Below are 107,470 nucleotides of genomic sequence, written 5' to 3'. Positions count from 1 at the left end.
CAAAGGGCGCGGCGCGGCCGATCAGCTTTTCCCACCAGCTCCGCTTGCGGCGCACGTCCAACTCGGAGACCGAGAAGCCGCGAATGGTGGTGACCATCTTGCGCAACCCATCGCCAGCGGGGCCGACGTCCTTGTTCTTCACGTCCGCCAGCATGGCCTGAGAGATCGTCTGAAGCTCGGATTGGGCGGCGGAGCCGAAGTTGACGATGGAGCCGGTGTCGGACATGTCCAACTCGCACATGCGCTTTGTGATCTCAGCCGAAAGGGCAGGGTCGGCCTCGGCCAGCGGCACCACGGCGTTGGCATCCACCGGCTCGGGCAGCACCACGGCGTTGACCTCTTCAACCTGCGCCAGCGTCTCTTTGGCCTTGGCGTGAACTTCCTGTTCCATTGTCCCTGATCTCCTTTTTACGCGGGGCTTAATGCGCCCCTTCACGCTGCAGACGGTCGCGCAGCACTTCTATTTCGATGTCCAGATCGGTGCGGTCATCCAGCAGCAGCTTCTCCGTGCGCTGGGCGTAATTGGCTTCCATTTCATCAAGCAGGGCGAGGTAATCGGCCTTGGCCTGCGCATCGCCGTTGCGGCTGTAGATATCGGCAAACTTCACCGTCGCGTCCTTGGCCCCCATCAGGTAGACGCCCATGAACTTGCGCGCTGCTGTCAGGTCGCGCGGATCTTCCTCGACGGTGCGAAACATGGTGCGGGCCGTGTCGGAAAAGCGCGCCACGCGGTCGGCCACGCCGCGATCGCCCGCGCGCTTCACCGCATCAGCCATGGCGGCAAGATGGGCCTCGGCCTCGTCCACGGCGCGGGCCACGCGATCCTGCTGGCGCAGGTCGATGCCCTCCATCCCTTTGTCAGACATCGGATCAAGCCCGAAGGCAAAACTATGCAGCCCTGCGCCGAGCACGCCGAAGATGATGGCCTCTACTAGCCCATGCCCGGCAAGCCCAACCACTCCTAGGCCGAGGCCGGTCAGCACCGAGCCAAAAATCTTGCGCGGAATGCCGGGGCGGCGGGCGACCTTGCGCGCCTCCCATGCCTCCTGCGCCTTCAGGCCTTCGCGGGTGAGCCATGCGGCGAGCATCAGCACACCCACGGCCACCAGATAGAGCGCGAGGCCCTTCGCATCAGAGGTGAAAGCGTGCCAGAGGAAGATCAGCGGCACCACGAACATGAGGTTGGAGCGCATCCCGGCCCGCGCCCGGCTGGCCCCTGCGAACTTCGGTGCCATGCTGGAGGCCTTGGGAGCTTCGGGCGCAGCGCGAACATTCTCATCGCCCGCTTGCGAGCCATCAGGGCTGAACTTTCCACCGTAGCGCTGGGCCATCAGGCACCCCCGCCCGTGAACGCGGCATAGAGCATCAGCGCCAAAAGCAGCGCGTAGCTCAGTTTCTGCAAACCGTCTCCAGACATCTCACCCCACCCGCGCCCGCGTGGCGCATATCTTCGCTTATAAGCGAATGATTTTCTGCGGGCCAGCATGGATCGCCCGGTCGCGCTTATCCGTGCTTCGCGGCGTTTTTTGCCGGTCTACCTGCGGCGTCTCTGGGGCTTTTTCTTCGGGGCGGGGGTGGGTTTGAACTCCGGGTCCAGTCCAAGCTGGTCGCGCAGAACCCGCGCCTTGATTTCCTCCACCGCGCCAGCCTTCAGGTCTCCCAGCCGGAACGGGCCGTAAGATACCCGCAGCAGCCGGTTCACGGTGAGGTTAACCGCCTCCATCGCCCGGCGAATCTCGCGGTTCTTGCCTTCGCGCAGGCTCACCGTGGCCCAGGCATTGGCGCCCTGCTGGCGATCGAGCGTGATGGTCATCGGCTGGTACTTCACGCCCTCCACGGTCAGCCCACGGCGCAGGGGCTCAAAATCCGCATCCTCCGGCGTGCCGTGCAGGCGCACGCGATACTTGCGCACCCAGCCGGTGGAGGGCAGCTCCAGCCGCCGTTTGATCTCGCCGTCGTTGGTGAGCAGCAGCAGGCCCTCGGAGTTGAGGTCCAGCCGCCCCACGCTGACGACGCGGGGCATATCCTCCGGCAGGTTGGCAAAAACCGTCTCGCGGCCCTTCTCGTCACGCTCGGTCGTCACGAGGCCCGCTGGCTTGTGGTAGAGCCAGAGCCGGGGCGGTTCGGGCGCGGCAAGCGGCTTGCCATCGACGGTGATCTTGTCGGCCTCGGTCACATTCAGCGCCGGGCTGTCGATCTGCTTGCCGTTCACAGTCACCCGACCGGCTTCAACGATCTTTTCCGCCTCCCGGCGAGAGGCAAGGCCGGCGCGGGCCAGCACCTTGGCGATCCGGTCGCCCGCGGGGGTCTTGCTTGGAGGTTTCTCTGCCATGGCCCCGCTCTATCCCTGCGCGAAAGGCTTGCCAAGGGCGCAGGCGCGGGGCAGGGGAGAGGCATGACCTTTACGAGCCATATGGAGACCGCGCTGGACGAAGCCCGCGCGGCGGCTGCACGCGGTGAGGTGCCGGTGGGCGCGGTGCTGGTTGCGCCGGGCGGCGAGATCATCGCCCGCGCCGGAAACCGCACCCGCGAGTTGGCGGACCCTTCAGCCCATGCCGAGATGCTGGTGATCCGGCAGGCCTGCGCCGCCAACGGCTCCGAGCGGCTGCCGGGCCATGTGCTCTACGTCACGCTCGAGCCCTGCGCCATGTGCGCCGCCGTGATCGCCGCTGCCCGCATTGCGCGGGTGGTTTACGGCGCGGCGGACCCTAAGAGCGGCGGCGTGGATCATGGCGCGCGCGTCTTTACCCACCCTCAGGCCCATCATGTGCCCGAAGTCATAAGCGGCGTTGCCGAAGAGGATGCCGCCACCCTCTTGCGCGACTTCTTTGCGGACCGGCGCGGGTAAGGCCCAACACGCCCCATTTTCTTGCCGCGAACATTTCGGGGGGGCGGCGCAACGGGCTGGCCTCCCACTGGCATGCGGGTTCAGCCGGGCGAACGCGCTGCGGGCTTTACAACTCGATGGCCTCAAGCACCCCCGGCTCCAGCACATCCACCCCTTTCAGGCCCTTCTTCAGCACCTCCGCATCCTGCGCTAACGCCGGGAAGGTCTTGTAGTGCGATGGAATGACGATCTCGAAGTCGAAGAAGCGCTTTGCCGCCCACGCGGCCTGCTCCATGTCCATTGTATAAAAACCGCCGCAGGAGAGGATGCCGATGTCGGGCTCGAAGTAGGCCCCGATCCACTCCATGTCTGCCATGATCCCGGTATCGCCGGAAAAGTAGATGCACTTGCCCTCGGCCTTCAGAACATAGCCAACCTCGGCCCCAGCCGCTCCGCCGTTATAGCTGGTGGAGTGAGAGGCGGGCACCATCGTCGCCTTGACCCCGCCAAGGTCCACCGTGCCGCCCTTGTTGAAGCCGGTGGCCTCCACGCCCTCTAGCTGGCCGGCGAGCTCCACCATGGTAAACACGGGCAGGCTCTTCTCCGCAGCCATCTCCGGCACGCCCGCGATGTGATCATCATGGCCGTGGGTCAGCAACACATGGGTTGCGCCCGCAAGCGCCTCGTCTCTGCGTTCTGCCGGGAAGGCCGGGTTTCCGTCCAGCCAGGGGTCGATCAGGATCACCGCCTCCTCGGCTTCAAGTTTCCAGCCGCCGTGTCCAAGCCAGGTGAGTTTCATGGGGAGTCTCCACAATCTGCTTTCCGGGCGAACCTAGGGCGGCACCGGGGCAGCGTCCACCGCTTGCAGCCCTTGGGCGCGAGCGATAAACGGGCGGTCGACAGCCGATAGGAGTTTCGCCCCATGTCGATCGACACCGAAACCGCGCGCCGTGTGGCGCATCTGGCCCGGATCGCCGTGCCCGAAGAAGACCTGCCTGCACTGGCGGGCGAATTCAACGCGATCCTCGGGTTCATCGAACAGCTATCCGAGGTGGATGTGGAGGGCGTTGAGCCGATGGTTTCGGTCACCCCGCAACGGTTGAAGCGGCGCGAAGATGTGGTGACGGATGGCAATCAGCCCGAGGCCGTTCTGGCCAATGCGCCGGATGCCCGCGAGGGCTTTTTTGCCGTGCCGAAGGTGGTGGAATAATGAGCGATCTGACCAAGCTGACGATTGCAGGCGCGCGGGACGCGCTGCGCAAGGGCGAGACCACGAGCGTGGAAATTACCGAGGCCTGTCTTTCGGCCATCGAGGGGGCAGGGGCGCTCAATGCCTTTGTCCACCACACGCCGGAGATTGCGTTGGAGCAGGCCAAGGCCGCCGATGCACGGATCGACGCGGGTGATGCGCCTGCCATGTGCGGCATTCCGCTCGGCATCAAGGATCTGTTCTGCACCAAGGGTGTAGAGAGCCAGGCGGCCTCCGCCATTCTTGGCGGTTTCAAGCCGGAATACGAATCCACTGTCACCACCCAGCTTTTTGACGCGGGCGCGGTAATGTTGGGCAAACTCAACATGGACGAATTCGCCATGGGGTCGAGCAACGAGACCTCGACCTATGGCAACGCGGTGAACCCCTGGCGGCGCGGCAACGATGAGGCGGCGCTGACGCCCGGCGGCTCCTCGGGCGGCTCGGCCTCTGCCGTGGCGGCCGATCTCTGCCTCGCCGCCACCGGCACCGACACTGGCGGCTCAATCCGCCAACCTGCGGCCTTCACCGGGATCACCGGCCTAAAGCCTACCTACGGTCGGGTAAGCCGCTGGGGCATCATCGCCTTCGCCTCTTCGCTCGATCAGGCCGGGCCGATGACGAAGGACGTGCGCGACTGCGCGATCATGCTTCAGGCCATGGCCGGGCATGACCCGAAGGACAGCACCTCGGCCGAGCTTGCGGTGCCCGATTTCGAGGCGATGCTGACGGGCGATATCAAGGGCAAGGTGATCGGGATTCCGAAGGAATACCGGATGGAAGGCATGCCCGAAGAGATCGGGGCGCTTTGGGCCGAGGGCACCGAGATGCTCAAGGCGGCGGGCGCGGAGATTCGCGACATTTCGCTGCCCCACACCAAGTATGCGCTGCCCGCCTACTACGTGATCGCCCCCGCTGAGGCCTCCTCGAACCTCGCCCGCTACGACGGCGTGCGCTTTGGCCATCGCGCCAAGCTGGCGCAGGGTGACGGCATCGTGGAGATGTATGAAAAGACCCGCGCCGAGGGCTTTGGCGACGAGGTGAAGCGGCGGATCATGGTGGGCACCTATGTGCTCTCCGCAGGTTACTACGACGCCTACTACAACCGCGCCCGCAAGGTGCGTGCCCTGATCAAGAAGGACTTCGACGAGGTCTTTGCCGCAGGGGTCGACGCAATCCTCACCCCCGCCACCCCCTCCGCGGCCTTCGGGCTGGGCGAGATGGCCGAGGCCGATCCGGTGCAAATGTATCTCAACGACGTCTTCACCGTGACGGTCAACCTCGCCGGATTGCCGGGCATCGCTGTGCCCACCGGAACCAGCACACAGGGCCTTCCGCTGGGCCTCCAGCTTATCGGGCGCCCGTGGGAAGAGGGCGACCTGCTGAACACGGCCTACGCGCTGGAGCAGGCCGCAGGTTTTGTGGCCAAACCGGGCAAATGGTGGTAAAACCGGCCCAATAGGCAAAAAAGAGAGCAGAGATCTTTCCCATGCGAGCGTGGCTTCCCCTGTGTGCAGCCTTGGCCCTTGCGGCCTGTGATCCGGCAATTCCTGATAGCGGTTCGGGCGTCGGCTTTGGCGACTATGACAGCTATCAGTCGCAGCTGAGGCGCGACACGGCGCTGGCCAGTTCTTCGCGGCAAACGGTGCAGCCGCCCGCTTCGCCTGTCGCCTCGGCCTCGGCAAGCCCGTCTGCGGCTGCGCCTTCGGCGACCGGGGCTCCAACCGCAGCAGAGATTGACCAGGCCCTCGGCCGCACCCCCACCACCGCGCAACCGGTAATCACCCCGGCTGCGCCCGCCCCGGTGCGCACCGCGGCCGCGCCGCGCACCGCAGGCAGCGCCGGGATTTCCGATGAGCAGTCTTTCGAGGCGGTCTCGTCGCGGGAATCGATCGAGAGTGATGCCCAGAGGATTGCCCGGCAACGTGCGCAGTTTGAGCAGGCGCCGGTAACGGCCCTTCCCGATCGCCCGCAGGATACCGGGCCGAATCTGGCGCAATACGCGCTGTCGACCACAAACCAGCCGGGTGAAAAGATCTATCGCCGCGGCTTTACCAGCCAGCGCAAATTTGACCGTGCCTGCGCCTCTCAGCCCTCCGCAGCGCTGGCCCAGCAGGCCTTCCTCGCGGCCGGTGGCCCCAAGCGTGACAAGCTGGGTATGGACCCGGACGGAGACGGTTTTGCCTGTGGCTGGGATCCCCGGCCCTTCCGCGCCGCCAAGGGGTGAGCCGGCCCCGGAGCCCGGCGTGAAGATCCAGAGCTATCCAACGCCCAATCAGGGTGAGCGCCGGGGCGGGGCACGCCCCGACATCGTGCTGCTGCATTACACCGCCATGCCCGACACCGACCTGGTGCTGAAGCGCCTTGCCACGCCAGAAGCCGAAGTGTCGGCGCATTATGTGGTGAGCCCAGCAGGCGGCGTCTGGCAAATGGTCGATGAGGCCGCACGGGCTTGGCACGCCGGGGCAGGGCGCTGGGGGGGCTGCGTTGATGTAAACTCCCGCTCCATCGGCATCGAGATCGTCAATGCCGCCTCCGAGCCCTTTGCAGCCCCGCAGATGCGGGCGGTGGAAGCGTTGGTGGGGGGGATAATGGGGCGATGGGCCTTGCCGCCTGAACGGGTGCTCGGCCACTCCGACATCGCCCCGGGCCGAAAGATCGACCCGGGCCCCCGTTTCGACTGGCGCCGCCTCGCTCTGCAGGGCCTCGCGGTATGGAGCGAGGCCAAAGAGGCGGCAGGCGCCGGTGATGAGGCTGCCTTTTGTCAAGATGCGCGAGCCTTCGGCTATACCGCCGATGTGCCGCCCGACACCCTGCTGGCTGCCTTCCGCAGCAGGTTCAGGCCCGGGGCGAGCGGCCCGCTCGATGCCACCGATTGCGCCCGGATGGCCGACCTCGCCGCGCGGTATCCCGTTGACCCAGAGGCGCTTATCGCCTAACCGGGCCTTCGCGCGGATGACCGGGTGGCTGCGGGGGCTCGCCTCCGAGGAAAGTCCGGACTCCACGAAGCAACGGTGCCGGGTAACGCCCGGGCGGAGCAATCCGACGGAAAGCGCCACAGAGAAAAGACTGCCCTGCTTGCAGGGTGATGGTGAAACGGTGGGGTAAGAGCCCACCGCGGGGCTGGCAACAGCACCGGCACGGCAAGCCCCACCGGGAGCAATGCCAAATAGGAGCCTCACACGGGCCGCTTCGGCCCCGGGGCTCGGGTTGGCAGCTAGAGGGCACGCGGCAACGCGCGCCTTAGATGAATGGCCACCCCGCCCAGAAGCTTCGGCCGACGGGCGGACAGAATCCGGCTTACAGGTCATCCGCGCGATTATTTTTGCCATTCCCCGCCGGGAGTGGTTGACTCGGCCCCCCGCGCGGGTAAAAGGCGGGCTCCAAGATACACCTGCGGAGTGCCCCCGTGCGCGCTCCCCCCGCAAGAGGACAACAAAGATGGCCAAACCGACCACCATCAAGATCCGGCTGAACTCCACTGCCGACACTGGCCACTTCTACGTGACCAAAAAGAACGCCCGCACCATGACCGAAAAGATGGTCGTACGTAAATACGACCCGGTCGCGCGCAAGCACGTGGAATACAAGGAAGGCAAGATCAAGTAAGCCCCTCCGATCCACGACAAAGCTTAGAAAACCGCGCGACGCCCCAAGGCTCGCGCGGTTTTTCTTTGTCCCATAGCCAGCAAACCCCGCGAGCCTCCTTCTCAAGACGGTCCACCAAGGAGGCCAGACCATGCAAACCCAGACCAGTGAAATGCCCGGAAGGGGGCTGCGCCCCGCGCTGCCGCCCTTCACCATCCGCCCCGCGCGTATGGGTGACGTGCAGGCCGTGGGCAAGCTCTTGGCCGCCTCCTACCGCGCCCTGCTGGCGCCTGACTACCCACCCGAGTTGCTGGCCGAGGCACTGCCTCTCATCACCCGTCCACAGGCGGCTTTGCTGTCATCCGGCACATACTATCTCGCCGATACCGGCGATGGGCTGCTGGCCGCCGGGGGCTGGACCTTTCACGCACCGGGTGGCACGGCCACCGGGCCGCGCGAGGTGGGCCACATTCGCCATGTCGCCACCGCACCTGCAATGGCGCGCCGGGGCGTTGGCCGTACTCTGATGGAGCATGCGCTTTTTGAAGCCGAGGCGGCTGGCGTGCGGCGGATGATGTGCTTTTCCACCCTCACTGCAGAGCCCTTCTATGCCGCGCTAGGCTTCGACTCTCAGGGCGAGATAACCATCACCCTCGCTCCGGGGCTCGAATTTGCCGCCGTGCAGATGTGTTGTGAAATGTGATCCACGCCGCACTTGCGAAGGTCTGTGCCGCATCGCAGAATTGGCGACATGGAACGGGTGATGATTGTCGGAGGGCCCGGTTCGGGCAAATCCACCTTGGCGCGGGGGCTGGGGGCGTTTGCCGGCTTGCCTGTCTTCCACATGGATCACATCCACTACGGGCCGGGCTGGCAGCAGCGCGAGCCTGAGGTTAAAAGCTGGATGAGCGAGGAGGTTCACCGCAAGTCGCGCTGGATTTCTGGCTGTTCATCTGGCGCACCCGAAATAGCAGCCGGGCGAAACTGGTCGATGTCGCTGCCGCCCCGCCGCCGCATCTCACGGTCGTGCATCTAAGGTCACGCCGCGAAGTGCGGGCCTGGCTGGAGGCGGTGGAGGGCCAGAAGTGCCCGGCCCAACCGGGGCCTGCATAACGCTGCCGGCCCCGCTCATGCGTGCCTTCAGCCGCGCAGCAAAATCTTGCCGCTGCGACCGGGGGTGAGAGAGGCCTTAACCGCCTCAACCGGCTGGTCGAGCGGAAACTCGCCGCCGGAGGGCAGGTGCAATTGGCCCTTTGCGGCCAAGCTGACCAACTCGCCGATGAGGCGGCCCTTCTCGGCCCCGTCCATCTCGCCGATCACGCGCGAGCCCCAGAAGCCCTTGACTTGCAGGTGGCGCGAAATCACCGGCCCGGCCCGCAATTGCAGCGGGTCACCCGTGGCGGTGCCGAACACGACGAGCGTGCCATCGGTGCCAAGCAGATCGGCGATATCGGCCACAATGGCGCCGCCGACGCTGTCGATCGCGGCCTGTGCGCCTTCATTCCCTAGGATCTTGCGAGCCTCGTCGACCCAGCCCTCATCGGAGGTGTTCAGCACATTCTCAATGCCCAACTCCGTCAGTTCGTCGATGGCTTCGGCGCGGCGAACGAGGTTGAGGGTTTTAACGCCCCGCGCCTTGGCCAGTTCTGCAAAGATCTTGCCCACGGTGCCGTTGGCAGCGGTCTGCACGACCCAGTCACCTTCGTTGACTTCAAGGTACTCCAGCAGGGCCAATGCGCTGAACGGCATGGCGATAAGCTGAGCGCCGGCCTCGTCGCCGATCTCTTCGGGCAGCGGCACCACGGCCGCTGCGGGCGCAATGAACTGCTCTGCCCATGCGCCGTGGACGCCCGCTGCAACAACACGCTTGCCGAGCAGCGCTTCGTCCACGCCTTCCCCGACGGCCTCGATGGTGCCGAGGGCCTCGGTGCCGCCGACAGCGGGCAGCTCGGGCTTGTAGCCGTAGGTGCCACGCGCGGTCCACAGATCGTGGTTGTGGATGGGGGAGAGTGTCATGTCGATGCGGACCTCTCCGGCCTTGGGCTCTGGCACCGCGACGTCAGAGGTTTGCAGCACGTCAGCGGGTTCGCCAAAGGTGTCGTAGGTGATGGCTTTCATGGTGTGTCCTTTCTTTTCTGCGCACCCAACGGATGCGCAGGCATTCGGTTTCGTTGTGTTTCGATTTAGGTGAAGAACCGCGCACGGGTGTCTTCCATGGCCTGCTCAAGCGGCAGGCGGTTGCGAGATAGCTTGGCGTGGATGGCCGCGCCGAGCCATTGGGCATAGAGCATCGCGCCGCTGCGCTCCGGGTCGGATTGCAGTGCGACAGAGCCGTCCTCCGCCCCCTCTCGCAGTAGGGCCGAGAGCCGCGTGCAAACCTGCGCTACCCCGGCATCGAGGATCTGGCGCATATCTTCGGACAGGTCTGCAATTTCGGCAGCAAGCTTCACCACAAGGCAACGGTCGGCCATCGTAGCGGCCTCGGTGCCGAGCGCGCCGTTGAAGTAGCGTTCCATGCGCGTGGCGGCGGGCTGGGGGAGGGCGATGATCGCGTCGAGGGCGGCTACATACTCGGTGACGTAGCCCTCAAGCAGCGCGCAACCGAACGCCTCCTTGGACGGAAAGTAGTAGTAAAAAGAGCCCTTGGGCACATCGGCGGCGGCGAGGATACCCTTTAGCCCAACCCCGCCGAAGCCTCGCTCAAGCACCAATGCGCGGCCCCTTTCGAGGATGCGGGCACGGGTTTGTTCGGATTTGCGTTGCTCGGTCATGTTAGGCATGTAGGAAGTAATAGACCGGTCGTCTAGTAATGATGGCAGAAAAACTTCGCCAAAGAAAAACCCGCCGGATCACTCCGGCGGGTTTGATCGTTTCAGTCTTTCAGCTGTGTCTTATTCGCGCCCGCCGAGCAGCGAGAGCAGGAACATGAACATGTTGATGAAGTCCAGGTAGAGGCTGAGCGCGCCCATGATGGCGGCCTTTCCAAGCCATTCCTGATCCCCATGCGCCGCGTGCGCGATGTAGGTGTTCTTGATGTTCTGCGTGTCGTAGGCGGTAAGGCCTGCGAAGATCAGCACACCCAGCACCGAGATGGCGAACATCATGCCGCTGGGGTCATAGCCCGCGATGAACATCGGCAGGATCAGGTTGACCACCGAGGCGATGACCAGGCCGATAACGCCCATGATAAGGAAGCTGCCCCAGCCGGAAATGTCCTTCTTCGTGGTGTAGCCCCACAGGGACAGGCCCGCGAAGGCGACGGCCGTGATCAGGAAGGTCTGGGCGATCGAGAAGTCCGTGTAAGCCACGAAGATCCAGCTGATCGACAGGCCCATGACGGCCGAGAACACATAGAAGAACAGCTGCGCGGCCGCAGAGGACATCTTGTTGATGAGCGCGCCGAAAGCAAAGATCATGATCAGCGGAGCGAACATGATCACCCAGCGCAGCGGTGTGGCGAAGAGTTGCATCACCACGGCTTCGCTGTTGCCAGCGGCCCAGGCCACCGCAGCGGTGAGGAAGAGCCCCACCGACATGGTGCCGTACACCTTGTTCATATGGGCCCGGAGGCCCTCGTCGATCTGCGCCGTACGGACGCCTGCGCCCATCGTGCGGATCGGTCCAGTCTCTGCCATTCATGCCTCCATTTGCACAAAACTCCTGTCAGCACGCCCGGCGGGCGCACTGCTTGGTGTCAAATATCGGCACAGACGGCCTTGATTTCAAGTGGTTCTGACGGGGAAACGGGTTGTTTCGACACAAAGTTTTCGAGAGCGGCGCCCTCGGGGGGAAAGCGCCGCTCTCTTGGGATGGCGGGATCAGGTCCGCCAGCCCGGGGGAACGTCCCAGAGTTTCCGGGCAGCTTCGGTGCGCGCTGCGTCGGGCGACACGCCGATATCGCGCAGCAGGGTTTCATCGAGCGCGGCTAAGGCGCGGCGCTGACGGCGCAGAGCCAGAAGGCCCAGAACGCGGGCAATAATGCCGCTGCGGGGAGGGTTGCAGTGTCCGGACAGGGCGCCGGTGGAGAGGGTGGAAGCGGGGGAGCTCATCAGTCCGATCCTTTGCTTTCTGTGAACGTTACGATCTGTTTGATCAGGATGATTGATATATGGCGTGAGGTGGGGCATATTGGAAACGAATGTTTGTGACGCCCGCCATCACGGAGATTGATGATGCCCCGCAACCTGGATCTTACCGCTCTGCGCAGCTTTGTGACCGTCGCTGATTGTGGCGGGGTGACCCGCGCAGCCGGGCAGCTCAACGTGACCCAATCCGCCGTTTCGATGCAGCTGAAGCGGCTGGAAGAGGCGCTGGACCAAAAGTTGCTTGATCGCTCCCAGCGCAAGATTGGCCTGACCCCTGCCGGGGAGCAGCTTGTCAGCTATGCACGCCGGATGCTGGCGCTGAACGATGAGGCGATCACCCGGCTGACGGCAGAGGAGTTCGAAGGCCAGATCGTGCTGGGCGTGCCCCATGATATCGTGCTGGGCTATATCCCGCGGATGCTCCAACGCTTCGCGGCTGAGTTCCCTCGCGTGCGCGTGCATCTCGTTTCCTCCTTTACACGAAGCCTCAAGGAAGACTTTGCAAAGGGGGCTTGCGACATGATCGTAACCACCGAGGACGGGATGGACGAGGGCGGCGAGACGCTTCGCGAGGTGCCACTCGTTTGGGTGGGTGCCCCGGGTGGCTGTGCGTGGCGGCGCCGACCTTTGCCCCTGGCCTTCGAAGAGAAGTGCTTTTTCAAACCCATCGTGCAGCGCGCGCTCGATGAGGCGGGGCTACCCTGGACCATGCAGGTCAGCTCAAACTCATCGCGCACGGTGGAGGCAACGGTGAACGCTGATCTGGCCGTGCATGCGATGCTGGAAGGCATGCAGCCGCCCACCACTGAGCCGATCTGCCACGGCGGCGCTCTGCCTGAGCTGCGCTCCTTCCGGATCAATCTTTACGGTGCTGCCAGCCTGAAGAACCCAGCGCAGGAGGCGCTGGCCGAGTTGCTGCGCCGCTCTTACGCGGGGCGGCTGCCAACCACGGGCATGGGCCCCGTGCCGGTTGCAGAGGCGGGCGTGGTGGGCGAGGCGCTCAGCGCCGTGGCTCAACAACGACCTTCCCGGTCGAGCGCCGCGTCCTGATAAGCTCCATCGCCGCGTCTATCTCTTCGAGCGGCAGGCGGTGCGAGACATGCGGCTCCAACCCGCCCGTCTCCCACAGCGCCATAAGCTCCTTGAGTGAGCCGGTCAGCACCTCAGGCGCAAAGCCCATATAACCGCCCCAGTAGAGCCCCATCACCGTTAGGTTTTTGACCAGCAGATGATTGGCTTTGATCTGCGGCACCTTGCCCCCGGCGAAGCCAATGGAAAGCAGGCGGCCCTCGGGGCGAACGGCGCGAAAGCAGTCCGAAAACAGCGGATCACCCACAGTGTCATAGAGCACGTCAATGCCGCCAAGGGCCTTGAGCTGGCCGCGAATGTCCTCGCTGGTCGCGTCGATCAGGTGGGTCGCTCCGGCATTTTCCGCAACAGCCAGCTTGTCGGCCCCGCGCGCGATGGCCACCACCTCGGCGCCCAGCTTGGCCCCCAGCTCCACCGCCGTCAGCCCCACGCCTCCTGCCGCTCCGGTCACCACAAGGCGCTCGCCCTTGGCGAGCCGCGCGCGATGAACGAGCGCGAGGTGAGATGTGCCATAGGCAACAAGGAAGGCTGCGGCGATATGGAACGGCATGGCATCGGGCAGCCTGAGGCAGCGGTCAGCCGGAAAGCACCCGGCCTCGGCCAGTCCACCACGGCCGCCGAAAACACCGATGCGATCCCCGGGTGCAAAACCCTCCACGCCTTCACCGAGGGCGGTGACGGTGCCAGCCAGCTCGATTCCGAGGGTGAAGGGGGCGGGGGGCGTGTCTTGATATGTGCCCTCAACCATCAGCAGATCGGCGAAGTTGAGCCCGCAGGCCGCAATATCTACCGCCACCTCTCCCGGCCCCGGTTCTGGCGCGGCAATCTCGGTAAGGGCCGGGCGTTCACCCGTCTCGGTAACACGGTAAGCCTTCATCACATCCCTCCAATTGCGCACCATCCCTACGAGCTGTCGAAAAGTTGCGCAATCCTGTGGATATTTGCAAAATGCAATTGCAATTCGCGAGAGTTCACAGCGTCAACTAAGTGCAACTTATAATTGTATCGAGACTCACGTCTAAACTTGCCGTAGTAAGGTCATAGTTGCAGGCTCTGAAATGCAGAATAGCATCGCAACCCCCTGTTTTTAAAGGGAATGATGATTTAATATCAAACAAATATGATAAATCTCAGCGGGTGCGCCCGTTTTGGCACGAAAGTTGCTGTGTACTAGGTGGAGAGATATGAAGGAGACATTCATGAAGCATCCGGTCGACATCCATGTTGGTAAGCGCGTTCGGCACCGTCGTTGGATGGTGGGGATGACGCAACAGCAGCTGGCCGAGAAGGTCGGGATCAAGTTTCAGCAGATCCAGAAATACGAGACCGGCATGAACCGTGTAAGCGCATCCCGCCTTTGGGACATCTCCCACGCGCTCGAGGTGCCAATCTCCTTCTTCTTCGAAGGGCTTAGTGAAGATCTGCCGCAGGTGTCCAAGACCGATGCGGTCGAGGGCGAGGGCGTTCCGGGCGACATTCTCGGAGACCGCGAGGCGCTGGAACTGGTGCGCAGCTACTACGCCATTCCTGAAAGCCAACGCCGCCGGCTCTTTGATCTCGCCCGTGTTTTGAGCGATGTGAACTGAGCAGCAGTAACCACCTGTTGCCGTTGCCACCAAGAGAGCGCCCCCACCCAGGGGCGCTTTTCTCGTTTCACGGGGTGCGCTATGGCTGCTGAAAGGCAGGGAGAGGCAGATGTTGCGCGAAGAGATCACGGAAGAAGAGGCGGCCGAGCTACGGGCCTGCGGTGCGGCGATGGCCGATGCGGCTCGGGCGGCGATCCTGCCACATTTCCGCACCCCAATGCTGGCCGACAACAAGGCAGGCCCCGGTGGGTTTGACCCGGTCACCGTTGCAGACCGCGCCGCCGAGGAAGCCATGCGCGGCGTTCTGGCCGAACGACGCCCGCAGGATGCGGTGCTGGGCGAGGAGTTTGGCCACCAGGCGGGCGAGAGCGGGCTGACATGGGTGCTCGACCCGATCGACGGCACCCGCGCCTTTATCTCCGGCACCGCGAGCTGGGGCGTGCTGATCGCACTGAACGATGCACGCGGCCCGTTTTACGGCATCATCGACCAGCCCTATATGGCGGAGCGTTTTCAGGGTGGCCTCGGCGCGGCGCAGCTCACCGCCCCGCGCGGCGAAACCCTGTTGAAAGTGCGCGAAGGGCGCAGCCTCGCAGAGGCAACAGTTTTTACCACCTTCCCCGAGGTCGGCACCGAGGCCGAGGCCGCCGCATTTCGGCGCGTCGCGAGCAAAGCGCGGCTCACCCGCTACGGGCTGGATTGCTACGCCTATGCCTTGCTCGCCCTCGGGCAAATCGACCTTGTGATCGAAGCAGGTCTGCAAAGCTATGATATTGCCGCACCGATTGCCGTGATCGAGGCAGCAGGCGGCGTCGTGACAGATTGGGAGGGCGGGCCGGTGCACGAAGGCGGCAGGGCCCTCGCCGCAGCCACGCCCGAGCTACACCGCACAGCGATGGCGCTCTTGGCCGAGCAGGCCGCATGACGCATCGCCTCATCCGGGGCGGCCATGTGCTGAGCATGGATGATGCGGGCCGCGAGGGCACATTAGATGTGCGGTTGCGCGGCGGGATCATCGAAGAGATCGGGCCGGGCCTTGCTGCGGATGGGGCCGAGATAATCAACGCCGAGGGCTGCCTTGTGACGCCCGGGTTGGTGAACACGCATCACCACATGTTCCAAAGCCTCACCCGCGCCGTGCCAGCGGGCCAGGATGCGCTGCTCTTCGGCTGGCTTCAGGCGCTTTACCCGATCTGGGGCCGGATGACGCCAGAAGACATCCGCCTGTCCGCCAAACTGGCCTGTGCCGAGCTTGCGCTCTCGGGCTGTTCGATGAGCTCTGACCATCTTTATCTCTTTCCGAACGGAGCCAAGCTGGAGGACAGCATCGAAGGTGCGGGCGAGGTCGGCATCCGCTTTCTCGCCACACGCGGCGCGATGAGTATTGGAGAAAGCAAGGGCGGGCTGCCGCCGGATGCCTTGGTGGAAGATGAAGCTGCGATTCTGGAGGATTGCGCGCGGGTGGTCGACGGTTTTCACGACCCGTCGCCGGGGGCGCTGGTGCAGGTGGGCCTTGCGCCCTGCTCGCCGTTTTCGGTCAGCCGCGAGTTGATGCGGGATACCGCCGTCTTGGCGCGCGAGAAGGGCGTGCGCCTGCACACCCATCTGGCCGAGAATGATGAAGACATCGCCTATTCCGAAGCCAACTTCGGCTGTCGTCCCGGCCAATATGCCGAAGAGCTGGGCTGGGTCGGCGAGGACGTGTGGCATGCCCATTGCGTAAAACTGGATCGCGCAGAGATAGATCTTTTCGCCCACACAAAAACAGGTGTCGCCCATTGCCCCTGCTCCAACTGCCGCCTCGGTTCGGGGATCACGCCAATCCGGGCGATGCGTGATGCGGGGGTGCCGGTGGGCCTGGGCGTGGACGGCTCAGCCAGCAATGACGCGGGCAATCTGGCCGCAGAGGCGCGCATGGCATTGCTGGTGGCACGGGTGCGGGACGGGGCCGATGCCATGCCCGCGCGCGAGGCTCTTGAGGTTGCCACGCGGGGTGGGGCCGAGGTGCTTGGGCGCGGTGGCCACCTTGGTCAGCTTGCGCCGGGGTTTCGCGCCGATGTCGCAATCTGGGACATGGCGGGTCTGGAGGCGGCAGGCAACTGGGATCGCGCCGCGCTATTGCTGGCCGGGCCAACGCAGGTCCGCGACCTGATCGTGGAGGGGCGCGACGTGGTGCGCGCCGGTGCGCTGGTAGGCGTCGATACACGGGCACTGGCTCAGCAGGCGGCAGCGGCGGTGGCCCGGCTGGCCAACGGCACGTGAGGAGGCCAAGTATGTTACGACACTGTCGGATCGCCATGGCCTCAGGCTTGCTGATCGCTCTCGCGGCCTGCGTGCCCGCGCCACCCCCCGACGCGCCTGCGGCAGGTTCGGGCGATACCTCTGCTCCGCAATCACGCACTCTAGCCACACCGGGCAGCGTCGCGCCCGCGCTCAACGCATACCGGGCGTCTGGCGGGCTAACGCCGCTCACAGCCCACCCGGCCCTGATGCGGGCGGCGCAGGATCAGGCCGCATACCTTGCCGCAACGGGGCGCACAGGCCACACCGGGCGGGGCGGCTCCAGCGTGATGGACCGGGTGCGGGCGCAGGGCCTTCAAGCCTGTCTCGTGGCAGAAAACCTGTCGTTCGGTTATCCAACGGCTGCGCAGGCGGTGGCGGGGTGGAAAGGCTCAGCCGGGCACAATCGCAACATGCTGCTCCCCAACGCCAGCCTTTACGGTGAGGGCCATGCAGGGGCGGTGCGGGTCTTGGTGCTGGCACGGCCCTGCTAGAGTGACGTGCGGTGGGCACCGTGATCAGCGGCGGCCAACGCCACCGATCCAAACGGCTTTGATCGCGCGGTCGTCCCCCATCATCATCGTCGGAAACACCGCCTCCCAAATATCGCCCGCACGCGCGGCCCGCTGGGCGATGGCGGGGGTGGAGGCAAGGTCTAGCGCAATGATATCGGCGGCACTTCCAACCGCGAGCGTGCCCACCTCGCTCTCCATCCGCAACGCGCGGGCCGAGCCTTCGGTGGCCAGCCACAAAAGCTGCGCCGGGTGCAGCACCGCGCCATTGAGCTGGCTGATCTCATAGGCGGCCCCCATGGTGCGCAGCATAGAAAATGACGAGCCGCCCCCCGTATCAGTCGCCAAGCCGGTTGTAACACCCTCCGCCGCCAACCCGGCGGCATCGAAAACACCGGAGCCGATAAAGGTGTTCGATGTCGGGCAATGCACCACCGATGAGCCGCTCTCGGCCAATCTTGCCCGCTCTCGCGGGGTGAGGTGGATGGCATGGCCGAAGAGAGCCCCCGGGCCGATGAGGCCGTGCCGCTCATAGGTGGCAAGGTAATCCTCGGCATCGGGGCAAAGCTCCTTTACCCAGGCAATTTCTTCCGCCTGCTCACTGAGGTGCGTTTGCATGGCGCAATCGGGGTGTTCGGCCCAAAGTGCGCCCATGGCCTCCAGCTGCGCTTCGCTCGATGTGGGCGTGAAACGAGGGGTGATGGCATAACGCGCACGCCCTTGCCCATGCCAGCGCTGGAGCAGCGCCTTGCTCTCGTCATAGGCCCGCTCAGGCGTATCGAGCAGCGCCTCGGGCGCGTTGCGATCCATCGCCACCTTGCCGCCCACCACCGCCATGCCTCGGGCCTGCGCAGCCTGAAAGAAGGCGGTGACGCTCTCGGGGTGAGAGGTGCAGAAGCTGGCAACCGTCGTGGTGCCATTGGCAATCGCCAGATCTAGGTAGCGCCCGGCGATCGTGGCGGCGTAGAGCGCATCGCTAAACCGGCTCTCTTCGGGGAAGGTATAGCCTTCCAGCCAGTCGATCAGCCGCTTGCCCCATGAGGCGATGATGCCGGTTTGCGGGTAGTGCGCATGGGCATCGACAAAGCCGGGAAGCAGCAGCGCCGCGCCATAATCCACCCGGCGAGCGGTGGGGTGCGCCTCTCCCAGGCGCGCTGCAGGGCCGACTTCGGCGATCTTTCCGCCCCGCAAAAGGATCGCCCCGCGCGACAGGTGGCGGGCGCAGTCCGGCGGCGGTGTGGCAAAGGGATCAGCGGTAAAGTCGATGATCTGCCCAAGCAGCAGGGTCTCTGGGGCCGAAGACTCGGCGTTGGGCGGGGCAGGGGCAGACATGCGCCGGAGATTAAGCGGGCCCTGCACGGCGGACAATGCGTGAAATGATGCAACCAGCGGCGCAAGTTGCGAATTCACGCCGGGCTCCCGCCTGCAGGCCGCTGATTTCGCGCTCCTGCGCTTGCGCCACCCGGCGCGTGCAATATGGTGGCCGCAACGCCGAGCAGAGGGGCCGCCGATGAGCGAAGAGCCGACCACCGAGATCGAGGAGGAAGAGCGCCCCGAGGAGCGCGAGGAGCAGGATTACTCGCTCCGAACCCCCTTCGTGCAATCGGTGCTCGAAGCCACCTTTGCCGATGACGTGGTCACCCTCTCCGAACTGCTCGACCCGCTGCACCCCGCCGACATCGCCGACCTCTTGGAACAGATCGGCGCAGGGCCGCGGCGCGAGTTGTTGATGCTCTGGGGCGAAAGCGTCGATGGCGATATCCTCTCGGAACTCGATGAGACGATCCGCGAAGATGTGATCGCCACCCTCTCGCCCGAAACCCTCACCGAAGCCGTCCGAGAACTCGACTCCGATGATGTGGTCGACCTCGTCGAAGACCTCGAAGAGGACCAGCAGGAGGCGATCCTCGAAGCGCTCCCCGCCGCCGACCGGATCGCGGTGGAAGAAGCGCTGTCGTGGCCCGAAGAGTCCGCAGGGCGTTTGATGCAGCGGGAAGTGGTGCGCGCGCCCGAGCATTGGAGCGTGGGCCAGATGATTGATTTCATGCGGGCCGAGGGGCGCGAGCTGCCAGAGCAGTTTTACCACGTCATCTTGATCGACCCGAAGATGCACCCCGTGGGCTATGTCGCCCTTGGGCGCATCCTTGCCAGCCCCCGCGCGGTTTTGCTTGCGGAGATCAAGGAAGACAGCTTTCGCACCGTGCCGGTTGATCAGGACGAAGGCGAGGTGGCCTATGCCTTCAACCAGTATCACCTGATCTCGGTCCCGGTGGTCGATGAAGGCGAGCGGCTCGTCGGCGTCATCACCATCGACGATGCCATGGCGGTGCTGGATGACGAGGCCGAGGAAGACATCCTCCGCCTCGCGGGTGTGAGCGACGAAAGCCGGGTGACCGACCGGGTGTGGGAAACCACGAAGCGGCGCTTCCCTTGGCTCGCCGTCAACCTCGTGACGGCGATCATGGCCAGCCTCGTGATCGACCAGTTCGAGGCGGTCATCGCGCAACTGGTGGCGCTGGCCGTGCTGATGCCCATCGTGGCGTCGATGGGCGGCAACGCAGGCACCCAATCGCTGACCGTGGCGGTGCGCGCGATTGCCACCAAAGACCTCACCGGCTCCAACGTGTGGCGGGTGATCCGGCGCGAAGTTCTTGTGGGCCTGCTGAACGGCCTCGCTTTTGCTGCGCTGATGGGGCTTGTGGGCTGGATATGGTTTGGCACGCCAATGCTCGGGGTGGTGCTGGCGCTGGCCATGGTGATCAACCTCGTGGTGGCGGGGCTGGCGGGCATCCTGGTGCCCGTTGTGCTCGACAAATTCAGTATCGACCCGGCCCTGGCCTCCGGTGCCTTCGTGACGACGGTGACCGATGTGGTCGGCTTCTTCGCCTTCCTCGGCCTCGCCGCGGTGCTGCTGCTGTGAGCCTTGCGGAAGAGAAACGGGCTGCGCGGGCGGCGGCGCTGGCGCGGCGGGCCGAGGCCCATGCAGAGTGGTCCGGCCATGCGGCCGGCCACCTCTCTGAAGTGCTCGCGGGCTACAGGGGTGTGCCTCTGGCGGGCTATATGGCGATGCGCGACGAGATAGACCCGATGCCAGCCCTTGAGGAAGCCGCCGCCCACGGGCCGGTAGGCCTGCCCACGATCACCGCGCCGGCGACCCCGCTGGTCTTCCGGCTCTGGGAGCCGGGGGCCGAGATGGTGCCTGCGGGCTTTGGAACTTCAGAGCCCACAGGCGCCGTGATGCGCCCCGAGATCCTTGTGGTGCCGCTGGTGGCCTTCACCCGCACGGGCGCTCGGCTGGGCTATGGCGGCGGCTTCTACGACCGTACGCTGGAGCTGCTGCGCCGCGACGGCCCCGTGCTGGCGGTGGGCTTTGCCTACGGCGCGCAGGAAGCCGAGGCGCTGCCGCTGGAGCCAACAGATGCGCCGCTGGACATGATCGTGACCGAGCGCGAAGTGATTTCGCTGTAGCGCCGCGCGTGGCGGACCGCCCAACCACCCGCCCCGGTCCGTCACGCGCGGCGCCACCAGGTGCGGGGTGCTGCGTGGCACCGTCGGAGCGGGGGCGCTGCCCCCACACCCCCGGGAGTATTTGCAGCAAGAAAATGATGAGATCCTCGGGCTTGCCCTGAGGCCGGTTGCAGCTTAGGCCAATGGGATGCGGATACTTTTTCTTGGCGATGTAATGGGACGCGCGGGCCGCTCAGCGGTGGCCGAACGCCTCCCCGGGCTGCGCGAGGCGTGGCGTCTGGATTTCGTGGTGGTCAACGGCGAGAACGCCACCTCTGGCGCGGGGCTCTCGGCGGCCCATGCCAAGGGCCTGCTGGAGGCGGGCGCTGATGTGATCACTCTTGGCGATCATGCCTTCGACCAGAAGGAGATGCTGAGTTTCATCGGTAATGAGCCTCGTATTCTGCGGCCCATCAACTTTGCCAAGGATGCCCCCGGCAAAGGCTTCCGGGTGTATGATGCGCCGGGGGGGCGCAAGGTGCTGGTGGCGCAGGTGCTTGGGCAGGTCTTCATGAAGCGCTGCTTTGACGACCCGTTCTCGGCCATTGAGCCGGTTTTGAAGTCGCACCCGTCGGGCGGCATGGTGCAGGCGGCATTGATCGACGTGCATTGCGAGGCGACCAGCGAGAAGATGGGGATGGGCCACTTCTGCGACGGGCGCGCGAGCGTGGTGGTGGGCACTCACACCCATGTGCCCACAGGTGATGCGCAGCTTCTGCCCAAGGGCACGGCGTTTCAGGCCGATGCCGGGATGTGCGGCGATTACAATTCGGTGATCGGAATGGAGCCCGACGAGCCGCTGCGCCGCTTCGTGACGGGCATGAGCAAGGGGCGGTTTCAACCCGCGATGGGCGAGGCCACGCTATGTGGGCTCTACGTGGAAACCGATGATCGGACGGGGCTGGCCAAGCGCGTGGTGCAGGTGCGCCAAGGTGGCCGGCTGGAGCAGACGGGCCCGGCCTAGGCACGCAACCGGATCGGTCCTGCCACGTTGTCTGCCTGACAACGTGAAAGGACCGACATGACCGACAAGACACTCTTCATCACCGGCGCTTCCTCTGGCATCGGAGCCGAAACCGCACGCGCCGCCGTTGCCCAAGGTTGGAACGTGGGGCTTTTCGCCCGTTCCGAAGACAAGCTCGAAGCCCTTGTGGAGGAACTTGGCCCCAAGGCTTTGGCGCTGCCGGGGGATGCCACCTCGCTTAACGATCAGCGCGGCGCGATGGAGCACCTCTCCAGCCACTTCGGCGGGGTCGATGCGGCCTTTGCCAATGCGGGGATGGGCCTTGATACCCCCGGCACCCGCGATGGCGACCCAGAGGAATGGGAGGCGATGATCCGCCTCAACATTCTTGGCGTCATGTGGACGGCTAAGGCGGCGAGCGCGCATTTTGACGGCGGCGGCCACCTTCTGCTGACCGGCTCGGCGGCGGGGCGGCGGCACATCAAAGGCTCGCTCTACGGTGCCACCAAGTGGTTCGTGCACGGCTATGGCGGCAACCTCGCCGAGGAGTTCCGCGAATTTGGCGCTCGGGTCACGGTGATTGCGCCGGGCATGGTCGACACCGCCTTCTTCGACGAGCCCAAGCCCGACAAGCTGCAACCCGAGGATATCGCCCGCGCGGTTCTCTTCGCGCTGGAGGCCGACCAGCGCGCGAGTGTGCAGGAAGTCTTCGTGATGCCTACCGGCTGACCGCCCAGACCAGGGCGACGACGACCACGCCCTGAACCAACCCGATGGCGTTCAGCCGACGGGCGAAGGGCTGTTTGCGCGTCTTGTGGCGCAGCAGTCGCTGGCCTGCCTTCGCCCCGCAGAAGCCGCCGAGGGCAGCAACGGTGAGGAGCGCAGCCTCGGAGATGCGGCGATCTCTCATGCGGGCTTTCGTCTTGTCGACGCTGAAGAGCGCGAAGGCGAGAAGGTTGACGGCGCAGAAGAGCAGCGCGACGACGAGCCAAAGCGGCAAGGGCGTGCCAAGTGCCGCGATGGTCATGCCGGACCGGCGCCAATCAGAATAGCCGGTCGCCCTGCTCGTCGATCATCTGGCGCGCCTTGCGCAGGCTGGCCTCGGTGGCGTCCTGATCGTCGGCGATGACATCGGCACGGATCATGTGGTGGCGGTTGCCGTCTTTCTCGATCAATGCCCCGATGCGAAACCCGCCTGCCGCCTTCTCGGGGCAGGGGGTGATGGCAAAGCCCGCGTGCTCCACCGGCTCGGGCGCGGGCGGCTCTGATTTGCCGAAGAGCTTGGACAGCAGGGACATGGGGCTACTCCATCTGGTCGATGTAAAAGGTAACGCAGTCCTGTACCCGGCGAAAGCGGTCGCCGCCCAGATGGGTGCCGCCGAACCAGCGGGTGACGATGATGACATGGTTGGTGAGTTTGGCCCGCTCGAGCATCCGCACAATCACCATGCCCGCCCCCGCCTCGCCATCGTCGTTCTTTACTGGGCCGTCCACGGTGAGCAGCGCCCATGTGTTATGGGTCGCTTTGGCGAATTTCTTCTGCCGTTTCAGCTCTTTGACGAGGGCGAGGGCCTCGCCCTTCGAGGCGGCGGGGCCACCGGAGACGGCATATTTGGAGCCACGGTCGGTGAGGATATAGTCGTGGAGGGTGAGGGGCATGGATCAGCCGTAGTGGTAGCGGCAGGCGACGATCTCTACTGCGCCGCCATGGATGCGATAGACCAGCCGATGCTCGTGGTTGATACGGCGAGACCAGAAGCCGGACAGGTCGCCTCTCAGCGCTTCAGGCTTGCCCGTGCCATCGAAGGGATGGCGCTGGCATTCTTTTATCAGGGCATTGATCTTGGCGGTGAGTTTCTTGTCGGCCTTCTGCCAGTAGGTGTAGTGGCTCCAAGCCTCGGCGGTGAAGGTAACGTTCATTCCTTGGCCATGGCATCCAATTCATCCATGGTCTTGGTGACAGTCTCGGCGGTATCGAGTTGGGCGATGGACCGGCGCAACATCGCCGCATTGGCCGGGTTGGCCAGAAGGTAAGTGGTTTCGTCCATCGCCTCGTAGTCTTCGAGCGAGAGCATCACCACCGGCTTGCCGCCCGCGCGGGTGACGAGTAGCGGCTCATGATCGGCGGTGACGGCATCCATCATGGCCGAGAGGTTCTTGCGCAGGTCGGTGGAGGAGGCGTGTTTCATGGAGTTGAGTGTACGTGATCGTGTACGGTGGGGCAAGGGCGGTGCGTGGTCGCAGAACCTCTGACTAACTCTCAACAATCACAGACCGAGAGCGCTCTGGTTGTCGCCTATTTAGGAGTATCAAACGGCTGAACCTTGTTGAGACATTTATCAATTCCTTGAAGTCGTCGAAGCTCTCCCTGCTTAAGCTGTTTGTGAGGTGGCTACCAACTGCTAGCCACGCTTCATCGTAGCTCTCTGGCAGAGTTCCCAGTTTTTCCTCTTTGCGATGAAGCGCATATTCACACTGTCCAAGCAAATCGGGAACGACCCACCCGGTTAGAAACCGTCCAGATACAGCTCCGAGGCGAAACGGCGTCTCAAACTTCTTTGACGCAAAGTAAATGTCAACGTCGAGAAATTCGTTTAGTCTCTGCCGTTCTATCTCATCGTGATCAGCCGGAAGAGAACTGAGAAACGCCTTCAAAGATCTTGTGGTGTTTCGGATTTGCGGAAGCCTATTGAGGTTCAGGTCCACAAATCGACTGGCCCGGAAATCTTTTACTCGCACACTTTCGATAGCGTTTTGCAACGACCTCATAGCTGGCGTGAAGTCTGAATCTGGGCTCCGTTCTCTCTCTGATAAGGGCGGCCTTACTAATCGCGTCACTTCAACGGCGACACGACCGCCAAGAGAGAAATCCGGAAACGAGCCACTCCCTTCAGGCTCATAGGTAACCTCGCCTAAACCAAGATACTCCAAGAAAGCTCGGGTTTGCTGCTCTAGTGGGTCACGAGGAGCAGCACTTTCCATCACTGATCCAAGAAACTCCGCAGCTTCCGCGACCGGCTCGGATGCTTCAGCTTCCGCAGCGCCTTCGCCTCGATCTGCCGGATCCGCTCGCGGGTCACCGAGAACTGCTGGCCGACTTCTTCGAGCGTGTGGTCGGTGTTCATCCCGATGCCAAAGCGCATCCGCAGCACGCGCTCTTCACGGGGCGTCAGCGAAGCCAGCACCCGGGTCGTCGTCTCTTTCAGGTTTTCCTGAATGGCCGAGTCCAGCGGCAGCACTGCGTTCTTGTCCTCGATGAAGTCGCCAAGCTGGCTGTCTTCCTCGTCGCCAATCGGCGTCTCCAGCGAGATCGGCTCCTTGGCGATCTTCATCACCTTGCGAACCTTCTCCAGCGGCATCTGGAGCTTTTCGGCCAGTTCCTCCGGCGTCGGCTCGCGGCCGATCTCGTGCAGCATCTGGCGACCCGTCCGCACCAGCTTGTTGATCGTCTCGATCATATGCACCGGAATACGGATCGTGCGGGCCTGATCGGCGATGGAGCGGGTAATCGCCTGACGGATCCACCATGTCGCATAGGTGGAGAACTTGTAGCCGCGGCGATACTCGAACTTGTCCACCGCCTTCATCAGGCCGATGTTGCCTTCCTGAATGAGATCAAGGAATTGCAGGCCGCGGTTGGTGTATTTCTTGGCAATCGAGATCACGAGGCGGAGGTTGGCCTCGACCATCTCCTTCTTGGCCTGACGCGCCTCTTTTTCACCCTTCTGAACCTGCTGCACGATGCGGCGGAACTCGGGGATGTCGACGCCGACGTATTGGCCAACCTGCGCCATATCCATGCGCAGCTCGGCGACCTTTTCGGCACTCCGCTCGAACAACGCCTGCCAGCCACGGCCCGACTTTTCGGACATCCGCTCCATCCAGGTCGGGTCAAGCTCGTAGCCGCGATACTCTTCGATGAACTCGCGGCGGTTCAGGCGGGCCTGATCGGCCAGCTTCACCATCGCGCTGTCGATCGACATGATCCGGCGGTTGATGCCGTAGAGCTGGTCGATCAACGCCTCGATCCGGTTGTTGTGCAGGTGAAGCTCGTTCACCAGCAGCACGATCTCGCCGCGCAGCTTCTGGTATTTCTTCTCGGCCTTGTCAGAGAACGAGCCATCCTCGTTCAGCGTGGCCGACATCCGCTGGTCCTGCATCTCGGCCAGCTCGGTGTAGTCGCGGGCGATGACGTCGAGCATCTCCAGCACACGCGGCTTGAGCGCGGCCTCCATCGCGGCGAGCGACATGTTGGCCTGCTCGTCATCGTCGTCATCATCGTCGTCCGAGGCAATCGGATTGCCGTCGGCGTCGAGTTCCTGCTTCTCTTCTTTTTCGGTTTCCGTGGAGGTGGCGGTGGATGCGGCGGGGGTGGCTTCGGCCACCTCTTCATCGTCATCCTCATCGCCATCGACGCCCCGGCCGAAGGTGGTTTCAAGGTCGATCACATCACGCAGCAGGATGTCTTCGTTCAGAAGTTCCTCGCGCCAGATGGTGATCGCCTGAAAGGTCAGGGGGCTCTCGCAGAGCCCGGCGATCATCGTGTTGCGGCCAGCCTCAATGCGCTTGGCGATGGCAATCTCGCCCTCGCGGCTCAGCAGCTCCACCGAGCCCATCTCGCGCAGGTACATCCGCACCGGGTCATCGGTGCGATCGAGCTTTTCGGTCTCGCTGGCCGAAACGGCGACGTCGCGCGACGAAGAGGTTTCGACCACGGCGGTCGAGCCCTTGCCCTCGTCTTCATCCTCGTTCTCGTCGTCCTCGGTCACCTGAATGCCCATCTCGGAGAGCATCGACATGACATCCTCGATCTGGTCGGAAGAGACCTGATCGGGCGGCAAAACCTGATTGAGCTGATCGTAGGTGATGTAGCCGCGTTCACGCGCCTCGGCGATCATCTTCTTCACCGCCGCCTGGCTCACGTCGAGCATCGGCTCGGCTTCGCTGTCGTCGGGCTTGTTGTCGTCGTTGTCCTTGGCGGCCATCTAGCTCTCCTGAAGGGCGTTTCGGGCAATCCGTGCAAACGCGCGATTCGGGCTTCCCGAATCAATAACGCGAATCACCGGAGATTCCAGCCGAACCCCATAAAAATTGATGTGAAAGGCGTGCGCCCTGTGGCGGTTATGTCGACAATTCGACTCAATCCTGTTTGCCGCGCGGTTTCTGGTGCCCGATCTGCTCAAGCAGAGCGTCGAGGCTGGCGCGTTCGCTGCGGTCGAGGCGGGCGCCGTTTGGGGCGATGTCATAGTCGGCCTTGTCGGTTTCGTGGTTGGTTGCGGCGCGATGCCGGGCTTCTGACGCCTGTCCAAGCCGCCAGGTCAGCCCCTCATCGGCCAACCCGTCAATCTGGTGCATCGCTTCGGCGATCTCACGCGCGGCCCCGCGATCGGCAGAGAGGATTGCGAAATCCATGGCGAGGCACATACGAGCCAACTCGGTGTCGCCGGGATTGCGGATGCAGGGCGCAATGCGGACATGTGCCGGTGTGAAGAGTTTTTCAAGGGCGGCATGGCCGAATTCTTCTTCCAATGCGCCACGGGGGTCGGGGGTATCGGCGTGGGTCAGCAGCGCCATGGCAACGGCAGCATGGCCGTCGCCCTTCCAGTCGAGCTCTTCGATGGCATGGGCAAATTCATCGGCCAGATCGGGATGCGTGAGCAGGGTGGCGAGAATCACCGCTTCGCGCAGTTGCTCCTCGATCTCGGCGCCGGCGGCGGCCAGTGCCGAACTTCGGGTGGAGGGCGTAGGCAGCGCCGGGGGCGGGGTGCCGCGCGGGCGCCACGCACGCTGCTGTGGGCCGCTGCCCTGTTGGGCCGGGGCAGCGGCGGTGCGGCGCGGGTTGAACAGCTCCCATTTGCGCTGCTTGAAGTCTTCCTCGTAGTGCCGCCGCACGTCGGGATCTTGGATCAACGCAGTTGCGGCCCGCAGCGAGGCATCCAGCGCGGCGCGGCGCTCGGGGCTGTCGAGCGGGCGATCTTCGGTTTCCCGCCGCCAAAGCATGGCAGAGAGGGGTTCGGCCCGGTCAAGCACGGCTTGCATGGCAGGCGGGCCTTCGGCGCGAAGCAGGTCGTCCGGGTCTTTTCCTTCTGGCATCAGGGCAAAGCGAAGCGAGCGGCCCGGGCCGATTTGCGGCAGCGCCATGTCGATGAGCCGCATCGCTGCGCGAAGGCCGGCCTTGTCGCCATCCAGCGCCACCACCGGCTCGGGCGCCATTCGCCAGAGCATCTGCAACTGCTCCTCGGTGATCGCCGTGCCCAGCGGAGCTACCGCCGCGCTAAAGCCCGCCTCGGCCAGCGCGATCACATCCATGTAGCCCTCGGCCACGATCAGCGCTTGTCCCTTGCCCACCGCGCCCCGGGCCTGCTGGTGGTTGAAGAGGACGCGGCCCTTATCGAAGAGCGGCCCCTCCGATGAGTTGAGGTATTTCGCATTGTCCGCCGGGTCCATCGCGCGCCCACCAAAAGCGATGCAGCGGCCCCGGATATCGCGAATCGGAAACATGATGCGGTTGCGGAAGGCATCATAGGGCGCACGGCCCTTGTCGCTTTCGCGCAGGAGGCGGCAGGCGAGCATGTCTTCGACGCTCACGCCCTTGGCGGCCAATGCCTCGCGCAGACCTTCCCATCCCGGCGGGGCAAAACCCAGCCCCCAGCGTTCTTGCGCCGCGTCCCCCAGCCCGCGCCCAGCCAGATAGCTGCGTGCTTCGGCCCCGGCGGCGGTTTTGAGCTGCAAGCGAAACCACTGCACCGCCTGCTCCATCACCCCGGTCAGCCGGGTGGCGGCATCGGCCTTCTCCTGCGCCCGCGGATCGCGCGCAGGCATCTGCATCCCGGCCTCGCCCGCGAGTATCTCGATCGCCTCCATGAAGCCGACATTCTCGGTTTCGCGCACGAAGCTGATCGCATCGCCCTTCGCGTGGCAGCCGAAGCAGTAGTAGAAGCCCTGCTTGTCATCGACGTGAAAGCTGGCTGTCTTCTCATGGTGGAAGGGGCAGGGCGCCCACATGTCGCCCTTGCCTTGGTTGGATTTCTTGCGGTCCCACATGACCTTGCGGCCCACCACGTCGGAGAGCGACAGGCGGGTGCGTAGCTCGTCAAGGAATCCGGGTGGCAGCGACATCTGCCATATATCGGGCCGCTAGCGGGATGAGTCCAGTAGGGCAGGGCGTGTCTCGCCTTCTGCGAGCTGGTTAATCGCCCTTTTTCTTCCGGCCCGGTTCCCGCCCGAGCCCGCGTTCAAGCCTGTCGGCAAAGGCGGTGCGCTGTTCGGGGGTCATGGCCTCCAGCCGGTCCAGAAGGATCTCGTGGCCGATCTTTTGGTTGGCGGCGATGGCATCACGCTGGGCGGCCATCTGAGCGGCCATCGCGGCGCGGTCGAAAGGCGCGCTGCGCAGCGTGGTCAGCGTGGCTTCGAAGGCGCCGCGCAGCGCATCGCGGTTGGCCCGAAGGGCGCCCCGATGCGGCTCGATCGCGGCTTTCATGCCCTCGCGGCCCTCGCGCGGAATGGCGCGTGAGTAGGGGCCAAAGCCCAGCTCGCGCACGATGCGGTCCCGCTCGCCACGTGGTCCATCGGGTCCGCGCTTGCCGTCATGGGTGATCCATGCGCCAAGCACCAGCCCGGCAACGGCGAGGTTGGCAGCGAGCGAGAGCACGAGCACCACGCGCACCCAGCGGCGGCGCGGGCGGGCGGTGGTCTCTTCGGGCGGGGGCGGTTGAAGGTCGGTCATATGGGTATCTCAGCCGTCGGTCAGCAGGTCGGCATAGGCCATGTCATAGCCCAGCAAGTCATCATCGGTCGCGGCCTCTTCTGCGGCGGAGGTGCCAAAGAGGGTCGCTGTCACTGTGGAAACGGCCTCAGGCGGGCGGGCGCCAAACCAGATGCCGACGAGCGCAGCGGCGGTGAGCCCGGCCAGTCCCGGCGCGCCGCCGATGGACGCCAGAAATGCCGCCATGAACGAGCGGCGCGGGGGGCGGGGAGCGGCAGCGGCGGGCGCGGGCACAGCAGCCAGCGCGTCCTGCACGCCGTAGCCATCTTCCAGCACCCGGGCGAGCAGCTCGGGCGAAGGCTCTGCCACAACCGCCGCATCGGTGCGGGCGGCCGAAAAGAAGCCTTCGAGCAGGGCCTCCTCGGAGGCGTTCAGCTTGTTGTCATGGTCAGCCATCGCTCAACCCCAGTTTTGCGCGAGCGCCCCTCAGGCGGGCCGCAAGTGCGCGTTTGCCTCGGGCGATCAAACTCTCGACCGCCTCAACGGAAATGTCCATCTGCTGAGCAATCATCGGATTGCCCAACCCTTCAATGTGCCTCAGCCGCACCGCTTCGCTCTGACGGTCGGGCAACTCGGCCAGCGCGGCATAAAGCGCTGCGGCACGTTCTTCGGCCTGCATCTGCTCCACCACACCGGCCCGTTCGTCTTCGGGCTCGGGGATGCTGTCGAGCGCCTGACCGCGCTTCTTGCGCAGCCGGTCGGTGCAAAGATTGCGGGCCACCTGGTAGAGCCACGTGCTCACCTTGGCCTCACCCTGCCGCCATTCGGGCGCAATCTTCCACAGCCGCATCATCGCTTCCTGTGCCACGTCCTCGGCCTCGGCGCGATCGGTCAGCATACGGGTGGCAAGCCCCAGCACCATAGGCGTGAGCCGAAGCGTGAGGCTGCGAGCGGCCGCGCGATCACCCCCGGCAAACAGGACCAGGAGCGCCTCGTCATCGGGCTCTGTCGGCGCATCGAGGGGCATGGGCATCGCCTGTCAGTATCTTGTCTTCCCAGTCTTCTCAACGGCCCCCTCCCCGCGCGTTTCAGGGGATGACACATGACGCGGGGAGGGAAGCTTCAAAACGGTGCGGATCAGTTCCGGCGGTAGTGGCCATGTCCGTTGCCACCGCGCTCGTCACCACCACGGTGTTCGCCGCGCTTGTGCTTGCGCTCACCGTCCCGCATTCCACGCCCTTCGCCGCGCTCGGCGAGGAAGGCCATGGCCGTTTCGAATTCCTGCTCGGAGACGGTGCCGTCACCGTCCGTGTCCATCCGCTCAAAGAGCTTTTCGAGCATCTTCTCGCGGCGTTCCTGTGCTTTCTCCGGGCGTCCGGCGGCCATCTCCTCGGCGGAAACGGTGCCATTGCCATCGGTGTCGAGCCGCTCGATCATCCGCTCGGCACGTTTGGCGCGGCGAGCCTCGTCACGGGCCTCCTCGGCGGCAACCAGCTCTTCGGCGCTCACTTCGCCGTCGCCATTGGTGTCGGCGCGGGCAAAGCGCACGGCATCACCGGCGGCGAGTTCTTCAGCCGAAAGGGCACCATCACCATTGGTGTCGAGTTCGGTAAAGCTGGGGGGCGTCGGGTCGGCACCCGGGCCCATGCCCATACCGCCGCCGCCCGGGCCGCGGGCCTCAGCCATGGGGGCCACCGACAGGCCGGTGGCGATCAGGGTGGTCAGAAGCAGAATGCGTTTCATCTCGTCTTTCCTCCTCGGAAATGCTCTAGGTTCGTTTGCCTCGGGGCCCTTCGTTGGCCCGTTGATGCTTCTCAAACGCGTGGCGGCGCAGCTTCCGTCGCCGAGGGGGCAAAAAACTTTCGGGTCGGTTTTGCGACATCCCGCCGCAAGGACAATCTGTGCCCTGCCGTTCGCGTCCTCTCTGGCGTAGATAAGACCAAAGTCGAGGTATCGCCGCGCTCCGCCATGCCGAGCGCTGCAAGGGGTAAGTGCAATGCAACATCTGCAAGCCGATGGAACGCTTCGGGCCGAGGGGCTCTCGGGCGTAGAGCGCAGGTCCGATGCGGGCGAGGAGCGTTTGGCCAAGCCCGCGATGCTGCGCGGCTGGCGGCGGCGCTGCCCCTCCTGCGGCAACGGCCCGATGATGGCGGGCTATCTCAAGGTGCGCGACACCTGCCCTGTCTGCGAGGAAGAACTGCACCACCAGCGCGCCGATGATGGCCCGGCCTATCTGACGATCGTCATCGTCGGCCACATCCTCGCGCCGCTGATCCTCATCGTTTACAGCAATTTCCGCCCTGATCCGCTGATCATGGCAACCGGATTTTCGGTTGGCTGTGTTGCCCTTTCCCTCTACCTTCTGCCGCGGCTGAAGGGGCTGATGGTTGGTCTGCAATGGGCCAAGCGGATGCACGGGTTTGGCGGCGAGTCCGGCTAAGTGTCGCTCCGTTGGCCCGCCTTCGGAACGAGGCGGGAGGCCCATGGATAAATCACAGCTTCGCGATGCGGCGACGATCATTCTCTATCGTGCGGGGGTGAACGGGGTTGAAGTGCTGATGGGCCAGCGCGGCGCCAGCGCCGCCTTCATGCCCAACAAGTTCGTCTTTCCCGGCGGCGCGGTAGATGCGGTGGACGCCGAGGTGCCCCTGGCCTGCGGTCCCGATCCGCTTTGCGCCGCGCGGCTGGCCGCCGAGGCTGAGGGCGGCCTCGTCCCCGCGCTGCTCGCCGCCGCGATCCGTGAGCTTTGGGAGGAAACCGGGCTCATCCTCGGCGTGCCGGGAGACTGGCCACGCCCCGCGCCGAAGGGCTGGCGCGGATTTGCAGCCACGGGCCATCTGCCCTCGGCAGAGGGTTTGCGGTTCGTCTATCGTGCCGTGACGCCGCCGGGCCGCCCCCGCCGCTTTGATGCGCGCTTCTTCCTTGCCCCCGCCAGCCGGGTGGCTGGCGATGTGGATGATTTTTCTCGCGCGGAAGACGAGCTGTCTCTGCTGCAATGGATACCGCTCACCAAGGCGCGCAGCTTCGATCTGCCCTTCATCACCGAGGTGGTCTTGGGCGAGGTGGCCGGGTTGACGGACCATGAGGCACCGCCCGATGGCGTGCCTTTCGTCAAGAACGATGACCTCGTTGCAGGCATTCGCCGGCTGCGCTGAGCCGGGCCGCGGGCACGGAGGTCGCGCGAAGCACGGTCGGGGTCAGTTTGTTGCCGCCACCAAGGCGATGACGGAAACGATCAGCAGCGCAATGCCCGCTAGCTCGCGCCCAGATAGGCGCTCCGAAAAGACGCGGGCGCCGATCACCATCGAAAACAGCACCTCCACCTGACCCAAGGCAAAAACGACGGAGGCGGTTTGCAGGGCGAAGGCGGCGAACCAGCAAAAACTGCCCCCAAAGGAGGTGATGCCAACCGCAAGGCCCGGCCGCCATGCCGCGAGGACGCGGGTAATCTCGCCGCGGTCGCGCACGCCGAGCCAGCCCAGCATCAGCAGGTTTTGCAGGATCACCACGCAGCCCAGAGCAAGGGCCGGGCGTAACAGAACGTCATCGCTCGCCACCTCAAGCGTGGCCGCGCGGTAGCCCACCCCGGAGAAGGCAAAGAACAGGCCCGCGCCGAGGCCGAGGGTGGCAGAGGGCAGGTCGAGCCGAAGCCTGCCGCCAGTGCCCGAAAGCATCAAAATCGCCACCATGCCCACGACCATCGCCGCAAAGCCGCCCCAGCCCGGCACCTCGCCGAGCAGCACCCAGCCAACCGCGACGGTGAGCAGCACCTCGGACTTGCGCAGGGTGATGCCGACGGCAAAGTTTCGGCGGGCAAAGAGCATCACGGTGAAGACGGTCGCGAGGATCTGTGAACTGCCGCCAATCGCGGCCCAGAGCCAAAACTGATCACCGAGCGCGGGCAGCTCCATGCCCCGCATCCAAACCATCAGCCAAAGCGCGGCCCAGATCATCGGCAGCGAATAAAGAAACCGCGCCCATGTCGCCCCTGTTGCCGTAAGCCCAGCCTGCGCCATCTGCTTTTGCACCATGAAGCGCATCGCCTGAATGAGGGCTGCGGTGAGCGCGAAGGGGATCCAGAGCCAGTCCATGCCTGCGCTATGAGTGCAAGCGGGGCCGTTGGCAAGCAGCAGGCCGACGGGCGCGCATTAGGCCTCAGGGAGCTGGTGGGCCCTGTCGCTGCCACAGCGGGTGGGGCACCGGGTCTTTCGCTTTCAGGAAGTAGCGGCGGAACACTTCGCCATAAGAGCGATAACGGTAGCCTTCGTTGCGCGAAAGGTAGCGGGCCGGATTGGCAAAGTAGAGCCGGGGCAGGCGATACCACGGGGTGCGCGGGTGCATGTGATGCACCACATGCAGGTTGTTGTTGAGAAACAGCAGGGCGAGCGGCCCGCGATCTTCGATCACCACGGTTCGGCCCCGCGCCCGTTCATGCGCCTGATGTTCCAGAAAGGTGCGGATCTTGAGGGTCGACAGGGCAGCATAGGCACAGCCGACATAGGCCAGTGGCGGCATCTGGGCGTAGGCGATCCAGATCACCAAAGGCACGAGCCCGGCGGCATGCAGCGCCCAGCCGAGCGCAATGCGCCTGCTGCCCGCGCGCATCGCGCGCCAGTCGCCGCGCATGAACGCAAGCTGCCCAATCAACGGCCCCAGAGTGACCCGGCCTGCCAGCGTGTTGTTCGCCCGCAAAACCACTTGCCGCCAACGTGGCAGGCGGCCCCAGTCTCCGGCGTCCATGTAATTGCTTTCAGGGTCGTCATAAGGGTCGGTCAGCAGGCTGTCGGTGTGGTGCGCCAGATGGGTGTCCTTGAACCGCAGGTAGGGGATGAAGAGGCCAAGCGCCGGAAACACCAACGCCGCATTCGCGATCGCGGCGCGAAACGGATGCCCGTGAATCATCTCGTGGCTCAGGGAGGAGTGCAGCACAATGGCGAGGGTCGTCACGATCATCCCGAGGAGGAGGGAGACGTCGGCAATCACCGTCGTCCCAAGGGCAAAGCAGCCGTAGCAGACCACCAGCAAGGTGAGGGTTGGCCATTCCGTGCTTGTGGCGCGATGGGGGGCGCTCAAAAGAAACTCCGATATGTTTGGGGGCGGTGTTGCCGGTTCCCTCCTTGGCTATCGGGCTGCTTCAGGCCACGGGAGGCGATCTCTTGTTAACAAATCTCATCGGTGTTGATATTTGTTAACAAATGACCGCCAAAATAGACAAACGCACCCGCGCCGCGCTTTTCCGCGCCCGAAGCGCACAGGCGCTGGCCGAAGCCGCCATCAGCCAAGCCGCATTGGCGCGGGCGGTCGGGGTGAGCCGGTCGACCCTCTCGCAACTGCTCAAGGGCGAGGCACCGCGCCTGCCCGGGGCGCAGCTTCTGGCAGACATGGCCGGTGCGCTTGGCGTAAGCGCCGATTGGCTTCTGGGCCTGACGGACCGTCCAGAGCACGCCGCGCAACTGGCCGAAGCCGCGCTCTCAATCACCCAAGCCGAACGCGCGCTGATTGATGACCAGATCTTCGCCTGGCACCAGGAGGCGGCGGGTTACAAGATCCGCCATGTGCCAGCGACCCTGCCCGATATGCTCAAGACGCCTGCGATGCTGCATTGGGAGTATGCCCCGCATCTTGGCAAGACCACGGCACAGGCCATCGGCGCGGCGCAGGATCGGCTCGATTGGATGCGCGGATCGGGCAGCGACTACGAGATCGCCCTGCCGCTTGATGAGTTGGCCGCCTTCACCGTGGCTTCGGGCTACTACAAGGGCCTGCCGCTCGACATCCGGCGCGAGCAATTGGAATGGATGGCAGAGTTGCACCGGCAGTTTTATCCGCAGCTTCGGATATGTCTCTTCGACCGGCGTCGCATGTTCTCGGCCCCGGTTACCGTGTTCGGCCCGCTGCTCGCGGCAGTCTACCTCGGCTCCTCATACCTCGCCTTCCGTGACAAGGAGCGGGTGCAGGCGATCACCGGTCATTTTGACGGGCTGGTGCGGGCGGCCTCGGTGGGGGAACGGGAGTGGCCCGATCATGTGGCGCGGCTGCTGGGCGACATGCGCTAGGCTGTCCGCTGCGCCAAACGCAGTCCGGGCGCGCCGCTTTCACGACACGCCCGGATTGTGTGAAACGCCGGCTGCTATTGGATCAGCGGTTTGATCCCGGCTGCCGCAGCTTGGGTGATCGGGTCGATCGCCATAAGATGCGCGCCCATTTGCTGCACCGTGTTGCCCGTACGCAGGCCGTCCAGCCTTGCGGTGTAATCTGCGGTGCCAAGATGCGCGAGGGTAAGCGCCTTGAAGCAGACGAAAACCGCCAGAACCGTCAGCGCGGGCCGCAGCACCGGGCGCTTGGTGCGTTTGGCCTTGCTGTAGTGGCTTTGGCCCAGCGTGCCTGAGGCTTCAAATCCACCGCCCTTGCGGTGAATCTTTTCGATCCGGCGGATACGTCCGGCAAAATTCTGCATGGTTGGGTCGGCCAAGGTGCTCTCCGTCCGAAAAATTGTTCGCGCTGCCCCCGCCTCGCCATGAAGATGCGCCATGATTTGGGCGGAAATTGGGCGAGCCGTCAGGATTTTGCGAGACAGAGAGTCGTCCAGTCGCCGATTGTTTCAGCGTTTTCCACAGTAAGCCCTTCCGCAACGTAAGCAGCCGTCACATCAGGGGCCTGATCGTTGAGCAGCCCGGAGAGAATCGCATAGCCGCCCGGTGCCATGGCCTTGGCGATATCGGGGGCGAGGCCGATGAGCGGGCCTTTCAGGATGTTGGCGAAGATGAGGCCGAAAGGGGCCGCTGCGTCGAGGGTCGGGTTTTCCAGCCCCTCGGCCTCGATGCAGGTGACCCGGCCCGACAGCCCGTTCGCGGCCACATTGGCTTCGGCCACCTCTACCGCAACCGGGTCGATATCGGAGGCGATGATGGGGGTGTCCCACACCCGGGCGGCGGCCATCGCCAAAACGGCGGTGCCGCAACCCACATCCGCCACGGAGCAGGGCGCAAGACCGTTTTCCAGCAGGCGGTCAAAGGCGCGCAGGCAGCCCAGCGTGGTGCCGTGGTGGCCGGTGCCGAAAGCCATCGCGGCTTCGATCAGCAGCGGCAACGCGCCCTCAGGCACCTTTTCGGCATCATGCGAGCCGTAAACAAAGAAGCGCCCGGCCTCGACAGGGGCCAACTCGCGGCGCACATGGGCAACCCAGTCGGTTTCGGGCAGTTCGGAAACGGTGAAGGGCTTGGCCTCGAAGGCGGCGGCGAGCACTGCCAAGGCAGCGTCATCCGGCGCTTCGGTGAAATAGCCACCAACCTCCCAGAGGCCCGAGTCATCCTCCACCTCGAAAACGCCAACGCCGGTGGGGGCGGGCTCAAGCCGCTCCAGCGCTTCGCCCAAGGCTTCGGCAGGGCCTTGGCCCATGAGCGTGGTGAGGGCGGTGAATGTGGGCATGGCTGGCGCTCCTGCGATAAGTCGCAAGCCGGGTAGGGGCATTGCGGTGCGTGGTCAAGGCCCCGGGGGCAGGCTCATCCGCCCTGCGCGGCGTCTTCGCCCGCTGTGGCGCTCAGCGCGGCGTGGCGGGCACACCGGCCACGGTGTCGCCGGGGGCTACGTCTTTGGTCACCACCGCACCGGCCGCCACAATCGCCCCGTCACCCACGGCCACCCCCGGCAGCAGCGTGGCATGGCCACCGATCCAAACCTCGCGACCTATGCTGACAGGCAGCGCACGCTCCAGCCCCTTCTTGCGGCCTTCAACGTCATGGTGGTGGTCGGCGCAATAAATATGCACGCCCGGGCCCAGCAGCGACCGGGCCCCGATGTCCACGCGTGCGGTGTCCAGAATGGTGCAGAAGGCGTTGATATAAACGCCCTCCTCAAGGTGCAGATTCACCCCATAGGCCACATGAAAAGGCGCTTCGATAAAGCAGCCCGTGCCGATATTGCCGAAGAGCGCGCGGAGTTGTGGGCCACAGGCACCGCGCAGGCCCGGTGCCATCGTCGCGTGCTCGTGGCAGGCCAGCCGCGCAGCATCGCGCAGCGCGCCGAGCTCTGCTGTCATGCAGTTATACCAAGCCCCATTCTCGACGCCCGGCAGGGCATTGGTCATCGCGCGCCAAGACCGACCGGACAGCTAACACCCGTGCCACCCAGCCCGCAGTAGCCGCCCGGATTTTTGGCGAGGTACTGCTGATGATAGTCCTCGGCAAAGTAGAAGTCCGGTGCCAGCAAGATCTCGGTGGTGATCCGCCCCAGCCCCTGCGCATCAAGCGCCGCCTGATACGCCTCCTTCGAGGCGGTGGCCGCCGCCTTCTGTGAGTCGCTGAAGGCGTAGATGCCCGAGCGATATTGCGTGCCCCTGTCATTGCCCTGCCGCATCCCCTGCGTCGGGTTGTGGCCCTCCCAGAAGGCGGCGAGCAGCGCGTCATAGCTCACGCGGGCCGGGTCAAAATGCAGCCGCACCACTTCGTTGTGGCCGGTCATCCCGGTGCAAACCTCGTCATAAGTCGGGTTCGGCGTGAAACCGCCCGCGTAGCCAACCATCGTTAGCTCCACCCCCGGAATCTGCCAAAACAGGCGTTCCACGCCCCAGAAGCAGCCCATGCCAAACATTGCCGCTTCCTGGCCCTCGGGCACCTCGCGGGTAAGCGGGGCGCCGGTCAGGTGGTGGTGGGTTGCGGTGGGGATTGGGGCAATCCGGCCCGGCAGTGCTTCGCCTTCGCCGATCATCGTTCCCTTGTCACGTCCAAATCCGAACATTGTCGAGTCCTCGATTCCCTTCGGGTGCTTTTGTCCGATGATATAGTATCTGGGCGCTCGACTTCATGTCATTTGCCAAGATCGTTACTCGGCGGCGGTTGCCAGCTTGGGGGAAAGACGCGTTTCATGCCCGGGGGCGGGATGTCGGGGGATAAGTGTGGCCAGCACCAGCGAGCCGCAAGCGATCCCCGAGGCGAGGCCAAAAACCGCGCCGGGCGAGACCACCCAGAGGTAGCCCAGCAGTGCCGGAAGGAAGACTGCGGCGATGTGGTTGATGGTGAAGGCCACGGCAGCAGTAGGGGCAATGTCGGCCGGGTCCGCGATCTTCTGAAAGTAGGTCTTCAGCGCCAGCGCGAGGGCGAAGAAAACGTGGTCAATCACGTAGAGCGTGGCCGCCAGCACCACGCCCCAGCCAAACCAGTAGATGCCGCCATAGAGCGTAAACACGATCACCAAGCCGCTATACTCAAAGATCAGCGCGTTGCGTTCTCCCCAGCGGCCCACGAGCCGTCCCATCAACGGTGCAAAAATCATGTTGGCCACGAGGTTGAGCAGAAAAAGCGCAGTGATCTCGTGCACCTCGAAGCCGAAGCGCTCCACCATCATGAAGCCCGCGAAGACGACGAAAATTTGCCGCCGCGCCCCGGCGAAAAACTGCAGCGCATAGTAAAGCCAGTAGCGCCGCCGCAGCACCATCCGCGTGTTCTGCCGATGCTCGCCCTCAAAGCGCGGGTAGGCGATGAGGCAGAAGAGGGCGATGGCCGTGCAGAGCCCACCCGAGACCCAATAGACGAAGGAATAGGAAAGATCGAAGCTCTCCCAAGTCATCACGATAAGCGCATAGGCCACCAGCGTAGAGGCCGAGCCTGCCGCCAGCAGCCAGCCGAGCATCTGCGGCGCGCGCTCGATCTTGAGAAACTGCAGCTGGAGAGATTGGTTGACGGTTTCGTAGTAGTGAAACCCGATCGACGAGAGCATCGTGATCGTCAGAATTCCACCAAGGCTGGGAAACTGGGCCGTCAGCGCGGTGGCCACGCCCAACAGAACCAGCGAGATTAGGCCCAACACCTGCTCGCGGATAAAGATGATCAGCGCGATCACTCCGATGGCCAGAAAGCCGGGGATCTCTCGCACGGTATGCAGCAGCCCAATATCGCGCCCGTCAAACCCGGCAACCTCGATAACGAAGTTGTTCAGCAGCGCCGACCAAGTGGCAAAGGCCAGCGGCATCGCCACGGCCATCAGGAAGAGCAGGGTAATCGGCTGGCGCCAACGCGGGAGGCGATGTGCCTCGCGGAGAGGGATCGTATGCATCTGTCACGCTTTACGCTTCGTTGCGGGTCTTGGGAAGGGGCGAGGCGTCAGGAGCCGGGGCGCTGCTCGCGCGCGCCCGGGGCATGACCTCCCGCTAAAAAAACTATTTGCCTCGGCCGGTCGCCCATGGCGGGCAAGGCAAGCGGATGCCGTCAAACTGGCTGGCGAGCGGTTCGGGTGGGGAGAAGGGACGCGTGGCTGGCATGAGGGCCTCCGATTCGATCTAGAGGCCCATTGATGAAGTCTCAACCTAACTTTAGGTCAAGGCACAAGCGGCCACATCAGCGGGATCAGTGCCGAGGCCAGCAAGCCGATGGTGATGTTGAGCGGGATGCCCACCTTCATGAAGTCGGTAAAACGGTAGCCGCCCGGGCCATAGACCAGCATGTTGGTCTGATAGCCGATTGGCGTGGCGAAGCTGGCCGAGGCCGCAACCATGACCGCAATCACCAGCGGGCGCGGGTCATATCCCAGCGCCGTGGCGAGCCCGATTGCGATAGGGGTCACAACAACGGCCACCGCGTTGTTCGAGACCAGTTCGGTGAGGAGCGAGGTGAGAAGGTAGATCGCCCAGACGATGAAGAAGGGCGGAAGCGTCTCCAGCGCCGGTGCAATGGCGGCAACAATCAGCGTTACGGCGCCCGAAGCCTCAAGCGCGGCCCCCACCGCGAGCATCGAAAAGATCAGCGCCAGCAGCCGCCCGTCGATGAAGGAAAAGGCCTCATCGGCGTCAATGCACCGGGTGCCGAACACCAGCGCAACCGCAAAGATGGAGAGCGCGAGAATGGGCGCAAGGCCGAAGGCAGCCAGCCCGACGATGCCGAGCAGGGCGACGATGGCAATCGGAGCCTTCTGCCGGCGAAAGGCCCGGCCCGTCGGCGCGGCAACATCGACGAGGTCCATATCAGCAGCCAGCCGCTGAATATCCTCTGGCGCGCCTTCCAGCAGCAGCGTGTCGCCCACCCGCACCACAAGGTCATCAAGCTGGCGCCCGATGTTCTGGTTTCGCCGGTGCACGGCCAGCGGATAAACACCATAGCGGCGGCGCAAACGCAGCGCCCCAAGCGAGCGCCCCACCATGCGGGCACCGGGGGTGATGAGCACCTCAACGGTGGAGGTCTCCACCGATGAGAGCTTGTCGACCATCCGTACGTGCTTGCTCTCCTGCAGGCTGAGAAGCTCCGACATTTGGCTGCGCAGCACCACGCGGTCCCCCGCTTCCAGCACCACGTCCCCCATGTTGCGCCGCAGCGAGGCATCGCCACGCAGCACGTCGATCAGGCGCACGCCCTCGCGCTTGAAAGCATCCACCTCGCCGGGTTTCTGCCCGATCAGCGGGCTGTCTTCTGGCAGGGCGACCTCGGTGAAGAACTTGCGCCGCGCCGAGTCTCCGCCCGAGAGCAGGTTGGCCATGCTGGCCCGGTCCGGCAGAATGCGGGGCGCGATGTAGCGCAGGTAGATCATTCCGTAGATCACCAACACCACGGCCAGCGGGGTGACCTCGAAGATCCCGAAGGGATCAAGCCCGTTGGCACGGGCCACACCATCGACCAGCAGGTTTGTGGAGGTGCCGATAAGGGTAAGCGTGCCGCCAAGGATGGCAGCATAGGAAAGCGGGATCAGCAACTTTGAGGCCGAAACCTTCATGGTCCGCGCGAGCTGAACGAATACCGGGATCATCACCACCACAACCGGCGTGTTCGATACAAAGGCCGAGGCGATCACCACGAAGGCAATCATCGCCCCCACGGCCAGCGCAGGCCGGGTGGCGGCATTGCGGTCGGCCACCTGCGTAAACCAGTCAAGCGCACCGGTGCGAACCAAAGCCCCCATGACAAGGAACATCGCGGCAATCGTCCAGGGCGCCGGGTTGGCCAAAACTTCGCGGGCGTCATTGTAGGGCAGCACGCCTGAAAGCAGCAGTACGGACACGCCGAGAATGGCCACAACCTCCGGCGGAAAGCTCTCTCGGATGAACAGGATGAACATCGCGCCCACAACAGCCAGCGCAAAAACGGCGTCCCAAGGCGGGGCGAAAGTGATCAGGTCCATGTGGGTACTGCTTTGCCCATGACGGGCCAATCTTAGCGGGCGGTTCAGGCGAGGCAAGCGGCGAGTGAGGCTTGACCATCGAGAACGCGCAGGCAAGGCTCTGCCCATGGCCCGCCGCGCCGAAATTATCTTCCGGGCCGACCATTTCGCAACCCGGCTCACCTTCATGGTGCACCGCCCGCGCAGGGCGCAGGGGCGGCCCTGCCCTTGGTTTGAGGCCGCGCACTATACCCCGCCCCGCCCAAGGCTGGCCCGCCCCGGGTTGCGGGCAGTGTGGCGGGTGGAGGAGGGCAGGGCCGAGTATCTCTTCACCTCGCTCGAAGAGCTGGCGCATTTTCAGGCGGTCTGGGGCCAAAGGGTGCTGCCCCGCCCACGCCAATTGGCGCAAGCCCACGGCATGGCGGCGGTAAACGGCGTATGGCTGTCGCGCATGGCAAAGCCCAACTGGCCCCGTCGGCAAGCGTTCCTGCGCTGGCTGGCCCGCCATGATGCCCCCTTTCGGGCGCTTATGGCAGAACTCGCCGTATGACCTCGCTAGAGGCCCTGCCAAAAGAACTCCGCGCCCTCGTCGCGCCCCATGACATCATCGTTTTTGACGGAGACTGCGTTCTGTGCACCCGCTTCTTCCAGTTCATGCTCGGGCAAGACCATGCCCAGCACTTCCGCTATGCAACGGCGCAATCTGCCCTCGGCCAAAAGCTTTATGCGGCACTCGGCATGCCTCTGGACGACTTCGAAAGCAATCTCGTGATAACCGGCAGAACCATCCACACCCACATGGACGCCTTCGCCGCCGCCATGTCTGCCCTGGGTTGGCCTTGGCGGGCGCTGGCCATCTGCCGCTTCCTGCCCGGCCCAATAAAACGCCCGCTCTACCGGCTGGTGGCCCGCAACCGCTTCCGGCTCTTCGGACGGCGCGATAGCTGCTATCTGCCCACGCCCGACATTCGCGCCCGCTTCCTCGACGCCCCGTAGTGCCCCTGTCCGCGCTAGGCCTCCCAATTGTGGTTGGCGCTGCGGCCCGCAGCGGGTCAGGCCTTCGCGGCGGCCGCGTCACCAGTCATCGCAGCCAGGCGGGCTCTCTCCAGCTTGACCAACTGCCAGAACATGGCCGAAACTAGCCGCATTGTCTTGATCCGATTACCCCGAAAGGCCCTTGCCATGTTTCGCGTTGCGCCGCTTTCCGCTGCCGCCCTTCTCCTGCTCGCGCCCGCCGCCACGGCAGATTGCATCACTCGCGCCGAGAGTTTCCTGATGTGCACCGTGAATGGCGGTGCCAAGGAGTTGCGCGGCTGCTGGGGGCCGGGCGATGCGGGCTACCAATACGGGCCTGCGGGCGGCGAGCCGGAGCTGGTCCTTTCGGTGCCGCTGACCCAACTGGATTATATCCCATGGGCCGGCGTGGGCAGTTCGATCTGGGAAGAGGTCAACTATCACAACGGCGATGTGCAATATTCCGTCTGGCACCGGATCGACCGTGACCCGGGAGGCGATCCGCCTTCTGCCGGGGTCACCGTGACCCGGGGCGAGGAGACATTGGCAGACTTGCAATGTGATCCGGGCTCCATCTCCGCCAATTACCAAGGGCTCTATGAGGCCAAGGCAGAAATCGGCCAATGCTGGCAGGATTTCTCATGGCAAAGCTGCGCCGAACCGGCGGCGTCCCCGGCACCCGCCGCATGCCAGCCAGGCAGCCGCCCGTTTCTGGCCTGCACAACCGGTCGCGGCGCCAAGCAGGTTGCGGGCTGCGTCGGCCCCAATGGTGCGCACTACAGCTATGGCCCGGCAGGGGCAGCCCCCGAACTGGCGCTGACGGCCCCGCTTGATGGGTTTGAATACACACCCGCCGCGCAACATCCGGCAGGACAGTCCATCGCGACCTTCTGGAATGGCAAAACAGGCTACGCGCTCTGGGCCAGCTCAAGTGGCGCAGGGGTCGAAGTTGTGCAGGGTGACAGCGCGCTGGCGGTGCTTGATTGCGACCCGGGCAGCAGCACCGTTGATTTCGGCGCACTGGATGCCGCCTTGGCCGCTGAAAACCTCTGCTTCGGCGGGTTCTTGTGGTCCCGCTGCACGTCACCGTGATGCCCCCTGTGCGAATTGGTCTCGCTAAGCTATCCTGTGCTCAACGAATGAAAGGACATCTCATGCGCCGCCTCGCACTTCTTGCCGCGTTCTTTGCCACGCCAGCGCTTGCGGGCAGCTGGATGGCTCCCAATGGCTACCGCGTGGATGGCGGGCCGCAATCCATTGTCGTCCACCCCTTGGCGGGCGCGGGTAGCCCGGGCATTTTTTGCGCGGCAGCCACCTACGCGCTAGACCGCCTCGGCGCGCAACCAGCCGATACCGTGGTTGTCACCACCCCGCGCAGCGGCCGGGTTTTCGGGCCGGGTGGCGAAACCGTGGGCTTCCGGCTTGATCCGGGCGCGTCGCCCGATCACGGGATTTTCCTCAAGGCATCGCGTCAAGGCGAGGCAGTGTCTGTCGCCCATGCCCGCTCGCTTTGCGGTGACGATATCCAAAACTGAGCCTGTCACGGTTTCCTGCGCATGGAACCTCCGCCTGCCGGGCGGAGTTTCTCCTGCGACATGAAACAGATAGCTCCCCTCCTGATCGCCCTCGCGACCGCCGCTGCCGCAAGCTCTGCCGCCGCGAGCCCATTCATTGATTACCCCGACGATCCCGGCATGCCGACCGAAGAGGTCGTTGAAATCGTCGTTGCGCCAGAAGACCTGAGCCGCTGCCAAGCGACGCTGGCGATGGTCACCGGCGCCCCGGTCGCCGTTCCTCAAGGTGCCCCGGAAACCCGCGTTGCCATGGACGCCGAGCAAGCCCCGGCGCTGCCCGTGGCCACCTGCGTAACAGAGCCGCGCTCGCGCCCCGTGCCCGGCTCCTGACCGGGCCCGGACTTATCCCGCCACGCCCGCCACCAAACTGGCCTGCAAACCCCGCCGCGCATTCGCCACCTCCGCCACAGCGCCACGGCCCGCCCGTTGAGCGATCCTGTCGTTTCCGTTCTTGCGGTCCCGCTCGCCACGTCCCCCATACGCCGAAACCTTGCTGAACACTTGGTCTGAAACGGTCTCGGGGAAGAAGATCTGTGACGTCAGAACCTCCCGTGCGTTCAGCCACACCTTGTAGTGCACATGCACCGCCCGCCCCGGATACCAACCGGGGTAAATGGTAGAAAACTTCGCAACGCCATCGTTGCCAGTGACCTGCGTGCCGCGCAAAAAGGTCTCTCCCGCTGTCTGCTCGCGCGCATAGCCCGAGTAGCGCCCTTCAGCATCGCAATGCCAAATATCCACCCGAGCACCTTCTATCGGCGTGCATCCGGCATCCACCACCTGCAACGCCAACGCCAATGGCAGCCCTGGCAGGCCCTCAGTCACGTCACCCCGGATCAATCCCGGGTCAATGTAATAAGGCCCCTCGGTTGTTTCGCGCTGCACCATGCAGACATTGCCGGTAATCAACCCACCTTCCTGCGCAAGCGCCCTTCGCGCTGCCAGTGCTGAAAGCGGCATGGCGGCGAGCGTGGCAAGTAGATGGCGGCGGTTGATGGCTGTCATGGCGGTCTCCTCGGCGTGGTCAGTCACTATGTAACGCGCCGGGCGGCAAAATCCGTCACAAGGTTGCGCCCAATCGTCAGCCCGCGCATCCTCGCGCTCATGCAAACCACCTTTACCATCGCCACCCGAGGCCCCGGCCTGACCATGTTCACCGATGATGTCGCCCGCTGGCTCAAGGGCGCGGGCGATGGGCTGCTGACGCTGATGGTGCGCCACACCTCCTGCTCGTTGCTCATTCAGGAAAACGCTGACCCGGATGTGCAGGTGGACCTCATGGAATTCTTCCACCGCCTCGTGCCGCCCGCTGACGATTATTCGATGGCCTATCTCACCCACACGCTGGAGGGGCCCGACGACATGCCTGCCCACATCAAGGCGACGCTGTTGCCGGTGTCACTGCAGATCCCGGTGGAGGCGGGGCGGATGCGGTTGGGCACCTGGCAGGGGATCTACCTGTTCGAGCATCGCGCGGCACCACATCGCCGCGAGGTCGCGGCGCATTTCTCTCAAGGTTAACGGCAGCGCTGCGCTGCACCGCGATATGCATGGGTTGTGCATAGGATGTGCATGGGTTGTGACGTGGTTAACACGGTTTCATGCTGCGTTCGCACAGCAGCATATGGGGGCAAGCGGTTTAGGCTACCCAAACTCTGGGGGCTGCCCTATAGTGCCTGTGGATAAATGGGGAGTATAACCCCAGAGAGGCAGAGAAGAAGGGGACAGGAATGCGCTGCCCGTTTTGCGGAAATGTCGATACGCAGGTGAAAGACAGTCGGCCAGCGGAGGACCATGTTGCCATTCGGCGGCGGCGGTTCTGCCCGGCTTGCGGTGGCCGTTTCACCACCTATGAACGCGTGCAACTACGTGATCTCGTTGTCATAAAATCAAGTGGACGCCGCGAGGACTTCGATCGGGACAAGCTCGAACGTTCGATCCGGATCGCCTTGCAAAAACGCCCGATTGACCCGGAGCGCGTGGATCAGATGATCTCCGGCATCGTCCGTCGGCTGGAAAGCATGGGCGAGACGGACATCGACAGCAAGGTGATTGGCGAGATCGTCATGGAGAGCCTCGCGCGGATCGATACCGTCGCCTACGTCCGGTTTGCCAGTGTTTACAAGAACTTCCAAGCCGCGGATGATTTTGATCGCTTCGTCTCCGAGCTTCGCCCGCCGGTGATGCCCGGTGATCCCGAGGAGTGAGCCGTCAGGCTGACGAAGGCTGGATGGCCCGCGCCCTGAGCCTTGGGGCGCGTGGCTTGGGGCAGGTTTGGCCCAACCCGGCTGTGGGCTGTGTCATCGTGAAAGATCAAAGGGTTGTTGGCCGCGGCTGGACCCAGCCTGGTGGTCGGCCCCATGCCGAGGTGATGGCACTCCGCCAAGCTGGCGCGGCGGCCCGGGGGGCCACCGCCTATGTCACGCTAGAGCCCTGCGCCCACCACGGCAAAACCCCGCCCTGCTCTGAGGCGCTCATAGAAGCAGGCGTCGCGCGGGTTGTTGCAGCCCTGCAAGACCCGGATCCACGCACCGCAGGCCAAGGCATGGATCGTTTGCGCGAGGCCGGAATTCGCTGCGAAACCAATGTCATGGCACAGGCCGCTCAACGTGCCCATACTGGCTTTTTCTCGCGCGTTCAACATGGCCGCCCGCAACTTACCCTGAAACTCGCCAGCTCTTTCGATGGCCGCATTGCCACCGCCTCGGGCGAGAGCAAGTGGATCACCGGCCCCGCAGCCCGCCACGCGGTTCAAGGCCTGCGGGCCAGCCATGACGCGGTTTTGGTTGGGGCAGGCACCGCCCGCGCCGACGATCCGGCGTTAACCCTTCGCGGCTATGGTGAGCGCCGTCCACCGGTGCGCGTCGTCGTCTCCCGCAGGCTCGATGTGCCCACGGATGGGCAACTCGCCAGAACCGCGCATGAGCAGCCGCTCTGGCTTTGCCATGGGGCGGATGCGCCTGAGGCGCGCAAGGCGGAGTGGGCGGCGCTGGGCGCGGAATTGATCGAAGTGCCGCCGGGTGCGGACAGGCACCCTGACCCCGTCGCCATGCTGGAGCTTCTCGGCACGCGAGGGCTAACCCGGGTGCTCTGCGAGGGCGGTGGCATGTTGGCCGCGTCGCTCATGGGGGCGGGGCTTGTTGATCGGCTCATCGGCTTCACCGCAGGCCTTGTGCTTGGCGCAGAAGGCCAGCCTTCTTTTGGGCCGCTTGGCCTTTCAAATCTCTCCGAGGCGGTGCGCTATGTGCTTGAGGAAGAACAGAAAATAGGGCCAGACCTGATGGCAACTTGGGTGCGGGCCAGTTAAGCGGCGCTACCGCCAAAGGTGCGCATATCCGGCGAACCAACCCTGAAGTTTCGCCAATATGCGATTGCCGGGCCCACCCGAAGGCAGCGGCCCATGTTCCAACCTGTCGAGCACCACCTCCACCGGGCAAGGCGTGCCGGTGACAGGGTCAAAATAGCGTGGATAGTCAATCAGTACGGCCTGCACCAACGCCTCTAGCGTAGGTCGCGCCTCCCGCCGTTCAGGCACGGTGCCTCGGTCGTCCGTCAGGCCCCAACCCGCATAGAAAGGCGCGCCAAATGTTGTCACCTGCACCCCGCGCAACAGCGCCTCAAAGCCAAGGCCGGAGGTCATTGTCCAGACGTTGTCGACCCGCTCTATGAGCGCGGCCGGATCCGTGCCGCTGAGGACCAGATCGGCATGGTCAAACGGGTTGTCGACCTTGCCAATGCGCAGGCCCGCTTCCACGTCAGGGTGCGGTTTGTAAAGGATCACGGCCTCGGGGTTTGCGGCGCGCGTGGCCTCCAAGAGTCTGGAATTGCTTGAAATCTCACTTGCGCCAAGGCGTATAGAGGCATCATCTTCAACTTGGCCGGGCACAAGAATCCGATGGCCTGAGGGCAGGTTCGGCAGGGATGCTGTGCCGAGGTTGTATTTGCTAAGCCCGCTGGTCTTGAGGCGGTTGATCAGCGCAGCGGCGCGGGGGTGTTCGGCGCGCCGCGCAGCCCTCGCAATCAACTGCTCCAAGCGAGAGGGCGTGCCCGGATCGTAATAAATGCCGAGGTCGTCCCGCACGAGGCTCAGGGGCGGAACCAGTTCCGCGCCAAGGCCTTTTGAGCGCAAAAAGCCATCCTCTATGCGGATGAGCGGCACATGCGCGCGTGCCGTTTCGGCCTCCAGCGCCTCGTCGATACGGCCTGCCCAAGCCAAGACTGGCGCTTTCATCGCTTTTGCCGTGGCGGTGGCTTCGACCGCTTTGTCATGGAAGATCAGAGGCTTGTCAGAGCCGAAGAAGCGTTGCAGCGGCTTGCGCTTCCACAGTCGCATCCCATAAGCCACGCCGCCTGCGCGATCTTCCCGCCATGCCCGCGTGCGGGCTGCGAGGCCATCCATAACCTCTTCCAGCGTTGCCAGACGGTCGCGCCAAGGGTCGTACCACGTCGGATAGAGGATCATCGCGGCGGCGAAGAGTTGGGCGCGGGTCAGGCGGCGCTCGCGGCGGGGGCAGGGGGCTTCATCCGCCGTTAACCCCCATCCGCCATAGAAGGGCTGGCCGAAAACGCGTGGCTTGTGCCCGGCAAGAATAGCCTCAAAGCCCATACCGGAAGACACGGTGTAAACGGCAATCGCCCCCTCCAAAAGCGCCCATGGAGAAACGGGCTCCGTAAACAGTTCGGTGCGTCCATCATGGTCATCCGGGCCAAAGTGGCCCTCACGTGCGCCGGATTGGCTCTCGGGATGCGTCTTGATCAGGATGCGAGCGCCGGGATGTTCGATTTGTGCAAAGGCCAGCATCTCACGGAAGGTCGCCTCCGAAGCGTTTCCGTGGGCAATCGACGCATCTCCGCGGGTCTGGTCGATGACCAGCACATAGCCTGGGTCCGGCACGTTAGCCTTTGCATCAAAGCTATTGTATTTGCTCAGATGTTCCTGCTTGAGCCGTTCTATCGCGGCGCGGGCCCGTTCCAGCAGGGCAGTATCGTCCAGCGGGTGGGTTGCGAGCAGGGTTTCCAGGTCTGAAGGGCGGCTGCTGTCAAAATGCACGCCATGTTGATCAATCAATAGCCCGATCGGCGGCTCACCTTCGGCGCGCGCAGGATGGATGGAGCGCAAAAAGGCATCTTCGATGCGCACAAGCGAGGCTCCTGTGCGTTCGGCCATCCCCTCGCCGCGCGCCGCGTAGGGCGAGTGGCCCCAAACGCCGATACAGTCTTCGGCCCCCGCGATGCCAAGGCGCACGTCCCATCCGGCGAGCTCCAGAATGCGGCGGACGCGCTTTTGAAAGAGGAAACCGCCGGAGTAAACGAAGAGCCGCCGGGGCCTTTCGGCTCCGGCGGCGTGAATCTCATCTGGCGCGGGGGCCACGGCGGCCCCGTTAATTGCCGGCGGCGGAGGCCAGCGTATTGGCGGTTCCGGCGGCACCGGTCAGGGCCGAAAGGGTCTTCTGCCACTGCACGTAGGGTGCCTCGGTGACATAGACGGTGTCGCCGTCGCGGATAACGAAGTCACGCGCCTCGAACATGCCGTTCGGCTCGGTCAGGTCGAGCACATAGACCATGCGCTGCTCACCTTGCAGATCGCTCCGGCCAAGCACCTTTCTGGCCACGGACTCAGGTTCATCGCGGAACACGAACACCCCAGTCGGGTCGGCCAGGTTGGAGTTCAGCCCACCCACTTGAGCAATGGCTTCGATGGCCGAGAGCGTTTGCGTTGTGAAGGGAACGCGGTTTTGCGAGCCGGTCGCGCCAAGCGCCGTAAAGGCGCGGGTGTCTTCTTCCACAAGAATCCTGTCACCGTCGCGAAGGGCGATGTCGAAGTGGGGGTTCTTGAACAGATCTTCCCACCAGATGGTGCACTTGTGCTTGCCACGGATCACGGTGATCTGAGCCACTTCCTGCTCGATGGCGATGCCACCGGCCGCTGCCAGCATGGCAGACAGGGTGCGCGTGGGCCGCTCAATCGGGTAGACGCCCTGCCCACCTACACCGCCAACCACAGAAACTGTTGCGCCATCACCGGCGAGGCGACGAACGATGACCTGCGGGTCGGGGGTTTGGGTGTCGAGTTTATCGGTGATGAGCTGACGGATGCGCTCGGGCGTATTGCCAGAGGCTTTGATCCGGCCAGCGTAGGGCACAAAGATGAAGCCCGCGGCGTCTACCTGCACTTCTTCCAGCACCGTGGCGTTCTGGCCTTCACCTGCCAGAAGCCCGTCATCGACGTTCTCCCAGATGGTCAGGCCCAGCGTGTCGCCGGGGCGAATGGTATCGGAGCCGATGCGGCCGGCGTTCAGGAAGGCTTTGGAAAAGCCCAGGGCCGCCGTGCCGGAGGTGGCCTTGGTGACACGGGAATTCACGGCGACGATATAGGCGTCGCCTTTTTTCATCACGGAACCTGCGTAGATTTCGCGCTTGTTCGGGCCAACGCGCGGCAATCCGCAGGAGGCCAGTAGGCCGACCATAGCCAATGCGGCTGCAGCCCGGGCCATCGGGGACGTTTTCAGTTTCACTGCTCGGGCTCCTTTACGGATTTCTGCCTCAAGTTTTGACCCGAACCTACGGAAGCGACATATGAAATGAAAGCTGGCTGGTGGCGAACTCGGGCCGATCAGGGCAAGGGTGTTGCGCATGTGCCGCGATTGTTTCCTCCCCGGCCCCATTCGGATTCTACTAGGAATCCCTGATATTTGGTAGATGTAGTGGAAGTGGCTTTGGCCACCCCCAAGGGCTGCGTCAGGTGACGAGCCTGAGCTGAAGCCTAGGCCCGGCCTTGCCTTGGGCGAGTGCGTCATAAGGGTCTTCCGGGGCCAGCATCATGTCGACGACCTGCCGCAGAAGCTGCCGCCGTCCACGCGCAGAGTAGAAGCCCCCGGCGATTTGCGATGTTTCCAAAAGGAAGCTGCGATAGTCGCGGTAGGCCTTGCTGTCGGGGCGGCTTGGGGCGGCAAAGAAATCTGGCAGCGGCTGGGTCGAGACGAACTCGGGCTTGGAATAGACGGCATCGCCAAACACCTTCAGCGGCAGCCCGCGCCAGAGCACCTGCTGTGCGGCAGTGGAGTTGACGGTCACCGCGCTGCGGGCATGGTTGAGCAGTTGCGCCAGTTTGCCGCCGCGCACGTAATGCACCCGGTCTCCCACCCCATGCTCCCGCGCAAGGCGGCGGATCTCGCGGCGCATCGGCACGCGGCCATCTTCCAGCGGGTGGGCCTTGAATACGAGGTGATGGTGACGCGGCGCGCCCTGCGCAAAGCCCTCGATGGTGACCTCAAGAAACTCCGTCATGGTGGAGAAGGGCGAGTGCTTCTGGAAGCTGGCATCATGCTCCAGCTGCAAGATTGCAAGATGGTAGGGGAAGCCACCGTGCTTGATCCGGAAGGTCGCCTGCACCCGGTCGGCCCAGAAGACGGGCATCAACAGCAGGCGTTTCAGGTAGAGGCCAAACTCCTGCGCCACGCTAAGCGAGCGGTGCGGGCGGAAGTTGCGGTAGGGGCGGTTCCAGAGCAGAACGAAATAGTGGTAGAGGAAGCCGTAGAAGATGTGCTGGCGCATATCGCCCCACTTGGCGGGCGCATCGGGCAGGTCGATGTCTGACATGGCCAAGGCAGTCCGCATATCCTCGATGGAGAATTCCATCAGTCGGGAGTGCCCATTGGAGCCGCCGCGCTCGTAGCTCACCCAGTACGGCCGCAGGTAGCCTTCTTCGAAGACATGCACAGTGATCGCTTTTTCTTTCGCGATGCGCACGGCCTCAGCGTGGATGCCACGGGTGTCACCATAAAGCACGACGTCGGTGATGTTCTTCTCGTCGCAAAGCTTGGCAAAGCGGGCCGGCCAATCCTCTGGCGTGCCGCGATAGGGGATGAAACTGCGGGGATGAAACCAGAAAGCCTCGTCACCCTTGTTAAAGCCCACGCGCCAAACCTCGCAGCCCGCAGCCCGCAGCATCTTGCCGAGCCGATGAAAAAACGGCCCGTGCGGCCCCTGCAAGAACAGGAAGCGTCGGTTGTCAGCGGCAAGGGCGCTCATCTTTGGCGCGGTCTCCTCAGGTCTTGCTTGTGGCCTAACCCATTCCTGCGGCAGAATTAAGGCTGAAACGCTCCGGCCTCTGCCGGGGGTAGCGACAAAGGATTGAGGCATGTTTACCGGCATCGTCACCGACATCGGGCGGGTGGAAAAGGTTGAGATGCGCGGCGACATGCGCGCGCGGATCGCAACGGCCTATGACACCGGCAGCATTGATATTGGCGCGAGTATCGCCTGCGACGGGGTGTGCCTGACGGCAGTGGCGCTGGGGGAAGGGTGGTTTGAGGTGGATGTCTCTGCCGAAACCGTGTCGAAAACCTCGATCCCCTCCAATGGCTGGCCGGTCGGCAAACGGCTCAACCTTGAGCGGGCGCTGAAGGTGGGGGATGAGCTTGGCGGGCATATCGTTTCAGGTCATGTCGATGGCGTGGCCGAGGTGGTGGGGATGCGCGATGAGGGCGATAGCCTGCGTCTAACCTTTCGTGCGCCCGAAGCCTTGGCGAAGTTCATCGCTCCCAAGGGATCGGTTGCGCTCAATGGCACCTCGCTGACGGTCAACGAGGTTGATGGGGCCGAGTTCGGCATCAACCTCATTCCCCACACCCGCGAGGTCACAACTTGGGGCGAGGTGGCGAAGGGCGATAGCGTAAACCTGGAGGTCGATACGATGGCCCGCTACGTCGCACGGCTTCAGGAGGCCGGTTGATGGTGGATCAAGCCAATTTCGGCCCCGGGCACAACGGCGGCCCCTCGATGGAGCCCGGCGCGGGCTGGCGCAGCTACGCGTGGAAACGGGCGCGGGCCGAGCTGCTCCCCAGCCTGCCCCTGCCGGTGATCCAGCGCCGCCTGAAGCGCGCGAACGAGCTGGGGCTGGATTTCAAAACCTATGCTCGGGTGCACCATTCTGCGGGGCGGGATATCGTTGCGATCCTGTTTTCCAACAACGCCTTGCGGATGATCCGCGCCGGGCAAGACATGCCCGCCACCCGCGCCGCCAAATTGCAGCGCCTCACCAATTGCGGCACCGGCCTTTTGGCCCATGCTCCACAAGATCCGGCGCAGATGGCGGCCCGCATTGAAGCGGCTAATGGCATAATGCTGGCCCCTGCCGCCCCGGCGCCGCAGCTGTCCGAGAGCTGGGGCGAAACCCGGGCACGCCTGCGCGACCTGCTCAATGCAGCGGGTTACCTGCCCGGGGCCGTGGTCGTCGTGGGCGACACCGCGCTGGAGGCGGATTGGGCCCCCACTGCCGCCCTCGCGGGCCATGTGCCAGCCGATGAGTATTTCGGCCTCTGAGCGCCCGCGACCTCGCGTCTCTCCCCCGGCTTCCGCCCTTTCCAACCCGGCACAACCGGGCTAGATGAGGCCGCAAACCAGACGGGCGGCCCGATGAACGATCTTTCGACTGACTATCATGACGCGATCTCTTCGGTGGAAGAGATCATTGAAGATGCCCGTAACGGGCGGATGTTCATCCTTGTCGACCACGAGGACCGGGAGAATGAGGGCGATCTGGTGATCCCGGCGCAGATGGCCACGCCCGATGCGATCAACTTCATGGCAACCCACGGGCGCGGGCTGATCTGCCTGTGCCTGACGGGCGAGCGGATCGACGCGCTCGGGCTGCCGCTGATGGCCTCGCAAAACTCCTCGCGCCACGAGACGGCCTTCACCGTGTCCATCGAGGCCCGCGAGGGGGTGACCACCGGCATCTCGGCGGGCGACCGGGCCCGCACGGTGGCCGTTGCGATCGACTCTGCCAAGGGCGCGCAGGACATTGCTACGCCGGGCCACGTGTTTCCGCTGCGCGCCCGCGAGGGCGGCGTGCTGGTGCGTGCCGGGCACACCGAGGCGGCAATTGATGTGAGCCGCTTGGCCGGGCTCAACCCCTCGGGGGTGATCTGCGAGGTCATGAACGAAGATGGCACCATGTCGCGCCTGCCCGATCTGGTGGCCTTTGCCCAGCGGCACAACATCAAGATCGGCACGATTTCTGATCTCATCGCCTACCGCCGCCGCCACGACAACCTTGTGCGCGTGAAGAAGGAAGAAACCGTTACCTCCGCCTTCGGCGGCGAGTGGCAGATGAAGATTTACTCTGACGAAGTGCAGGGCGCCGAGCATATCGTGCTGGTGAAGGGCGACATCTCGGGCGATGCGCCGGTGCTCACCCGCATGCACGCGCTTGACCCGATGCTTGATGTCGTCGGCGTGGCGGGCGCGGGCCGGGCGCATGAATTTGGCGCGGCAATGGAGGCCGTGGCCGCCGAGGGCCGTGGCGTGGTGGTTCTGCTGCGCGACCTCACGATGAAAATTGCCGCGGCGGAGGAAGCCTCGCCGCAGACGCTCCGGCAGTATGGCCTTGGGGCGCAGATCCTGTCGTCGCTCGGGCTGAACAAGCTGGAGCTGCTGACCAACTCGCCCTCTCCCAAGATCGTGGGGCTCGATGCCTATGGGCTGGAGATCACCGGCACACGCCGGATCGAGGAGGCGAGCTGATGGCCGGGAGCGAAAGCCACTACATCCTGCCGCGCCCCGAGTTTGATACCGCGCCCAAGGTGCTCATCGTCGTTGCGCCCTATTACAAGGACATCGCCGATGCGCTGGTGGCCGGGGCGCAGGCCGAACTGGAGGCGGTTGGTGCCTTTCATGAAACCGTCGAAGTGCCCGGTGCGCTGGAGGTGCCAACTGCCATTCGCATCGCCCATCGGCAGAGCAACTTTGATGGCTTCGTAGCGCTTGGCTGCGTCATCCGGGGTGAAACCACCCATTACGAAACGGTCTGTAACGACAGCAGCCGCGCGCTGACCCTTCTGGGGCTGGAGGGCGCCTGCATTGGCAACGGTATCCTGACCGTCGAGAACCGCAGGCAAGCAGACGTGCGCGCCGAGGTTGACGGCCAGAACAAGGGCGGCGGCGCGGCGGCTGCGGCGTTGCACCTGATCGCCCTGACCCGCCGTTTTGGCAAGCCCGAGCGCGGGGTGGGTTTTCGCACCCCGCTTGAGAATGAAATCCTGCTGGCTGGCAGCGGCGAAGGGCCTAAAACCGCATGAGCGACAAACGCACGAAAAAATCCGCCGCACGTCTCTATGCCGTGCAGGCGCTGTTTCAGATGGAAGCCTCCGGTCAGACTGCTGAGGCGGTTGAGACCGAGTTTGAAGACCATCGCTTTGGCACCGAGTACTTCGAGGGCGCGGAGATGGTCGAAGGCGATCCTTCGCTGTTTCGCAGGCTCGTAGGCGATGCGGTGAACCAGCAGGCGAAGATTGACCAGATGACCGACCGGGCGCTGGTGGCCAAATGGCCGATCAGCCGCATCGACCCAACCCTGCGTGCGCTGTTCCGCGCCGCCGGGGCCGAACTGGTAGAAAGCGACACGCCCCCCAAGGTGGTGATCGTGGAGTTCGTCGATATCGCCAAGGCGTTCTTTCCCGAGGGTAGAGAGCCCAAGTTCGTGAATGCGGTGCTGGATCATATGGCCCGAGAGGCCAAGCCCGAGGCATTTTAGCAGGCGGAGCATTGCTGACCGGGCCGCTCCGCGCGAATTGACTGGCCGTAAACCTCAAGGGCGCTATCTTCTAGTCGACGCGCATTGCCCCGGAGGCCCTGCTAATGCCCAAGCTCATAACCCTGTATATTCGCCACGTTCTGATCGGCTTCGCGCTCGCTGCGCTGTTTGTGGCCGGACTTCTCTGGCTCAATGTGGGCAACCTCTGGCATCTGGTTTCACACACCTCCGCCGGGCCGCTGGCTGTGTTCATGCTGTTCATGTTCAACGGCATTGTTTTTTCCGGCGTGCAGTTTGGCATCGCGATCATGCGGATGGCTGAGCCCGAGGGTGGCAGTGGTGGTAGCGGGCGGCTGGCCATGCAGCACGCCACCGTGCCTATCGCTGTGCAGGATCGGAAGGCAGAACAGCGCAAGCAGCGCAGATTTGAAGATTTCTAAGCGCTACTGGCCGGTGATTTCGGTCGCCACAGAAAACTTGGTCAATTCCTCTGGCAGAAGAATGTAAATCTCATCCGGCGGGGTAGAGAGCGCATGCTCCATAAGCCCGAGCCCTATGCCCATTTCGCCGAGGTAGCGGATAACTTCCGCCTGGCTGTGCTGGATATCTTCCACCGCCAGGAAGGCAGGCAAAACCGTGCTCTGCCCGTAGTAGCTTTGATGCACCCCCACCTTCGCGTCCGCATGCACCTGCCGTTCGGTCCCTGACATCAGGATGTAAGGGCAGGCGGAGAGGCAAAAGGCACCATCGTCCATCGCTGTGTCGATGCCCTTCTCGCGGATCAACCGGCCAATCTGCAACGCATCGCGCACCGATCCGCCGGGGGAGTGCAGCCAGAGCCGATCAGGCTGTTCAGGCTGGCGCTCCAGCCATTCCACAAAGCGGGCTGCATCGCCCTCCTTGATCGCCCCGACAATCCGGAAGCCACCCTCGGGGCGGTCTTCAAAATAGAGCCGCTTGGGCATGTTCGCGGCCCCCTCCATCGGGACGCCGGGCATGGCGGGGCGGCGCACTTCGTCGGGGTTGAACCGCCGGGTCTGGTCGCCGGGGGCGACAGGGTTGGTAACGGCAGGGGCAGAGGTGGGCCAGCGGATCTCGGGGGCCACAGCGGCAAAATCCTGCGCCAAAAGCACCGAGGCGATGCCCATCTGGAGCCCGAAAATCGCCTTGAGTCCAGTCTTTGCCGTAAACGCCATCGCCTGCTCCTCAGACCGACCGGGGGCCTGAGCCCTTGGCGGGCTTTTCGAGCGGCTCAACATTCTCGGGGTGCGGATCAGCGTCTTGCTCGGCATCCGGGGGCTGCGTTTCTTGCATGTCCCGCTCTTCGCGGTCATCCATCGCGTTCTCCACATCCCGGGCCGCGACCAAAGCGGCGCGCAGCTCGGCCATTGTCAGCCTGTCTCCAAGGTCTACCGGCTCGCGGCCCGCGCGAATGGCGGCCTGCACCACCATGAGGATCAGCACCAGCACGGCAGGCAGCAGGTCGATGGCAATCGCCCCGGCCCAGCTTGGCACGAAATTCTCGGCATAAAGGATCACCGCATCGGCAGCTGAAATCGGTGTGTAGGCCACCTCGGCGGGCGCGGTCATGGCCATGACGCTCTCGGCAGCAAGGCGCAGCGTTTCAGCGCGCTGCCCCAGAACGGAAAGCACCGATTCCAGCGTAGAGGCCTGACCGATCCGGTCTTGTTCGGTCCGCCCGTCAAGCTCAGGTAGAACAACCGATTCCGACAGATCCTGCGCCGCCCGCTGCACAAGCGGCGCGACCGAGAGTTGCCGCAGTTCGGTGATGATCCCCGCCAATCGCACGGCCTCTTCGGAAAACTCGATGGATCGAGCCTCCACCGGCCCGGTCTCCACCGTCAGCGCCCGCATTCGGCTCAGGATCACGTTGCCCTGAGAAAAGCGCTCTTCCACCAGCGGGGTCTGGCTGGCGATCTGCGCTTCCAGCCCGCCCAGTTCATCGGCCTTCTGGTTGAGCACCCGAAACACCGCCCCGCGACCGGCGAGGCCCGAGAGATTGCCGGTCGCCTCCTGCTCGGAGAGGTCGGTGAAGCTCTGGCGCACGCGGGCCACATCGCGCCCCAGCCCCTGTCCGGCAGTGGCGATTTGGTAACTGCGCTCCAATGCGCCCTGATAATCCTGCACGGTCTTGGCGAGATGCTGCTCCACCGCTGCCGCACCGGCGAGCGCTGCCGCGTTCAACCATGACGACATGGCAACAATCGCCAGCGAGCCGAGCCCCATGGAAAGCAGCAATCCGATCCGGGCCGCGCCCGTGCGCACCGCCGGAAGCAGGCGCAAGAGGAAGGACCAGAACACGAAGATGCCGACCGAAACGGCGATGGAATAGGCAACGGCGGCGAAGAAGGTCATCGCGCCGTTGTTGTCGAGAAGGGAGGACACGCCGAGGTAGGTATAGATACCCGAGGCCGTAGCCAGAACGCCAAGCGCCGTGGGGGTGAAACCGTCGAGCACGCCAAGGTGCCCCTCCAGCTCTTTCGCATGAGCAAGGCCGCGCGCCTCGCTCTGGCTCATCTTCCGGCTCATAGCGCCCTCCACCTTGATCCGGCGAGTATAGGCGCGCACCGCCTAGAGGAAAGCGCGCTGCGCTTCACTTGGGCGTTATGAGCCGGAGGAGGGTGTGGGTGGCGGGGACCACAGCAACCGGCAAGGCGTTCGAATTCCCGGGGACCTGTATATACAGGTGGGCGTCGGGTAACCGGACCAGGGCCCGGACAGAGCCAACTCCCATGGAATTGCTTAAGGCCACTGGAATTGTGCCTCGACACGAGAAGAGCAGATCCGCCAAGAGCGCAGATAGGCCCATGGTGGGCACATGACAAGGGGGCGGTGAAAATGCGTGCGGCTTGCGTGGGGGCAAAGCTCACCGGAACGCGCGGCGCACCTTGCGCTTGACCGAAGATCGCTTGATGCCGCGAGAGAGCGATGGGCTGCCCTGGCGAATGATCGCGCCGTTGGGTGTGGTCGTGCCAATCGAAAGCCCGCGAGAAGGGCCGCCGCCATAAACCACGTAGTCCTTCTGGAACGGGAAAAGCCGATGGCCCTTCTTACCGCCCCCGCGAAACCGCTCTTCGGGGTGGCGAGCACGGTCGGAGGGATGCAGCGTCCAGACCTTGGGGCGGCCGGATGAGGTTTCTTCAACTTGAGCCGGTGTGTTCGTTCCGGAGAGCCAGCTCCAGAACTTTTTGCCGAAGTCTTCATCCGACGCACGCGCCGGGATGGCGATGGCCGCCGCCAGCGCAATTGCGAGAGTTATGAAAGAAAGACGCCCCATGAGGCAAAATTAGGGCAGGGGCAGCGGCGAGTCATCCCGCTTTTCTGCCGGGTGTTCCCTAGCTGGAAACGATGAGCGTGCAGGGTGCGGATTTTCGGCGAAGTCCGGGATAATTGAGGCAAAAAAGAGGCAAATTCTTGTCTGAAAGTTTCCCGTCGTGGGCGTGACTTGCAGGGTGTTTATGTTTTGTTCATGCTGCGCCCATGAAGTTTGACCCAGAATCGCCCACGCCAGAGATGCAACCCGGCCAGTTGCTCGCGCGCGGCGTGTGCCGGCATCTGCTTAGCCACGGCTTCGTCACCGTTGAGGAGCTGGTGCCAACGAGCGGGCTTCGAGTGGATGTGATGGCACTCGGCCCGAAAGGCGAAATCTGGGTGATCGAATGCAAATCCAGCCGGGCCGACTACATGGCCGACCACAAGTGGCAAGGTTATCTGGAGTGGTGTGACCGGTTCTTCTGGGCTGTCGATCAGGAGTTTCCGACCGAGCTCTTGCCAGCCGAAACAGGGCTTATCATTGCCGATAGCTATGATGCAGAGATCGTTCGCATGTCGCCCGAAACCAAACTGCCAGCAGCGCGGCGTAAGGTGATGGTGCAAAAATTCGCCCGCCACGCGGCGCTGCGGCTTCAGGCCCTGCGCGATCCTCGGCCTTCGGGGCTGCTTTAGCGCTTCTTCTTGCTGTTACCGGCGACCATGGCAGCAGCGCGTTGAGCGGCCCCCTTCAGCTCTTCTGCAATTTCGAGCGCTTCCTGCGGGTCGAAATCCATGGGCAGGTCAACGGTTTCACCCTGAACGTAGATCCGCACCATGCCCTGATCGGTCGGGCCGATCTGCAGGTTGGCGGTGATGTCGCTATCGCTGTTAATGCCCATGATCTGTCTCCGGCTGCGGTGCGCCGTGAGCTAGCGTGAGGGATGGCCTGTGGCAAGGGTGGATAGTGCTTGACCGAGGCAAGGGCATGCCGGACCGTTCCCTCAGGAGGACGTAATGGACGATATCGAAGCGCTGCGCGACTTCTCGCGGTTCTACACCCAGCGGCTGGGCCTGCTTGGCCAGAGCTACCTCGGCTCCGGGCTTGGGGTCACGGAAGTGCGGGTGCTGTGGGAGCTGGCTTATGGAGATCAGGGCACCGCGCGGCAGATAGCGGAGCGGCTGGGACTCGACGAGGGCTACCTGTCACGTTTGCTCGCCGGTTTCGAAAAGAAAGGCTGGATCGCGCGGGAGCCGGACCCGGATGATGCCCGCTGCCGACGCCTGATACTGACCGAAGACGGCAAGGCCTTGGCCGCAGGTCATGACAAGGCGTCACGCACGGCTGTGGGGGCGTTTCTGGGCCAGATGTCCCCAGATGCACGAGCACTGCTGGGCGAAGGGTTGGCCCGGGTCAAACAGGCCTTCAATCCGCCACAGGACGTTGAGCTGAAAGATCTTTCTCCGGGCGATGCGGGCTGGATCGTGGAGCGCCACGGCCAGCTCTATGCCCGTGACGAGGGCTATGATGCGAGCTTCGAGGCGCTGGTGGCCGAGATCATGGCGGAGTTCATCCGCAGCCATGACCCGGCCCGTGAACGCGGGTGGATCGCCTGGGGCGGGGGGCGGCGGCTGGGCTCGGTGTTTTGTGTGGCGCGCAGTCCGGATACAGCGCAGCTTCGGCTGTTCTTCCTCGAACCGGAAGCTCGCGGCCTCGGGCTCGGCCGCAAGATGCTGGACGCCTGCCTCACATTCGCCCGCGAGAAGGGCTACCGTGAACTGGTGCTCTGGACGCACGAATCCCACCAGGCGGCCTGCCGACTTTATGACAAGGCGGGCTTCCAGCGCATCGGCAGCCGCCCGATGCATGAATACGGCCAGGATACCGTGATAATCGACTACCGGATTGACCTCTGACACTCTTGCAATCGCGTGGGACGGGCGCTAAATGACCCCCCAGTGCCGCCTTAGCTCAGTTGGTTAGAGCGCTTGATTGTGGATCAAGAGGTCCCCCGTTCGAGCCGGGGAGGTGGTACCATTCAGCTCTCAAATTTCAGCACGACAAGTGGATTGCCCAAGAGCGCCTTGCCTTGCGGCGCGTCCAATTGCCGAAGTGCAGCGCATTGGCAACTGGCCCTCCGGCGGGTGACGAACTAAGCTGAACCTTGAGGCAGGAGCAGGAGAAAATCATGCACAGAATCATGATCTGCGCTCTGGCGGCGGGTGCGCTCACGGCTTGTGATGCGGCGGGCCCGGTGTCTGTTGGGGCGGAGAGATACGAGGTGACCGGCGTAGAAGAGGGCGACATGCTCAAACTGCGGGCCGGGCCGGGGACGGGCTACACCATTCAGGCCGGGTTGCCGAATGGCACGGTGGTGCGGGTCAGGGACTGTTCGCGCATCGGCGGGACGCGTTGGTGCAAGGTCGCGCTGGACCGCTCGCCGGGCATGGTTGGCTACGTTTCGCAGACCTACATCCAAAAGCTCTGAAGCGGCTTTGCCCGGCTCAGGGTGACAGGGCAATTTCCTGACGCAGGCTGCCATCGCGGCGGAAGATCAGGATGCGGTCGTCGGTTGTGACGACGGCATACCATTCGGCCGTGGCGGTGAAGGCTTGTGCGGTGGTGCCCTCGGGCAGGGTAATACTTTCGGGGAGGGATGGGCTTTGCGGCCCGGAGAGGCGGATGATAAGCAGGGCGGCGATCACGGCGATCCCTGCGATCATCGTGAGCGTCAGCCCCGTCACCAGCCGCTTGAGCCATTTCAGGTCCACCGGCAGTTCGTCATTTTCCGGAGCCGCCATGGCCGCCTCTCTCGTGACTTTCACCATCGGCCCTACGCCGCCGTCGCGCCTTGATAAGGCGCTTTCGCGTGATGTGCCAGACGAGGCTAGCCTCAGTCGGTCACGGCTCGTGCGGCTGATTGCCGAGGGCGCGGTGCAGGTGAACGGCGCGGTGGTCGCCGATGCCAAGGCCAAGGTGGCGGAAGGGGACGCGGTGCAGATCGCCGTGCCCGAGGCCGTCGAGGTGGAGATGGTGGCGGAAGACATACCGCTGGACATCGCCTTTGAAGACGATCACCTCGTGGTGGTCAACAAGCCGGTGGGCATGGTGGTGCACCCGGCGCCGGGCAGCCCGCGCGGCACGTTGGTGAACGCGCTGCTCTATCATTTTGGCGGGGAGCTCTCGGGAATCGGGGGAGAAAAGCGGCCCGGCATCGTGCACCGAATTGATAAGGATACCAGTGGTTTGCTGGTGGTCGCCAAGTCTGACGCGGCGCATCACGGGCTTGCCGAACAGTTTGAGGCCCATACCGCACGGCGGCGGTATCTGGCGGTGTGTTACGGCATTCCTGATGGGTCCGAGCCGCGGCTGCGCGGCATCAAGGGCACCCATTTCGAGCCGGATGGCACGCTGCGGATCACCACCCAGCTTGCGCGCCACAAGACCGACCGGCAGCGGCAGGCGGTGTGCTTTGCGGGTGGGCGCCATGCGGTGACGCGGGTGCGGGTGGTTGAGCGACTGAGTGACGTGGCAGCACTGGTGGAGTGCCGGTTGGAGACCGGGCGAACACATCAGATTCGGGCGCATATGTCTCACATCGGGCACGGGTTGATTGGGGATCCGGTCTATGGCGGGCGGCGCAAGCTTTCGGAGCGTGCCGTGGGGGCAGCAGGGGCCGAGGCGGCGCGGGGCTTTGCGCGGCAAGCGCTGCACGCGGCATCGCTGGGGTTTGCACATCCGGTCGAAGGCACGGAGATGGACTTCGAGGCGGAGCTGCCAGCGGATATGGTGGCGCTGTTGACGGCCCTGCGCGCAGGGTGATGCGGGCGAACGCCAGCGCGTTTTACGCTGGCGCGGTGCCGGTGCGTCTGGCGATCAGCAGCGTGATCGCCAGCGCCACTTCCGCCACCACCGGCACGGCATAGGCAGGCTGCATCAGCGTGTTGAGGTCCGGCGCGATGATCCGGGTGATGCTGCCAGCGAGGTAGACCAGCCCGGCGAGGCTAAGCAGGGGTGGCAACCAGCGCGGAACAAGGCCGCTGCGGGCAAGGAGCCATGCGGTGATCAGCGTGTTTGCGCCAAAGAAAACAAGCCCGATGTCATAGCCGATGCTGTGGATTTCCAGCAGCGCAAGCAGTGCTTCGGGGGCGGCGGATGGGCCGGTTACGAGGTTGAGCGCGCCGACCGTGGCGAGGAGGCTGGCGGCGATGATGGCGGCCTGCATGAGCCGCAGCACCATGGCGGCGAGTGCCCAGTCGCGGTGGACGTGCCGCAAGAGCGCGAAGAACAGCACCGCAAGGCCGATATCTGCCATGACCATCGCTGTATCGGCCAGTATGCCGAGCCGGAACAGCCCGGTGTTGGCTGAGACCGCCTGCCAGGTTGCGGCGGCATTGTCCCACGAGATCAGGGGCATGCGCACCAGAAGCTCTGCCCCGAGCCCGAGCAGGATGACGCTGGCATAGAGCGCGCCGGCGCTGCGTTGAGTGGTTCTGGACATGACGGCTCTCCCGCTGTGCGATTGCGTTGGGAGGGATTTAGGCTATGCGCAGATTGTTGAGAATTGGCAGCTTTCGTTCACATTCCATGCGGAAACGCATGAAACATCCTGTCACCTTTGCGCGACTCGGGGGATTAACCTTCTCTTTACGGTCTGAGGGCATAGGATGATCGCGACCTTAGGGCATCGTTAAGACTTGAACCGATCAGTTCAGTGCTTACATGATCTCCTGAACAAGCGCCGATACGAGCGCAACCTATTGATAAGTAACGCCAAGGGACCAGAATGAGCAACTACACAAAGCTTCCGGCCCCCTCTCCCGAGCAGGGGCTCAATCGCTACCTCCAGGAAATTCGCACCTTTCCGATGCTGGAACCGGAGGAAGAATACATGCTGGCCAAGCGATGGGTCGAGGATGAAGACAGCTCCTCCGCGCACCAGCTCGTCACCTCGCACCTGCGCCTCGCGGCAAAAATCGCGATGGGCTACCGCGGCTATGGCCTGCCGCAGGCCGAGGTGATCTCGGAGGCCAATGTGGGCCTGATGCAGGCGGTCAAACGCTTCGACCCGGAAAAGGGCTTCCGCCTTGCGACCTACGCGATGTGGTGGATTCGTGCCTCGATCCAGGAATACATTCTTAGGTCATGGTCGCTTGTGAAACTGGGAACGACGAGCGCCCAGAAGAAACTTTTCTTCAACCTTCGCAAAGCCAAGAACAAGATCGGCGCGCTGGAGGAGGGCGACCTGCGCCCCGAGAACGTGGAAAAGATCGCCACCCAGCTCAACGTGACCGAGGAAGAGGTCATCTCGATGAACCGGCGCATGTCGGGCGGAGATGCGAGCCTCAACGCCACCATCGGTTCTGATGACGATGGCTCTGCGCAATGGCAGGACTGGCTGGAGGATGAAACCGCCGACCAGGCCAAGAGCTACGCCGAAGAAAACGAGATGGAAGTGCGCCGCGAACTGATGGTCGAGGCGATGGAAGTGCTGAATGATCGGGAGAAAGACATCCTGATCCAGCGCCGCCTGCACGACCAGCCGGTGACGCTGGAAGAGCTTTCGGGCCAGTATGACGTGAGCCGTGAGCGCATTCGACAGATCGAGGTGCGGGCCTTTGAAAAGCTGCAAAAGCGGATGCAGGAGCTTGCCAAAGAGCGGGGCCTGCTGACCCGCGCTTGAACCCCGGCCAGCGGGCAGATAGACCCTTGGGCAGCCGAGGGGGGACCGCGTGAAACTGCACGAAACGTTTATCAAGCCCATGCACCGTGAGGGCTGGCGCTTTGTCGGCGTCTTCGCGGTGCTGACGCTGTTGCTCTTTTTCATCTGGACGCCGCTGGGCCTGATTGGCCTCGTGCTTACGATCTGGTGCTACTACTTTTTCCGCGATCCGGTGCGCCATGTGCCGGATGCCGATGGGCTGATCGTAAGCCCCGCAGACGGCATTGTGAGCCTCATCGAGATGGCCACACCGCCGCCCGAGTTGGGCCTGGGCGAAGAAAAGCGCCTGCGGGTGAGCGTGTTCATGTCGGTCTTCAACTGCCATATCAATCGCGCGCCGGTGCCCGGGCGGATTTCGAAGATGGCCTATAAGCCCGGCAAGTTTCTCTCGGCCGAACTCGATAAGGCCAGCGAAGACAATGAGCGCAACTCCCTGCTGATCGAGATGGATGATGGCCGCGACCTCGTGGTGACTCAAATCGCCGGGTTGGTGGCGCGACGGATCGTGCCGCTGACCGAGGAGGGCGCGGTGCTGAAGCGCGGCGAGCGCTTTGGCCTCATCCGTTTTGGCTCCCGGCTCGACACCTATTTGCCCGAAGGCGTGCAGCCGCTTGTCTCGGTTGGGCAGACGATGATCGGGGGCGAGTGTGTGCTGGCTGATCTGAACAATTCCACACCCCGCCCAGCGAGGGCAGACTGAGCCAATGCCCCGCGCGCCCCGCATCCGTCGCCGGGCAAGCCGGCTTCCGCTCCTGCACCTGCTGCCCAATATTGTCACCATCGGTGCCATCTGCGCGGGGCTGACCGGGCTGCGGCTTGCGCTGCATGATCGCTTTGAGGCGGCTGTGCTCATGGTTCTTCTGGCGGCGCTGCTTGATGGGCTGGATGGCCCGCTGGCGCGGTTGTTGAAGTCGGAATCCAAGATCGGGGCCGAGCTCGATAGCCTTGCGGATTTCGTGAATTTCGGCGTGGTTCCGGGCTTTCTGCTCTATCTCTGGAGCCTTGATAATACCTCGCGGCTGAGCTGGATCGCGGTGCTGATCTTTGCCGTGTGCGCGGTGTTGCGATTGGCGCGGTTTAACGTGACGGCGCGGGAGGATGCGCAAGAAGACCGCCCCAAGCCGGGCACCTTTACCGGCGTTCCGGCACCCGGTGGGGCATTGCTGGCGCTGGCCCCTTTCTCACTGGTGCAGAACTTTCCGACCCTGCCCATGCCAGCCGGCGCGGTGGCGCTTTGGCTGGTTGTCGTCGGGCTGCTGATGATCTCACGCCTGCCCACGCCGTCGCTCAAATGGGTTCGTATTCCGCGAGACAGCGCGCGGTTTCTTATTGTGGGGCTGGTGGCCTTTGCTGCTGTGGCCTCAACCTGGCCCTGGGTTGTCATGACGCTGGCACAGATGGGTTATATCATTTTGATCGCATGGAGCGCTCGCGGTACTGCGAGAGAGGAATTTTCTGATGAAGATTGAAGCTGTTTCAAACTCTTACAAACGCTGGGCCCCGGTTTATGACAGCACCTTCGGCGCTGTCACCAATGCAGGGCGCAAGCGGGCAACGGCCTATGTGACAGAGCGTGGTGGCGACGTGCTGGAGGTGGGCGTGGGCACCGGGCTGGCACTGCCGCATTACGGCGCTGGTGTGCGGGTGACCGGCATCGACTTTTCGCCCGAGATGCTCGCCAAGGCCGAGAAACGGGTGGAGGAGGAGGGCCTCGTTCGGGTTGAGGCGCTGCGGCAGATGGATGCCCGCGAGCTGGATTTTGCGGATGCGAGCTTTGACTACGTAAGCGCCATGCATGTGCTTTCGGTCGTGCCCGAGCCCGAGCGGGTGATGCGCGAGATCGCCCGGGTTTTGCGGCCCGGCGGGCAGGCGCTGATCGTCAACCACTTCGCCGCCGAAAAGGGCGTGCGCAGCTTTATCGAGCGGGCCGCGGCGCCGCTGGAGAGCCTGCTGGGGTGGCATTCGGACTTTCCGATCTCGCGCGTGCTTGGCGGGCCTGGCCTTGTGGAGGTGGAGCGCGACAGCCTGCCGCCGATGGGCATGATGACTTGGCTGGTGCTGGAAAAGCAGGGCTAGCTTGCGGGCCACCCGGGCTGCCGTTAGCGTTGGCGCTAACAGGGACACCGGGAGATTTGCCATGACAACCGAACCACTTCGCTGGGGCATCCTCGGCGCTGCCAACTTTGCGCTTCAACACATGGGCCGCGCGATCCATGCCGCCGAAGGGGCGGAGCTGGTGGCGCTGGCGACGTCGAGTGCCGCGAAGGCCGAGCCGTTCAAGGCGTTTTGCCCCGGTTTGAAGGTGCACGAGAGCTATGACGCGCTGCTGGCTGATCCGGGGATTGATGCGGTTTACGTTCCACTCCCGAACCATCTGCATGTGGAATGGACGCTGAAGGCGATGGACGCGGGCAAGCATGTGCTGACCGAGAAGCCCATCGCCATGGAGGCGGGCGAGATCGACGCATTGATTGCCAAGCGCGACGCCACCGGGTTGCTTGCCACAGAGGCCTATATGATCGTGCACCACTCCCAGTGGCAGCGCGCCCGGGCGATGCTGCGCGATGGGGCGATTGGCGATCTGGTGCATGTGGATGGCGTGTTTACCTACAACAACCCCGACATGGCCAACATCCGCAACGACGCCTCCAAGGGGGGCGGCGGCATTCCGGACATCGGGGTTTATACCTACGGATCAACGCGTTGGATGCTGGGCGAGGAGCCCGAGGAGATCATCCATGCCGACCTCACCTTCGAGGCGGGTGTGGATGTGGTGGCGCGGGTTGCGGCGCGCTTCCCGAGCTGCACCGCGCATTGGGTCAATTCCATGCGGATGCATCCGTGGCAGCACATGAGCTTTCACGGCACCGAGGGGGTGATCCGCCTCACCGCGCCGTTCAACGCCAATGTCTTCGATCAGGCTGAGGTGGAGCTGCATCAGGAGGGCATGGGCCGCCGGATCGAGCGGTTTCCCGGCATCAACCAGTATGTGTTGCAGGTGGAGAACTTCGGGAAGACCGTGCGCGAGGGGACGGAGTATCCGTGGTCGCTTGAGGACGCCAAGGGCACGCAGGCGCTGATTGATGCGGTCTATGCCAAGGGAGGCCGGGGGTGACGCGCCCCTCCGATGACGAGCGCTTCGAGGGGCGCATGCACGGGCCGCAGGAGGCCGCCCAGAAGGACGGGCTGCTGATGCGGCTGGTGCATATGGTGTTGATTGGCTTGATGATTCAGGTCGCGATGACCGTGCTCGGGGTGGCCACGCTGGTGCAATTTGTGGTGCTTCTTATCAACAAGGGTGAGCCAAACCCGCGCCTTGCCGATTTTGGCGAGAGCCTCGGCATCTGGCTGGCCAAGGCGGCGCGCTATCTGGTGGCCGCCAGTGAGGTGAAGCCTTGGCCGTGGACCGAGCTGGATTGAGGGCACGCTGCTAGGGCCGGGCCAGTTCCGCCGGTTCGGGCGATGAGCGAAGCGAAGAGCCCGGCCCGCCGAGCGGAGCGAGGCGACCGGTCGTGGCTCTTCATCAGCCGAGATAATCGGCGTCACTTACATGCTCCAGCCAGTCGACGTTGGAGCCGTTTACGACCTCGTGGATGGCCACATGGGTCATCGCGTGGGTGTCGCGGGCGCCGTGCCAGTGTTTCTCGCCCGGTTCGAACCAGATCTTGTCGCCCGGGGCGATCTCTTCCTTCGGGCCGCCTTCGCGCTGCACCCAGCCAAGGCCTGCCGTCACGATCAGCAACTGCCCGCGCGGATGGGTGTGCCATGCGGTGCGTGCGCCGGGCTCGAAGGTGACGATCACCGCACCTGCCGAGGCGCCCTCTTCCGGGGTGTGGCGGTTGTCTTGCCGGACCGCGCCGGTGAAGTAGTCTGCCGGGCCGGTGCCCGAGGGTTGCTCTGTGGCCCGCGTGATCTTCATCTTAGCCTCCAATTCTTCTTAAACTGTAAACAGGGCGGCGATGGCCGCTTTGCCCCACCCTAGGGCGTTTGACCGGCCGTGGGGAGGGCGGGCAAGCTGGCGGCATGAAAAACCCGGCCCGCGCCCTGATCGTGGCTCTGCTGCTGCCCCTGCCTGCCTCCGCCGAGGAGCTGGGCCGGATCACGGCCTTTGTCGCGGGGGAGGCGAAGCAGTGGTTTACCATCACCATGACGCAGGGCGGGCGGCAGGTGGCGACGGCGAGCTTTGAGCAGGGCGCGCGACTGACGGAGCTGCGCGTGCAAGGCCACCCGGGGCCGAGCTTCAGCACGCGCGATGTGTTCAGCTTGGATGTGCGCTACGAAGGGCCGTTCACGCCGGGGGCGGTGCCGCTTTCAGTTGACGTGATGCATGTGCCCGAGGGCATGGGCGGGCCGTTTTGGACGAGCCGTAATGCGGGAAAGCCAGCGCAGGTGGATATCGTGGAATTGGAGGTATGGGGCAGCTACGGGCGGCTGGTGGCGACCTTTGAAGCGGAGCTGTGCTTTCGTCCGATCATCTCCTCAGCGACCGATACCGGCAATTGCCGGGCGGTGACGGGGGTGATCGAGACGGAGATTTCGGTGGAGTAGGGACGGCGGGTAACGCTCGCGCTGGCGCGCATCGCTCCACCCGCCGTCCCTAGGGCGCTTAGCCCTCCATCGCTTCCAACTCGTCGATGAAGCCTTCGATCATCGACAGGCCCTTGTCCCAGAAGGCAGGGTCGGAGGCGTCGAGGCCGAAGGGGGCGAGGAGCTCTTTGTGGTGCTTGGAGCCGCCTGCCTTCAGCATGTCGAAATACTTAGCTTGGAAGTCGGCGTCGCCCTCTTCGTATGCGGCGTAAAGCGCGTTCACCAAGCCATCGCCGAAGGCGTAGGCGTAGACGTAGAAGGGCGAGTGGACGAAGTGGGGAATGTAGGCCCAGAAGGTCTCGTAGCCTTCCATGAATTCGAAGGCCGGGCCGAGGCTTTCGCCCTGCACGGACATCCAGATCTCGTTGATCTGGTCGGGGGTCAGCTCGCCTTCCGCGCGGGCGGCGTGGAGTTTGCATTCGAAGTCGTAGAAGGCGATCTGGCGGACCACCGTGTTGATCATGTCTTCCACCTTGCCGGCCAGCATGACCTTGCGCTCGGCGTCGTCCTTGGCCGCGGCGAGGAGTTTGCGGAAGGTGAGCATTTCACCGAAGACCGAAGCGGTTTCGGCCAGCGTCAGCGGGGTGCTGGAAAGCAGTTCGCCCTGCTCGGCGGCGAGCACCTGGTGGACGCCGTGGCCGAGTTCGTGGGCGAGGGTCATCACGTCACGCGGTTTGCCGAGGTAGTTCAGCATCACGTAGGGGTGCACGTTTGTCACCGTGGGGTGGGCGAAGGCGCCGGGGGCCTTGCCGGGTTTCACTTCGGCGTCGATCCAGCCCTTGGTGAAGAAGGGCTCTGCGATCTTGGCCATTTCCGGATCGAAACCGGCGTAAGCGTCGAGCACGGTGGTCTTGGCTTCGTCCCAGTTGACGATCTTTTCGCTCTCCATCGGCAGGGGGGCGTTGCGATCCCAGACCTGCATCTTGTCGAGGCCGAGCCAGCCGCGCTTCAGCTCGTAGTAGCGGTGCGACAGGCGGGGGTAGGCGGCGACGACGGCATCGCGGAGGGCCTGCACCACCTCGGGTTCGACGTGGTTGGAGAGGTGGCGACCGGTTTGCGGCGTGGGCATCTTGCGCCACTTGTCCTCGATGGCCTTCTCCTTCGCCAGCGTGTTGTGGACGCGGGAGAAAATGGAGAGGTTGTCGGTGAGGACGGAGGCGATTTCACGCGCTGCGGCTTCGCGGGTGTCGCGGTTTTGATCAGACAGCAGGTTGGCGATGCCTTCCATGCCCAGCACCTCGCCGTTGACCTCGAATTCGAGGCCGGCGACGGTTTCATCAAACAGGCGGTTCCATGCGGCGGCGCCGACAGTGGATTGATCGTGCAGGAATTTTTCCAGCTCGTCCGAGAGCTGGTAGGGCTTGAGGGCGCGCATCCGGTCGAACACGGGCTTGTAACGGGCGAGCTCTTCGGAGCCGGTGAACCATGCCTCATAGGTGGCATCATCGACGCGGTTCAGCTCCAGCGAAAAGAACACCAGCGAGGACATGATGTCGGTGATCTGCTGCTGCATGTTGCCCATGAATTGGGCGCGGCCCGGATCGACGGTGAGCTGGTAGTAGCGCAGACCGGCGAAGGACATGATGCGCCCGGCGATGCGGTCGATCGCCTCGTAGCGGTTGACCACTTCGAGCATCTGCTCGGGGCTCAGGGTATGCAGCTTGCCTTCGTAGTCGGCGGCGAAGGCGGGGCATTCCTTGGCGAGCCATTCAAGATCGCGGGTCAGCTCGGGGGCATCTTCGGCGGTGTAGAGATCGGAGAGATCCCACTCGGGGAGGTCGCCGAGGTTCTTGCCGCCGGAAGGGGCGGCGGCGGCGTCGAAGGCGGGGGATTTCATCGGGCTGCTCCTGCGTTGTTCTCCAGAGGAGATATGCAGGAAGGGGCGGCGGCTTCAACCCTCGGGCGCGGTATCGGCCTGCGGCAGAAGGGCCGGGGCGAGGCCGAGGACGCGGGCGGCGGCGAGGGAGAGCGTGTCGCTGTCCAGCCCTTGGGGCTGCTGGAAGCTGCGGATGGCGCGGCGGGTGCGGGTGTCGAGCTTGCCGGTCACGGGGCCATTGTAATGGCCGCGGACGGCGAGGGCGCGCTGGAGGCTGGAGATATATTCGGGTGTTAGCTCATCGGAGCAGGGCGTTTCAAACCAGCGCTGGACGGCGGGCTTGGTGATCTGCTCTTGCGGTGCCCGGCGGTAGATCGGCGGGCTGATGACCTCGCCGGTGGCGGTCAGCTGGGCCGGTTGCACCAGCGTTGGCACGATGACGGTGACGGTTTCGGGGGGCGTGGTTTCCTTGTCCCAGCAGGAGCCGGGCGTGGCGCTGGGCGGCGCTTCGGCTTGGGTGACGATGGTGGCTGGGGCGGAGCGCCGCTGCACCTCGGGCGGTGAGACGCAGGCGGCGAGCGCAAGCGCACCGCAGGCGGCGAGGACGGCCCCGAGGGGGCGGCGTTTGGTGTTGGGTCGTGTCACTGCTCTGGGCTCTCTTGCGGGCCGCGTTTGGCGCAGAGTAGCGCGGGAGCGGTGTGTCTCATAGCCCGGGCGCGGGGAGGGCGGGGCGAGGGGCGGGGTCTTGCGCCCCTTTTGCAACAGGGGGCTGCGCCGAGGCAGAGGGGGCGGGGGGCGGCGCGAGCAGGGTGTCGAGCAGGGCGGAGATATCCTCGATCTGCTCGGCCACGATATGCACCACCTCCTGCTCGCGCTGGATGCGCCCCGTCACCCGCAGCAGGCGCCCGGCGATCACGGCGCGGCGGAAGCGCTCGTAGGTCTTGGCCCAGACCACCACGTTGCAGGTGCCGGTTTCATCCTCGAGCGTGATGAAGATCACCCCCTTGGCGGTGCCTGGCCTCTGGCGCACCAGCACCAGCCCGGCCACGGTCACGCGCGCGCCGGTGGGCGGGCGGTCCAGCAGGGCGGCGGGGATGGCGCGGGGCGGGCGGGGCCAGTCGGGAGGAGGGGGCATGAGAACAAATATAGAACAAATTGCAGGTTTCGGCAATGCTGGAATCTCCCCGGCCGATCCGGTAAATGGGCCGAAGCAGGCAAATCGGAGCGGCACATGGCCAAGATCACCTATATCGAGCACAACGGCACCAAGCATGAAGTTGAGGTCGCCACTGGCATGACCGTCATGGAGGGCGCGCGCGACAACGGCATTCCGGGCATTGATGCCGATTGCGGCGGGGCCTGCGCCTGCTCGACCTGCCATGTTTATGTTGCGCCCGAATGGGTCGAGAAACTTCCGGGCCGCGAGGCGATGGAAGAGGACATGCTCGATTTTGCCTTCGAGCCCGATGCGGAGCGGTCGCGCCTGACCTGCCAGATCAAGGTGACGGACGATCTGGACGGGCTGGTTGTGCAGATGCCCGAAAAGCAGATTTGAGCCCGTGCGCCGGTTTCAGCGAGATTGGCGCAAATTCCTGACGATTGGTAAAATGCTGCGGGCGGTCGCCTGCGGGGGGGCAATCTTGCTGTGCGGCAGCGCTGCGGGACAGGCGCAGGAGTTCCTCTCGGCCGAGCTGCGCAACCCGACCGACAAGTATGGACATGGGGCACTGGGGGCGGAGGGTGAGTATCTGTCGCTTGTGCTCGAAATTGGCCGAAGGGTCGGCTCGGAGGGCGGGATCTTCTCGGGCAGCGCGAGCCTGACCTATGAGCTGAATGCCGAGGAAAACCTTGTATATGAGGATGTTGCGCCGAGGCTCTGGGATGTGACCGGCGACGGGAAGCCCGAGGTCGTGGTGATGCAGAGCCATATGGAACTGGGCGCGCGGTTGCTGGTGATCGGCTTGAACGAGGGCAAGCCTGCCTTCGTTGCGGCCACACCATTCATCGGCACGCGGCATAGATGGGCGGCTCCGCTGGCGGCTGCCGACCTGGACGGCGACGGCAATATAGAGGTTGCCTTTGTCGACCGTCCGCATCTGGCCAAGATACTGAGAATATGGCGTTATTCCGATGGCGACTTTTACGAGGTCACGAGTGTAAACGGGGTGACGAACCATCGGTTCGGAGAGTCGGAGATCTTTGGCGGGTTGCGCGAATGCGGCGATCAACCCGAACTGGTGTTGGCCGATGCAGACTGGAAGAGGCTGGTCAGGTTCCGTATGGTCGACGGCCGGATGCAGGGGCAATACTTCGGGCCGATCGAGGGGCCGGAGAGCTTTGAGACGGCCCTGACGTGCCGTTAAGATTTGGCCCGGTTGGGGCCGCTACGGCAAATAATACCACCGCAACATCTTATGCACTTCCTATGCACAAGTGATGCATACGTGATCTGCGCACAGTGGGCGCAAGATTTCCCGTTATATGTGCGGCGCGTTGGGGTAACGGGTTGCGAAGGGTCCGCTGCTTGCCGTTGCTCGTGAGCGGGAAGAGATCCTCGGGGTGGGCCCGAGGATGACGGTGGCGCGTCAGAGGGCGCGCCAGCCGATGTCTTTACGATAGAAGCCTTCGGGCCAGTCGACAGCCTCGGCCAGCGCATAGGCACGCTCGCGGGCTTCTGCGAGGGTTTCGCCCCGTGCGGTGGCGTTGAGCACGCGCCCGCCGGTGGCTGTGACCTTGCCATCTACCAGAGTGGTGCCCGCGTGGAAGACCATTTGGGTGGAGGTCTGTGGCAAGCCGTCGAGCCCGCCGATCACCGAGCCCTTGGGGTAGCTGCCGGGATAGCCCGTGGTGGCGAGCACCACCGTCATCGCGTGATCGTCGGCCCAGTTCACCTGCGCCTCGGAGAGCCGCCCCTCGGCGGTGGCAAGCAGCAGGTCGAGCACCTGCGCGCCGAGGCGCATCATCAGCACCTGACATTCGGGGTCGCCGAAGCGGGCGTTGTACTCGACCAGCGCGGGCTCGCCGTCTTCGATCATCAGACCCACGTAGAGCACCCCTTGGTAGGGCGTGCCGCGCCGCGCCATCTCGGTGACGGTGGGGGTGACGATTTGGTCCATCACCTTGGCCATCACTGCCGCGTCGAGGATCGGGGCGGGGGAGTAGGCGCCCATGCCGCCGGTGTTGGGGCCCTCGTCGCCCTCGCCAACGCGCTTGTGGTCTTGCGCGGTGCCGACGGGCAGCACGTGTTCACCGTCACAGAGCACGAAGAGGCTGGCCTCTTCGCCGGTCATGAAATCTTCGATCACCACCTCGGCCCCCGCGTCACCGAAGGCGCCGGAGAAAACATCGTCGATGGCGGCCAGCGCGGTGGCCTCGTCCATCGCCACGACCACGCCCTTGCCGGCAGCCAGCCCATCGGCCTTGATGACGCGAGGCGCGCCCACGGCCTCGATATACTCCCGCGCGGGGGCGGCGGAGGTGAAGGAGCACCAGCCGGCGGTGGGGATATGCGCAGCGTCGCAGACCTGCTTGGTGAACTTCTTGGAGGCTTCGAGCTGGGCGGCCTCTGCGGAGGGGCCGAAGGTGAGGATGCCAGCGGCGCGCAGATGGTCGGCCACGCCAGCGGCCAGCGGGGCCTCGGGGCCGATCACCACGAAATCGACGGTGTTCTCATGGCAGAACTCGGCCACGGCGAGGCCGTCTTCGATATCCAGCGCGGCGCATTCGCACATCGCCTCGATTCCGGCGTTGCCGGGCGCAACGATCAGCCTGTCACATTTTGGGTTTTGCTGGATGGCCCAGGCGAGGGAATGCTCGCGCCCGCCGCTTCCGAGGATGAGAATGTTCATGGGGAGGGCTCCCTTGGCCTTGCTTCGGGGGCGTTCTAAGGTTGGGCGACGAGCAGCACAAGAGCAGCGAAGGCAACGCGACATGGACCTGATCGACGATCCGACCCCCGGCGGCAATGCGCCCGAGTTCACGGTTTCCGAACTTTCGGGTGCGGTGAAGCGCGTGGTGGAGGGTGAGTTTGGCTATGTGCGGGTGAAGGGCGAAGTGGGGCGCGTGGTGCGGGCGCGGTCTGGGCATTTGTACTTCGACCTCAAGGATGACCGGAGCGTGCTGGCCTGCACCAGTTGGAAGGGGCAGGTGGCGGGCCTCAGCGTGATCCCCGAGGAGGGGATGGAGGTGGTGGCCTATGGCAAGCTGACCACCTTTGCCAGCCAGTCGAAGTATCAGATGAATGCCACCGAGGTTGCCGTTGCCGGTGTGGGCGCGTTGATGGCGATGCTGGAGAAGCGCAAAAAGGCGCTGGCCGCCGAGGGGCTGTTTGCGCCCGAGCGCAAGCGGGCGTTGCCGTTTTTGCCGGAGATCATTGGCGTGGTGACATCGCCGCAAGGTGCCGTGATCCGCGATATTCTGCACCGGCTGAGTGACAGGTTTCCGCGCAAGGTGCTGGTGTGGCCCGTTGCCGTGCAGGGCAAGGCCTGCGCGCCGGATGTGGCTCGCGCGATTGCCGGGTTCAACGCGATGACGCCGGGGGGTGCGCTGCCACGGCCAGACCTGATTATTGTGGCGCGGGGCGGGGGCTCGATTGAAGACCTCTGGGGGTTCAACGAGGAGGAGGTGGTACGCGCCGCTGCCGCCTCGGAGATTCCGCTGATTTCGGCGGTGGGGCATGAGACGGACACGACGCTGATCGACCACGCCGCCGACCGCCGCGCCCCGACGCCGACCGCCGCCGCAGAGATGGCGGTGCCGGTGCGGCTGGAGTTGATGGCGGCGGTGGATGGCTTGGGCGGGCGGCTGCGCCGGGCGGTTTCGGAAAGTGTGCGCGGGCGGCGGCAGCGGCTGACCGACCTTGGCCGCGCGCTGCCGAGGCCCGAGGTTGTGCTGGGCGGGGCGCAGCAGAGGCTGGATCAATGGGCCGAACGGCTGCCAGCGGCGCTGCGCACGGCGGTACTGAAAAAGCGCGGGGCGCTCAGTGAGGCGGCAGCGGGGCTGCGGCCCGGCGCGGTGCGGGCCGGGATTGCCCAACGGCGGGAGCGGGCGGAGCGGTTGGGGGCGCGGCTGGGGCCGGAGCTTTCACGCACGGCGGCGCGGGCGCGGGAGCGGCTGGCGGCGCGGGCCGAGCGGCTGCGCCCGGCGCTGGTGACAGATCGCACGGCGCGGGCCGGTGAGCGGGTGGCCAGCCTCGCCGCCCGGCTTGAGGCGGCGCAGCGCGGGCAGGGCGAGGCGCGGGCGCGCAAGCTGGAGAGCCTTTCGCGCCTGCTGGGCTCGCTCGGCTATGAGGAAACGCTGAAGCGCGGGTTTGCCGTGGTGCGCGAGGGCGACGAGGTGGTCACAAGCGCGGCGCGGGCGAAGGCGGCGGTGGGGCCGCTGGAGATTCAGTTTGCCGATGGGCGGATGGTGCCGGGCGGCGGGGCGGTGAAGAAGAAGGCCAGCCCAAAGGCGCCGCCGCCGGAGCAGGGCGACTTGTTCTAGGCAGCGCTTTTCAGGCAGCGCTGCGCGTGGGCGGTTGGGGCGCCGGGGTGGTGGGCAGATTGCCCACCCTACGGGTTAGACCCCGACATCCGGGCCGAGGCAGAGCATGGGTTCTTCGGCATCGGTGACTTCGTAGAGTTCGGTGGCGGAAGGGTCATCTTCGAAGAGGGCGCGCATTCCGCCGGGCTCGTTCCAGAAGGTCCAGCATTGCGGCGCGCCGGGCTGATCCTCGTAGACGAAACAGATGAACTGCTCGGACTCGTACCAGTAGCCCTCTTTGCATTGCCCATCGAGAAACGACCAGCGCACCCGGTTGCCGGGCAGGTATTCTTCCACCCCGTAGGCGGTGCCGTGGTTGTTGTAATAGAGCGTGCGGCCCTGAGTATAGGCATCGAACTCGCTGCCCGACATCGGCTCGGCGGCCAGGGCGGGGGTTGCGGCAGCCAGCGCTGCGGCGAGGAGGATCGGGCGCATGAGGTCTCCGGGTTGCCTGCTGTTTTGCGGCAGAATGGCAGATGGCGCGGTGCGGGAAAAGCCCGCGGCTGTCACGCCCGCGCGATCTGGCCCTCGGGCGCCGGATTCGCCGGGGGCTCTGGCGACTTGGCCGTGAGGCGGGCGACGCGAGGGTTCATCACCCGGCGCCATGTGCGGGGCAGCAGGGCCAGCGTGGCCATTGCGGGCAGGGGCGCGGGCAGCATTGGCGCGCCACCGGGCAGGGTGAGCGACGGGTAGCGGGTGCTTGGGTGGGCGTGATGATCGGAGTGGCGGGGCGCGTGAAGCATCATCAGCGAGGAGAAGACGTGGGGCGCGTTCCAGCTGTGGGCGTCTGACACGGGTGTGTAGCGGCCATCGGCCTGCCGTGCGCGGCGCAGCCCGTAGTGCTGCACGTAGTCGGACATCAGAAGTTGCGCGGTGGCATAGGCGGCGAGGCCGATGTGCGCGGCCAGCCCGGCAGGGCCGAAGGCGAGGGCCGAGAGGGCAAGCAGGGCGATGGCACCGGCGATATATTCAATATAGGGGTTGGCGAGGGCCGGTTTGCCGCCGCGTGCCAGCATCTCGCGCTCGGCGGCGAGCCCGGCGCGGAAGCTGCCGACCCATGCGCGGGCAGCGAAACGGTAGTAGCTTTCGTTCAGCCGGGCGGAGTTGGGGTCATCCGGGGTGGCGACGTAGCGGTGGTGCACCTTGGGGTGGGCCGAGGCGTGGTGGCCGAAGAGCAGCGAAATATAGACCCAGCGGCCCAGCGCCCGCAGCGGACGGGCGGAGCGGTGGATCAACTCGTGGGCGTTCGAGTTGGAGACCTGGCCGAAGAAGAGGCCGAAGGCGAAGAAGGTGGCGATGCGTTCCCATGCTTGCAGCCCGGTGGCGCCGGTCAGGGCGGCAATGCCGAGGCCCAGCAGCGGGAAATGCGCCAGCGCCAGCGTGGCAGAAAGCGCATCGGCCCAGCGGCCGGGTGTGGCGGTGGGGGTCGGTGCGGCGCCGAGGTAGCGCAGCACCTGATCGAGCAGGGCGGAAAACAGGGTGAGGTAGACCAGCGCCGCCCCGATCCAGACCCCGCCCAGCAGGCCGCCAAGCACCAGCAGCGCCAGCGGCATCAGGGTGGCGAGGGCAAATTTGGCGGCGGTCGGCATCGGGCGCTCCGGGCGAAGTTGGGGCGCAGAACAGGCCCAAGGTGGGCGCAGGATAGGCCTTGGGCGTGGCAAGAGAAAGGCGGTGCCGCGCCGCACCAAAATGGGGGGCTGCCCCCTTGGCGAAATTCGGCATAGCATGGGTGCAACCAGCCCGGGCGGGCCTTAAGGGAACCCTTTAAGACGTGTTCGACACATCGGATATTTTCGGTGCCATCGAGGCGCTGACCGACGACGGCTTCTGCCTGTGCGAAATGCTCGTAGACGCCGATGGTGCGCCGGTGGACTACCGTTTCTTGCGGGTGAACGGCAATTTCGAAGCGATGACCGGCCTGAAGGACGCCACCGGGCGCACGGCGCTGGAGATGGTGCCGGAGCTGGAGTTTCAGTGGATCGAGACCTATGCCCGCGCGGGGCTAGGGGGAGAAAAGCTGGGGTTTGTAGAGGGTTCGGTGGCGATGGGCCGGGTGTTTGAGGTCAACGCCGCGCCCGCCGAGGCCCCGGGGCAATTCTACATCCTGTTTCGCGACGTCACCGCGCGAGAGACGGCGCAGGCCGAGCGGGAGGCCGCGCTGGACCAGAGCCGCAGGTTGCTGGCCGAGCTGAGCCACCGGGTGAAGAACAACCTTGCGGTGATCTCCTCTGTCTTGCGGATGGAGGCGCGGGGCTCCAGCGAGGAAACCAGCGACGCGCTGGCGCGCGCGAGAGGACGGCTGGAGGCGGTGGCGGGGCTTTACGCGCTTCTCGAATCGGCTGGAACGATCGAGACAGTGGCGGCGGAGGACTACCTGCCCAAGCTGGTTGCGATGCTGCAGGATTCGCTGGGCGTGGCGGGGCGGTTGGAGATTGTCGGACATGCGGAGGCGATGCGTCTGCCGAGCCGGTCGGCGATCCAGCTGGGGCTGATTGTCAACGAGACGGTGACCAATGCGATTAAGCACGCTTTTCCCGGCGGGGCGAGTGGCGAGGTGCGGGTGCGTCTGCACGAGGCCGAGGGGCAGCGGCGGCTGGTGGTTGCCGATACCGGGCGAGGCATGGTGGCAGAGAGCGAGGGGCACAAGGGCCTTGGCCGCGCTCTGACCGAGGCCTTCGTCCGTGACCTCGAAGGGGAAATGCAGGTGGAGAGCGGGCCGGAGGGCACCACGGTTACCATCCTGTTCTGAGGGGCGCGGCCCCTTCCATCACCGGCGTTGAGGCCTTAGGTCGGGTAGAGGAACACATCAGGGGCGCGCATGGCGTTTTTCAAGAAGCTCAAGGACAAGCTCTTCAAATCCAGTTCGAAGCTGGATGAGGGGCTTGAGGCGATCGTTGCCGATGGCGGCGAGGCGGAGGCTGTTGAAGCTGTAGAAGAGGTGGAGGCCGTTGAGGCCGGGGCCTTGGTGACGGAAGGGGCCGGGGCAGAGCCGGGCTCGTCTTCGGAGCCGGTGCCGGTGGGGGGCGGGACTGACTTGCCCGAACCTGACCTGCCCGAGGTGCCGCCCGCGCCTGCGCCTGAGCCAGAGGTGCCGGTGGAGCCGGATCTGCCGCCCGTGCCGGAGCCGGAGCCAGAGGTTCCGCCTGTGCCCATGCCCGAGCCGGAGATCCCCGAGCCCGATCTGCCCGAGCCCGAGGTGCCTGAGCCTGAGCCCGATTTGCCGCCGATCCCGGTGCCGCCTGCGCCGCGCGCGGAGGAGGTGGCGGCCAAGCGCCCCGGCTTCATCGGGCGGATGCTGGGGCGGGGCGAGGGGCCCGTTATGCGGCGGGTGCTCGACGATGACATGCTGGAGAGCCTCGAAGAGCTGTTGATCGCCTCCGACATGGGCGTGGACACCGCGCTGCGGGTGACGGCGAACATGGCCGAAGGGCGCTACGGGCGGAAAGTGTCGACCGCCGAGATCAAGCAGTTCCTCGCTGATGAGATTGCGCGGATCATGGAGCCGGTGGCCCGCCCGATGCCGCTTTACCCGACCCGTCCGCAGGTGGTGCTGGTGGTGGGCGTCAACGGCTCTGGCAAGACCACCACGATCGGCAAGCTGGCGAGCCAGTTCAAGGCCGCCGGAAAGAGCGTGGTGATCGCCGCGGGCGACACCTTCCGCGCGGCGGCGGTGGAGCAGTTGCAGGTGTGGGGCGAGCGGGCAGGCGTGCCGGTGATGACCGCGCCCGAGGGCAGCGACCCGGCTTCGCTCGCCTTTGATGCGATGGGCAAGGCGCAAGAAGACGGGGCAGACCTGTTGATGATCGACACCGCCGGGCGGTTGCAAAACCGGGCCGATCTGATGGAGGAGCTTTCCAAGATCGTGCGGGTCATCAAGAAGAAAGACCCGGATGCGCCGCATAACACCTTGCTGGTGCTGGATGCGACCACGGGGCAGAACGCGCTGAGCCAGGTGGAGACCTTCCAGAAGATGGCCGATGTGAGTGGCCTCGTGATGACCAAGCTTGACGGCACCGCAAAGGGCGGGGTGCTGGTGGCGCTGGCCGACAAGTTTGGCCTGCCGATCCATGCGATTGGCGTGGGCGAGAAGATCGACGATCTGGATGCGTTCGATCCGAAGGATTTTGCGGAGGCGCTGACGGGCGCGGGGGCATGATCCGGGCCCTTGCGCTGGCTTGCCTGCTGCCGGGCGCAGCGGCGGCGCAAACCTATGACAGTCTGACGGATGAGGCATGCGCGGGCCTGCTTCAGCGGGCCGACGTGCTGGGCCTTGGCGGCGTGGTTGAGGTCGGTGGCTCGGGCGCGCAGGAGAATGGCTGCGCCTATTCGGATGTTCGGATTTCGACCGGGGCGGGCATGCTGGGCTATCTGGTGCCGCAGGCCCGGGTGCAGATCGGCGGGTTGGGTCGGCTCGACTACGGGCTGCCGCCGCTGGCGGTGAAGCTGGAGGTGCGCGGTGCGCATCCGGTTTTTACTGTGTCGGGGGATGCTCTGACGAGCTGGCTTTTGACGGAGCAGGCCAACGTTGGCGATGGCATGGACCTCTCCGCCAACCTTTGGTGGGACCGGGACACCCGGGAGGTTGTGATCGAGGAGGTCCGCTGGGACTTTCCGGGGGCGAACGGTTTGCGGATGGAGGGGCTGATCGCGGGGGTGGACCTGACGGATCAGCTGGCGATGCAGCAATCGGCGTTGACGACGCGGCTCATGGCGCTGGAGCTGGAGATGGAGAGCAACGGGCTGTTTGAGCAGCTGTTCCTTGTGCCATTGGGGCAGGCGCTCTTGCAGCCGGTGCCTGAGGCGGACGGCGCGGAGGTGCCTTCGCCAGCGGCGCAGGTGGCGGCGTTGCAGGCGGCGGCTGTGGAGGCGCTGGAGAGCCTGCCGGATGCGCGGTTTGAGCCGGGTGCGCGGGAGGCGTTGGCGGCGTTTATTACCGATTTGCCGCATCCGGAGGGGCGGTTTGTGCTGCGGCTGGATGCGCCCGAGGGGCTGGGCATGGCGCAGCTCGGGCCTCTGGCGCTGGGCGCGGCAGTGACGCCCGAGGCAGTTGGCGCGATGCTTGACGGCGTGACCATCGGGGCGGAATACCGGTAGGATTAGGCGGCGCGCAGCCTGTGCCTGCGATCAGGATGCGTCTTCGCTGGCCTGCACCATGCGTTTCAGGATCCACAGCACCGCCACGGTGAGGGCGGTGGCCATGGCGGCCAGTGGCATTTGCCCGGCGCCGCAGGCCAGCCCGATGCCGCCGGCCAGCCACATGGAGGCGCCCGTGGTTGTATTCTTCACGGTGTCGCCCTTGGTGAAGATGATGCCTGCGGCGAGGAAGGCCACGCCCGCCGTGACCGCCTCGACAAGGCGGAGGGGATCAACCTTCATGCTGTCTTTCGGGCCGAAGGACAGCTGCGAGAGCTGCTGGCTGACCACGATGAAGAGGCAGGCGGCGAGGGCCACGAGGATGTGGGTGCGCAGGCCTGCGGGTTTGGAGCGCCACTCGCGCTCCAGCCCGATCAGCCCGCCCAGCACCGCTGCCGCCAGCAGGCGGATAAAGGCGGTGAGGGGTGGCACGGCGGCGAAGGTGCCCTTCAGCTCTGATGCGATGGTTTCGATGGTGGGTCTCCCGGGGTGTCTGGTGACATAACTCGGGCTTGGCCCCGGAGGTTCCGGGCCTGCGTTGCGCAGGTTTGCGTTTGCGCTAAGGTTTGAGCGAACCTCAGTGGGAGTCGATCTGATGAAATACGCCGCCGCCGCCGTTTTTGCCTCGCTCTTCGTGACCCCGGTGGTCGCGCAGGATTTGCCCGACCTTGAGGGCCGCGAAATTACCGTTGTGACCGAAAACGCTTATCCGCCGCTGCAGTACATGGCCGATGGCGAGGCCGTGGGCTGGGAGTATGACGCGATGGCGGAGATCGCCGCCCGGATCAACATGAGCGTGACTTACGAGAACATCAGCTGGGATGCGATGATACCGGCAGTTTCGGAAGGGCAGTATGACCTCGGGATGACGGGGATCACCATTCGGGATGATCGCAAGGAGATGGTGGATTTTTCCGACGCTTACATGCGCAGCGAGATGGTGATGCTGGTGCGGGGGGACGAGGAGCGCTTTAGCGATGCGGCGGGGTTTGCCGCCGATGACGATCTGCTGGTGGCGGCCCAGCCGGGGACGACGCCGTTTTATGTGGCGGTTTACGATGTGCTGGATGGCGATGAGGCGAACCCGCGGGTGAAGCTGTTTGAGACCTTCGGTGCGGGGGTGCAGGCGCTGCGTGCCGGGGACGTGGACCTTGTGCTGACCGATGGCACGGCAGGCGAGGGCTATGTGGCGGCCTCGGATGGGGCGCTGAAGATCGTGGGCGAGAAGCTGGGGACCGAGGACTTTGGCTTCATCTTTCCTAAAGGGTCTGACCTTGTGGCGCCGATCAATGCCGCAATTGCCTCGATGCAGGCGGATGGCACGCTGGATGCGCTGAACAAGAAGTGGTTTCTCGACACCAAGCTCGGCGAGTGAGGGAGCGGCCCGGCGAAAACGACTTTCCGTGGTGGCTGGTGATCCTTGCCGCCACGGGGGCGGTGCTGTTTGGGCGGGTCATCGCGGACGAGCTTTATTCGGACGTGCTGGAGACGCTGATGAAGGGCGTCGGCATCACGGTTTTCGTGACATTGGTGGGGTTCACGCTGGCCACGCTGATCGGCCTGCTGGTGGCGGTGGCCTCGCTTTCGCGCTGGATGGTGTTGCGACAGGTGGCGCGGCTCTACACCGAAATCGTCCGGGGCGTGCCGATACTGGTGCTGTTGCTCTACGTGGCCTTTGTGGTGGCTCCGGCGCTGGTTTGGGCGGTGAACTGGGTGCTGCAGGGCCTTGGCGCCGAGGGGATACGGACGCGGGATTTTTCGCTGCTCTGGCGGGCGATCATCGCGCTGTCGATCGGCTATTCGGCCTTTATTGCCGAGGTGTTCCGGGCCGGATTGCTATCGGTTGACGAGGGGCAGATCGAGGCGGCGGAGGCTTTGGGGCTGTCGCCCTGGCAGCGGTTTCGGCTGGTGCGGCTGCCACAGGCGCTGCGCACGATCCTGCCGCCGCTGGGCAATGACTTCATCGCGATGATCAAGGATTCCAGCCTCGTATCGGTGCTGGGGGTGACGGATATCACCCAGTTGGGGAAGGTCACGTCGGCGGGGAATTTCCGGTATTTCGAGACCTATAACGTGGTGGCGCTGCTTTACCTCGTGATGACGGTGACGCTCTCGCTGGCGCTGCGGCGGTTGGAGAAGCGGTTGGCGGCTGGGCGATAGGCGGGTGCCGGGGTGGTGGGCAGATTGCCCACCCTACGCGGGTGCTGGACCATCGCGAGCGGTGAATATATGCCGTCAGCATGAGTTCTTGGATCACCTCTCTGGAAGGCACCGAGGCGGGGCATGTGGCGGCGCTGGGCCTTGCCTTGATGGCGGCGTTTTTACACGCGGTTTTCGGCGCTTTGCAGAAGGGACGGCACGATCCTTGGATGTCTCGCGGGGCGATTGATTTTTGCTACGGGATAATGGCCGCGCCCTTTGCGCTTTTCGTGGTGCCATGGCCTGAGCCGCATATGTGGGCGATCTTTGCCGGGGCCTTCGTGATCCATGTCGGCTACAAGATTGCGCAGGCGATGACCTACACCCGGGGGGCTTACACGGTGGTCTATCCGGTGGTGCGGGGCACGGGGCCGCTGTTTGCGGTGATCGGGGCGGGGATCATCTTTGGCGAGCATTTCACAGCAGGGCAATGGGCCGGGGTGGCGGTGCTGCTGGCGGGGATCTACGGGCTGGCGGCCTACAACCTGCGGACCGTCACCTTGCAGCGTGACACCATGGTGGCCGCTCTCGGCTTTGCCGTGCTGACGGGGCTCTTCGTGGCGCTTTACACCACCTATGACGCCTATGGCATTCGCGCGACCGCCGACCCGTTCACCTTTTTGGCGTGGTTCTTCATGATCGACGGGCTGGGGTTTGCGCCCTGGGTGGCGCTGGTGCGCTACAGGACCATGGCGGAGCGCCCGACGTTGGGGCCGCTCATGGCGCGGGGGATGATTGGCGGCGTGGTGGCCTTCTTCTCCTTCGGGGCGATCATGCTGGCCACCCGGCTCGACAAGGTGGGGGAGGCGGCGGTGTTGCGCGAAACCTCCACCGTCTTTGCCGCGCTGATCGGGTGGCTGCTGCTGGGCGAGCGGGTGGGACCGCGGCGTTTGGCCCTTATGGCCTTGATCGCCGCCGGTGCGGTGATAGTTGAGATGGCAGGTTAGAGCGGAGAGCGACATGGCAGAGAAACAGGTGCCCGGCTGGGTGAAAACGGCGCTGGAGTTTGGCCCGGTGATGGGCTTCTTCGTGGCGTTCTTCATGCTGAAGGCGGAGAGCTACGTGCTGTTCGGCCATGAGGTGAAGACCTTTACCTACATCACCTTCTGGTTTGTCGTCGCTATGGTGATCTGCATGGGCGCGCTCTGGGCGCTGACCGGGAGCTTGAGCCGGATGCAGGTGATGACGCTGGTGCTGGTGATCTTCATGGGCGGGCTGACGGTGGTGCTGGATAACGACCTGTTCTTGAAGCTGAAACCGACGATCCTCTACGCGCTTTTTGCGGGGATACTGGCGATTGGGCTGATGCGGGGGCAGAGCTATCTTGCCCGCCTGATGGAGGGGCTGCTGCCGATGAGCGATGCGGGGTGGATGATTTTGACCAAGCGGTTTGCCTGGTTCTTCCTCGCGCTGGCGGTGGCCAATGCGGTGATTGCCTTTGCGCTTTCGAGCGGGGTTTGGGTGACGGCGAAGACCTTTGGCCTGCCGGCGGCGCTCTTCGTGTTCATGATGGCGCAATATCCGCTGATCGAGAAATACGGGACGGAAAAGAGCGAATAGGTTTTCGCGCCTGCGGCAAGGGAGCGCCCAAAGAGATTTGAGGCCTCCGGCGGGGAGTATTTGGAGCAAGAAAATGGGCAATTTTAATCAAATTGTCCGGAGTGGCTTGGTCGGATCGATATGGCGGCCCGGGTCGGGGCTTGAGCTGCGGAGCCTTTAGGGGAGGGGCATGGACTTCTGGATCGTGGCTGCGTTGGCGGCCTTCATGATGGGGCTGTCGAAGGGCGGGGTGCCGATGCTGGCGATGCTCTCGGTGCCCTTGATGTCGCTCTTCATGGACCCGGCGATGGCGGCGGGGCTGCTGCTGCCGCTTTATATCGTGGCGGATTGGTACGCGGTTTACCTCTTTCGCAAGGCGTTCTCTGCGCGGATCCTGAAGATCATGCTGCCGGGGGCCTTGGCGGGCATCGTCGCCGCTTTCTTTGCGGTGACGGTGGTGCCGGGGGATGCGATCAAGCTGCTGGTGGCGGGGATCGGGATTTACTACCTCGTCGGCTCGGTCAGGGGGCGCTTTGCCCGCACCGCGCCTGCGCCGCGGGACGCCGATGTGCCGCGCGGGGTGATCTGGGGCACCCTAGCGGGGTTCACCAGCTATATCAGCCACGCGGGTGGGCCGCCGTTTCAGGCCTATGTGCTGCCGCAGAAGCTGGACAAGATGGTGTACCTCGGGACCGTCACGATCTTTTTCTCGGTGGTCAACCTGCTGAAGGTGCCGCCCTACGTGATGGCCGGGCAGATCACCGGGGCGAGCATGGGGGAGGCCGTGTGGCTGGCGCCCTTTGCGCTGGCGGGGGCGTGGAGCGGCTCGCGGGTGGCGCGGTGGCTGCCGGAAAAGGTGTTTTACCTGCTGGTGGAGGTGGCGCTGGGGGTGGTGTCGCTGAAGCTGATTTGGGAAGTGGTCGTGGGCTGAGGCCCGTGCTGGGGCGGTGGGGCCTTTGGCCTGCTTGCCTCGGGCCATTGCCGGTTTCACGCGGGCTTCGGCCCGGCATATCCGTGCCGCGCACATTCGCTGGCACACGGCATACGTGTGCAATTTGCATCTAATTGCCGCATTTCCGCCAAAGCGAAGTTCAACTTGCCCGTCACGCACTGCAGCAAGCCGCCAGCGGCCCGGCCCCGTGCCGGGCGTGGCCGGGCAATGCAGAGACGCGCGACGGAGGCGGAAGGGACACCACATGCCGAAGGCCACACACATCATGATCACCGCAGGTGCGATTGCGGGGTTTGCCGCTATGACCGCCTGTGGCTACACCGCAGAGGTTACGCCGCGGGTGTCGCTTGCGGCAGCGGGCGCACCGCCGCGCCCGACGCTGGAGGTGGCCGACCGCTATATCGACCGCCAGCGCCGGATGCTGATGGCGGATTTCGAGGCCGAGGCCTTTGGGCCGCAATCGCCGCGCGACATTGACGCGGTGGCCGGGACGAACAAGGTGACCTTTCCCAAGGCGCCGGATTTTGCCGAGATGAACCTGTGCAACATCCACTTTCACGAGAGCGCCGAGCACCGGGGCGGCGAGTTTCGCAAGTTTCGGGGCAATGGCGATGGCAAGGGCTATCGCTCAGGGTTTGTTTATGACGGCGCGCTGAGTGACGCCGAGCTTGCCCCGCTGTCTGCCGAGATTGCCGACAAGGGGCATGGCGGGCTGGTGCCGGGCGACACGATCGAGGTGCATTACGTGTTTTCCACCGCCAATGTCACGCCGGGGCCGACGCTGGGCGCTTGCCTTGAAGACGGCGCGGCGATTCCGAAGCTGCGGGTTGAGGCGCAGGTGTTTGTGCTGGTGAACGATCCGGCAGCGCTGGACTTTACCGAGCTGGCCGCCGTGCGGGAGCGGGGCGGGAAGCATCAGGCCCCGGGGATTCTTGAGACGACCGGAACGCCGGTGGCCTATGCCGGGTCCACCACGGGGCCGAGCTATAACGAGGAGGGTTCGCCCTTTCAGGTGAGCTGGAGCGTGCGCCCGAAGGTGGCGAAGGTGGACATTCGCAGCGTGGAACGCTGGCTTGCGGGCAACCCCTTTGACGAAGATCACGCCCATGGGGTGCGCAACCTCGTGGTGCAACCGGAGCTGCTTTCGCCGATTGGCGAGTAAGGCAGAATAGCTGGACGAGACGGGCCGCTCCGCGATTGGGGCGGCCTTAGGCCTAGGTTCCGCGCCAGCGAAAGGCTGCAACTGGATCGGAGCTAAGCTTCAGGACCGGGTGGCCCTGCCTTACTCCCGCTTGCCGAACAGCACCTTCTGGGCGTCCTTGTTGCCTTGCAGGCTGGCGCGCTTGTCCTCTGCCAGTGCCTTACCCTTTTGCACTGCTTCGCGGCTGCCCACGAGGTCGAGCCAGCGGGAGAAGTGGGGCTTGTCGGAGATGTCCTGTTGCTGGCCTTCCCAGAGGATCGCCCAGGGCCAGATGGCCATGTCGGCGATGGAGTAGTTGGAGCCGGCGACATATTCGTTTTGCGCCAGCCGCTTGTCGAGCACGCCGTGGAGGCGGTTCACTTCGTTGCGGTAGCGGTCCTTGGCGTAGGGCAGGTCGTTGGGGGGCTCCATCGAGGGGGCGTATTTCAGGAAGTGGTGGGCTTGCCCGGCCATCGGGCCGAGGCCGCCCATTTGCCACATCAGCCATTCTTCGACGGCGATGCGCTCGCGTTCGGTGGTGCCGTAGAAGCTGCCGGTCTTGCGGGCGAGATACATCAGGATCGCGGCGCTTTCAAAAACCGAGATCGGCTGGTCGCCGGGGCCGTCATGGTCGACGATGGCGGGCATGCGGTTGTTGGGGGAGATGGCGAGGAACTCGGGTTTGAACTGGTCGCCCGCGCCGATGTTGATCAGGTGGGTTTCGTAGGGCAGGCCCATCTCTTCGAGCGCGATGGAAACTTTCCAGCCATTGGGGGTGGGCCAGTAGTACAGGTCGATCGGGGCCATGTGTTTCTCCTGAATTGGTCAGGGGTCAGGATGGCGTGCGATTTCCCAGTGGCAAGGCCAAAGCGGCGAGGCGGGCGAGATTTGCCGTGAGGCGGCGGGGCGTGGGCGCGGGCAGGGCGGCGTTGAGGCGGGGCAGCAGTGAGGCGTCGGTGAGGGCGGCGCGGTAGAGTGAGAAGACCCCGGGGGCGAGATAGGTGGAGCCGTGGCAGATGCGGCGGATCGGGGCCGCGACGGGGTGGCCGAGCCGCGCGAGGGTGGTGCGGGTGGCTGGGCAAGTGAGGCGCAGATCGCTCCAGCCGGGCAGGTGGCCCATGCCGCGCCCCATAGCGTGGCGGCCGGGGCGGGTGGGGGCGAAGGCGTATTCGAGCAGGAGGTCGAAGGGCAGGTTTTGCGCCGAGGTCACATTGAGGAAGTCGGCCGCGTGGCCCGCAGGGCAATCGGCGGCGGCTTCGGCGCGGTGACGATATTCGGCTGCCGCCAGCAGGATCGCCCGCCGCGCGGCGCCGGGTGCGAGGTGGGGCAGCGCTTGCAGCGCGACGCGGGCGCCAAGGGAGTGGGCGACGAGGGTGATGCGCCGCTCTGGGGCGAGGTTGGCGGCAAGGTCGACGAGCTCCGCCAGTGCCCGGCCTGCGCGGGGCGCCCGGTGGTAGGCCCCCCAGATCGAGCCGCGACTTTCCCAGCCGAAGCCGAGGCAGATCGGGGCATCAGCCGCGCCGTGGCCGAGCCGCGCGGGCCAGCCATGCGCCTCGCTCAGGCCATAGAGAGAATGGTGCGGGCTATGGGCCGGGTCATGAGGGGAATATTGGAAGCCGTGCACCAGCACGGCGATGGGGGCGTTTGGCGCGGCCTCTTCCAGTGCCGAGCGCAGGCGGGCCACGGTACCGGCCGGATCGGCCAGACGGTCACCATCGGCATTGGCATGTGTCAGGGGCATCGGGGCCTTCCCACTGCGACTGGGGCCACAACATCTGGGGGTTGGATGCCTGCGTTTTACTACGCCCGCGTTAAGGCTGGGTTACAGTGCTGTGACAGTGGGGCAGGGGTTGCGCCGGGCCACGGGAACGCAGGGGCGGGCCGGGCGTTGGGCCGTATGGCAATTGACATGACAGCAGGGCGCCGCCTGACCGATTGGGCAAAACGGAACGTGGAGTTGCGCACGCTGGTGGTGCTGGCGCTGGTGGTGGGCGGGCTGTGGGCCTTTGGCGAGTTGGCCGATGAGGTGCTGGAAGGCGAGACCCGCAGCCTTGACGAAACCATCCTGCTGGCGCTGCGCACACCCGGCGACCTTGCCGACCCGATCGGCCCCGGCTGGGTTGAGGTGATGGGCCGCGACCTGACGGCGCTGGGCGGCGCGCTGGTGCTGAGCCTCTTCACCGCCGCCGTTGCGGGCTTTTTCGTGATCCGCCGGTCGTGGGGGATGGTGGCCTTTCTGATCGCATCGGTGGGCGGGGGCATTTTGCTGTCGCACGGGGCCAAGCTGCTGTTTGACCGCCCGCGCCCCGACCTTGTGCCTCATGGTGTCGAGGTGATCACTTCGTCCTTCCCTTCGGGCCATTCGATGATGGCCGCTGTCACCTATCTGACGCTGGGCGCATTGGTGGCGCGGGTGATGCCGGGCCGGGTGTTGAAGGCCTATATCCTCACGCTGGCGGTTGTGATGTCGGCCATGGTGGGGGTGAGCCGGGTGTATCTTGGCGTTCACTGGCCCACGGATGTGCTCGCCGGATGGCTGGCCGGGGCGGCATGGGCAATGGCCTGCTTTCTCGTGGCGCGGCTGCTGGCGCGGCGCGGGGCCGTGGAGCCGGAGGCCGCGCCAGAGGAGAGCGGCGGCCTCCGGGGCGGCGCTAGTTAAGCAGCGATTGCAGCAACCCCAACACGGCGACGGTTTGGAGCGTTTCACTGTCGATGCGCACGACGCGGTTGTCGATCACGCGATATTCCTGCCCGCGCGGTGGTTTGGGCAGGCGCCTGGCGTGGGTCTTGCTGAGGGCGTGGCCGCGCGTCTTTATGATTTTGCGCTCGTGGCGGGTGCGATGCTCGTTGTGTTGCGCCCTCGCGTTGCCCTCTTTGCGGGCCTCACCTTTTCGGGGTTGGGCACATGCGTTATGCCGCGCACCCCTTTCGCATTCTTGCCCGCGCGGCGCGGAAAAGGCGGCTGGGGCGGTGGCGATGGTGAGGACTGCGATGAAGAGGGTGGTGACTGCTCGGTTCATGGATTTCTCTCCTGTTGGTGGTGCAGGTTGCACGCAGCAGGCGGGAGTATCCGTCGCGATGGCGGCCCCGGAAGTGGCGGATCTCCGCTGCAAAGGGGATTGACCGAGGCAGCCGCCGGGCGTAATTCACCCCCACAAGTGGCGATTTGTTCACCGGATTGCGGGCCACTCTAAACACTTCCGCTAAAGAGGTCAGGCAGAGGAAATCCCTCGTCGCTTGGCAGCGGTGAGGGCTTTTTTTATTGGCGAAGGAGGCCAATCATGTCTGAACGCAAGACACGCACCAAGCTTGTTCATGGCGGCACGCGGCGCTCGCAGTATGGCGAGGTGAGCGAGGCGATTTTTCTCACGCAGGGCTTTGTTTACGACACCGCGCAGCAGGCGCAGGATCGCTTCGAGGCGTTGGGCGAGGATGAGTTTATCTATGCCCGCTACGGCAACCCGACGGTGCGGATGTTTGAAGAGCGGATTGCGATGCTGGAGGGCACCGAGGATGCCTTTGCTACCGCAAGCGGCATGGCGGCGGTGAACGCGGCGCTCTGTGCGCCGTTGAAGGCCGGCGACCACGTGGTGAGCAGCCGGGCGCTGTTTGGCTCTTGTGAATACATTCTGTCGGAAGTGCTCACCCGCTATGGTGTGGAGGTCGAATTTGTCGATGGTACCGATCTGGCGGCGTGGAAGGCGGCGATCCGCCCCGACACCAAGCTGGTGTTTTTCGAGGCGCTCTCCAACCCGACGCTGGAGGTGATCGACATTCGCGGCGTCAGCGAACTGGCCCACGCGGTGGGTGCGCTGGTGGTGGTGGACAACGTCTTTGCTACGCCGGTCTTTCAACGCAGCCGAGAGCTGGGCGCGGATGTGATCGTTTATTCGGCCACCAAGCATATTGACGGGCAGGGCCGGGTGCTGGGCGGCGTGGTGCTGGGCACGCAGGAGTTTATCCGCAAGACGCTGGAGCCCTATCTCAAGCACACCGGCGGGGCGATGAGCCCGTTCAACGCTTGGGTGTTGCTGAAGGGGCTGGAAACGCTTGATCTGCGCTGTCGGGCGCAGGCGGAGAATGCCGAGACCGTCGCCAAGGCGCTGGTCGGGCACGAGAAGGTGAGTGCGGTGCTCTATCCGGGCCTGCCGGATCATCCGCAGCACAACCTTGCACTGGCGCAGATGGAGAAGCCGGGGACGGTGGTTTCTTTCGAGATCAAGGGCGGCAAGGAGGCGGCGTTTCGGGTGCTGGACGCGCTTGAGATCGTGGTGATCTCCAACAACCTTGGCGATGCCAAGAGCATCATCACCCACCCGGCAACGACCACCCACCAGCGGCTTTCGGACGAGAAGAAGGCCACGCTGGGGATCAGCCCGGGGCTGGTGCGGCTGTCGCTCGGGATCGAGGATGCGGACGACCTTGTGGCGGATGTGATGCGGGCGCTGGAGATGGCCTGACCGGCCAGGTCACCAAGCGTTTCCACATTACGAGAGGAGAGGGCCGATGACCGCCCCTGTTCCCACATCCGACTTCCGCCACCTTTCCCTTTGGCCCGCCAGTGGCGCGCGCTATGGCGACGTGCACTTCAGCCGTGACACGGCCCCGGCCGCTCCCCGGCCCAAGCCGATCCAGACTGCGGATCACGCGTCGCCAGCAGAGGCCTGCGCCGAGAGATGGCGCAGCTTGTCGGGGTTGCGCACCACGTAGATTGCGCGGACTGCGCCATTGTCGATCAGCAGCGCGGTGGTTTGCAGCTCGCCGTCCGGCTCGCGTGTCAGAACACCGGGCAGGCCGTTGATGTAGCCAAAGCGGATCAACTGCGAGGGGCCGCGCCGGGCGCGGTGGAAGCGGGCGAAGGCATCGGCCACCTCGTCGCGCCCCATCAGCACGCGCCAGAGCGCCGCGCGTTTGCCGCCGCCATCGGCATGCAGGCGGACATCTTCGGCCAGCAGGGTGGCGAGGGTATGCACACCTTCGCCCTGTGCGGCGTCGAAGAAAGCGCGGGCGATTTCGAGCCCGCGCGCCTCTTCGACCTGAAAGCGCACCCGTTCGGCCCGCACGTTGGCGCGCGCGCGGCTGGCCAGTTTGCGGCAGGCGGCGGGGCTGCTTTCAAGCGCGGTGGCGATCTGCTCGAAGCTCTCGCCGAAGACATCGTGCAGCAGAAAGGCCGCCCGCTCGCGGGGGGAAAGTCGTTCAAGCGCGATCATCAGGGGCAGGGTGACATCTTCAACCGGCTCCTCTTCCAGCACCGGCTCGGGCAGCCATTCACCGGGGTAGGTCTCGCGCCGAACGCGGGCAGACTTGAGGTGATCGAGGCAGAGCCGGGTAACGGTGCGGCGCAGGAAGGCGGCGGGCACACGCACCGCCGCCCTGTCTGTTGTCGACCAACGCAGCCAAGCCTCCTGCACCACGTCCTCGGCATCGCTCATTGTGCCGAGCATCCGATAGGCGACCCGCAGCAAGGCGGGCCGCTCGGCGGCGAAGCGTTCTGCGCCGGTGTCGCTCATGGCGCGCTCATGTCCAGCCATATTCGGGCACGAACTGGTCAAAGCCGATGGCGAGGCGGTTCCAGCCGTTGATGACGTTGATCAGCATGGTCAGGGTCACCTGTTCTGCGGGGTCGAACTCTGCGGCCAGCGCGGCGTACACCGCCTTGGGCGCGCGACGGGTGGAAACCTGCGTCAGATGGTCTGTCCAGGCAAGGGCGGCGCGTTCGCGCGGGGTGTAGCAGGGTGCATCTTCCCATGCGGGCAGCAGGTGCAGGCGCTGCGGGGTTTCGCCCTGACCGCTGGCCGCGAAGCTGTGCATGTTCAGGCAGTTGGCACAGCCGTTGATCTGGGAGGCGCGCAGCTTGACCAACTCGCAGAGTGCGGGATCCAGCCCGGCGGCCTCGACGGTGTTGGAAAGCTTCAGCCATTCCGTCATCAGCTTGGGTGCGGCGGTGGTGATATCAACTCTGGGCGTCATTGGGTTTTCCTGTGTGAAGGGGTCGATACCTTGATGACGAGACAGCCCGCCTAGATGTGACATCGGGGGCAGCAAAACGGCTGAATCGCCCCCCGAATGGTCGCCCGCGGCTTAAGGATAGCTTGCAAGGCGGGGTATATGCCCCATATGCAGGCGGTGGCCCGCACCCGTGTGAAAGGGGGAAATTGCCATGAACATCCTTGCCGCCGCGCTGGGCGAGACGACCGATGAGGAGGCCCGCGCCGCGCTGGACGTGCTGCGCCGCTGGGCTGAAAAGGCAACGCCTGAGGAGGTGGCTGCGCTCGATCCTGCGATCGCGCGGCTTTTGCCCGATGCGCCGCTGCCGAATTACCCTGCCCTCGCGCGGGCCTATCCCGAAGAGTTCAAGGTGGACGAGGCCTATAAGGCCGGGTTGCCGGATTTGCAGAACGGGCCAAGCAGCCTGATCCGGGGGGCGCGGCAGCATATTGAGCATGTGGGGATTTCCAACTTCCGCCTGCCGATCCGGTTTCACCGGCGGGATGGCGGGGACATCACGCTGGAAACGTCGGTGACGGGCACGGTGAGCCTTGAGGCGGAGAAGAAGGGCATCAACATGTCTCGCATCATGCGGACCTTCTATGCCCGCGCCGAGGAGGTGTTTTCGCTCGACGTGGTGGAGGAGACGCTGGAGGCCTACAAGGGGGATCTGGAGAGCTTCGATGCCCGCATCCAGATGCGGTTTTCCTTCCCGATGAAGGTGGACTCGCTGCGCAGCGGGCTGACCGGCTACCAGTATTATGACATTGCGATGGAGGTGGTGGACGCGGGCGGGCGGCGCAAGAAGCTGATGCATCTGGATTTCGTTTATTCCAGCACATGCCCCTGTTCGCTGGAGCTTTCAGAACATGCCCGCCGGGCGCGCGGGCAGCTGGCGACGCCACACTCGCAACGCTCGGTGGCGCGGATCTCGGTGGAGTGCCTGCCGGGGCAGCGGCTGTGGTTTGAGGACTTGGTGGAACTGTGCCGGAGCGCGGTGCCGACCGAGACGCAGGTGATGGTGAAGCGCGAGGACGAGCAGGCCTTTGCGGAGTTGAACGCGGCGAACCCGATCTTTGTGGAGGATGCGGCGCGGAGTTTCTGCGAGGCCTTGCAAGCGGAGCCTCGGGTGGGGGATTTCAGGATCGTGGCAAGCCATCAGGAGAGCCTGCACTCCCATGATGCGGTGGCGGTGCTGACGGAGGGGCCGACCTTTGCGGCGCAGAGCCTTGACCCGAAACTGTTCACCACGCTGGTGCATGGCGGGTAGCGGCTGCGATGAGGGGCTGCGCCGTCAGGCGAGGCGCTGATGAGCCGTCGTCGGGGCGGTGGGCAGATTGCCCACCCTACGGGGTTGCGATGGGTGTCAGGCCGTCACGCGGGGGCTCGCTGGCGGGAAGTTTGACGCCAGTGGCGAGGCCGAGGGCTTCCAGCGTTCGGATGAACCAGTAGCCGGGGTCGAGCTGGCCCTTTTCAACGCCAAGGCGGGCGGAATGGGGGAAGGCGTGGTGGTTGCCGTGCCAGTTTTCTCCGAAGGTGACGAGCGACCAGCCGGGGAGGTTGTAGCCCTGCACCGGCAGGCCCGCGATGTGCCAGCCCTGGTGGCCTGATCGGTGGCAGTAGTGGCCCACCATCCAGTGCATCGTCAGCGACACCCAGACGCGCAGGCAGATGCCCCAGAGCAGCCAAGACCAACCGCCGATCAGAAAGAGCAGGACGGCGAGGGGGAGTTGCTGGGCCATCCATGTGCGTTCGATGAAGCGATAGACCGGGTCGCGGGCGACTTCGGGCTCGATCTCCAGCCGGGGCGGGTGCTTCAGGCGGTAGCTGCACATCAGTTGCCAGTAGGCATCGCGGAAGAAGCCTGCGTCATGCGAGGGATGGGGCGGGCAGCTGGCTTGGCGCTGGTGCCAGTCGCGCATGTCATGGGCGCGGATCATGCCCATCGGCCCAGCCATGCCAACGAGCGTGCCGAGCCAGACAAGCAGGCGCTCCAGCCAGAGCGGCGTGGAGAAGGCGCGGTGGATGAGCAGGCGATGCATGCCGACGGAATGGCCAGCGCAGATGGTGAGGCCGGTCAGCAGGATGAAGACGGCGAATCCACCCCAGCTCGGGAAAAACAACAGCGCGGCGAGGCCGCCAAGGCCGTGCGCGGCCCACCATGCGGCTTTGAGCGGCTCGAAGGCGATACGCCCTGCCATCGGGTCGCATCCCGGGCCCGCCTTGACGCGCTCGCTATCGACCAGTGGCACCACCCGTTCCTCCGCAACAGTTCCTTATAGGAACACCATGTGTCGTATTGTGGCAATCCCGCGCTTTGGGGGCGGTTATTCTGCGGCCACAACGCCGTTTGCCTGCGTGGAGGAGTTGACGGGGGTCCGCCCCCTGATAGGGCATCGGAGCAACACGAGACCTTAACGCGCAGGACCACCTAGCCATGAGCCGCTACACCCTTACCGTCACCTGCCCCTCCACGCGGGGCATCGTTGCCGCAATCTCCGGCTTTCTCGCCGAGAAGGGCTGCAACATCACCGACTCGGCGCAGTTTGACGACCCGGGGACCGGGAACTTCTTCATGCGGACCAGCTTCAACTCCGAGGAGGGCGCGCCGCTGGAGGCGCTGCGCGAGGCCTTCGGCGCGGTGGCGGGGCCCTTCTCGATGGACTGGGCAATTCACGACGATGCGCAGAAGATGAAGGTGATCATCATGGTCTCCCGCTTCGGGCATTGCCTGAACGACCTGCTCTATCGCTGGCGGATCGGGGCGCTGCCGGTGGAGATCGTGGCGGTGATCTCCAACCACCTCGACTACCAGAAGGTGGTGGTGAACCATGACATCCCATTCCACCACATCCGGGTGACGAAGGAGAACAAGCCGCAGGCCGAGCTGCGGATCATGGATGTGGTCGAGGACACCGGGGCGGAGCTGATCGTGCTGGCGCGTTACATGCAGGTGCTGTCTGACGCGATGTGCCAGAAGATGGCGGGGCGGATCATCAACATCCACCATTCCTTCCTGCCCAGCTTCAAGGGCGCGAACCCCTACAAGCAGGCGTTTGAGCGCGGGGTGAAGCTGATTGGGGCGACGGCGCATTTTGTGACCGCCGATCTGGATGAAGGGCCGATCATCGAGCAGGACACGGTGCGCGTGACCCATGCCCAGAGCGGCGAGGATTATGTGAGCCTTGGCCGGGATGTGGAGGCGCAGGTGTTTGCCCGCGCGATCCACGCGTACATTCACCACCGGGTGCTGATGAACGGGACCAAGACGGTGGTGTTCCCGGCCTCGCCGGGCGGCTATCGCTCGGAGCGGATGGGGTAGGCGGCTGCCGGAGTGGCGGGGCCAGTCATGCCCTTTGGGTGAGACGTCATCGTTCATGCGGTCCGCGCGTGCCGGAGTGGAGCGCCTTGTTTTGCGGTGATGGGCCGGGGGAGCGCTTGACAGTCTGCGCGGCTCACGCCAACCGTTCACCTCATGTTGGACGTTCGCCCGGTCGGTTATGTCATCGGCCTTCTCACCGCAATTCTAGGCGCCATGATGCTGCTGCCCATGGCGGTGGATATCTATGAGGCCAACGCGCAGTGGCCGGTGTTCCTTGAAAGCGGGATCATCACCATGCTGTCGGGCGGGCTCATTGCGCTGGCCTGTGCCAATGGGGTGAGCGAGGGGCTGACGCTGCGCCAGACCTTTTTGCTGACGACGCTGGTCTGGGTGGCGCTGCCGTTCTTTGCGGCGATTCCCTTTGTTTTCGGGGCGACCGAGGCGCGGGCGGTGGATGCCTTCTTTGAGGCGATGTCGGGCCTGACGACGACCGGCTCGACGGTGTTTAGTGGGCTCGACGACCTGCCGAAGGGAATCCTGCTTTGGCGGGGCATTCTGCAATGGCTCGGCGGGATCGGGATTATCGTGGTTGCGATGGTGTTCCTGCCCGAGCTGAAGGTGGGCGGGATGCAGATTTTCCGCTCGGAAGCCTTTGAGACGATGGGGAAGATTTTGCCGAGGGCCACGCAGATCGCGGCGCAGATCTCGGTGATCTACATTGCCATCACCTTCGCTTGCATGATGACTTACCTGTTCCTCGGGATGAGCGGGTTTGATGCGCTGGTGCATGCGCTGACCACCGTCTCGACGGGGGGCTTTTCCAACTATGATGCCAGTTTCGGCACCTTCTCGGGCGCGCCGGAATATGCCGCCTCGATCTTCATGATCCTCGCGGCCTTGCCCTTTGTGCGCTACGTGCAACTGGTGCATGGCAATGCCACGCCGCTGTGGCGCGACACGCAGGTGCGCACCTTCCTTGCCATCATCGCGATCCTTGTGCTGATCACCTCGCTGATCCTGACCTCGATCTTTCCGCATCACTGGGAGCAGGCGATGCGGGAGGGGCTCTTCAACATCACCTCGATCATGTCGGGCACGGGCTATGCCTCTGTGGATTACATGCAGTGGGGCGGATTTTTGGTGATCATGTTCTTCTTCATCGGCCTCATCGGCGGCTGCGCGGGCTCGACGGCCTGCTCGGTGAAGATCTTCCGCTACCAGTTGCTCTTCGCCTCGATCCGCAGCCAGATCCGCACCATTCACTCGCCTTCGGGCATCTTCACACCGCGCTATGACGGGCGGCCCATCGGGGAGGATGTGCTGAGCTCGGTGATGAGCTTCTTCGTGCTGTTCACGGTGTCGCTTGGGGCGCTGGCGGTGATGCTGAGCTTCACCGGGCTGGATTTTACCACCTCGGTTTCCGGCGCGGCGACGGCGATTGCCAATATCGGCCCCGGTCTGGGCGATACCATCGGGCCGGCAGGGAACTTCAGCACGTTGAATGACACGGCCAAGTGGCTGCTGGCGGGCGGGATGCTGGTGGGGCGGCTCGAGGTTCTGGCAGTTTACGCGCTGTTCACGGTGAACTTCTGGCGGGCGTAAGGCGCGGCGCGTCAGGGTAAGGTGGGCAGATTGCCCACCCTACGGGTGTCGCGGATGGTGGGTGCGCCCCGACCAATCATTCCCAGCAGCTGACCAGAACTGTCATGCCCTCGGCGAGGGTTGTCAGATCTTCCGGGGCCAGCGCGGTGGCCGCGCTGGAGGGCGTTGCATCCAGCCCGGCGGTGGTGAGGAAGTCGGCGATGGAGGGCACGTCGATTGCGAATTGCACGTTGTCGGGAAGCTGGCGGCTGCCGTCTTGCGAGCGGGCCAGCAACATGCCAAGCACTGCGCCGGACTGGTCGAGCACCGGGCCGCCAGCATCGCCGGGCAGGGTGGACAGCTCCAGCCGCTGCATGCCGGCCTCGCCGCCGAGGCCGCGCAGGTCGGCCAAGGTGCCGAAGGTGACGGTGGGCAGGCCCAGCACCTCTTCGTAGCTGTAGCCCGCAACGGCCACCTCGGACTTCAGCCGGGGCGTGGAGGGCGCAAAGCGGGCGTGGGCCTGCGGTGCGAGAGGCTGGCGCGGGGTGAGCAGGGCGAGGCCAAGAGTGTCATCACGCGCGGCGATATCGGCCTCGTAGCTTTCGTCCAGCGTGACGCGGCCGCATTGGCCGAGCACTTCGGTGGTGGTCAGCACCGCGCCGGAGCCATCGACGTAGAAGCCGGAGCGCGACATCTCGGGGCTGCGGATTTCGAGCCCGGCGAGCAGATCAATGCGCTGCTCTTGGGCACCAGAACCGGCGCTGTCGGGCAGGATTGATGCGGTGGGGGTGAAGCTCTCGCGCATTTCCTTGACCACGGCGTTCATGATCTTGGCGTCGGCGGGCTTCCACGTCAGCGTGAAGCCTTTGACCGCGCCGCCATCGAGCCGGGCGTAGGTATAGCTGTGCAGATCGTCGTTCTGCCCGGTGAGCACAAAGCTGCGCTCAGAGCGGCTGCGCTCACCCTCTTGTGGCACGATGGTGAGGGTTTGCATGATGTCATAGAGACCGAAGAGCGTGGTTTGGTCGCCGGTTTGCGAGATCAGCAAAAGGCGCACGCCGCGATCATTGGCGGGCGCGTAGTGCACGAAGGGCGGCTCGATATGATCGAAGGCGACGAGGCCGAGGGGGGCTGTCATCTCGATGCCCGCGCGACTGTCGGCAAGCGGGGCCATGCCGAGGGCGGCAAACTCGGCGCGGTAACCCTCCACCAGCTCGCGGCGCTGCGCGGTGGTAAGCACGCCGGTGGGCTCATAGCCCTTGGCAGACTGGTATTCGGCCATCGACCGGCGGGTGCCGGGGCCGAAGGCTGCGTCGATGGCACCGAGGTAGAAACCTTCCCATTGCAGGGCAACCTGAAGCTCGGCGCGCTCATCGCGGCTGAGCGCACGCTCGGAGCGGCGGGCCTCGGCGGGGGTTTCATCGGGGATTACCGGTTCAGGCTCTGGCGTGGCCTCGACCACCGCTTCGGCTGCGGACTCCAGTTCAGTGGCAGGTTCGGCGCTGGCCTCGGGTTGGGCGGCGGGGGCCGGGTCGTTCAGGGTGTTGGCGCCTACGGGCCAGAATTGCTGGCGAAACTGGTTGGGGAAGGCGATGAAGCTGTCGGAGGGGATGAGGCGCTCGCGCTTCAGCGCGGCAAGTTCGCGGTTGCCATCGCTCGCGGCATAGGGCCCCAGCGCGATGGCATACCAGCCCGAGCGCATCCGAAAGCCTGCCGTATTGGGGAAGGCGGCGGAATAGGCCCGCGCCCGTGCCTCGGCCTCGGCCAGCGTGGGCTGCGCCTCGATCTGGACCCATACGGTGCTTTGGGCCGTGGCCGCGCCGCCCATGAGTGTTGCCAAAAGCAGCCAGAGCGCCGCAAAAACTCGCTTCGTCACAATCGTCATGCCTGTCCCACGTCCCATTCCTGCCGGGGCCTTCAAATCCCACCCCGCTTGATTTCAGCGCAATTTATCAGCCCCCACGGCGGGTGCACCCCAATTATGCGTGTGCTGGCCCGCCGGGGCGGGGGAGTCGCAGGGGGGCCACAGGCAAACGGTTTGACCGCCTTGCGCCCCGGCTCTATTGAGACGCTGCACGCCGAAACCCCGAGGATACCGCGCCCCATGGCCGAGCAGCAGAGCATCGACAAACCCCGCTCCTTTCAGGAGATCATCCTGCGCCTACAGGCCTATTGGGGCGGCAAGGGCTGCGCGGTGTTGCAGCCCTATGACATGGAGGTGGGCGCGGGCACCTTCCACCCGGCCACTACGCTGCGCGCGCTGGGCTCGCGGCCTTGGGCGGCGGCCTATGTGCAGCCTTCGCGGCGGCCCACGGACGGGCGCTATGGCGACAACCCCAACCGGTTGCAGCATTATTACCAGTATCAGGTGCTGATTAAGCCCTCGCCGCCGGACTTGCAGGAGCTTTACCTTGGCAGCCTCGCGGCCATCGGGATTGACGCCAGCCTGCATGACATCCGCTTTGTCGAGGACGACTGGGAGAGCCCGACGCTGGGCGCATGGGGCCTTGGCTGGGAGGTGTGGTGTGACGGGATGGAGGTGAGCCAGTTCACCTATTTCCAGCAGGTCGGCGGGCATGATTGCCATCCGGTGAGCGGTGAGCTGACCTATGGCCTCGAACGGCTGGCGATGTATGTGCTGGGCGTCGATCACGTGATGGACATGCCCTACAACGACCCACAGACGGAAATTCCGCTGAGCTATGGCGACGTGTTCCGCCAGACCGAGGGCGAATATTCGCGCTGGAACTTCGACGTGGCCGACACCGACACGCTGTTGCAGCACTTCAAGGATGCCGAGGCGGAGTGCGAGCGCATTCTGGCCGCGCCCTTAGATGACCCCAAGACAGGCCGCCGCATCGTGATGGCCCACCCGGCCTATGACCAGTGCATCAAGGCTTCGCACTTGTTCAACCTGCTGGATGCGCGTGGCGTGATCTCCGTCACCGAGCGGCAGGCCTATATCGGGCGGGTGCGGGCGCTGGCCAAGGCCTGCGCCGATGCCTTCGTGCAGACCGAGGCGGGAGGCTGGACGCCTGAGCCTGCGGCGGCAGAATGAACGGCAAGCTGGTAGGAGGGTTCATCGTGTTGTCGGCGGCAATCGTGGGCGCGGCGATCTATTACCTTCAGGAATACCACTTTTACGAGCCGGTCCAACTCGCGGATGGCGAGGTGCCGGTTGAGCTGACCTCGCTGGTGAGCGGCGTGCCGGAAGGGATCATCGCCGACGATTTCGAGGGGACCAATGCCACCTCGTCACCGATCCGCTATCGCGCCTGTTTCACCACGACGATGAGCCAGGCGATGCTGAGCGAGACCTATGAGGCCTATGAGGGCGCGGTGCCGCTGACCGGGCCGGGGTGGTTTGACTGCTACGACGCCGAAGAGGTGGGCACGGCGCTGGAGGAGGGCCGGGCATTGGCCTTTCTGGGCGAGAAAGACATCGAATACGGGATCGACCGGGTGGTGGCGATTGCCGAGGACGGGCGCGGCTGGGTCTGGCACCAGATCAACCGCTGCGGTGCGGCTGCCTTTGATGGCGACCCGGTGCCCCCAGGCTGCCCCCCGCCGCCGGATGCAGACATGAACGAGACGCCGGCAGGGATGCCGCAGGAAGGCGAGAGCGATGGCTGATCTTCTGATCGAACTATTCAGCGAGGAAATCCCGGCGCGGATGCAGCGCAAGGCGGCGGAAGACCTCAAGAAGCTGGTGACCGACGGGCTGGTGGAAGCCGGGCTGACCTATGCGGGCGCGCGGGCGTTTTCCACGCCGCGCCGTCTGGCGCTGGCTGTGGATGGGCTTCCGGCAGAAAGCCCGGCGACCCGCGAAGAGCGCAAGGGGCCGCGCGTGGACGCGCCGGAAAAGGCGATCGAGGGGTTTTTGCGCGGTGCCGGGCTGAAGCGCGAGCAGCTTGAGGAACGCGACGACAAGAAGGGCCGGGTGTTCTTTGCGGTCATTGAAAAGCCGGGCCGGGCGGCGCCGGAGATTGTGGCCGAGGTGCTGGAGGCGGCGGTGCGCAGCTTCCCTTGGCCAAAGTCGATGCGCTGGGGCGCGGGCAGCCTGCGCTGGGTGCGGCCCTTGCATTCGATCCTCTGCATCCTGAGCGATGAGAGCGGCGCGCAGGTGGTGCCGCTGGAGATTGACGGGATTGTGGCTGGCGATGCGACGCGGGGGCATCGGTTCCTCTCGTCTGGCGCGATTTCGGCCCTGAATTTCGAGGATTACGAGGCGAAGCTGAAGCGCGCCAAGGTGGTGTTGAGCGCCGAGGAGCGGGCCGAGACCATCGCCCATGACGCGGCGCAACTGGCCTTTGCCAAGGGGCTGGAGCTGGTTGAGGACAAGGGGCTGCTGGCCGAGGTTTCGGGCCTCGTGGAGTGGCCGGTGGTGCTGATGGGCGACATCGAGGAGCAATTCCGGGGCCTGCCGCCGGAGGTGCTGCAGACTTCGATGAAGGAGCACCAGAAGTTTTTCTCGGTGAAGAACGCGCAGGGGCAGATCGTGAGCTTTGTCACCGTGGCGAACATGGAGACGAAGGACAACGGCGCCACCATTCTGGCCGGGAACCAGAAGGTGCTGGCGGCGCGGCTCTCGGATGCCAAGTTTTTCTGGGAGAACGATCTGCGGGTGGCGAAGTCGGAAGGGCTGGAGGCTTGGACCGCGCGGTTGGAGAACGTGACCTTCCACAACAAGCTGGGGAGCCAGGCCGATCGGATCGCCCGGATTGCCGCGCTGGCCGAAAGCCTTGCGCCGATGGTCGGAGCCGATGCGGCACTGGCCGGGCAGGCGGCGCGTGTGTGCAAGGCTGACCTTTCCTCCGAGATGGTTGGAGAATTCCCTGAACTTCAGGGGCTTATGGGGCGATATTACAGTGATGCTTCAGGCTTGTCCGCCGAGGTGGCGGCGGCCTGTGAAGAGCACTACTCGCCGCTCGGGCCGTCGGACGACGTGCCCACCGCGCCGGCCTCCGTCGCCGTGGCGTTGGCCGACAAGCTGGATACGCTGGCGGGGTTCTGGGCGATTGACGAAAAGCCGACGGGCTCGAAAGATCCGTTTGCCCTGCGCCGTGCAGCGCTTGGGGTGATCCGGTTGGTGCTGGCGAATGGGCTGAGGCTTCACCTTGACCGGCTGATCGACGCGCAACTCTTGCGCCATGAGATTGCGCCTGACGGTACCAAGGCTGCCGCCCTGCGCGATGCGCTGCTGGAAGAGATTGCACAGCACGGGGTGTTCGGCGGTGCCGTGAGGGCCGTGGTAGACCAGATCGAGGGTGATGCCCCGGATTGGGTCGAGCGTGTTGTCGCCAAGCGGCCTGACACCTCCGACGACCTCCTCGCCTTCCTTCACGACCGCCTCAAGGTGCACCTGCGCGATCAGGGCATCCGTCATGATGTGATCGACGCTTGCCTTGCCATGCCGGGCAAGGATGATCTGACGCTGCTGGTGAAGCGGGCCGAAGCGGTGCAGGCCTTCCTGAGCACCGACGATGGCGAGAACCTTGTGCAGGGGTTCAAGCGGGCCAACAATATTCTGACCCAAGCGGAAGCCGCGGATGGGGTGGAATATTCCTTTGGTCCCGAGGCGAAACTGGCGGAGGCCGAGGAGGAGAAGGCGCTGTTTGCGGCGCTGGATGCCGCTGAGCCGGCGATTGCCAGCGCGGTGGAGGCCGAGGATTTTGCCGCTGCGATGGCGCGTATGGCGGCGCTCAGGGCACCGATCGACGGGTTTTTTGAGGGGGTTCAGGTGAACGCGGAGAACGATGTGCTGCGCCGAAACCGGCTGAACCTGCTTCACCGCATTCGGCAGACCTGTTCCACGGTGGCGGATTTGTCGCGGTTGGAGGGCTAAGCCCTTGGTCTGATTGGCGTTAGCGTTAACCTATCCTTAACGTCGCACTTGCCCGACTCATCTTTCGGGTTATTCTGCGCCACAGAAAGGATTGCTGCGTTGCAGAAATCGACCCATATCGCGGGATTTACCGAGATCACCCCCGAGGCCACCCTCGCGGCCTCGACCCATGGCGGGCGGGCGAAATGCTTGCAGCGGTTGATCCGGCTTGGCCTTCCCGTGCCTCATACGGCGGCGCTGTCGTTTCAGGCGGTGCACGCGCTGGCGGCGGGGCAGGGGTTTGACGTTTCGCAACTGCTGGCGCTGTTCGGAAAGGCCCCGCTGCTCTGCGTGCGCCCCTCCAGCCAAGATCCGGATTGGGGCGGGCCCGGCGCGATCCTGAATATCGGGATGAACAACCGCCGCCACCTCGAACTGAGCCAGAGCCACGGCGAAGAGGCGGCCTCGGTGCTCTATCTGCGGTTCATCCAGAGCTATGCGGTGCATGTTGCCCGGCTCGATGCCGATGCCTTCGACCTCACCGATGCCTGCACCACCGAGCGGCTCAAGATGGCGCTGGCGATCTACGAGGAAGAGGCGGACGAGCCGTTTCCGCAGGAGGCCGAGGTGCAGTTGCTTGAGGTGCTGCGCTCGATGGCGCGGGCATGGGAAGGCACCACGGCGCGGCTGTTGCGCCAAGCCCGGGGCGCGCCGACCGATGCGGGGCTGGGGCTTGTGGTGCAGGAGATGGCGCTGGGTGTTGGCCCGGGCGAAAGCGGCTCGGGCGTGCTGCGCTGCGTGGATCAGGTGACGGGGCACCGCAAAGTATCGGGCCGCTACCTGCGCCAGAGCTTCCTGCGCGATGCGCTGGAGGCCAATGGCGAGGCGCTCTACCTGCTGGAAGACCAGCGCGGGCCGTCGCTGGAAGGTGAGAAGCCTGAAATTTTTGACCGGCTGACCGAAATGGCCGAACTCTGCCGCGCCCGGTTGCGCGAGGAGATGGAAATTGAGTTTACGCTGGAGCGCGGCAAGCTGCGGGTGCTGGATGCGGTGCGCGTCAGCCGAAGCCCGCGCGCGGCGTTGAAAATCGCGGTTGCGCTGGCCGAGGACTCCATCATCAGCCGTGAAGAGGCGGTGATGCGGGTGCAGCCCCGGGCGCTGCCCGAGCTTTTGCACCCTCAGGTGGACCCGAAGGCCAAGCGCGACGTGATCGTGCGTGGCATTGCGGCCAGCCCCGGCGGCGCGATTGGCAAGCTGGTCTTCTCGGCGCAGGCCGCGCAGGCTCATGCGGCGCAAGGCGAGCCGTGTATTCTGGTGCGCCGTGAGACCACGCCGGAGGACATTCGCGGCATGCATGTGGCCAATGGCATCCTGACCGAGCGCGGCGGGATGACGAGCCATGCCGCCGTGATCGCCCGTGGCCTTGGCCTGCCTTGCATCGTTGGGGCCAGTGATATCAGGCTTTCGACCAGCAAGAAGACCCTGCGCACCAAGAGCGGCCTCAGCTTTCGTGAGGGCGACACCGTAACCATCGACGGCTCCAGCGGCGAGCTGTTGAACGGTGAGGTGGAGATGCTGGAACCGGCGCTGGATGACAGCTTTCAGTCGTTGCTCTCATGGGCTGACGAGATGCGCGACATCGGCATTCGGGCCAATGCAGACACGCCCGCGGACGCGCAGACTGCGCGGATGTTCAAGGCCGAGGGCATCGGGTTGTGCCGGACCGAGCACATGTTTTTCGAAGAGGGGCGCATGATGGTCATGCGCGAGATGATCTTCGCGGACACCGAGAACGATCGCCGCGCCGCGCTTGACCAGTTGCTGCCGATGCAGCGCGAGGATTTCACCCAGCTGTTCGGGATCATGGTGGGCCAGCCGGTGTGCATTCGGCTGTTTGACCCGCCGCTGCACGAGTTTTTGCCCTCCGACCGCGAGGGGATGCGGGCGCTGGCCGAGGTGCTGAGCCTGCCTCTGAGCGATGTGGCGCACCGGGTTGAGGCGATGGCCGAGTTCAACCCCATGCTGGGCCTGCGCGGCGTGCGACTGGGCGTGACCGTGCCCGAGATTTACGACATGCAGGCGCGCGCGATTTTCGAGGCGACCGTGGCCGTGGCCCGCAAGGGGGACCATGTGGTGCCTGAGATCATGCTGCCGCTGGTCAGCGCCCGCCGCGAGGTGGAGCTGCTGAAGACCCGGATTGACGGGGTGGCGGCGGCTGTGCGCAACGAGACGGGCCGGGACTTTGACTATAAGCTGGGCGTGATGGTGGAAACGCCGCGCGCCGCGCTGCGTGCCGGGGATATTGCCGGGCATGCGACCTTCCTCAGCTTCGGCACCAATGACCTGACCCAGATGACCTATGGCCTCAGCCGCGATGATGCGGGCAAGTTCATGGGGGCCTATGTGCAGCAGCAGGTTTTCCCTGAAGACCCGTTTCATACCCTCGATCAGGAGGGCGTTGGCGAGCTGTTGATGCTGGGCGCCGAGCGGGCGCGCGCGGCGCGGCCGGGGGTGACGCTTTCGGTTTGCGGCGAGCATGGCGGCGACCCGGACACGATTGCCTTCTGCCGTGAGGCCGGGTTTGACTACGTGTCCTGCTCCCCGTTCCGGGTGCCCGTGGCCCGGCTGGCGGCCGCGCACCTTGCGATTCGGGACCGCGCGGGAGATGCGCCGGGAGAGCTTCGTTAGATTTTTCAACGGATTTTCGCGCTGATTGGTGGCGCTTCGGAAACAATCTGCGCTGAACTGCGCCGATTGAGCGCAGGCTGGCACCGGGGGGTGGACAGGACGCTGTGTCATCCGCTAAGCGCCCCCTCGGCTGGGCACGAGCCTGGGACGTGCCGCTAGAGTGAGATTACGATGCACAACCTGCGCCGGAACATGCCCGCGCTGGTCCTGTCCCTTTTGGGCCTGACCGCCGCCACGATGCCTGCAACTGCCGAAACGGTGATGTCGACTTCGACGGTGCCGACAGAGGTGATCGAGGCGGGGGCTCCCACTGATCCTGAGATGAACCAACGTCTCGACGCGCTGCTCGGGCAGGAGCGCAAGGCGTTTCAGGCGGTGAGCGGCAAGCGGATCAAGCGTTTGGCAACGGCGCCGCGCAGCACCTTTGGCAAGCCCGGCTCGATCAAGGTGAGCTATAGCCGCCAGTGGGTTGATAGCCAGCCCCGCGTGAGCAACGGCGGTGCCGAATGGGCCTGCCTTGCCGAAGCGCTCTACTTTGAGGCGCGCGGCGA

121 protein-coding genes, 1 tRNA gene, 1 other RNA gene and 1 riboswitch (2 of these 124 cut by a window edge) are annotated in these 107,470 nt (G+C 64.8%); of the genes, 69 read left to right on the top strand and 54 right to left on the bottom strand.

The genetic code is table 11. From position 1 onward, the window contains the following. The 3 genes from FHY55_RS15315 to FHY55_RS15305 all read right to left on the bottom strand — a co-directional run. A protein-coding gene (locus tag FHY55_RS15315; protein WP_140015018.1) for a toxic anion resistance protein crosses the window boundary here: on the bottom strand, positions 1-391 show its 5' portion. 809 nt of this gene lie to the left of the window's left edge; only the first 391 of its 1,200 coding nucleotides appear in the window; the start codon lies at positions 389-391; the stop codon falls past the left edge of the window. 28 nt (positions 392-419) lie between these two features. Beyond that, a complete protein-coding gene (locus FHY55_RS15310; protein ID WP_140015017.1) occupies positions 420-1,331 on the bottom strand; it encodes a 5-bromo-4-chloroindolyl phosphate hydrolysis family protein in 912 nt (303 codons plus the stop codon). Positions 1,332-1,534: 203 nt separating this feature from the next. Further along, positions 1,535-2,332, bottom strand: a complete 798-nt coding sequence (locus FHY55_RS15305; protein WP_140015016.1) for a pseudouridine synthase — start codon at positions 2,330-2,332, stop codon at positions 1,535-1,537. 63 nt (positions 2,333-2,395) lie between these two features. Here FHY55_RS15305 and FHY55_RS15300 point away from each other — a divergent pair, with 63 nt between their 5' ends. Beyond that, positions 2,396-2,848 carry a nucleoside deaminase gene (locus tag FHY55_RS15300; RefSeq protein ID WP_140015015.1) on the top strand — a complete coding sequence of 151 codons (453 nt, stop codon included), beginning with the start codon at positions 2,396-2,398 and terminating at the stop codon, positions 2,846-2,848. Positions 2,849-2,954: 106 nt separating this feature from the next. On the opposite strand, the gene FHY55_RS15295 is transcribed toward FHY55_RS15300, so the two are convergent. Beyond that, entirely contained in the window at positions 2,955-3,626 is a 672-nt protein-coding gene (locus FHY55_RS15295; RefSeq protein ID WP_140015014.1) for a metal-dependent hydrolase, read from the bottom strand. A gap of 123 nt (positions 3,627-3,749) precedes the next feature. Between FHY55_RS15295 and gatC the strand changes: the two genes are divergently transcribed. From gatC to FHY55_RS15255, 8 genes are all read left to right on the top strand, one after another. Continuing rightward, on the top strand, positions 3,750-4,037 hold the full coding sequence (gene gatC / locus FHY55_RS15290; protein ID WP_140015013.1) for an Asp-tRNA(Asn)/Glu-tRNA(Gln) amidotransferase subunit GatC: 288 nt from the start codon (positions 3,750-3,752) through the stop codon (positions 4,035-4,037). After that, positions 4,037-5,524, top strand: a complete 1,488-nt coding sequence (gatA, locus tag FHY55_RS15285) for an Asp-tRNA(Asn)/Glu-tRNA(Gln) amidotransferase subunit GatA (protein WP_140015012.1) — start codon at positions 4,037-4,039, stop codon at positions 5,522-5,524. The genes gatC and gatA overlap by 1 nt, the downstream gene beginning before the upstream one ends. Positions 5,525-5,595: 71 nt before the next feature. Beyond that, positions 5,596-6,303, top strand: a complete 708-nt coding sequence (locus FHY55_RS15280) for a hypothetical protein (RefSeq protein ID WP_254695337.1) — start codon at positions 5,596-5,598, stop codon at positions 6,301-6,303. Positions 6,304-6,322: 19 nt separating this feature from the next. Beyond that, a complete protein-coding gene (locus FHY55_RS15275; RefSeq protein ID WP_254695336.1) occupies positions 6,323-7,015 on the top strand; it encodes an N-acetylmuramoyl-L-alanine amidase in 693 nt (230 codons plus the stop codon). 12 nt (positions 7,016-7,027) lie between these two features. Next, positions 7,028-7,395: RNase P RNA component class A (gene rnpB / locus FHY55_RS15270), an RNA gene on the top strand. A 122-nt stretch (positions 7,396-7,517) separates the two neighbouring features. Next, entirely contained in the window at positions 7,518-7,685 is a 168-nt protein-coding gene (gene rpmG, locus FHY55_RS15265) for a 50S ribosomal protein L33 (protein ID WP_012179442.1), read from the top strand. 130 nt (positions 7,686-7,815) lie between these two features. Beyond that, positions 7,816-8,367, top strand: coding sequence for a GNAT family N-acetyltransferase (locus FHY55_RS15260; protein WP_254695335.1), 552 nt, complete (start codon positions 7,816-7,818; stop codon positions 8,365-8,367). 48 nt (positions 8,368-8,415) lie between these two features. Further along, positions 8,416-8,700 (top strand): hypothetical protein, encoded by a 285-nt coding sequence (locus tag FHY55_RS15255; RefSeq protein ID WP_217524699.1) that lies wholly within the window; start codon positions 8,416-8,418, stop codon positions 8,698-8,700. Positions 8,701-8,804: 104 nt separating this feature from the next. On the opposite strand, the gene FHY55_RS15250 is transcribed toward FHY55_RS15255, so the two are convergent. From FHY55_RS15250 to FHY55_RS15235, 4 genes are all read right to left on the bottom strand, one after another. Then, positions 8,805-9,782, bottom strand: a complete 978-nt coding sequence (locus tag FHY55_RS15250) for a zinc-binding dehydrogenase (RefSeq protein ID WP_140015010.1) — start codon at positions 9,780-9,782, stop codon at positions 8,805-8,807. A gap of 65 nt (positions 9,783-9,847) precedes the next feature. Then, positions 9,848-10,435, bottom strand: coding sequence for a TetR/AcrR family transcriptional regulator (locus FHY55_RS15245; protein WP_140015009.1), 588 nt, complete (start codon positions 10,433-10,435; stop codon positions 9,848-9,850). Between the two features lie 120 nt (positions 10,436-10,555). Further along, entirely contained in the window at positions 10,556-11,299 is a 744-nt protein-coding gene (locus tag FHY55_RS15240) for a Bax inhibitor-1/YccA family protein (RefSeq protein ID WP_140015008.1), read from the bottom strand. 183 nt (positions 11,300-11,482) lie between these two features. Continuing rightward, a complete protein-coding gene (locus FHY55_RS15235; protein WP_140015007.1) occupies positions 11,483-11,713 on the bottom strand; it encodes a DUF1127 domain-containing protein in 231 nt (76 codons plus the stop codon). Between the two features lie 123 nt (positions 11,714-11,836). On the opposite strand from FHY55_RS15235, the gene FHY55_RS15230 reads away from it, so the two are divergent. Next, positions 11,837-12,799 carry a LysR family transcriptional regulator gene (locus FHY55_RS15230; protein WP_140015006.1) on the top strand — a complete coding sequence of 321 codons (963 nt, stop codon included), beginning with the start codon at positions 11,837-11,839 and terminating at the stop codon, positions 12,797-12,799. On the opposite strand, the gene FHY55_RS15225 is transcribed toward FHY55_RS15230, so the two are convergent. Further along, on the bottom strand, positions 12,750-13,715 hold the full coding sequence (locus FHY55_RS15225; RefSeq protein WP_140015005.1) for an NADPH:quinone oxidoreductase family protein: 966 nt from the start codon (positions 13,713-13,715) through the stop codon (positions 12,750-12,752). The genes FHY55_RS15230 and FHY55_RS15225 overlap by 50 nt on opposite strands. A gap of 322 nt (positions 13,716-14,037) precedes the next feature. Between FHY55_RS15225 and FHY55_RS15220 the strand changes: the two genes are divergently transcribed. The 4 genes from FHY55_RS15220 to FHY55_RS15205 all read left to right on the top strand — a co-directional run bounded on the left by FHY55_RS15220 (position 14,038) and on the right by FHY55_RS15205 (position 17,198). Further along, positions 14,038-14,424, top strand: coding sequence for a helix-turn-helix domain-containing protein (locus tag FHY55_RS15220; RefSeq protein ID WP_140015004.1), 387 nt, complete (start codon positions 14,038-14,040; stop codon positions 14,422-14,424). Positions 14,425-14,533: 109 nt separating this feature from the next. Further along, positions 14,534-15,349, top strand: coding sequence for an inositol monophosphatase family protein (locus tag FHY55_RS15215; protein WP_254695334.1), 816 nt, complete (start codon positions 14,534-14,536; stop codon positions 15,347-15,349). Continuing rightward, entirely contained in the window at positions 15,346-16,686 is a 1,341-nt protein-coding gene (locus FHY55_RS15210; protein WP_140015003.1) for an 8-oxoguanine deaminase, read from the top strand. The genes FHY55_RS15215 and FHY55_RS15210 overlap by 4 nt, the downstream gene beginning before the upstream one ends. Positions 16,687-16,697: 11 nt before the next feature. Then, positions 16,698-17,198: a CAP domain-containing protein gene (locus tag FHY55_RS15205; RefSeq protein ID WP_140015002.1), complete on the top strand. Its 501-nt coding sequence runs from the start codon at positions 16,698-16,700 to the stop codon at positions 17,196-17,198. 24 nt (positions 17,199-17,222) lie between these two features. Here FHY55_RS15205 and guaD read toward each other — a convergent pair whose 3' ends face one another. Further along, on the bottom strand, positions 17,223-18,548 hold the full coding sequence (gene guaD, locus FHY55_RS15200; RefSeq protein WP_140015001.1) for a guanine deaminase: 1,326 nt from the start codon (positions 18,546-18,548) through the stop codon (positions 17,223-17,225). Positions 18,549-18,726: 178 nt separating this feature from the next. On the opposite strand from guaD, the gene mgtE reads away from it, so the two are divergent. The 4 genes from mgtE to FHY55_RS15180 all read left to right on the top strand — a co-directional run bounded on the left by mgtE (position 18,727) and on the right by FHY55_RS15180 (position 22,416). Continuing rightward, positions 18,727-20,136 carry a magnesium transporter gene (gene mgtE, locus FHY55_RS15195; RefSeq protein ID WP_140015000.1) on the top strand — a complete coding sequence of 470 codons (1,410 nt, stop codon included), beginning with the start codon at positions 18,727-18,729 and terminating at the stop codon, positions 20,134-20,136. Then, positions 20,133-20,684, top strand: a complete 552-nt coding sequence (locus tag FHY55_RS15190) for a 5-formyltetrahydrofolate cyclo-ligase (protein ID WP_140014999.1) — start codon at positions 20,133-20,135, stop codon at positions 20,682-20,684. Before mgtE ends, FHY55_RS15190 begins: the two co-directional genes overlap by 4 nt. A gap of 187 nt (positions 20,685-20,871) precedes the next feature. After that, complete coding sequence (locus tag FHY55_RS15185; protein ID WP_140014998.1) at positions 20,872-21,687, top strand: TIGR00282 family metallophosphoesterase; 816 nt, start codon at positions 20,872-20,874, stop codon at positions 21,685-21,687. 57 nt (positions 21,688-21,744) lie between these two features. Continuing rightward, on the top strand, positions 21,745-22,416 hold the full coding sequence (locus FHY55_RS15180) for an SDR family oxidoreductase (RefSeq protein ID WP_140014997.1): 672 nt from the start codon (positions 21,745-21,747) through the stop codon (positions 22,414-22,416). Here the strand turns inward: FHY55_RS15180 and FHY55_RS15175 are convergent. The 11 genes from FHY55_RS15175 to FHY55_RS15125 all read right to left on the bottom strand — a co-directional run bounded on the left by FHY55_RS15175 (position 22,406) and on the right by FHY55_RS15125 (position 31,135). Beyond that, entirely contained in the window at positions 22,406-22,714 is a 309-nt protein-coding gene (locus FHY55_RS15175) for a DUF1294 domain-containing protein (RefSeq protein WP_140014996.1), read from the bottom strand. The two genes, FHY55_RS15180 and FHY55_RS15175, sit on opposite strands and share 11 nt — an antisense overlap. A 16-nt stretch (positions 22,715-22,730) precedes the next feature. Further along, positions 22,731-22,985, bottom strand: coding sequence for an HlyU family transcriptional regulator (locus FHY55_RS15170; RefSeq protein ID WP_140014995.1), 255 nt, complete (start codon positions 22,983-22,985; stop codon positions 22,731-22,733). A 4-nt stretch (positions 22,986-22,989) separates the two neighbouring features. Further along, positions 22,990-23,346: a YigZ family protein gene (locus FHY55_RS15165; RefSeq protein WP_140014994.1), complete on the bottom strand. Its 357-nt coding sequence runs from the start codon at positions 23,344-23,346 to the stop codon at positions 22,990-22,992. 3 nt (positions 23,347-23,349) lie between these two features. Further along, entirely contained in the window at positions 23,350-23,607 is a 258-nt protein-coding gene (locus tag FHY55_RS15160) for a Txe/YoeB family addiction module toxin (protein WP_140014993.1), read from the bottom strand. Further along, positions 23,604-23,876, bottom strand: coding sequence for a type II toxin-antitoxin system Phd/YefM family antitoxin (locus tag FHY55_RS15155; RefSeq protein WP_140014992.1), 273 nt, complete (start codon positions 23,874-23,876; stop codon positions 23,604-23,606). Before FHY55_RS15155 ends, FHY55_RS15160 begins: the two co-directional genes overlap by 4 nt. 792 nt (positions 23,877-24,668) lie before the next feature. Further along, positions 24,669-26,672 (bottom strand): RNA polymerase sigma factor RpoD, encoded by a 2,004-nt coding sequence (gene rpoD / locus FHY55_RS15150; RefSeq protein WP_140014991.1) that lies wholly within the window; start codon positions 26,670-26,672, stop codon positions 24,669-24,671. A gap of 154 nt (positions 26,673-26,826) precedes the next feature. Beyond that, positions 26,827-28,806, bottom strand: a complete 1,980-nt coding sequence (gene dnaG / locus FHY55_RS15145; RefSeq protein WP_140014990.1) for a DNA primase — start codon at positions 28,804-28,806, stop codon at positions 26,827-26,829. A gap of 70 nt (positions 28,807-28,876) precedes the next feature. After that, positions 28,877-29,413 (bottom strand): periplasmic heavy metal sensor, encoded by a 537-nt coding sequence (locus tag FHY55_RS15140; RefSeq protein WP_140014989.1) that lies wholly within the window; start codon positions 29,411-29,413, stop codon positions 28,877-28,879. 9 nt (positions 29,414-29,422) lie between these two features. Further along, the gene (locus FHY55_RS15135) at positions 29,423-29,848 is read right to left on the bottom strand and encodes a hypothetical protein (protein ID WP_140014988.1); all 426 of its coding nucleotides are present in this window, start codon (positions 29,846-29,848) and stop codon (positions 29,423-29,425) included. Beyond that, a complete protein-coding gene (locus FHY55_RS15130; RefSeq protein ID WP_140014987.1) occupies positions 29,841-30,425 on the bottom strand; it encodes an RNA polymerase sigma factor in 585 nt (194 codons plus the stop codon). The genes FHY55_RS15135 and FHY55_RS15130 overlap by 8 nt, the downstream gene beginning before the upstream one ends. 104 nt (positions 30,426-30,529) lie before the next feature. Next, positions 30,530-31,135, bottom strand: a complete 606-nt coding sequence (locus FHY55_RS15125) for an EF-hand domain-containing protein (RefSeq protein WP_140014986.1) — start codon at positions 31,133-31,135, stop codon at positions 30,530-30,532. A 352-nt stretch (positions 31,136-31,487) separates the two neighbouring features. Here FHY55_RS15125 and FHY55_RS15120 point away from each other — a divergent pair, with 352 nt between their 5' ends. Together FHY55_RS15120 and FHY55_RS15115 are read left to right on the top strand one after the other, a co-directional pair. Then, complete coding sequence (locus tag FHY55_RS15120; protein ID WP_254695511.1) at positions 31,488-31,832, top strand: DUF983 domain-containing protein; 345 nt, start codon at positions 31,488-31,490, stop codon at positions 31,830-31,832. Between the two features lie 43 nt (positions 31,833-31,875). Beyond that, positions 31,876-32,547: an NUDIX hydrolase gene (locus tag FHY55_RS15115; RefSeq protein ID WP_140014984.1), complete on the top strand. Its 672-nt coding sequence runs from the start codon at positions 31,876-31,878 to the stop codon at positions 32,545-32,547. A gap of 42 nt (positions 32,548-32,589) precedes the next feature. Here FHY55_RS15115 and FHY55_RS15110 read toward each other — a convergent pair whose 3' ends face one another. Both FHY55_RS15110 and FHY55_RS15105 read right to left on the bottom strand, forming a co-directional pair. Further along, positions 32,590-33,483 carry a DMT family transporter gene (locus FHY55_RS15110; RefSeq protein ID WP_140014983.1) on the bottom strand — a complete coding sequence of 298 codons (894 nt, stop codon included), beginning with the start codon at positions 33,481-33,483 and terminating at the stop codon, positions 32,590-32,592. Between the two features lie 64 nt (positions 33,484-33,547). Continuing rightward, on the bottom strand, positions 33,548-34,465 hold the full coding sequence (locus FHY55_RS15105) for a fatty acid desaturase (RefSeq protein ID WP_254695333.1): 918 nt from the start codon (positions 34,463-34,465) through the stop codon (positions 33,548-33,550). 122 nt (positions 34,466-34,587) lie between these two features. Here FHY55_RS15105 and FHY55_RS15100 point away from each other — a divergent pair, with 122 nt between their 5' ends. Further along, a complete protein-coding gene (locus tag FHY55_RS15100; RefSeq protein ID WP_140014982.1) occupies positions 34,588-35,448 on the top strand; it encodes a helix-turn-helix domain-containing protein in 861 nt (286 codons plus the stop codon). Positions 35,449-35,522: 74 nt separating this feature from the next. On the opposite strand, the gene FHY55_RS15095 is transcribed toward FHY55_RS15100, so the two are convergent. The 6 genes from FHY55_RS15095 to FHY55_RS15070 all read right to left on the bottom strand — a co-directional run bounded on the left by FHY55_RS15095 (position 35,523) and on the right by FHY55_RS15070 (position 41,494). Then, on the bottom strand, positions 35,523-35,864 hold the full coding sequence (locus FHY55_RS15095; RefSeq protein ID WP_140014981.1) for a hypothetical protein: 342 nt from the start codon (positions 35,862-35,864) through the stop codon (positions 35,523-35,525). Positions 35,865-35,950: 86 nt separating this feature from the next. Next, positions 35,951-36,820 carry a 50S ribosomal protein L11 methyltransferase gene (locus FHY55_RS15090; RefSeq protein ID WP_140014980.1) on the bottom strand — a complete coding sequence of 290 codons (870 nt, stop codon included), beginning with the start codon at positions 36,818-36,820 and terminating at the stop codon, positions 35,951-35,953. 112 nt (positions 36,821-36,932) lie between these two features. Further along, on the bottom strand, positions 36,933-37,478 hold the full coding sequence (locus FHY55_RS15085) for a sugar O-acetyltransferase (RefSeq protein ID WP_140014979.1): 546 nt from the start codon (positions 37,476-37,478) through the stop codon (positions 36,933-36,935). Next, positions 37,475-38,128 carry a peptide-methionine (S)-S-oxide reductase MsrA gene (msrA, locus tag FHY55_RS15080; RefSeq protein ID WP_140014978.1) on the bottom strand — a complete coding sequence of 218 codons (654 nt, stop codon included), beginning with the start codon at positions 38,126-38,128 and terminating at the stop codon, positions 37,475-37,477. The genes FHY55_RS15085 and msrA overlap by 4 nt, the downstream gene beginning before the upstream one ends. Before the next feature lie 84 nt (positions 38,129-38,212). Continuing rightward, on the bottom strand, positions 38,213-39,442 hold the full coding sequence (locus tag FHY55_RS15075; RefSeq protein ID WP_140014977.1) for an MFS transporter: 1,230 nt from the start codon (positions 39,440-39,442) through the stop codon (positions 38,213-38,215). Between the two features lie 261 nt (positions 39,443-39,703). Then, entirely contained in the window at positions 39,704-41,494 is a 1,791-nt protein-coding gene (locus FHY55_RS15070; RefSeq protein ID WP_140014976.1) for an SLC13 family permease, read from the bottom strand. Positions 41,495-41,600: 106 nt separating this feature from the next. On the opposite strand from FHY55_RS15070, the gene FHY55_RS15065 reads away from it, so the two are divergent. The 5 genes from FHY55_RS15065 to FHY55_RS15045 all read left to right on the top strand — a co-directional run bounded on the left by FHY55_RS15065 (position 41,601) and on the right by FHY55_RS15045 (position 44,391). Next, a complete protein-coding gene (locus FHY55_RS15065) occupies positions 41,601-42,023 on the top strand; it encodes a hypothetical protein (RefSeq protein ID WP_140014975.1) in 423 nt (140 codons plus the stop codon). Further along, on the top strand, positions 42,020-42,469 hold the full coding sequence (locus FHY55_RS15060) for a thiol-disulfide oxidoreductase DCC family protein (protein ID WP_140014974.1): 450 nt from the start codon (positions 42,020-42,022) through the stop codon (positions 42,467-42,469). Before FHY55_RS15065 ends, FHY55_RS15060 begins: the two co-directional genes overlap by 4 nt. A 186-nt stretch (positions 42,470-42,655) precedes the next feature. Next, a complete protein-coding gene (locus FHY55_RS15055) occupies positions 42,656-43,579 on the top strand; it encodes a hypothetical protein (RefSeq protein ID WP_140014973.1) in 924 nt (307 codons plus the stop codon). 62 nt (positions 43,580-43,641) lie between these two features. Beyond that, positions 43,642-44,022 (top strand): hypothetical protein, encoded by a 381-nt coding sequence (locus tag FHY55_RS15050; protein ID WP_210410492.1) that lies wholly within the window; start codon positions 43,642-43,644, stop codon positions 44,020-44,022. A gap of 60 nt (positions 44,023-44,082) precedes the next feature. Further along, complete coding sequence (locus tag FHY55_RS15045; RefSeq protein WP_140014971.1) at positions 44,083-44,391, top strand: hypothetical protein; 309 nt, start codon at positions 44,083-44,085, stop codon at positions 44,389-44,391. A gap of 12 nt (positions 44,392-44,403) precedes the next feature. Here the strand turns inward: FHY55_RS15045 and FHY55_RS15040 are convergent, their stop codons facing one another. Further along, on the bottom strand, positions 44,404-45,066 hold the full coding sequence (locus FHY55_RS15040) for a protocatechuate dioxygenase (RefSeq protein WP_140014970.1): 663 nt from the start codon (positions 45,064-45,066) through the stop codon (positions 44,404-44,406). A gap of 99 nt (positions 45,067-45,165) precedes the next feature. Here FHY55_RS15040 and FHY55_RS15035 point away from each other — a divergent pair, with 99 nt between their 5' ends. From FHY55_RS15035 to ribD, 3 genes are all read left to right on the top strand, one after another. Then, entirely contained in the window at positions 45,166-45,582 is a 417-nt protein-coding gene (locus FHY55_RS15035) for a secondary thiamine-phosphate synthase enzyme YjbQ (RefSeq protein ID WP_140014969.1), read from the top strand. 209 nt (positions 45,583-45,791) lie between these two features. Further along, positions 45,792-46,268 carry a transcriptional regulator NrdR gene (gene nrdR, locus FHY55_RS15030; RefSeq protein WP_140014968.1) on the top strand — a complete coding sequence of 159 codons (477 nt, stop codon included), beginning with the start codon at positions 45,792-45,794 and terminating at the stop codon, positions 46,266-46,268. A gap of 23 nt (positions 46,269-46,291) precedes the next feature. Beyond that, positions 46,292-47,368 (top strand): bifunctional diaminohydroxyphosphoribosylaminopyrimidine deaminase/5-amino-6-(5-phosphoribosylamino)uracil reductase RibD, encoded by a 1,077-nt coding sequence (gene ribD, locus FHY55_RS15025; RefSeq protein ID WP_140016135.1) that lies wholly within the window; start codon positions 46,292-46,294, stop codon positions 47,366-47,368. A 6-nt stretch (positions 47,369-47,374) separates the two neighbouring features. Here ribD and FHY55_RS15020 read toward each other — a convergent pair whose 3' ends face one another. The 3 genes from FHY55_RS15020 to FHY55_RS15010 form a co-directional block, all read right to left on the bottom strand. Beyond that, positions 47,375-49,432: a capsular polysaccharide biosynthesis protein gene (locus tag FHY55_RS15020; RefSeq protein ID WP_140014967.1), complete on the bottom strand. Its 2,058-nt coding sequence runs from the start codon at positions 49,430-49,432 to the stop codon at positions 47,375-47,377. A gap of 10 nt (positions 49,433-49,442) precedes the next feature. After that, positions 49,443-50,555, bottom strand: a complete 1,113-nt coding sequence (locus FHY55_RS15015) for a polysaccharide biosynthesis/export family protein (RefSeq protein WP_140016134.1) — start codon at positions 50,553-50,555, stop codon at positions 49,443-49,445. 244 nt (positions 50,556-50,799) lie between these two features. Further along, positions 50,800-52,092 carry a capsule biosynthesis protein gene (locus FHY55_RS15010; RefSeq protein ID WP_140014966.1) on the bottom strand — a complete coding sequence of 431 codons (1,293 nt, stop codon included), beginning with the start codon at positions 52,090-52,092 and terminating at the stop codon, positions 50,800-50,802. A 109-nt stretch (positions 52,093-52,201) separates the two neighbouring features. On the opposite strand from FHY55_RS15010, the gene FHY55_RS15005 reads away from it, so the two are divergent. From FHY55_RS15005 to FHY55_RS14980, 6 genes are all read left to right on the top strand, one after another. Beyond that, positions 52,202-52,795 carry a riboflavin synthase gene (locus tag FHY55_RS15005; RefSeq protein ID WP_140014965.1) on the top strand — a complete coding sequence of 198 codons (594 nt, stop codon included), beginning with the start codon at positions 52,202-52,204 and terminating at the stop codon, positions 52,793-52,795. Further along, positions 52,795-53,385: a hypothetical protein gene (locus tag FHY55_RS15000; protein WP_140014964.1), complete on the top strand. Its 591-nt coding sequence runs from the start codon at positions 52,795-52,797 to the stop codon at positions 53,383-53,385. The genes FHY55_RS15005 and FHY55_RS15000 overlap by 1 nt, the downstream gene beginning before the upstream one ends. Before the next feature lie 93 nt (positions 53,386-53,478). Then, complete coding sequence (ribB, locus tag FHY55_RS14995; protein ID WP_140014963.1) at positions 53,479-54,588, top strand: 3,4-dihydroxy-2-butanone-4-phosphate synthase; 1,110 nt, start codon at positions 53,479-53,481, stop codon at positions 54,586-54,588. Then, complete coding sequence (locus tag FHY55_RS14990) at positions 54,588-55,142, top strand: 6,7-dimethyl-8-ribityllumazine synthase (protein ID WP_140014962.1); 555 nt, start codon at positions 54,588-54,590, stop codon at positions 55,140-55,142. The genes ribB and FHY55_RS14990 overlap by 1 nt, the downstream gene beginning before the upstream one ends. Then, the gene (gene nusB / locus FHY55_RS14985) at positions 55,139-55,597 is read left to right on the top strand and encodes a transcription antitermination factor NusB (protein ID WP_140014961.1); all 459 of its coding nucleotides are present in this window, start codon (positions 55,139-55,141) and stop codon (positions 55,595-55,597) included. The genes FHY55_RS14990 and nusB overlap by 4 nt, the downstream gene beginning before the upstream one ends. A 104-nt stretch (positions 55,598-55,701) precedes the next feature. Next, a complete protein-coding gene (locus FHY55_RS14980) occupies positions 55,702-56,037 on the top strand; it encodes a hypothetical protein (protein ID WP_140014960.1) in 336 nt (111 codons plus the stop codon). A 3-nt stretch (positions 56,038-56,040) separates the two neighbouring features. On the opposite strand, the gene FHY55_RS14975 is transcribed toward FHY55_RS14980, so the two are convergent. From FHY55_RS14975 to FHY55_RS14965, 3 genes are all read right to left on the bottom strand, one after another. Continuing rightward, on the bottom strand, positions 56,041-56,793 hold the full coding sequence (locus tag FHY55_RS14975) for a hypothetical protein (RefSeq protein WP_140014959.1): 753 nt from the start codon (positions 56,791-56,793) through the stop codon (positions 56,041-56,043). 10 nt (positions 56,794-56,803) lie between these two features. Further along, entirely contained in the window at positions 56,804-58,147 is a 1,344-nt protein-coding gene (locus FHY55_RS14970) for a hypothetical protein (protein WP_254695331.1), read from the bottom strand. Positions 58,148-58,484: 337 nt separating this feature from the next. Continuing rightward, on the bottom strand, positions 58,485-58,895 hold the full coding sequence (locus FHY55_RS14965; protein WP_140014958.1) for a hypothetical protein: 411 nt from the start codon (positions 58,893-58,895) through the stop codon (positions 58,485-58,487). Between the two features lie 203 nt (positions 58,896-59,098). Between FHY55_RS14965 and FHY55_RS14960 the strand changes: the two genes are divergently transcribed. After that, positions 59,099-59,563: an MmcB family DNA repair protein gene (locus FHY55_RS14960; protein ID WP_140014957.1), complete on the top strand. Its 465-nt coding sequence runs from the start codon at positions 59,099-59,101 to the stop codon at positions 59,561-59,563. On the opposite strand, the gene FHY55_RS14955 is transcribed toward FHY55_RS14960, so the two are convergent. Next, positions 59,560-59,769, bottom strand: a complete 210-nt coding sequence (locus FHY55_RS14955; protein WP_140014956.1) for a DUF6324 family protein — start codon at positions 59,767-59,769, stop codon at positions 59,560-59,562. The two genes, FHY55_RS14960 and FHY55_RS14955, sit on opposite strands and share 4 nt — an antisense overlap. A 115-nt stretch (positions 59,770-59,884) precedes the next feature. Here FHY55_RS14955 and FHY55_RS20980 point away from each other — a divergent pair, with 115 nt between their 5' ends. The 3 genes from FHY55_RS20980 (at position 59,885) to FHY55_RS14940 (ending at position 61,356) form a co-directional block, all read left to right on the top strand. Then, entirely contained in the window at positions 59,885-60,784 is a 900-nt protein-coding gene (locus tag FHY55_RS20980) for a helix-turn-helix domain-containing GNAT family N-acetyltransferase (RefSeq protein WP_140014955.1), read from the top strand. A gap of 44 nt (positions 60,785-60,828) precedes the next feature. Next, a tRNA-His gene (locus FHY55_RS14945) sits at positions 60,829-60,905 on the top strand. Positions 60,906-61,056: 151 nt separating this feature from the next. Next, positions 61,057-61,356: an SH3 domain-containing protein gene (locus FHY55_RS14940; RefSeq protein WP_140014954.1), complete on the top strand. Its 300-nt coding sequence runs from the start codon at positions 61,057-61,059 to the stop codon at positions 61,354-61,356. Positions 61,357-61,372: 16 nt separating this feature from the next. Here the strand turns inward: FHY55_RS14940 and FHY55_RS14935 are convergent, their stop codons facing one another. Continuing rightward, on the bottom strand, positions 61,373-61,669 hold the full coding sequence (locus tag FHY55_RS14935) for a DUF6476 family protein (RefSeq protein WP_140014953.1): 297 nt from the start codon (positions 61,667-61,669) through the stop codon (positions 61,373-61,375). On the opposite strand from FHY55_RS14935, the gene FHY55_RS14930 reads away from it, so the two are divergent. Then, on the top strand, positions 61,668-62,690 hold the full coding sequence (locus FHY55_RS14930) for an RluA family pseudouridine synthase (protein WP_140014952.1): 1,023 nt from the start codon (positions 61,668-61,670) through the stop codon (positions 62,688-62,690). The two genes, FHY55_RS14935 and FHY55_RS14930, sit on opposite strands and share 2 nt — an antisense overlap. A gap of 22 nt (positions 62,691-62,712) precedes the next feature. Here the strand turns inward: FHY55_RS14930 and FHY55_RS14925 are convergent, their stop codons facing one another. Further along, a complete protein-coding gene (locus FHY55_RS14925) occupies positions 62,713-63,369 on the bottom strand; it encodes a DUF4386 domain-containing protein (RefSeq protein WP_140014951.1) in 657 nt (218 codons plus the stop codon). Positions 63,370-63,654: 285 nt separating this feature from the next. On the opposite strand from FHY55_RS14925, the gene rpoH reads away from it, so the two are divergent. The 6 genes from rpoH to FHY55_RS14895 all read left to right on the top strand — a co-directional run bounded on the left by rpoH (position 63,655) and on the right by FHY55_RS14895 (position 68,010). Continuing rightward, positions 63,655-64,551, top strand: coding sequence for an RNA polymerase sigma factor RpoH (gene rpoH / locus FHY55_RS14920; RefSeq protein WP_140014950.1), 897 nt, complete (start codon positions 63,655-63,657; stop codon positions 64,549-64,551). Positions 64,552-64,630: 79 nt separating this feature from the next. Beyond that, positions 64,631-65,290 carry a phosphatidylserine decarboxylase gene (locus tag FHY55_RS14915; RefSeq protein WP_254695509.1) on the top strand — a complete coding sequence of 220 codons (660 nt, stop codon included), beginning with the start codon at positions 64,631-64,633 and terminating at the stop codon, positions 65,288-65,290. Between the two features lie 4 nt (positions 65,291-65,294). Continuing rightward, the gene (gene pssA / locus FHY55_RS14910; RefSeq protein ID WP_140014948.1) at positions 65,295-66,059 is read left to right on the top strand and encodes a CDP-diacylglycerol--serine O-phosphatidyltransferase; all 765 of its coding nucleotides are present in this window, start codon (positions 65,295-65,297) and stop codon (positions 66,057-66,059) included. Further along, positions 66,049-66,666, top strand: coding sequence for a class I SAM-dependent methyltransferase (locus FHY55_RS14905; protein WP_140014947.1), 618 nt, complete (start codon positions 66,049-66,051; stop codon positions 66,664-66,666). Before pssA ends, FHY55_RS14905 begins: the two co-directional genes overlap by 11 nt. Before the next feature lie 61 nt (positions 66,667-66,727). Next, positions 66,728-67,705, top strand: coding sequence for a Gfo/Idh/MocA family protein (locus FHY55_RS14900; protein ID WP_140014946.1), 978 nt, complete (start codon positions 66,728-66,730; stop codon positions 67,703-67,705). Continuing rightward, entirely contained in the window at positions 67,702-68,010 is a 309-nt protein-coding gene (locus FHY55_RS14895) for a DUF4389 domain-containing protein (protein WP_254695330.1), read from the top strand. Before FHY55_RS14900 ends, FHY55_RS14895 begins: the two co-directional genes overlap by 4 nt. Before the next feature lie 103 nt (positions 68,011-68,113). Here the strand turns inward: FHY55_RS14895 and FHY55_RS14890 are convergent, their stop codons facing one another. Beyond that, a complete protein-coding gene (locus tag FHY55_RS14890; RefSeq protein WP_140014945.1) occupies positions 68,114-68,509 on the bottom strand; it encodes a cupin domain-containing protein in 396 nt (131 codons plus the stop codon). 104 nt (positions 68,510-68,613) lie between these two features. Here FHY55_RS14890 and FHY55_RS14885 point away from each other — a divergent pair, with 104 nt between their 5' ends. After that, positions 68,614-69,138: a hypothetical protein gene (locus tag FHY55_RS14885; protein WP_140014944.1), complete on the top strand. Its 525-nt coding sequence runs from the start codon at positions 68,614-68,616 to the stop codon at positions 69,136-69,138. 58 nt (positions 69,139-69,196) lie between these two features. On the opposite strand, the gene FHY55_RS14880 is transcribed toward FHY55_RS14885, so the two are convergent. The 3 genes from FHY55_RS14880 to FHY55_RS14870 are packed head-to-tail and all read right to left on the bottom strand — an operon-like array spanning position 69,197 to position 72,128. Next, positions 69,197-71,014: a M3 family oligoendopeptidase gene (locus FHY55_RS14880; RefSeq protein ID WP_140014943.1), complete on the bottom strand. Its 1,818-nt coding sequence runs from the start codon at positions 71,012-71,014 to the stop codon at positions 69,197-69,199. Between the two features lie 54 nt (positions 71,015-71,068). Then, entirely contained in the window at positions 71,069-71,638 is a 570-nt protein-coding gene (locus FHY55_RS14875; protein ID WP_254695329.1) for a peptidoglycan-binding protein, read from the bottom strand. Between the two features lie 58 nt (positions 71,639-71,696). Continuing rightward, on the bottom strand, positions 71,697-72,128 hold the full coding sequence (locus FHY55_RS14870; RefSeq protein WP_140014942.1) for an OB-fold nucleic acid binding domain-containing protein: 432 nt from the start codon (positions 72,126-72,128) through the stop codon (positions 71,697-71,699). A gap of 96 nt (positions 72,129-72,224) precedes the next feature. On the opposite strand from FHY55_RS14870, the gene FHY55_RS14865 reads away from it, so the two are divergent. Continuing rightward, a complete protein-coding gene (locus FHY55_RS14865; protein WP_140014941.1) occupies positions 72,225-72,548 on the top strand; it encodes a 2Fe-2S iron-sulfur cluster-binding protein in 324 nt (107 codons plus the stop codon). Between the two features lie 85 nt (positions 72,549-72,633). Continuing rightward, positions 72,634-73,356, top strand: coding sequence for an FG-GAP-like repeat-containing protein (locus FHY55_RS14860; protein ID WP_168223022.1), 723 nt, complete (start codon positions 72,634-72,636; stop codon positions 73,354-73,356). Positions 73,357-73,578: 222 nt separating this feature from the next. On the opposite strand, the gene purD is transcribed toward FHY55_RS14860, so the two are convergent. Further along, complete coding sequence (gene purD / locus FHY55_RS14855; protein ID WP_140014939.1) at positions 73,579-74,841, bottom strand: phosphoribosylamine--glycine ligase; 1,263 nt, start codon at positions 74,839-74,841, stop codon at positions 73,579-73,581. Positions 74,842-74,923: 82 nt separating this feature from the next. On the opposite strand from purD, the gene xseA reads away from it, so the two are divergent. Further along, a complete protein-coding gene (gene xseA, locus FHY55_RS14850) occupies positions 74,924-76,474 on the top strand; it encodes an exodeoxyribonuclease VII large subunit (protein ID WP_140014938.1) in 1,551 nt (516 codons plus the stop codon). 75 nt (positions 76,475-76,549) lie between these two features. On the opposite strand, the gene FHY55_RS14845 is transcribed toward xseA, so the two are convergent. Then, the gene (locus FHY55_RS14845; protein ID WP_140014937.1) at positions 76,550-76,948 is read right to left on the bottom strand and encodes a hypothetical protein; all 399 of its coding nucleotides are present in this window, start codon (positions 76,946-76,948) and stop codon (positions 76,550-76,552) included. 71 nt (positions 76,949-77,019) lie between these two features. Next, positions 77,020-78,102 (bottom strand): alkane 1-monooxygenase, encoded by a 1,083-nt coding sequence (locus FHY55_RS14840; protein ID WP_140014936.1) that lies wholly within the window; start codon positions 78,100-78,102, stop codon positions 77,020-77,022. 182 nt (positions 78,103-78,284) lie between these two features. Between FHY55_RS14840 and FHY55_RS14835 the strand changes: the two genes are divergently transcribed. From FHY55_RS14835 to FHY55_RS14825, 3 genes are all read left to right on the top strand, one after another. Then, a complete protein-coding gene (locus FHY55_RS14835; RefSeq protein WP_140014935.1) occupies positions 78,285-79,262 on the top strand; it encodes a sensor histidine kinase in 978 nt (325 codons plus the stop codon). A gap of 69 nt (positions 79,263-79,331) precedes the next feature. Next, positions 79,332-80,669, top strand: a complete 1,338-nt coding sequence (ftsY, locus tag FHY55_RS14830) for a signal recognition particle-docking protein FtsY (protein ID WP_140014934.1) — start codon at positions 79,332-79,334, stop codon at positions 80,667-80,669. Then, positions 80,666-81,607 (top strand): hypothetical protein, encoded by a 942-nt coding sequence (locus tag FHY55_RS14825; protein ID WP_140014933.1) that lies wholly within the window; start codon positions 80,666-80,668, stop codon positions 81,605-81,607. The genes ftsY and FHY55_RS14825 overlap by 4 nt, the downstream gene beginning before the upstream one ends. 30 nt (positions 81,608-81,637) lie before the next feature. Here FHY55_RS14825 and FHY55_RS14820 read toward each other — a convergent pair whose 3' ends face one another. Continuing rightward, a complete protein-coding gene (locus tag FHY55_RS14820; protein ID WP_254695328.1) occupies positions 81,638-82,078 on the bottom strand; it encodes an MgtC/SapB family protein in 441 nt (146 codons plus the stop codon). A 163-nt stretch (positions 82,079-82,241) separates the two neighbouring features. Here FHY55_RS14820 and FHY55_RS14815 point away from each other — a divergent pair, with 163 nt between their 5' ends. The 6 genes from FHY55_RS14815 (at position 82,242) to FHY55_RS14790 (ending at position 87,498) form a co-directional block, all read left to right on the top strand. Then, positions 82,242-83,021 (top strand): transporter substrate-binding domain-containing protein, encoded by a 780-nt coding sequence (locus FHY55_RS14815; protein WP_140014931.1) that lies wholly within the window; start codon positions 82,242-82,244, stop codon positions 83,019-83,021. Continuing rightward, positions 83,018-83,806: an amino acid ABC transporter permease gene (locus FHY55_RS14810; protein WP_140014930.1), complete on the top strand. Its 789-nt coding sequence runs from the start codon at positions 83,018-83,020 to the stop codon at positions 83,804-83,806. Before FHY55_RS14815 ends, FHY55_RS14810 begins: the two co-directional genes overlap by 4 nt. A gap of 80 nt (positions 83,807-83,886) precedes the next feature. Then, positions 83,887-84,792: a DMT family transporter gene (locus tag FHY55_RS14805; RefSeq protein WP_140014929.1), complete on the top strand. Its 906-nt coding sequence runs from the start codon at positions 83,887-83,889 to the stop codon at positions 84,790-84,792. A 13-nt stretch (positions 84,793-84,805) separates the two neighbouring features. After that, on the top strand, positions 84,806-85,405 hold the full coding sequence (locus tag FHY55_RS14800) for an inner membrane-spanning protein YciB (protein ID WP_140014928.1): 600 nt from the start codon (positions 84,806-84,808) through the stop codon (positions 85,403-85,405). A 169-nt stretch (positions 85,406-85,574) separates the two neighbouring features. Beyond that, positions 85,575-86,315: a sulfite exporter TauE/SafE family protein gene (locus FHY55_RS14795; RefSeq protein WP_140014927.1), complete on the top strand. Its 741-nt coding sequence runs from the start codon at positions 85,575-85,577 to the stop codon at positions 86,313-86,315. A 265-nt stretch (positions 86,316-86,580) separates the two neighbouring features. After that, positions 86,581-87,498, top strand: coding sequence for a delta-class carbonic anhydrase (locus FHY55_RS14790; RefSeq protein ID WP_254695327.1), 918 nt, complete (start codon positions 86,581-86,583; stop codon positions 87,496-87,498). A 120-nt stretch (positions 87,499-87,618) separates the two neighbouring features. On the opposite strand, the gene FHY55_RS14785 is transcribed toward FHY55_RS14790, so the two are convergent. Further along, positions 87,619-88,323: a glutathione S-transferase N-terminal domain-containing protein gene (locus FHY55_RS14785; RefSeq protein WP_140014926.1), complete on the bottom strand. Its 705-nt coding sequence runs from the start codon at positions 88,321-88,323 to the stop codon at positions 87,619-87,621. A 25-nt stretch (positions 88,324-88,348) separates the two neighbouring features. Further along, positions 88,349-89,257, bottom strand: a complete 909-nt coding sequence (locus FHY55_RS14780; protein WP_140014925.1) for an alpha/beta hydrolase — start codon at positions 89,255-89,257, stop codon at positions 88,349-88,351. Between the two features lie 168 nt (positions 89,258-89,425). Between FHY55_RS14780 and FHY55_RS14775 the strand changes: the two genes are divergently transcribed. Next, positions 89,426-90,175, top strand: a complete 750-nt coding sequence (locus tag FHY55_RS14775; protein ID WP_140014924.1) for a phosphatase PAP2 family protein — start codon at positions 89,426-89,428, stop codon at positions 90,173-90,175. Here FHY55_RS14775 and FHY55_RS14770 read toward each other — a convergent pair. Beyond that, entirely contained in the window at positions 90,168-90,536 is a 369-nt protein-coding gene (locus tag FHY55_RS14770) for an RcnB family protein (RefSeq protein WP_140014923.1), read from the bottom strand. The two genes, FHY55_RS14775 and FHY55_RS14770, sit on opposite strands and share 8 nt — an antisense overlap. A gap of 128 nt (positions 90,537-90,664) precedes the next feature. Beyond that, positions 90,665-90,744, top strand: a riboswitch (SAM riboswitch). A 53-nt stretch (positions 90,745-90,797) separates the two neighbouring features. Here FHY55_RS14770 and metZ point away from each other — a divergent pair. Beyond that, positions 90,798-91,976 carry an O-succinylhomoserine sulfhydrylase gene (metZ, locus tag FHY55_RS14765; protein ID WP_140014922.1) on the top strand — a complete coding sequence of 393 codons (1,179 nt, stop codon included), beginning with the start codon at positions 90,798-90,800 and terminating at the stop codon, positions 91,974-91,976. 183 nt (positions 91,977-92,159) lie between these two features. Here the strand turns inward: metZ and sigJ are convergent, their stop codons facing one another. Then, positions 92,160-93,026: an RNA polymerase sigma factor SigJ gene (sigJ, locus tag FHY55_RS14760; protein ID WP_140014921.1), complete on the bottom strand. Its 867-nt coding sequence runs from the start codon at positions 93,024-93,026 to the stop codon at positions 92,160-92,162. A gap of 7 nt (positions 93,027-93,033) precedes the next feature. After that, positions 93,034-93,486, bottom strand: coding sequence for a carboxymuconolactone decarboxylase family protein (locus FHY55_RS14755; protein ID WP_140014920.1), 453 nt, complete (start codon positions 93,484-93,486; stop codon positions 93,034-93,036). A gap of 190 nt (positions 93,487-93,676) precedes the next feature. On the opposite strand from FHY55_RS14755, the gene folE2 reads away from it, so the two are divergent. After that, positions 93,677-94,774 carry a GTP cyclohydrolase FolE2 gene (folE2, locus tag FHY55_RS14750; protein ID WP_140014919.1) on the top strand — a complete coding sequence of 366 codons (1,098 nt, stop codon included), beginning with the start codon at positions 93,677-93,679 and terminating at the stop codon, positions 94,772-94,774. A gap of 76 nt (positions 94,775-94,850) precedes the next feature. Here the strand turns inward: folE2 and FHY55_RS14745 are convergent, their stop codons facing one another. Further along, on the bottom strand, positions 94,851-95,756 hold the full coding sequence (locus FHY55_RS14745; RefSeq protein WP_254695326.1) for a fatty acid desaturase: 906 nt from the start codon (positions 95,754-95,756) through the stop codon (positions 94,851-94,853). A gap of 185 nt (positions 95,757-95,941) precedes the next feature. Between FHY55_RS14745 and purU the strand changes: the two genes are divergently transcribed. Together purU and FHY55_RS14735 are read left to right on the top strand one after the other, a co-directional pair. Further along, positions 95,942-96,826, top strand: a complete 885-nt coding sequence (purU, locus tag FHY55_RS14740) for a formyltetrahydrofolate deformylase (protein ID WP_140014917.1) — start codon at positions 95,942-95,944, stop codon at positions 96,824-96,826. A gap of 153 nt (positions 96,827-96,979) precedes the next feature. Next, positions 96,980-98,428, top strand: coding sequence for a TrkH family potassium uptake protein (locus tag FHY55_RS14735; protein ID WP_140014916.1), 1,449 nt, complete (start codon positions 96,980-96,982; stop codon positions 98,426-98,428). A 76-nt stretch (positions 98,429-98,504) separates the two neighbouring features. Here the strand turns inward: FHY55_RS14735 and FHY55_RS14730 are convergent, their stop codons facing one another. Then, entirely contained in the window at positions 98,505-100,292 is a 1,788-nt protein-coding gene (locus tag FHY55_RS14730) for a serine protease (protein ID WP_140014915.1), read from the bottom strand. A 219-nt stretch (positions 100,293-100,511) separates the two neighbouring features. Here FHY55_RS14730 and FHY55_RS14725 point away from each other — a divergent pair, with 219 nt between their 5' ends. The 5 genes from FHY55_RS14725 to FHY55_RS14705 form a co-directional block, all read left to right on the top strand. Next, on the top strand, positions 100,512-101,465 hold the full coding sequence (locus tag FHY55_RS14725; protein ID WP_140014914.1) for a glycine--tRNA ligase subunit alpha: 954 nt from the start codon (positions 100,512-100,514) through the stop codon (positions 101,463-101,465). Next, complete coding sequence (locus FHY55_RS14720) at positions 101,462-102,040, top strand: DUF6446 family protein (RefSeq protein WP_140014913.1); 579 nt, start codon at positions 101,462-101,464, stop codon at positions 102,038-102,040. The genes FHY55_RS14725 and FHY55_RS14720 overlap by 4 nt, the downstream gene beginning before the upstream one ends. Continuing rightward, entirely contained in the window at positions 102,033-104,252 is a 2,220-nt protein-coding gene (gene glyS, locus FHY55_RS14715; RefSeq protein WP_140014912.1) for a glycine--tRNA ligase subunit beta, read from the top strand. Before FHY55_RS14720 ends, glyS begins: the two co-directional genes overlap by 8 nt. A 99-nt stretch (positions 104,253-104,351) precedes the next feature. Further along, positions 104,352-106,919: a putative PEP-binding protein gene (locus FHY55_RS14710; protein WP_140014911.1), complete on the top strand. Its 2,568-nt coding sequence runs from the start codon at positions 104,352-104,354 to the stop codon at positions 106,917-106,919. Between the two features lie 192 nt (positions 106,920-107,111). Then, on the top strand, positions 107,112-107,470 hold the 5' portion of the coding sequence (locus FHY55_RS14705; RefSeq protein ID WP_254695325.1) for a cell wall hydrolase. The gene runs 343 nt beyond the window's last position; 359 of the gene's 702 nt are visible here — the first part of the coding sequence; the start codon lies at positions 107,112-107,114; its stop codon lies off the right edge, out of view.

Origin of the sequence: Oceanicola sp. D3 (genome assembly GCF_006351965.1) — a bacterium.
In the GTDB taxonomy this organism is placed as follows: domain Bacteria; phylum Pseudomonadota; class Alphaproteobacteria; order Rhodobacterales; family Rhodobacteraceae; genus Vannielia.
Note: the sequence above shows the minus strand (reverse complement) of the source record. Positions and strands in the feature narration are given on the sequence as shown.

Excerpts from the sequence above, each read along its gene's own strand:
- FHY55_RS14870 (WP_140014942.1), bottom strand. The coding sequence starts at position 72,128 with ATGCCCCCTCCTCCCGACTGGCCCCGCCCGCCCCGCGCCATCCCCGCC.
- FHY55_RS14915 (WP_254695509.1), top strand. The coding sequence starts at position 64,631 with ATGCACCGTGAGGGCTGGCGCTTTGTCGGCGTCTTCGCGGTGCTGACG.
- FHY55_RS14770 (WP_140014923.1), bottom strand. The coding sequence starts at position 90,536 with ATGAACCGAGCAGTCACCACCCTCTTCATCGCAGTCCTCACCATCGCC.
- FHY55_RS15185 (WP_140014998.1), top strand. The coding sequence starts at position 20,872 with ATGCGGATACTTTTTCTTGGCGATGTAATGGGACGCGCGGGCCGCTCA.
- FHY55_RS15215 (WP_254695334.1), top strand. The coding sequence starts at position 14,534 with ATGTTGCGCGAAGAGATCACGGAAGAAGAGGCGGCCGAGCTACGGGCC.
- FHY55_RS15225 (WP_140015005.1), bottom strand. The coding sequence starts at position 13,715 with ATGAAGGCTTACCGTGTTACCGAGACGGGTGAACGCCCGGCCCTTACC.
- FHY55_RS14785 (WP_140014926.1), bottom strand. The coding sequence starts at position 88,323 with ATGGCCCCGATCGACCTGTACTACTGGCCCACCCCCAATGGCTGGAAA.
- purU (WP_140014917.1), top strand. The coding sequence starts at position 95,942 with ATGAGCCGCTACACCCTTACCGTCACCTGCCCCTCCACGCGGGGCATC.
- mgtE (WP_140015000.1), top strand. The coding sequence starts at position 18,727 with ATGAGCGAAGAGCCGACCACCGAGATCGAGGAGGAAGAGCGCCCCGAG.
- folE2 (WP_140014919.1), top strand. The coding sequence starts at position 93,677 with ATGAACATCCTTGCCGCCGCGCTGGGCGAGACGACCGATGAGGAGGCC.
- dnaG (WP_140014990.1), bottom strand. The coding sequence starts at position 28,806 with ATGTCGCTGCCACCCGGATTCCTTGACGAGCTACGCACCCGCCTGTCG.
- FHY55_RS14775 (WP_140014924.1), top strand. The coding sequence starts at position 89,426 with ATGACAGCAGGGCGCCGCCTGACCGATTGGGCAAAACGGAACGTGGAG.
- FHY55_RS14730 (WP_140014915.1), bottom strand. The coding sequence starts at position 100,292 with ATGACGATTGTGACGAAGCGAGTTTTTGCGGCGCTCTGGCTGCTTTTG.
- FHY55_RS15180 (WP_140014997.1), top strand. The coding sequence starts at position 21,745 with ATGACCGACAAGACACTCTTCATCACCGGCGCTTCCTCTGGCATCGGA.
- FHY55_RS15055 (WP_140014973.1), top strand. The coding sequence starts at position 42,656 with ATGTTTCGCGTTGCGCCGCTTTCCGCTGCCGCCCTTCTCCTGCTCGCG.
- FHY55_RS14975 (WP_140014959.1), bottom strand. The coding sequence starts at position 56,793 with ATGGCGTTTACGGCAAAGACTGGACTCAAGGCGATTTTCGGGCTCCAG.
- FHY55_RS14790 (WP_254695327.1), top strand. The coding sequence starts at position 86,581 with ATGCCGAAGGCCACACACATCATGATCACCGCAGGTGCGATTGCGGGG.
- FHY55_RS15155 (WP_140014992.1), bottom strand. The coding sequence starts at position 23,876 with ATGAAACACGCCTCCTCCACCGACCTGCGCAAGAACCTCTCGGCCATG.
- FHY55_RS14900 (WP_140014946.1), top strand. The coding sequence starts at position 66,728 with ATGACAACCGAACCACTTCGCTGGGGCATCCTCGGCGCTGCCAACTTT.
- FHY55_RS15230 (WP_140015006.1), top strand. The coding sequence starts at position 11,837 with ATGCCCCGCAACCTGGATCTTACCGCTCTGCGCAGCTTTGTGACCGTC.
- FHY55_RS15245 (WP_140015009.1), bottom strand. The coding sequence starts at position 10,435 with ATGACCGAGCAACGCAAATCCGAACAAACCCGTGCCCGCATCCTCGAA.
- FHY55_RS15210 (WP_140015003.1), top strand. The coding sequence starts at position 15,346 with ATGACGCATCGCCTCATCCGGGGCGGCCATGTGCTGAGCATGGATGAT.
- FHY55_RS14825 (WP_140014933.1), top strand. The coding sequence starts at position 80,666 with ATGATCCGGGCCCTTGCGCTGGCTTGCCTGCTGCCGGGCGCAGCGGCG.
- FHY55_RS14960 (WP_140014957.1), top strand. The coding sequence starts at position 59,099 with ATGAAGTTTGACCCAGAATCGCCCACGCCAGAGATGCAACCCGGCCAG.
- FHY55_RS15070 (WP_140014976.1), bottom strand. The coding sequence starts at position 41,494 with ATGGACCTGATCACTTTCGCCCCGCCTTGGGACGCCGTTTTTGCGCTG.
- purD (WP_140014939.1), bottom strand. The coding sequence starts at position 74,841 with ATGAACATTCTCATCCTCGGAAGCGGCGGGCGCGAGCATTCCCTCGCC.
- FHY55_RS14885 (WP_140014944.1), top strand. The coding sequence starts at position 68,614 with ATGAAAAACCCGGCCCGCGCCCTGATCGTGGCTCTGCTGCTGCCCCTG.
- FHY55_RS15235 (WP_140015007.1), bottom strand. The coding sequence starts at position 11,713 with ATGAGCTCCCCCGCTTCCACCCTCTCCACCGGCGCCCTGTCCGGACAC.
- FHY55_RS14725 (WP_140014914.1), top strand. The coding sequence starts at position 100,512 with ATGGCCGAGCAGCAGAGCATCGACAAACCCCGCTCCTTTCAGGAGATC.
- FHY55_RS15175 (WP_140014996.1), bottom strand. The coding sequence starts at position 22,714 with ATGACCATCGCGGCACTTGGCACGCCCTTGCCGCTTTGGCTCGTCGTC.
- FHY55_RS15075 (WP_140014977.1), bottom strand. The coding sequence starts at position 39,442 with ATGCATACGATCCCTCTCCGCGAGGCACATCGCCTCCCGCGTTGGCGC.
- FHY55_RS15240 (WP_140015008.1), bottom strand. The coding sequence starts at position 11,299 with ATGGCAGAGACTGGACCGATCCGCACGATGGGCGCAGGCGTCCGTACG.
- FHY55_RS15050 (WP_210410492.1), top strand. The coding sequence starts at position 43,642 with ATGCGCCGCCTCGCACTTCTTGCCGCGTTCTTTGCCACGCCAGCGCTT.
- FHY55_RS15295 (WP_140015014.1), bottom strand. The coding sequence starts at position 3,626 with ATGAAACTCACCTGGCTTGGACACGGCGGCTGGAAACTTGAAGCCGAG.
- FHY55_RS14840 (WP_140014936.1), bottom strand. The coding sequence starts at position 78,102 with ATGCCGACCGCCGCCAAATTTGCCCTCGCCACCCTGATGCCGCTGGCG.
- FHY55_RS14720 (WP_140014913.1), top strand. The coding sequence starts at position 101,462 with ATGAACGGCAAGCTGGTAGGAGGGTTCATCGTGTTGTCGGCGGCAATC.
- rpmG (WP_012179442.1), top strand. The coding sequence starts at position 7,518 with ATGGCCAAACCGACCACCATCAAGATCCGGCTGAACTCCACTGCCGAC.
- FHY55_RS14890 (WP_140014945.1), bottom strand. The coding sequence starts at position 68,509 with ATGAAGATCACGCGGGCCACAGAGCAACCCTCGGGCACCGGCCCGGCA.
- metZ (WP_140014922.1), top strand. The coding sequence starts at position 90,798 with ATGTCTGAACGCAAGACACGCACCAAGCTTGTTCATGGCGGCACGCGG.
- FHY55_RS15250 (WP_140015010.1), bottom strand. The coding sequence starts at position 9,782 with ATGAAAGCCATCACCTACGACACCTTTGGCGAACCCGCTGACGTGCTG.
- FHY55_RS15015 (WP_140016134.1), bottom strand. The coding sequence starts at position 50,555 with ATGGCCCGGGCTGCAGCCGCATTGGCTATGGTCGGCCTACTGGCCTCC.
- FHY55_RS14955 (WP_140014956.1), bottom strand. The coding sequence starts at position 59,769 with ATGGGCATTAACAGCGATAGCGACATCACCGCCAACCTGCAGATCGGC.
- sigJ (WP_140014921.1), bottom strand. The coding sequence starts at position 93,026 with ATGAGCGACACCGGCGCAGAACGCTTCGCCGCCGAGCGGCCCGCCTTG.
- FHY55_RS14925 (WP_140014951.1), bottom strand. The coding sequence starts at position 63,369 with ATGTCCAGAACCACTCAACGCAGCGCCGGCGCGCTCTATGCCAGCGTC.
- FHY55_RS15035 (WP_140014969.1), top strand. The coding sequence starts at position 45,166 with ATGCAAACCACCTTTACCATCGCCACCCGAGGCCCCGGCCTGACCATG.
- FHY55_RS15005 (WP_140014965.1), top strand. The coding sequence starts at position 52,202 with ATGTTTACCGGCATCGTCACCGACATCGGGCGGGTGGAAAAGGTTGAG.
- guaD (WP_140015001.1), bottom strand. The coding sequence starts at position 18,548 with ATGTCTGCCCCTGCCCCGCCCAACGCCGAGTCTTCGGCCCCAGAGACC.
- FHY55_RS14990 (WP_140014962.1), top strand. The coding sequence starts at position 54,588 with ATGGCCGGGAGCGAAAGCCACTACATCCTGCCGCGCCCCGAGTTTGAT.
- FHY55_RS15120 (WP_254695511.1), top strand. The coding sequence starts at position 31,488 with ATGCTGCGCGGCTGGCGGCGGCGCTGCCCCTCCTGCGGCAACGGCCCG.
- FHY55_RS15300 (WP_140015015.1), top strand. The coding sequence starts at position 2,396 with ATGACCTTTACGAGCCATATGGAGACCGCGCTGGACGAAGCCCGCGCG.
- FHY55_RS14780 (WP_140014925.1), bottom strand. The coding sequence starts at position 89,257 with ATGCCCCTGACACATGCCAATGCCGATGGTGACCGTCTGGCCGATCCG.
- FHY55_RS15305 (WP_140015016.1), bottom strand. The coding sequence starts at position 2,332 with ATGGCAGAGAAACCTCCAAGCAAGACCCCCGCGGGCGACCGGATCGCC.
- FHY55_RS14980 (WP_140014960.1), top strand. The coding sequence starts at position 55,702 with ATGCCCAAGCTCATAACCCTGTATATTCGCCACGTTCTGATCGGCTTC.
- FHY55_RS15100 (WP_140014982.1), top strand. The coding sequence starts at position 34,588 with ATGACCGCCAAAATAGACAAACGCACCCGCGCCGCGCTTTTCCGCGCC.
- FHY55_RS15140 (WP_140014989.1), bottom strand. The coding sequence starts at position 29,413 with ATGACCGACCTTCAACCGCCCCCGCCCGAAGAGACCACCGCCCGCCCG.
- gatA (WP_140015012.1), top strand. The coding sequence starts at position 4,037 with ATGAGCGATCTGACCAAGCTGACGATTGCAGGCGCGCGGGACGCGCTG.
- FHY55_RS15255 (WP_217524699.1), top strand. The coding sequence starts at position 8,416 with ATGGAACGGGTGATGATTGTCGGAGGGCCCGGTTCGGGCAAATCCACC.
- FHY55_RS14755 (WP_140014920.1), bottom strand. The coding sequence starts at position 93,486 with ATGACGCCCAGAGTTGATATCACCACCGCCGCACCCAAGCTGATGACG.
- FHY55_RS15170 (WP_140014995.1), bottom strand. The coding sequence starts at position 22,985 with ATGTCCCTGCTGTCCAAGCTCTTCGGCAAATCAGAGCCGCCCGCGCCC.
- FHY55_RS15130 (WP_140014987.1), bottom strand. The coding sequence starts at position 30,425 with ATGCCCATGCCCCTCGATGCGCCGACAGAGCCCGATGACGAGGCGCTC.
- msrA (WP_140014978.1), bottom strand. The coding sequence starts at position 38,128 with ATGTTCGGATTTGGACGTGACAAGGGAACGATGATCGGCGAAGGCGAA.
- pssA (WP_140014948.1), top strand. The coding sequence starts at position 65,295 with ATGCCCCGCGCGCCCCGCATCCGTCGCCGGGCAAGCCGGCTTCCGCTC.
- FHY55_RS14880 (WP_140014943.1), bottom strand. The coding sequence starts at position 71,014 with ATGAAATCCCCCGCCTTCGACGCCGCCGCCGCCCCTTCCGGCGGCAAG.
- rpoD (WP_140014991.1), bottom strand. The coding sequence starts at position 26,672 with ATGGCCGCCAAGGACAACGACGACAACAAGCCCGACGACAGCGAAGCC.
- FHY55_RS14795 (WP_140014927.1), top strand. The coding sequence starts at position 85,575 with ATGGACTTCTGGATCGTGGCTGCGTTGGCGGCCTTCATGATGGGGCTG.
- FHY55_RS14935 (WP_140014953.1), bottom strand. The coding sequence starts at position 61,669 with ATGGCGGCTCCGGAAAATGACGAACTGCCGGTGGACCTGAAATGGCTC.
- FHY55_RS14930 (WP_140014952.1), top strand. The coding sequence starts at position 61,668 with ATGGCCGCCTCTCTCGTGACTTTCACCATCGGCCCTACGCCGCCGTCG.
- FHY55_RS15115 (WP_140014984.1), top strand. The coding sequence starts at position 31,876 with ATGGATAAATCACAGCTTCGCGATGCGGCGACGATCATTCTCTATCGT.
- ribD (WP_140016135.1), top strand. The coding sequence starts at position 46,292 with ATGGCCCGCGCCCTGAGCCTTGGGGCGCGTGGCTTGGGGCAGGTTTGG.
- FHY55_RS15165 (WP_140014994.1), bottom strand. The coding sequence starts at position 23,346 with ATGCCCCTCACCCTCCACGACTATATCCTCACCGACCGTGGCTCCAAA.
- FHY55_RS14965 (WP_140014958.1), bottom strand. The coding sequence starts at position 58,895 with ATGGGGCGTCTTTCTTTCATAACTCTCGCAATTGCGCTGGCGGCGGCC.
- FHY55_RS14815 (WP_140014931.1), top strand. The coding sequence starts at position 82,242 with ATGAAATACGCCGCCGCCGCCGTTTTTGCCTCGCTCTTCGTGACCCCG.
- FHY55_RS15125 (WP_140014986.1), bottom strand. The coding sequence starts at position 31,135 with ATGAAACGCATTCTGCTTCTGACCACCCTGATCGCCACCGGCCTGTCG.
- glyS (WP_140014912.1), top strand. The coding sequence starts at position 102,033 with ATGGCTGATCTTCTGATCGAACTATTCAGCGAGGAAATCCCGGCGCGG.
- FHY55_RS14735 (WP_140014916.1), top strand. The coding sequence starts at position 96,980 with ATGTTGGACGTTCGCCCGGTCGGTTATGTCATCGGCCTTCTCACCGCA.
- FHY55_RS15065 (WP_140014975.1), top strand. The coding sequence starts at position 41,601 with ATGGCCCGCCGCGCCGAAATTATCTTCCGGGCCGACCATTTCGCAACC.
- FHY55_RS14970 (WP_254695331.1), bottom strand. The coding sequence starts at position 58,147 with ATGAGCCGGAAGATGAGCCAGAGCGAGGCGCGCGGCCTTGCTCATGCG.
- FHY55_RS15090 (WP_140014980.1), bottom strand. The coding sequence starts at position 36,820 with ATGCCCACATTCACCGCCCTCACCACGCTCATGGGCCAAGGCCCTGCC.
- ftsY (WP_140014934.1), top strand. The coding sequence starts at position 79,332 with ATGGCGTTTTTCAAGAAGCTCAAGGACAAGCTCTTCAAATCCAGTTCG.
- FHY55_RS14805 (WP_140014929.1), top strand. The coding sequence starts at position 83,887 with ATGAGTTCTTGGATCACCTCTCTGGAAGGCACCGAGGCGGGGCATGTG.
- FHY55_RS15260 (WP_254695335.1), top strand. The coding sequence starts at position 7,816 with ATGCAAACCCAGACCAGTGAAATGCCCGGAAGGGGGCTGCGCCCCGCG.
- FHY55_RS15000 (WP_140014964.1), top strand. The coding sequence starts at position 52,795 with ATGGTGGATCAAGCCAATTTCGGCCCCGGGCACAACGGCGGCCCCTCG.
- FHY55_RS15220 (WP_140015004.1), top strand. The coding sequence starts at position 14,038 with ATGAAGCATCCGGTCGACATCCATGTTGGTAAGCGCGTTCGGCACCGT.
- FHY55_RS14940 (WP_140014954.1), top strand. The coding sequence starts at position 61,057 with ATGCACAGAATCATGATCTGCGCTCTGGCGGCGGGTGCGCTCACGGCT.
- nusB (WP_140014961.1), top strand. The coding sequence starts at position 55,139 with ATGAGCGACAAACGCACGAAAAAATCCGCCGCACGTCTCTATGCCGTG.
- gatC (WP_140015013.1), top strand. The coding sequence starts at position 3,750 with ATGTCGATCGACACCGAAACCGCGCGCCGTGTGGCGCATCTGGCCCGG.
- rpoH (WP_140014950.1), top strand. The coding sequence starts at position 63,655 with ATGAGCAACTACACAAAGCTTCCGGCCCCCTCTCCCGAGCAGGGGCTC.
- FHY55_RS15135 (WP_140014988.1), bottom strand. The coding sequence starts at position 29,848 with ATGGCTGACCATGACAACAAGCTGAACGCCTCCGAGGAGGCCCTGCTC.
- FHY55_RS14800 (WP_140014928.1), top strand. The coding sequence starts at position 84,806 with ATGGCAGAGAAACAGGTGCCCGGCTGGGTGAAAACGGCGCTGGAGTTT.
- FHY55_RS15160 (WP_140014993.1), bottom strand. The coding sequence starts at position 23,607 with ATGAACGTTACCTTCACCGCCGAGGCTTGGAGCCACTACACCTACTGG.
- FHY55_RS14865 (WP_140014941.1), top strand. The coding sequence starts at position 72,225 with ATGGCCAAGATCACCTATATCGAGCACAACGGCACCAAGCATGAAGTT.
- FHY55_RS15110 (WP_140014983.1), bottom strand. The coding sequence starts at position 33,483 with ATGGACTGGCTCTGGATCCCCTTCGCGCTCACCGCAGCCCTCATTCAG.
- FHY55_RS15060 (WP_140014974.1), top strand. The coding sequence starts at position 42,020 with ATGACCTCGCTAGAGGCCCTGCCAAAAGAACTCCGCGCCCTCGTCGCG.
- FHY55_RS15310 (WP_140015017.1), bottom strand. The coding sequence starts at position 1,331 with ATGGCCCAGCGCTACGGTGGAAAGTTCAGCCCTGATGGCTCGCAAGCG.
- FHY55_RS14845 (WP_140014937.1), bottom strand. The coding sequence starts at position 76,948 with ATGCGCCCGATCCTCCTCGCCGCAGCGCTGGCTGCCGCAACCCCCGCC.
- FHY55_RS15045 (WP_140014971.1), top strand. The coding sequence starts at position 44,083 with ATGAAACAGATAGCTCCCCTCCTGATCGCCCTCGCGACCGCCGCTGCC.
- ribB (WP_140014963.1), top strand. The coding sequence starts at position 53,479 with ATGAACGATCTTTCGACTGACTATCATGACGCGATCTCTTCGGTGGAA.
- xseA (WP_140014938.1), top strand. The coding sequence starts at position 74,924 with ATGGACCTGATCGACGATCCGACCCCCGGCGGCAATGCGCCCGAGTTC.
- FHY55_RS15040 (WP_140014970.1), bottom strand. The coding sequence starts at position 45,066 with ATGACAGCCATCAACCGCCGCCATCTACTTGCCACGCTCGCCGCCATG.
- nrdR (WP_140014968.1), top strand. The coding sequence starts at position 45,792 with ATGCGCTGCCCGTTTTGCGGAAATGTCGATACGCAGGTGAAAGACAGT.
- FHY55_RS14905 (WP_140014947.1), top strand. The coding sequence starts at position 66,049 with ATGAAGATTGAAGCTGTTTCAAACTCTTACAAACGCTGGGCCCCGGTT.
- FHY55_RS15205 (WP_140015002.1), top strand. The coding sequence starts at position 16,698 with ATGTTACGACACTGTCGGATCGCCATGGCCTCAGGCTTGCTGATCGCT.
- FHY55_RS15085 (WP_140014979.1), bottom strand. The coding sequence starts at position 37,478 with ATGACCAATGCCCTGCCGGGCGTCGAGAATGGGGCTTGGTATAACTGC.
- FHY55_RS15010 (WP_140014966.1), bottom strand. The coding sequence starts at position 52,092 with ATGAGCGCCCTTGCCGCTGACAACCGACGCTTCCTGTTCTTGCAGGGG.
- FHY55_RS20980 (WP_140014955.1), top strand. The coding sequence starts at position 59,885 with ATGGACGATATCGAAGCGCTGCGCGACTTCTCGCGGTTCTACACCCAG.